Source organism: Pseudomonas sp. BNK-15, assembly GCF_047456105.1.
Classification (GTDB): domain Bacteria; phylum Pseudomonadota; class Gammaproteobacteria; order Pseudomonadales; family Pseudomonadaceae; genus Aquipseudomonas; species Aquipseudomonas putida_E.
Map to the genome: position 1 here is coordinate 1,084,300 of NZ_CP179898.1, position 115,343 is coordinate 1,199,642.

90 protein-coding genes, 5 tRNA genes and 4 pseudogenes (2 of these 99 only partly in view) are annotated in these 115,343 nt (G+C 58.8%); 40 read left to right on the forward strand and 59 right to left on the reverse strand.

The genetic code is table 11. The features are described 5' to 3' along the window. The 6 genes in view from ACMGF5_RS04910 to ycaC are tightly spaced (at most 51 nt apart) and all read right to left on the reverse strand, a layout consistent with a single transcriptional unit that may run on beyond the window. Nucleotides 1–105, reverse strand: partial view of an HlyD family secretion protein gene (locus tag ACMGF5_RS04910; RefSeq protein WP_046784570.1) — the 5' portion only. 981 nt of this gene lie to the left of the window's left edge; the window shows 105 of its 1,086 coding nt (coding positions 1–105); its start codon is at nt 103–105; its stop codon lies off the left edge, out of view. Beyond that, nucleotides 105–1,616, reverse strand: a complete 1,512-nt coding sequence (locus ACMGF5_RS04915) for an efflux transporter outer membrane subunit (protein WP_414157603.1) — start codon at nt 1,614–1,616, stop codon at nt 105–107. Before ACMGF5_RS04915 ends, ACMGF5_RS04910 begins: the two co-directional genes overlap by 1 nt. A 13-nt stretch (nt 1,617–1,629) precedes the next feature. Continuing rightward, nucleotides 1,630–2,727 carry an AI-2E family transporter gene (locus ACMGF5_RS04920; RefSeq protein ID WP_115273855.1) on the reverse strand — a complete coding sequence of 366 codons (1,098 nt, stop codon included), beginning with the start codon at nt 2,725–2,727 and terminating at the stop codon, nt 1,630–1,632. A 38-nt stretch (nt 2,728–2,765) separates the two neighbouring features. Next, on the reverse strand, nt 2,766–3,962 hold the full coding sequence (locus tag ACMGF5_RS04925; protein ID WP_414157604.1) for a monovalent cation:proton antiporter-2 (CPA2) family protein: 1,197 nt from the start codon (nt 3,960–3,962) through the stop codon (nt 2,766–2,768). A 36-nt stretch (nt 3,963–3,998) separates the two neighbouring features. Next, on the reverse strand, nt 3,999–4,817 hold the full coding sequence (ppk2, locus tag ACMGF5_RS04930) for a polyphosphate kinase 2 (protein WP_115273854.1): 819 nt from the start codon (nt 4,815–4,817) through the stop codon (nt 3,999–4,001). A 51-nt stretch (nt 4,818–4,868) separates the two neighbouring features. After that, nucleotides 4,869–5,489: an isochorismate family cysteine hydrolase YcaC gene (gene ycaC / locus ACMGF5_RS04935; protein ID WP_046784574.1), complete on the reverse strand. Its 621-nt coding sequence runs from the start codon at nt 5,487–5,489 to the stop codon at nt 4,869–4,871. Nucleotides 5,490–5,690: 201 nt separating this feature from the next. On the opposite strand from ycaC, the gene ACMGF5_RS04940 reads away from it, so the two are divergent. The 5 genes from ACMGF5_RS04940 to ACMGF5_RS04960 all read left to right on the forward strand — a co-directional run bounded on the left by ACMGF5_RS04940 (nt 5,691) and on the right by ACMGF5_RS04960 (nt 9,927). Continuing rightward, on the forward strand, nt 5,691–6,086 hold the full coding sequence (locus ACMGF5_RS04940) for a hypothetical protein (protein WP_046784575.1): 396 nt from the start codon (nt 5,691–5,693) through the stop codon (nt 6,084–6,086). Then, nucleotides 6,083–6,229, forward strand: a complete 147-nt coding sequence (locus tag ACMGF5_RS04945; protein ID WP_231386162.1) for an RES domain-containing protein — start codon at nt 6,083–6,085, stop codon at nt 6,227–6,229. The genes ACMGF5_RS04940 and ACMGF5_RS04945 overlap by 4 nt, the downstream gene beginning before the upstream one ends. A 268-nt stretch (nt 6,230–6,497) precedes the next feature. Continuing rightward, nucleotides 6,498–6,887 (forward strand): YybH family protein, encoded by a 390-nt coding sequence (locus ACMGF5_RS04950; protein ID WP_039601730.1) that lies wholly within the window; start codon nt 6,498–6,500, stop codon nt 6,885–6,887. A 93-nt stretch (nt 6,888–6,980) separates the two neighbouring features. Next, nucleotides 6,981–8,483, forward strand: coding sequence for a purine-cytosine permease family protein (locus ACMGF5_RS04955; protein ID WP_414157605.1), 1,503 nt, complete (start codon nt 6,981–6,983; stop codon nt 8,481–8,483). Nucleotides 8,484–8,496: 13 nt separating this feature from the next. Beyond that, nucleotides 8,497–9,927 carry an aldehyde dehydrogenase family protein gene (locus tag ACMGF5_RS04960; RefSeq protein ID WP_414157606.1) on the forward strand — a complete coding sequence of 477 codons (1,431 nt, stop codon included), beginning with the start codon at nt 8,497–8,499 and terminating at the stop codon, nt 9,925–9,927. A gap of 58 nt (nt 9,928–9,985) precedes the next feature. Here ACMGF5_RS04960 and ACMGF5_RS04965 read toward each other — a convergent pair whose 3' ends face one another. The 3 genes from ACMGF5_RS04965 to ACMGF5_RS04975 are packed head-to-tail and all read right to left on the reverse strand — an operon-like array spanning nt 9,986 to nt 14,151. Continuing rightward, nucleotides 9,986–12,385 (reverse strand): DUF3772 domain-containing protein, encoded by a 2,400-nt coding sequence (locus ACMGF5_RS04965; RefSeq protein ID WP_115273850.1) that lies wholly within the window; start codon nt 12,383–12,385, stop codon nt 9,986–9,988. 56 nt (nt 12,386–12,441) lie between these two features. Continuing rightward, nucleotides 12,442–13,494, reverse strand: a complete 1,053-nt coding sequence (gene ada / locus ACMGF5_RS04970; protein WP_115273849.1) for a bifunctional DNA-binding transcriptional regulator/O6-methylguanine-DNA methyltransferase Ada — start codon at nt 13,492–13,494, stop codon at nt 12,442–12,444. 30 nt (nt 13,495–13,524) lie between these two features. Further along, on the reverse strand, nt 13,525–14,151 hold the full coding sequence (locus ACMGF5_RS04975) for a DNA-3-methyladenine glycosylase family protein (RefSeq protein ID WP_046784581.1): 627 nt from the start codon (nt 14,149–14,151) through the stop codon (nt 13,525–13,527). Nucleotides 14,152–14,320: 169 nt separating this feature from the next. Between ACMGF5_RS04975 and ACMGF5_RS04980 the strand changes: the two genes are divergently transcribed. From ACMGF5_RS04980 to ACMGF5_RS04990, 3 genes are all read left to right on the forward strand, one after another. Continuing rightward, nucleotides 14,321–14,836, forward strand: coding sequence for a sigma-70 family RNA polymerase sigma factor (locus ACMGF5_RS04980; RefSeq protein ID WP_046784582.1), 516 nt, complete (start codon nt 14,321–14,323; stop codon nt 14,834–14,836). Then, entirely contained in the window at nt 14,823–15,779 is a 957-nt protein-coding gene (locus ACMGF5_RS04985; protein WP_119687785.1) for a FecR domain-containing protein, read from the forward strand. The genes ACMGF5_RS04980 and ACMGF5_RS04985 overlap by 14 nt, the downstream gene beginning before the upstream one ends. A 95-nt stretch (nt 15,780–15,874) precedes the next feature. Beyond that, nucleotides 15,875–18,349: a TonB-dependent siderophore receptor gene (locus tag ACMGF5_RS04990; RefSeq protein ID WP_414157607.1), complete on the forward strand. Its 2,475-nt coding sequence runs from the start codon at nt 15,875–15,877 to the stop codon at nt 18,347–18,349. A 95-nt stretch (nt 18,350–18,444) separates the two neighbouring features. Here the strand turns inward: ACMGF5_RS04990 and ACMGF5_RS04995 are convergent, their stop codons facing one another. Both ACMGF5_RS04995 and ACMGF5_RS05000 read right to left on the reverse strand, forming a co-directional pair. Continuing rightward, nucleotides 18,445–19,605, reverse strand: coding sequence for an MFS transporter (locus ACMGF5_RS04995; protein WP_281870031.1), 1,161 nt, complete (start codon nt 19,603–19,605; stop codon nt 18,445–18,447). Between the two features lie 371 nt (nt 19,606–19,976). Beyond that, nucleotides 19,977–21,188, reverse strand: a complete 1,212-nt coding sequence (locus ACMGF5_RS05000; protein ID WP_115273844.1) for an MFS transporter — start codon at nt 21,186–21,188, stop codon at nt 19,977–19,979. Between the two features lie 180 nt (nt 21,189–21,368). Here ACMGF5_RS05000 and ACMGF5_RS05005 point away from each other — a divergent pair, with 180 nt between their 5' ends. Together ACMGF5_RS05005 and ACMGF5_RS05010 are read left to right on the forward strand one after the other, a co-directional pair. After that, nucleotides 21,369–22,301, forward strand: a complete 933-nt coding sequence (locus tag ACMGF5_RS05005; protein WP_080952056.1) for a FecR family protein — start codon at nt 21,369–21,371, stop codon at nt 22,299–22,301. A gap of 95 nt (nt 22,302–22,396) precedes the next feature. Continuing rightward, nucleotides 22,397–22,473, forward strand: a tRNA-Met gene (locus ACMGF5_RS05010). Nucleotides 22,474–22,677: 204 nt separating this feature from the next. Here the strand turns inward: ACMGF5_RS05010 and ACMGF5_RS05015 are convergent. From ACMGF5_RS05015 to ACMGF5_RS05025, 3 genes are all read right to left on the reverse strand, one after another. Continuing rightward, nucleotides 22,678–23,262 (reverse strand): D-Ala-D-Ala carboxypeptidase family metallohydrolase, encoded by a 585-nt coding sequence (locus ACMGF5_RS05015; RefSeq protein WP_281870027.1) that lies wholly within the window; start codon nt 23,260–23,262, stop codon nt 22,678–22,680. 106 nt (nt 23,263–23,368) lie between these two features. Further along, on the reverse strand, nt 23,369–23,824 hold the full coding sequence (rimI, locus tag ACMGF5_RS05020) for a ribosomal protein S18-alanine N-acetyltransferase (RefSeq protein ID WP_012316291.1): 456 nt from the start codon (nt 23,822–23,824) through the stop codon (nt 23,369–23,371). Continuing rightward, the gene (locus ACMGF5_RS05025) at nt 23,821–24,609 is read right to left on the reverse strand and encodes a hypothetical protein (protein WP_046784589.1); all 789 of its coding nucleotides are present in this window, start codon (nt 24,607–24,609) and stop codon (nt 23,821–23,823) included. The genes rimI and ACMGF5_RS05025 overlap by 4 nt, the downstream gene beginning before the upstream one ends. Before the next feature lie 220 nt (nt 24,610–24,829). Here ACMGF5_RS05025 and mksB point away from each other — a divergent pair, with 220 nt between their 5' ends. The 4 genes and pseudogenes from mksB to ACMGF5_RS05045 form a co-directional block, all read left to right on the forward strand. Then, nucleotides 24,830–26,107 (forward strand): Mks condensin complex protein MksB, encoded by a 1,278-nt coding sequence (gene mksB, locus ACMGF5_RS05030; RefSeq protein ID WP_012316293.1) that lies wholly within the window; start codon nt 24,830–24,832, stop codon nt 26,105–26,107. Continuing rightward, nucleotides 26,097–26,804, forward strand: coding sequence for an Mks condensin complex protein MksE (gene mksE / locus ACMGF5_RS05035; protein ID WP_046784590.1), 708 nt, complete (start codon nt 26,097–26,099; stop codon nt 26,802–26,804). Before mksB ends, mksE begins: the two co-directional genes overlap by 11 nt. Continuing rightward, nucleotides 26,801–29,632 carry an Mks condensin complex protein MksF gene (mksF, locus tag ACMGF5_RS05040; protein ID WP_115273842.1) on the forward strand — a complete coding sequence of 944 codons (2,832 nt, stop codon included), beginning with the start codon at nt 26,801–26,803 and terminating at the stop codon, nt 29,630–29,632. The genes mksE and mksF overlap by 4 nt, the downstream gene beginning before the upstream one ends. 55 nt (nt 29,633–29,687) lie before the next feature. After that, nucleotides 29,688–29,876 (forward strand): annotated as a pseudogene (locus tag ACMGF5_RS05045) (hypothetical protein); the annotation flags it as partial. Nucleotides 29,877–29,994: 118 nt separating this feature from the next. On the opposite strand, the gene ACMGF5_RS05050 reads toward ACMGF5_RS05045, so the two are convergent. The 5 genes from ACMGF5_RS05050 to rplU form a co-directional block, all read right to left on the reverse strand. Further along, nucleotides 29,995–30,456, reverse strand: a complete 462-nt coding sequence (locus tag ACMGF5_RS05050; RefSeq protein ID WP_414157608.1) for a CreA family protein — start codon at nt 30,454–30,456, stop codon at nt 29,995–29,997. Further along, nucleotides 30,453–31,571 carry a glutamate 5-kinase gene (proB, locus tag ACMGF5_RS05055; protein ID WP_012316297.1) on the reverse strand — a complete coding sequence of 373 codons (1,119 nt, stop codon included), beginning with the start codon at nt 31,569–31,571 and terminating at the stop codon, nt 30,453–30,455. The genes ACMGF5_RS05050 and proB overlap by 4 nt, the downstream gene beginning before the upstream one ends. Before the next feature lie 87 nt (nt 31,572–31,658). After that, nucleotides 31,659–32,885, reverse strand: coding sequence for an Obg family GTPase CgtA (cgtA, locus tag ACMGF5_RS05060; protein WP_012316298.1), 1,227 nt, complete (start codon nt 32,883–32,885; stop codon nt 31,659–31,661). A gap of 189 nt (nt 32,886–33,074) precedes the next feature. Beyond that, nucleotides 33,075–33,332 carry a 50S ribosomal protein L27 gene (rpmA, locus tag ACMGF5_RS05065; RefSeq protein ID WP_008092023.1) on the reverse strand — a complete coding sequence of 86 codons (258 nt, stop codon included), beginning with the start codon at nt 33,330–33,332 and terminating at the stop codon, nt 33,075–33,077. Nucleotides 33,333–33,370: 38 nt separating this feature from the next. Then, on the reverse strand, nt 33,371–33,685 hold the full coding sequence (gene rplU, locus ACMGF5_RS05070; RefSeq protein WP_008092021.1) for a 50S ribosomal protein L21: 315 nt from the start codon (nt 33,683–33,685) through the stop codon (nt 33,371–33,373). 245 nt (nt 33,686–33,930) lie between these two features. On the opposite strand from rplU, the gene ACMGF5_RS05075 reads away from it, so the two are divergent. The 3 genes from ACMGF5_RS05075 (at nt 33,931) to ACMGF5_RS05085 (ending at nt 35,730) form a co-directional block, all read left to right on the forward strand. After that, entirely contained in the window at nt 33,931–34,899 is a 969-nt protein-coding gene (locus ACMGF5_RS05075) for a polyprenyl synthetase family protein (RefSeq protein WP_039603156.1), read from the forward strand. A gap of 160 nt (nt 34,900–35,059) precedes the next feature. After that, a complete protein-coding gene (locus tag ACMGF5_RS05080; RefSeq protein WP_012316300.1) occupies nt 35,060–35,401 on the forward strand; it encodes a zinc ribbon domain-containing protein YjdM in 342 nt (113 codons plus the stop codon). A gap of 83 nt (nt 35,402–35,484) precedes the next feature. Next, a complete protein-coding gene (locus ACMGF5_RS05085; protein ID WP_039603155.1) occupies nt 35,485–35,730 on the forward strand; it encodes a hypothetical protein in 246 nt (81 codons plus the stop codon). A 117-nt stretch (nt 35,731–35,847) separates the two neighbouring features. Here ACMGF5_RS05085 and ACMGF5_RS05090 read toward each other — a convergent pair whose 3' ends face one another. The 5 genes from ACMGF5_RS05090 to ACMGF5_RS05110 form a co-directional block, all read right to left on the reverse strand. After that, on the reverse strand, nt 35,848–36,465 hold the full coding sequence (locus ACMGF5_RS05090) for an FKBP-type peptidyl-prolyl cis-trans isomerase (protein WP_012316302.1): 618 nt from the start codon (nt 36,463–36,465) through the stop codon (nt 35,848–35,850). An 85-nt stretch (nt 36,466–36,550) separates the two neighbouring features. Further along, complete coding sequence (locus tag ACMGF5_RS05095; RefSeq protein ID WP_046784593.1) at nt 36,551–36,856, reverse strand: DUF6482 family protein; 306 nt, start codon at nt 36,854–36,856, stop codon at nt 36,551–36,553. A gap of 144 nt (nt 36,857–37,000) precedes the next feature. Further along, nucleotides 37,001–37,489, reverse strand: a complete 489-nt coding sequence (locus ACMGF5_RS05100; protein WP_012316304.1) for a TIGR00645 family protein — start codon at nt 37,487–37,489, stop codon at nt 37,001–37,003. A gap of 201 nt (nt 37,490–37,690) precedes the next feature. After that, nucleotides 37,691–38,029 carry a hypothetical protein gene (locus ACMGF5_RS05105; protein WP_012316305.1) on the reverse strand — a complete coding sequence of 113 codons (339 nt, stop codon included), beginning with the start codon at nt 38,027–38,029 and terminating at the stop codon, nt 37,691–37,693. A gap of 163 nt (nt 38,030–38,192) precedes the next feature. Beyond that, the gene (locus tag ACMGF5_RS05110; RefSeq protein WP_046784595.1) at nt 38,193–40,631 is read right to left on the reverse strand and encodes a Lon protease family protein; all 2,439 of its coding nucleotides are present in this window, start codon (nt 40,629–40,631) and stop codon (nt 38,193–38,195) included. Nucleotides 40,632–40,882: 251 nt separating this feature from the next. Between ACMGF5_RS05110 and ACMGF5_RS05115 the strand changes: the two genes are divergently transcribed. The 3 genes from ACMGF5_RS05115 to ACMGF5_RS05125 all read left to right on the forward strand — a co-directional run bounded on the left by ACMGF5_RS05115 (nt 40,883) and on the right by ACMGF5_RS05125 (nt 43,998). Continuing rightward, complete coding sequence (locus ACMGF5_RS05115) at nt 40,883–41,371, forward strand: DUF3015 domain-containing protein (protein WP_012316307.1); 489 nt, start codon at nt 40,883–40,885, stop codon at nt 41,369–41,371. 74 nt (nt 41,372–41,445) lie between these two features. After that, nucleotides 41,446–43,299 carry a DUF4105 domain-containing protein gene (locus tag ACMGF5_RS05120; RefSeq protein ID WP_046784596.1) on the forward strand — a complete coding sequence of 618 codons (1,854 nt, stop codon included), beginning with the start codon at nt 41,446–41,448 and terminating at the stop codon, nt 43,297–43,299. Nucleotides 43,300–43,500: 201 nt separating this feature from the next. Continuing rightward, nucleotides 43,501–43,998, forward strand: coding sequence for a GreA/GreB family elongation factor (locus ACMGF5_RS05125; RefSeq protein WP_046784597.1), 498 nt, complete (start codon nt 43,501–43,503; stop codon nt 43,996–43,998). 137 nt (nt 43,999–44,135) lie between these two features. Here the strand turns inward: ACMGF5_RS05125 and gdhA are convergent, their stop codons facing one another. From gdhA to ACMGF5_RS05140, 3 genes are all read right to left on the reverse strand, one after another. Continuing rightward, complete coding sequence (gene gdhA, locus ACMGF5_RS05130) at nt 44,136–45,476, reverse strand: NADP-specific glutamate dehydrogenase (protein ID WP_414157609.1); 1,341 nt, start codon at nt 45,474–45,476, stop codon at nt 44,136–44,138. Between the two features lie 243 nt (nt 45,477–45,719). Then, complete coding sequence (ettA, locus tag ACMGF5_RS05135) at nt 45,720–47,387, reverse strand: energy-dependent translational throttle protein EttA (protein ID WP_414157610.1); 1,668 nt, start codon at nt 47,385–47,387, stop codon at nt 45,720–45,722. 206 nt (nt 47,388–47,593) lie between these two features. Then, the gene (locus tag ACMGF5_RS05140; RefSeq protein ID WP_046784618.1) at nt 47,594–47,992 is read right to left on the reverse strand and encodes a hypothetical protein; all 399 of its coding nucleotides are present in this window, start codon (nt 47,990–47,992) and stop codon (nt 47,594–47,596) included. 258 nt (nt 47,993–48,250) lie between these two features. On the opposite strand from ACMGF5_RS05140, the gene ACMGF5_RS05145 reads away from it, so the two are divergent. From ACMGF5_RS05145 to ACMGF5_RS05155, 3 genes are all read left to right on the forward strand, one after another. Continuing rightward, entirely contained in the window at nt 48,251–52,081 is a 3,831-nt protein-coding gene (locus ACMGF5_RS05145) for a GGDEF and EAL domain-containing protein (RefSeq protein ID WP_119687791.1), read from the forward strand. 195 nt (nt 52,082–52,276) lie between these two features. Next, on the forward strand, nt 52,277–53,530 hold the full coding sequence (gene glyA, locus ACMGF5_RS05150) for a serine hydroxymethyltransferase (RefSeq protein WP_012316314.1): 1,254 nt from the start codon (nt 52,277–52,279) through the stop codon (nt 53,528–53,530). A 163-nt stretch (nt 53,531–53,693) separates the two neighbouring features. Beyond that, nucleotides 53,694–54,650, forward strand: coding sequence for an arsenic resistance protein (locus tag ACMGF5_RS05155; RefSeq protein ID WP_414157611.1), 957 nt, complete (start codon nt 53,694–53,696; stop codon nt 54,648–54,650). 135 nt (nt 54,651–54,785) lie between these two features. On the opposite strand, the gene ACMGF5_RS05160 is transcribed toward ACMGF5_RS05155, so the two are convergent. The 5 genes and pseudogenes from ACMGF5_RS05160 to ACMGF5_RS05180 form a co-directional block, all read right to left on the reverse strand. After that, nucleotides 54,786–55,028 carry a hypothetical protein gene (locus ACMGF5_RS05160; RefSeq protein ID WP_115273837.1) on the reverse strand — a complete coding sequence of 81 codons (243 nt, stop codon included), beginning with the start codon at nt 55,026–55,028 and terminating at the stop codon, nt 54,786–54,788. Then, the gene (locus ACMGF5_RS05165) at nt 55,021–55,164 is read right to left on the reverse strand and encodes a hypothetical protein (protein ID WP_174141599.1); all 144 of its coding nucleotides are present in this window, start codon (nt 55,162–55,164) and stop codon (nt 55,021–55,023) included. The genes ACMGF5_RS05160 and ACMGF5_RS05165 overlap by 8 nt, the downstream gene beginning before the upstream one ends. Nucleotides 55,165–55,516: 352 nt before the next feature. Next, nucleotides 55,517–55,735: pseudogene (locus ACMGF5_RS05170) on the reverse strand (XRE family transcriptional regulator); the annotation flags it as partial. A 36-nt stretch (nt 55,736–55,771) separates the two neighbouring features. Next, nucleotides 55,772–55,969 (reverse strand): annotated as a pseudogene (locus ACMGF5_RS05175) (helix-turn-helix domain-containing protein); the annotation flags it as partial. Nucleotides 55,970–55,994: 25 nt separating this feature from the next. Beyond that, the gene (locus tag ACMGF5_RS05180) at nt 55,995–56,501 is read right to left on the reverse strand and encodes a MarR family winged helix-turn-helix transcriptional regulator (protein ID WP_012316321.1); all 507 of its coding nucleotides are present in this window, start codon (nt 56,499–56,501) and stop codon (nt 55,995–55,997) included. Nucleotides 56,502–56,626: 125 nt separating this feature from the next. On the opposite strand from ACMGF5_RS05180, the gene ACMGF5_RS05185 reads away from it, so the two are divergent. Continuing rightward, entirely contained in the window at nt 56,627–57,439 is an 813-nt protein-coding gene (locus tag ACMGF5_RS05185) for an alpha/beta fold hydrolase (RefSeq protein WP_012316322.1), read from the forward strand. Then, nucleotides 57,432–58,604: an MFS transporter gene (locus ACMGF5_RS05190; protein WP_414157612.1), complete on the forward strand. Its 1,173-nt coding sequence runs from the start codon at nt 57,432–57,434 to the stop codon at nt 58,602–58,604. Before ACMGF5_RS05185 ends, ACMGF5_RS05190 begins: the two co-directional genes overlap by 8 nt. Before the next feature lie 154 nt (nt 58,605–58,758). On the opposite strand, the gene ACMGF5_RS05195 is transcribed toward ACMGF5_RS05190, so the two are convergent. From ACMGF5_RS05195 to ACMGF5_RS05215, 5 genes are all read right to left on the reverse strand, one after another. Next, nucleotides 58,759–58,980, reverse strand: a complete 222-nt coding sequence (locus ACMGF5_RS05195; protein WP_012316324.1) for a hypothetical protein — start codon at nt 58,978–58,980, stop codon at nt 58,759–58,761. Between the two features lie 812 nt (nt 58,981–59,792). Beyond that, nucleotides 59,793–60,263 carry a helix-turn-helix domain-containing protein gene (locus ACMGF5_RS05200; protein ID WP_237859833.1) on the reverse strand — a complete coding sequence of 157 codons (471 nt, stop codon included), beginning with the start codon at nt 60,261–60,263 and terminating at the stop codon, nt 59,793–59,795. Beyond that, on the reverse strand, nt 60,260–61,624 hold the full coding sequence (locus ACMGF5_RS05205) for a type II toxin-antitoxin system HipA family toxin (RefSeq protein WP_414157845.1): 1,365 nt from the start codon (nt 61,622–61,624) through the stop codon (nt 60,260–60,262). Before ACMGF5_RS05205 ends, ACMGF5_RS05200 begins: the two co-directional genes overlap by 4 nt. Nucleotides 61,625–61,781: 157 nt before the next feature. Further along, a complete protein-coding gene (locus ACMGF5_RS05210) occupies nt 61,782–62,360 on the reverse strand; it encodes a plasmid pRiA4b ORF-3 family protein (protein WP_125923459.1) in 579 nt (192 codons plus the stop codon). An 844-nt stretch (nt 62,361–63,204) separates the two neighbouring features. Beyond that, the gene (locus ACMGF5_RS05215) at nt 63,205–64,857 is read right to left on the reverse strand and encodes a Shedu anti-phage system protein SduA domain-containing protein (protein WP_204918921.1); all 1,653 of its coding nucleotides are present in this window, start codon (nt 64,855–64,857) and stop codon (nt 63,205–63,207) included. Between the two features lie 171 nt (nt 64,858–65,028). On the opposite strand from ACMGF5_RS05215, the gene ACMGF5_RS05220 reads away from it, so the two are divergent. Beyond that, nucleotides 65,029–65,832, forward strand: coding sequence for a restriction endonuclease (locus ACMGF5_RS05220; protein WP_204918923.1), 804 nt, complete (start codon nt 65,029–65,031; stop codon nt 65,830–65,832). Nucleotides 65,833–66,623: 791 nt separating this feature from the next. Here the strand turns inward: ACMGF5_RS05220 and ACMGF5_RS05225 are convergent. After that, entirely contained in the window at nt 66,624–67,346 is a 723-nt protein-coding gene (locus ACMGF5_RS05225) for a hypothetical protein (protein WP_204918925.1), read from the reverse strand. Nucleotides 67,347–67,971: 625 nt separating this feature from the next. Here ACMGF5_RS05225 and ACMGF5_RS05230 point away from each other — a divergent pair. The 5 genes from ACMGF5_RS05230 (at nt 67,972) to ACMGF5_RS05250 (ending at nt 75,815) form a co-directional block, all read left to right on the forward strand. Next, nucleotides 67,972–70,152: a hypothetical protein gene (locus tag ACMGF5_RS05230; protein ID WP_414157613.1), complete on the forward strand. Its 2,181-nt coding sequence runs from the start codon at nt 67,972–67,974 to the stop codon at nt 70,150–70,152. A 182-nt stretch (nt 70,153–70,334) separates the two neighbouring features. Continuing rightward, nucleotides 70,335–72,599: a hypothetical protein gene (locus ACMGF5_RS05235; RefSeq protein ID WP_414157614.1), complete on the forward strand. Its 2,265-nt coding sequence runs from the start codon at nt 70,335–70,337 to the stop codon at nt 72,597–72,599. A gap of 174 nt (nt 72,600–72,773) precedes the next feature. Beyond that, nucleotides 72,774–73,133: an IS66 family insertion sequence element accessory protein TnpB gene (tnpB, locus tag ACMGF5_RS05240; protein WP_009687920.1), complete on the forward strand. Its 360-nt coding sequence runs from the start codon at nt 72,774–72,776 to the stop codon at nt 73,131–73,133. Between the two features lie 18 nt (nt 73,134–73,151). Beyond that, the gene (tnpC, locus tag ACMGF5_RS05245; protein WP_414157615.1) at nt 73,152–74,732 is read left to right on the forward strand and encodes an IS66 family transposase; all 1,581 of its coding nucleotides are present in this window, start codon (nt 73,152–73,154) and stop codon (nt 74,730–74,732) included. 162 nt (nt 74,733–74,894) lie between these two features. Then, nucleotides 74,895–75,815, forward strand: coding sequence for a hypothetical protein (locus tag ACMGF5_RS05250; protein ID WP_204918933.1), 921 nt, complete (start codon nt 74,895–74,897; stop codon nt 75,813–75,815). A gap of 222 nt (nt 75,816–76,037) precedes the next feature. Here the strand turns inward: ACMGF5_RS05250 and ACMGF5_RS05255 are convergent, their stop codons facing one another. From ACMGF5_RS05255 to ACMGF5_RS05275, 5 genes and pseudogenes are all read right to left on the reverse strand, one after another. Continuing rightward, entirely contained in the window at nt 76,038–76,610 is a 573-nt protein-coding gene (locus ACMGF5_RS05255; protein WP_204918935.1) for a hypothetical protein, read from the reverse strand. Nucleotides 76,611–77,004: 394 nt separating this feature from the next. Then, the gene (locus ACMGF5_RS05260; protein WP_204918937.1) at nt 77,005–78,846 is read right to left on the reverse strand and encodes a phospholipase D-like domain-containing protein; all 1,842 of its coding nucleotides are present in this window, start codon (nt 78,844–78,846) and stop codon (nt 77,005–77,007) included. 9 nt (nt 78,847–78,855) lie between these two features. After that, the gene (locus ACMGF5_RS05265) at nt 78,856–82,494 is read right to left on the reverse strand and encodes an AAA domain-containing protein (RefSeq protein WP_204918940.1); all 3,639 of its coding nucleotides are present in this window, start codon (nt 82,492–82,494) and stop codon (nt 78,856–78,858) included. A 1,239-nt stretch (nt 82,495–83,733) separates the two neighbouring features. After that, a pseudogene (locus tag ACMGF5_RS05270) lies at nt 83,734–85,061 on the reverse strand (tyrosine-type recombinase/integrase). Between the two features lie 284 nt (nt 85,062–85,345). Then, the gene (locus ACMGF5_RS05275; protein ID WP_414157616.1) at nt 85,346–86,551 is read right to left on the reverse strand and encodes a hypothetical protein; all 1,206 of its coding nucleotides are present in this window, start codon (nt 86,549–86,551) and stop codon (nt 85,346–85,348) included. Nucleotides 86,552–87,313: 762 nt separating this feature from the next. Here ACMGF5_RS05275 and ACMGF5_RS05280 point away from each other — a divergent pair. Beyond that, a complete protein-coding gene (locus ACMGF5_RS05280) occupies nt 87,314–93,787 on the forward strand; it encodes an NACHT domain-containing protein (RefSeq protein WP_414157617.1) in 6,474 nt (2,157 codons plus the stop codon). A 134-nt stretch (nt 93,788–93,921) separates the two neighbouring features. Here the strand turns inward: ACMGF5_RS05280 and ACMGF5_RS05285 are convergent, their stop codons facing one another. The 9 genes from ACMGF5_RS05285 to ACMGF5_RS05325 form a co-directional block, all read right to left on the reverse strand. After that, complete coding sequence (locus ACMGF5_RS05285; RefSeq protein WP_414157618.1) at nt 93,922–94,800, reverse strand: chromosome segregation protein SMC; 879 nt, start codon at nt 94,798–94,800, stop codon at nt 93,922–93,924. A gap of 88 nt (nt 94,801–94,888) precedes the next feature. Beyond that, complete coding sequence (locus ACMGF5_RS05290; RefSeq protein WP_414157619.1) at nt 94,889–97,771, reverse strand: DUF927 domain-containing protein; 2,883 nt, start codon at nt 97,769–97,771, stop codon at nt 94,889–94,891. Beyond that, a complete protein-coding gene (locus ACMGF5_RS05295) occupies nt 97,768–98,067 on the reverse strand; it encodes a hypothetical protein (RefSeq protein WP_414157620.1) in 300 nt (99 codons plus the stop codon). Before ACMGF5_RS05295 ends, ACMGF5_RS05290 begins: the two co-directional genes overlap by 4 nt. 545 nt (nt 98,068–98,612) lie before the next feature. Continuing rightward, nucleotides 98,613–99,206, reverse strand: a complete 594-nt coding sequence (locus ACMGF5_RS05300) for a hypothetical protein (RefSeq protein WP_414157621.1) — start codon at nt 99,204–99,206, stop codon at nt 98,613–98,615. After that, complete coding sequence (locus tag ACMGF5_RS05305; RefSeq protein ID WP_371316857.1) at nt 99,203–99,472, reverse strand: helix-turn-helix transcriptional regulator; 270 nt, start codon at nt 99,470–99,472, stop codon at nt 99,203–99,205. The genes ACMGF5_RS05300 and ACMGF5_RS05305 overlap by 4 nt, the downstream gene beginning before the upstream one ends. Before the next feature lie 46 nt (nt 99,473–99,518). Further along, nucleotides 99,519–100,475: a hypothetical protein gene (locus ACMGF5_RS05310; RefSeq protein ID WP_414157622.1), complete on the reverse strand. Its 957-nt coding sequence runs from the start codon at nt 100,473–100,475 to the stop codon at nt 99,519–99,521. A gap of 289 nt (nt 100,476–100,764) precedes the next feature. Beyond that, a complete protein-coding gene (locus ACMGF5_RS05315; protein WP_414157623.1) occupies nt 100,765–102,060 on the reverse strand; it encodes a tyrosine-type recombinase/integrase in 1,296 nt (431 codons plus the stop codon). Nucleotides 102,061–102,221: 161 nt separating this feature from the next. Continuing rightward, a tRNA-Thr gene (locus tag ACMGF5_RS05320) sits at nt 102,222–102,297 on the reverse strand. Between the two features lie 70 nt (nt 102,298–102,367). Then, nucleotides 102,368–102,778, reverse strand: coding sequence for a pilin (locus ACMGF5_RS05325; RefSeq protein WP_204918942.1), 411 nt, complete (start codon nt 102,776–102,778; stop codon nt 102,368–102,370). Nucleotides 102,779–102,993: 215 nt separating this feature from the next. On the opposite strand from ACMGF5_RS05325, the gene ACMGF5_RS05330 reads away from it, so the two are divergent. The 4 genes from ACMGF5_RS05330 to yacG are packed head-to-tail and all read left to right on the forward strand — an operon-like array spanning nt 102,994 to nt 105,891. Further along, nucleotides 102,994–104,202 (forward strand): type II secretion system F family protein, encoded by a 1,209-nt coding sequence (locus tag ACMGF5_RS05330; protein WP_414157624.1) that lies wholly within the window; start codon nt 102,994–102,996, stop codon nt 104,200–104,202. 2 nt (nt 104,203–104,204) lie between these two features. Then, nucleotides 104,205–105,071 carry a prepilin peptidase gene (locus ACMGF5_RS05335; RefSeq protein ID WP_414157625.1) on the forward strand — a complete coding sequence of 289 codons (867 nt, stop codon included), beginning with the start codon at nt 104,205–104,207 and terminating at the stop codon, nt 105,069–105,071. After that, nucleotides 105,071–105,694, forward strand: coding sequence for a dephospho-CoA kinase (gene coaE, locus ACMGF5_RS05340; protein ID WP_012316340.1), 624 nt, complete (start codon nt 105,071–105,073; stop codon nt 105,692–105,694). Before ACMGF5_RS05335 ends, coaE begins: the two co-directional genes overlap by 1 nt. Further along, nucleotides 105,691–105,891, forward strand: coding sequence for a DNA gyrase inhibitor YacG (gene yacG, locus ACMGF5_RS05345; protein WP_012316341.1), 201 nt, complete (start codon nt 105,691–105,693; stop codon nt 105,889–105,891). The genes coaE and yacG overlap by 4 nt, the downstream gene beginning before the upstream one ends. Nucleotides 105,892–106,021: 130 nt before the next feature. Here the strand turns inward: yacG and ACMGF5_RS05350 are convergent, their stop codons facing one another. Next, a complete protein-coding gene (locus tag ACMGF5_RS05350) occupies nt 106,022–106,762 on the reverse strand; it encodes an energy-coupling factor ABC transporter permease (protein ID WP_052326222.1) in 741 nt (246 codons plus the stop codon). A 34-nt stretch (nt 106,763–106,796) separates the two neighbouring features. Here ACMGF5_RS05350 and ACMGF5_RS05355 point away from each other — a divergent pair, with 34 nt between their 5' ends. The 3 genes from ACMGF5_RS05355 to ACMGF5_RS05365 all read left to right on the forward strand — a co-directional run bounded on the left by ACMGF5_RS05355 (nt 106,797) and on the right by ACMGF5_RS05365 (nt 109,112). Continuing rightward, nucleotides 106,797–107,426, forward strand: a complete 630-nt coding sequence (locus ACMGF5_RS05355) for a DUF1780 domain-containing protein (RefSeq protein WP_012316343.1) — start codon at nt 106,797–106,799, stop codon at nt 107,424–107,426. Nucleotides 107,427–107,558: 132 nt separating this feature from the next. Beyond that, nucleotides 107,559–107,732, forward strand: coding sequence for a DUF3094 domain-containing protein (locus ACMGF5_RS05360; protein WP_012316344.1), 174 nt, complete (start codon nt 107,559–107,561; stop codon nt 107,730–107,732). An 84-nt stretch (nt 107,733–107,816) separates the two neighbouring features. Next, a complete protein-coding gene (locus tag ACMGF5_RS05365; RefSeq protein WP_251962438.1) occupies nt 107,817–109,112 on the forward strand; it encodes an NAD(P)/FAD-dependent oxidoreductase in 1,296 nt (431 codons plus the stop codon). A gap of 263 nt (nt 109,113–109,375) precedes the next feature. Here the strand turns inward: ACMGF5_RS05365 and ACMGF5_RS05370 are convergent. The 6 genes from ACMGF5_RS05370 to rluD form a co-directional block, all read right to left on the reverse strand. Further along, nucleotides 109,376–109,451: transfer RNA gene (locus tag ACMGF5_RS05370), tRNA-Lys, on the reverse strand. Between the two features lie 6 nt (nt 109,452–109,457). Continuing rightward, a tRNA-Pro gene (locus ACMGF5_RS05375) sits at nt 109,458–109,534 on the reverse strand. A gap of 4 nt (nt 109,535–109,538) precedes the next feature. Continuing rightward, nucleotides 109,539–109,614 (reverse strand) — tRNA-Asn (locus ACMGF5_RS05380). A gap of 422 nt (nt 109,615–110,036) precedes the next feature. Next, on the reverse strand, nt 110,037–112,601 hold the full coding sequence (gene clpB, locus ACMGF5_RS05385; RefSeq protein ID WP_046784643.1) for an ATP-dependent chaperone ClpB: 2,565 nt from the start codon (nt 112,599–112,601) through the stop codon (nt 110,037–110,039). Nucleotides 112,602–112,844: 243 nt separating this feature from the next. Beyond that, the gene (pgeF, locus tag ACMGF5_RS05390) at nt 112,845–113,585 is read right to left on the reverse strand and encodes a peptidoglycan editing factor PgeF (protein WP_414157626.1); all 741 of its coding nucleotides are present in this window, start codon (nt 113,583–113,585) and stop codon (nt 112,845–112,847) included. Further along, nucleotides 113,582–114,544 (reverse strand): 23S rRNA pseudouridine(1911/1915/1917) synthase RluD, encoded by a 963-nt coding sequence (gene rluD / locus ACMGF5_RS05395; protein WP_039602973.1) that lies wholly within the window; start codon nt 114,542–114,544, stop codon nt 113,582–113,584. Before rluD ends, pgeF begins: the two co-directional genes overlap by 4 nt. Before the next feature lie 147 nt (nt 114,545–114,691). Here rluD and ACMGF5_RS05400 point away from each other — a divergent pair, with 147 nt between their 5' ends. After that, nucleotides 114,692–115,343 carry the 5' portion of an outer membrane protein assembly factor BamD gene (locus ACMGF5_RS05400; RefSeq protein WP_012316349.1) on the forward strand. It continues 368 nt past the right edge of the window, so only the first 652 of its 1,020 coding nucleotides appear in the window; it begins with the start codon at nt 114,692–114,694; its stop codon lies beyond the right edge, outside the window.

Genomic DNA, 115,343 nt, shown 5'->3' on the forward strand with positions numbered 1-115,343 from the left:
AGGCGTGAACCGGTCGGCAAGCAGGTACCAGACCAGGCTCACGATGATCAGCACCAACACCCAGTGCATGGCGCGGTCAGGGGGCGTGTCCACGGCGTCACTCATCAGGGCTCACCTTGTTCAGGGTCGGCGGGGGCCGGCTCGTCCAGCAGGTCACCCCAATCGGTACGGTTTTCCATCTGCTGGCGGGTGGCCGGGTCAACGGGCTTGCGCTGGTTGTCCCAACCACCGCCCAGCGCTTTGTACAGCGTCACCAGGCTGCTCACTGCGTTGCCCCGGCTGACCAGGTAGCCGTCCTGCTGCTGCAACAGCAGTTGCTGGGCATCGAGCACGCGCTGGAAATCGGCAAAACCTTCCTGGTACTGGGCGCTGGCCAGGCTCAGCGAGCGCTGGGCGGCCTGCGAGGCCTCCTGGCGAATGCTGGCGCTCTGCAGCGAACGCACCAGGCCACTGGCGGCGTCATCGGCCTCACGCGCAGCTTCACGCACCCCTTGCTGGTACAGCTCGATCAACTGCTGCAGGCGCGCATCCTCGACACGCACGGCATTCTTGCGGCGGCCATAGTCGAATGGGCTCCATATCAGGCTTGGCCCGGCAGCCAGGTCGAAGGTGTTAGGCAGTTGATTGGCCGATACGAACGTCCAGCCAATGCTGCCCAGCAGGCTCAGCTGTGGATAAAGATCCGCAGTGGCCACCCCGACGAGTGCCGACTGCGCCGCCACGGCTTGCTCGGCGGCACGAATGTCGGGGCGCCGCTGCAGCAGGCTGGCGGGCACGTCCTGCAACACAGCCCGGTCCGGCAGTGGTAACTGGCCGTACCGAGCAGCCAACTGCGGCAACGGCCCGGGCGGCCTGCCGAGCAATGCGCAGAGCACATTGCGCAAGGCATTGAGCTGGTTTTCGAACTCGGGAATCGTGGCCTGAGTTGCCAGGTACTGGGTACGCGCCTGCTGCCAGTCGAGCTCGTCGTTCTCGCCGTGGCGGAACAGCCGCTCGGTAATCTCCAGGCTACGCGCCTGGCGCCTGGCGTTCTCCGTTGCGATCTGCAGCCGCGCCTCGGCGGTGCGCAGGGCAAAGTAGGTGTCGGCCACCTGCGCACGCATCAGCAGCATGGCGTCGGCGTAATTGGCCTGGGACGCGAAATAAGCGGCATCGGCGCTTTCGATGGCGCGGCTGAAACGCCCCCAGAAGTCGATCTCCCACCCGATATCGAAACCCACGCTGGACTGCCAGAACACCGAATCGCGGGCGCTGTCGGTGCCGGACTGGTCCTGTTTGAGGTACAGGCTCTGCCCACGCAGTTGCTGCAACTGTGGATAACGCCCGGTCTGGACGATGGCCAACTGCGCCCTGGCCTCGGCGACGCGCAGGCCGGCCAGGCGCAGGCTGGTGTTATTGGCGTCGGCCTCGGCGATCAGTGCGTCCAAGGCCGGGTCGGCAAACACTGCCCACCACTGGCGCAGCTCCGGCTGCTCAGCCCTGCGCTGGGCCTGCTCGAGCAATGGCGTGCTCCAGCTGTCCAGCCATGGGTGCCGGGGCGTCTCATAGTCCGGGCCGACCTGGGTGCAACCGGCCAGCACCATCAGCAGGCTCAACCCACAGCAGCGCCTGGGCATGGCAGGCCTTGGCTCAGGCTGCCGGCGGCGCGGGTTGCTCCGGCACCTGCAAGGCCACCCATTGCCAGAACAGCACGTAGGTCACAGCGAGGATCACCGGGCCGAGGAACAGCCCGATGATGCCCTTGACCACCATGCCGCCCAGCGCACCGATCAACACCACCGGCATCGGCACATCCACCCCGCGGCCCAGCAACAAAGGTTTGAGCACGTTGTCGGCAAGCCCGGCGACGAAGGTGTAGACAGCGAACACGATAGTGACCACGGTGAAGCCCTCGACGTTGAGTACGTAGATGATCACCGGCAACGTGATCAACGTCGCCGGGGCCTGGGCGATGCCCAGCATGAGGATGAGAATGGCCAGCATGCCGGCACCTGGGACGCCTTTGATCACGAAGCCCACACCGATCAGCAGCATCTGGATGAAGGCGATGCCGATCACCCCTTGCGCCACTGCACGAATGGTCGCGGTGCACAACGTGGCAAGCGGCTTGCCCCGCTCTTGGCCAGAAATCCGCATGGCGATGCGCTGTGCTGCGATTTCGCCACGATCACCAAAAGCCATGATCACGCCGGAAATGATGATCGCGCCGACGAACAGCAGGAAGGCCCCGCCGGCACTGGCCGCCGCACCCAATGCCGTACGCCCGGCGCTCTTGAGCTGGGGCATCCATTGCGCAATCACATCGGCCAGGTTCTCGGAGGCTGACAGCCACAGCGCATGGACTTTCGGCCCGATCAGTGGCCAGTTGGCCACAGAGTCGGGCGGCACCGGCACGCTCCAGCTGTCGCTTCTGATCAGCGACACCAGGTGGTCCACCGATTCACCGATGGACATCACCACCAGGTAGATCGGTACCAGCAACACCACCAGCACCAGCAGCACCACCAGTGTCGCCGCATAGCCGTCCTTGAAACCTGAACCACGCTTGATGCGTTGGTACAGCGGATACAACGTCACCGCCAGGATCACCGACCACAGCATCAACTCCAGAAATGGCTGGAAAACCTGAAAGGCAAAAAGCACCAGGGCAGCCACCAGGCCTGCCTTGATGAGCACATCGAGCAGGCCCCGTGACCGGGCGCTGTCCAGTTTGATACTCGGCTGCATGACTCATCTCCTCGTGCTCAATGCGCCAGGGGCGCGATTCAGTGGTCCGTTCTGGGTGCAGGGTGCGAGATATCGCGCTCAGGCAGCTGCCGCGCCAGGGCCATCATCACCAGCGGCACTACCGCCATCGACAGGGTGATCGCGAGCACCAGCAGGTCGTGCACCTGTTGAGTCAGTACGTGATGTTCGTGCGCCATTTTGAATACGACGAACGCAAACTCGCCGCCCGATGCCAGTACCACCCCCAGGCACAGCGCCTGCGGGTGAGTGAGCCCACCCGCCAGCCGGCCCAACCCCCAGAGCAGCGGCAACTTGATGCCCACCAACAACAACGTCAGCCCCAGCACGGCCAGAGGCATGCCGAACAGCAGGCGCAAATCGGCGCTCATTCCCACCCCGACGAAAAACAACCCCAGCAACAGGCCCTTGAGCGGCTCAATCTGGGTTTCCAGTTCGTGGCGAAACGGTGACTCGGCCATCAGCACACCAGCAAGAAAGGCGCCCAGGGCCATGGATATGCCCACGTGCTCCATCACCCAAGCCGTGCCCAGCACCACCAGCAAGGCTGTGGCTGTCGACAGCTCCGGCAGGCCCGACCCGACTGTCCATTTGAACACCGGTGTCATCAGGTAGCGGCCGCTGACGATCACCAGGCCAATGCCAAGTGACACCGCCAGTAGCGGCCAGGCGCGCTCATCGGCAGTGCTGACATCACCGCCAAGCAACGGCACCACGGCAATCAGCGGTATGGCGGCGATGTCCTGAAACAGCAGGATGGCCACGGCCAGGCGGCCGTGCGGTTTGCCCAGGTCCTTGCGTTCGGCCAGAACCTGCAGGCCGAACGCGGTGGACGACAGGGCAAGGCCCAGCCCCAGAACGATCGACGCCGGTTTCGACTGGCCGAACACTGCATACGCCAGCAAGCCAAGCACCAGGGCAGTCAGCCCGACCTGCAGCGCCCCGACACCGAACAGCGCCCGACGCATGGTCCACAAGCGCTGTGGTGATAGCTCCAGGCCAATCACGAACAGCAACATGACCACACCGATCTCTGAAATCCGTGCCACGTTGCCTGGGTTATCAAGCAGCCCCAATACCGAAGGGCCAATCAGGATGCCGGCCAGAAGATAGCCAGGCACCGCCCCCATCTTCAGACGCTGCGCCAGTGGCACCAGAAGCACCACGGCCAGCAGGAAGACCACTGTAGCCTGCAGCAGGCTGCCGTCATGTGGCATAGGTTCGTACCCTTGCGACCATGCGCAGTGAGGGAATCAGAAACGCTCTTCGACCACTTTGAAGGGATAGGCTACCGCTTTGTACTTGCCGATCTTGCCGCGTTTGGGCAGCTTCACCACCTTGTCGCCAGTGACGTCCTTGTAGGGAATGCGCGAAAGCAGATGGCTGATGATGTTCAGGCGAGCACGGCGTTTGTCGTCGGAATGGGCCAGGAACCACGGCGCCCACGATGAATCGGAAGCCGCGAACATTTCATCGCGGGCGAGGGTGTATTCGTCCCAGCGGGTGTAGGACTTGAGGTCCATGGGCGAAAGTTTCCACACCTTGCGGCCGTCATTGATGCGGTCCTGCAGGCGGCGGGTCTGCTCCTGGGCACTGACTTCGAGCCAGTACTTGATGAGGATGATCCCCGACTCGACCATCAGTTTCTCCAGCAAGGGCACCACCGCGAGGAACTTGCCGGCCTGCTCGTCGGTGCAAAAGCCCATCACCCGCTCAACGCCTGCGCGGTTGTACCAGCTGCGATCGAAGATCACCACCTCCCCCGCTGCCGGCAGGTGGTTGAGGTAACGCTGGGCATACATCTGGGACTTTTCCCGTTCAGTCGGCGCCGGTAGCGCCACCACGCGGAATACCCGTGGGCTGACCCGCTCGGTGATGGCCTTGATGGTACCGCCCTTGCCGGCACCATCACGGCCCTCGAACACGATGCACACCTTCAGGCCCTTGGCCACGACCCATTCCTGCAGCTTCACCAATTCCACATGCAGGGTTTTCAGCTGTTTGTCATAGGCCTTGCCGCCCAGCTTCTCGACAGGCGCCTGCAAGTCTTTCTTCCTGGACGGCTTGGCCATGACACGCTCCTTGGGGCGAATGAACAGTGAGTATGGTCGATCCCTGCCGTTTTACTTGGCCAACTTGCTGTAACTGGTCATCAGGTTGCGGTAATCGGGAATATGGTTGGAGAACAATGTGCCCAGGCCTTCAACATCATTGCGCCAATCACGGTGCAGCTCGCAGGCCACGCCGAACCAGGTCATCAGTTGCGCCCCGGCTGCCTCCATCCGCCGCCAAGCCGAATCACGGGTCAGCTCATTGAAGGTGCCGGAGGCATCGGTGACCACGAACACCTCGAAGCCCTCCTCCAGCGCCGACAACGCCGGGAAGGCCACACAGACTTCCGTGACCACCCCGGCGATCAGCAACTGCTTCTTGCCGGTGGCCTTCACCGCCTTGACGAAATCTTCGTTGTCCCAGGCGTTGATGTTGCCCGGCCGGGCGATGTAGGGGGCGTCGGGGAATTGCTCCTTGAGTTCGGGCACCAGCGGCCCGTTGGGGCCCGTTTCGAAACTGGTGGTGAGGATGGTGGGCAGCTTGAAGTACTCGGCCAGGTCGGCAAGCGCCAACACGTTGTTCTTGAAACGGTCGGGGTCGATATCCCGGACCAGCGACAACAGGCCGGTCTGGTGATCGACCAGCAGAACCGCGGCGTTGTTCTTGTCCAGACGCTTGTATTGGAAGGCCATGTCCGATCTCCTTGCTAACGTTGGGGTGGGAGTTTCAGCGTAGGCAAGGATGGGGGGTGAGTAAGACCGCCAGTCGGATCCAAGGCGGCGGTGCAGAACCGATGACAGCGCGGTCCCAGCCTGCGTGCAAAGATCTTGATTTATGCTCAAATTGTGCAAATATTGTGCTTGTGAGAAGCGAAACCCCTCAGGAGGTCAATCATGGCCAGCAATGCAGTATTGGAACTTCAACCCACAAGTTTCGAGGGGCTGATGGAAGCGCTTCGGGAAGTCAATCGGGTCATGTTCTCCCCTGAGCGGTTCCTGAAGGTGTTCTCGATGGACCAGCAGACATTCGCAACCCGCGCCCATGTCCATCGCAACACCGTGCGCAACGCCCCCGAGTCGGAGAAGATCCAGGCGTACATACGTGATGCCGTGCGGGTCTTGCGTGCTGTAACTGACATGGGCACGGACATGACCAAGGCCATTTTCTGGTTCAAGAACGAACCGCTGTCGACATTCGACTACAGAACGCCAGAAGAGGTTGTCAGCGACGGCCGAACTGAACAGTTGATCGCCTTCCTGCAGTCATGGGAAGCCGGTTCTCAAGGATGAAAATCATCGCGTTGAAGAACCTGCCCTGCTACCGGCTGCACACACCGAAATGGGCAATAACACCCACATCCGGCACCGGCGCGGCTACCCAAGGTGGCCGCGCCAATCGCAAAGGGCTTGAGGCGCTTTACCTGTCCCTGTAGCCGGCCACTGCCGTGGCCGAGTTCCAGCAGGGTAGCCCGTTTTTACCGCCGGGATTGCTGGTGAGTTACTCATCGTTAATGACCCCAGAGGCGACTTGCCTCGCGACCAATCTTCCTGGAGTGATTCCTGAGTCAGGCTAAGCGCCTGGTTCATCGCCCTTCACTTCACAAATTCCTGAACTAATTATTTCCCCCCAGCGATTTGTTCACCCGCCAACCCCCACCAGAATCGCTTCACCACAATCACAATAACCGTGAGGCCACTCCCGTGGACCAGACACTTCAGGTACGCCAGGCCGCCGCCGACCTTGTAGCCGCCTTCGCCAGCAACGACACCGCCCGCTACTTCGCCTGCTTCAGCGAAGACGCCACCTTTCTTTTCCACACCCTGGCGCAACCGCTGCTGTCGCGCGGCGCCTACGAAGACCTCTGGGCCCAATGGCAGGCCGAGGGTTTTGCCGTGCTCGGCTGCGTTTCGAGCAATGCGCAGGTGAGCCTGCAAGGTGATGTGGCGATCTTCATGCACGATGTTGCCACGCACATCCGCATCGCCGGCGAGCAGCACCAACTGGCCGAGCGCGAAACCATCGTGTTCCGCCGCCACGGCGAACGCTGGCTGGCCTGCCATGAGCACCTGTCGGTCGTCACCGTCGCCTGATTCACCTTTACGCGGCCCTGCCGCCCTGCCATCGCACCCACAAGAGGGCCCGCGCACCGCGCCGGCCTACAACAACCGCGCTGGAGCATCACCATGAGCCACTCGACCGGTATCGAGACCAATGGCGTCGAACAGATCCCTGACGATCAACGCGACGCCTCCCCGCTGGACCTGTTCCGCCTGATCTTCGGCGGTGCCAACACCTTTGCCACCGCCGTGCTGGGCAGCTTCCCGGTACTGTTCGGGCTGTCGTTCCAGGCTGGGGTCTGGGCGATCCTGCTCGGCGTCGGCGTGGGTGCGCTGATCCTTGCGCCCATGGGCTTGTTCGGCGCGCTCAACGGCACCAACAACGCGGTGTCGTCGGGCGCGCACTTCGGCGTGCATGGGCGCATCGTCGGCTCGTTCCTGTCGCTGCTCACCGCCGTGGCGTTCTTCTCGCTGTCGGTATGGAGTTCCGGCGATGCCCTGGTCGGCGGCGCCAAGCGCCTGGCCGGGCTGCCCGAAACCGACCTGACCCTGGGCCTGGCCTACGGCCTGTTCGCCATCCTGGTGCTGGTGGTGTGCATCTTCGGCTTCCGCTTCATGCTGTGGGTCAACAAGGTTGCCGTGTGGGCCTCGAGCCTGCTGTTCCTGCTGGGCATCTTCGCCTTTGCCGGCCCGTTCGATGCGGGCTACGCCGGGAGCGTCAACCTTGGCCAGGCCGGATTCTGGGCAGCCTTCGTCGGCGCGGCGATTCTGGCCATGAGCAACCCGGTATCGTTTGGCGCCTTCCTCGGCGACTGGTCGCGCTATATCCCGCGGCAAACGCCCAAGGCGCGCATCATGCTGGCGGTGATCGCCGCCCAGGCCGCCACGCTGATCCCGTTCCTGTTCGGCCTGTGCACCGCCACCCTGGTGGCCACCCACGCCGCGGACTACATCGCCGCCAACAATTACGTGGGTGGCCTGCTGGCGATTTCGCCTAGCTGGTTCTTCCTGCCGGTGTGCCTGATCGCGGTGATCGGTGGCATGTCCACCGGCACCACTGCGCTCTACGGCACCGGGCTGGACATGTCGAGCGTGTTCCCGCGGCTGCTCAGCCGCGCAGGCGCCACCGTGCTGATCGGGGTAATGGCTATTGCCTTCATCTTCATCGGCCGCTTCACCTTCAACCTGGTGCAGAGCGTTTCGACCTTCGCCGTGCTGATCATTACCTGCACCAGCCCGTGGATGGTGATCATGATTCTCGGCTTGATCACCCGCCGCGGCTTCTACCACGCCGACGACCTGCAAGTGTTCACCCGCGGCCAGCGCGGCGGTCACTACTGGTTCCTGCATGGCTGGAACTGGCGCGGCATGGGCGCGTGGGTCCCCAGCGCGGTGGTAGGCATGAGCTTCGTCAACCTGCCTGGGCAGTTCGTCGGCCCGCTGGGCGACCTGGCTGGCGGCATCGACGTGAGCCTGCCGGTAACCCTGGGCATGGCTGGTGTGCTGTACCTGCTGCTGCTCAACCTATTCCCTGAACCTGCTGGCGTGTATGGCCCCAACGGCCCGCGCTGGGTGCGTTGCAAAAGCACCGCGCACACGCCGGTGCTGAAACCTGCCGAAATGGCCTGACTGGATAACGACCATGACCACTTCCCACTACATCGCTGGCCGCTGGGTCGAAGGCCAGGGCAGCGACTGCATCAGCGTCAATGACCCTGCATTGGGCCAACCTTTTGCCGAACTGATGGCCGCCAGCGTTGCCCAGGTCGACCAGGCCGTGGCGGCGGCGCGCAATGCCCTGCCCACTTGGAAGCAGGTCAGCGCCAACGAGCGTGCGGCGTACCTGCGCGGTTTTGCCGAGCAGCTCGGGCAACGCCGTGAAGCACTGATCAGCCTGCAAATGCGCAACAACGGCAAGCCTCGCCATGAGGCCGAAATCGACCTGGACGATGCCATAGCCACCTTCGCTTATTACGCCGACCTGGCCGAGCAACTGCCGGAAAGGAATCGCGAAGTGGCGTTGGCCGCACCGGGTTTTACCGCCCGCACCCGGCTGGAGCCGGTGGGTGTGGTCGGCCTGATCGTGCCGTGGAACTTCCCGTTGGTGACCAGCGCCTGGAAGCTCGCCCCGGCCTTGGCGGCAGGCTGCACCGTGGTGCTCAAGCCCTCGGAAGTCACCCCGCTGATCGAGCAGACCTACGGCCAGATCGCCGATACCCTGGGCCTGCCTGCGGGCGTGCTGAACATTGTCAACGGCAAAGCCGAGACCGGCGCGGCACTGAGCAGCCATAGCGGCCTGGACAAGCTGTCGTTCACCGGCAGCAACAGCGTCGGCAGCCAGGTGATGCGCAGCGCATCGGCACAGTGCCGGCCCGTGACCCTGGAGTTGGGCGGCAAATCGGCGATCGTGGTGTTCGATGATTGCGATGTGGACCAGGCAGTGGAGTGGATCGTCGCAGGTATCACCTGGAACGCCGGGCAAATGTGCTCGGCCACCTCGCGCTTGCTGGTGCACGATGGCATTGCCGATGCGCTGCTGCCACGCCTGCAACAGGCACTGGAAACGCTGCGCGTCGGTAACCCACTGACTGAAGAAGTGGACATGGGCCCGCTGACCAGCCAGGCGCAATGGTTGAAGGTTGCCAGCTACTTTGCCACCGCCCGTGAAGAGGGCCTGCAGTGCCTGGCCGGTGGCAAGGCGCTGGACCGCGACGGCTGGTTTGTCAGCCCGACGCTGTATACCGACGTCCCCGTGGACAGCCGCCTGTGGAATGAAGAAATCTTCGGGCCGGTGCTGTGCGCGCGTCGATTCTCGACCGAAGCACAGGCAATTACCGAGGCCAACGACAGCCGTTTCGGCCTTGTCGCCACCGTTTGCTCAGCGGACCTGGAGCGCGCCGAGCGGGTGGCCGATGCGCTGGAAGTCGGGCATGTGTGGATCAACTCGGTACAAGCGGTGTTCGTCGAAACGTCCTGGGGCGGCACCAAGGGTAGCGGGATCGGGCGGGAGCTCGGGCCTTGGGGGTTGTCGGGCTACCTGTCGGTCAAGCATGTGACGCGGTGCCTGGGCTGATTGCCCCAGGGGCCGCCAGGCGGCCCAATCGCCGGCGGCCGTCTTGCGCGCCAGGGTATTACGCCGGCTCGTCAGCCGGGCGTGCGCCCTCCTGCACCAGCACCATGCTCTGCGGTGAAGACAGGGGAATGCCCTCATCACGCAAGCGCCCCAGGATGGTGAACAGCAGGTCGCTGCGCGCCCCTGACACCTGCCGCGGCCCCGCCACATAGCCGCTGACACTGATCACCATGCCGCTGGTCGTCAGGTCCTTGAAGGTTACCGAAGCAGCCGGCGCGTCCAGGATCGCCTCATGCTCGTGAAAGGCAGTCAGCAGCAGGTCGCGCACCTGGTTGGCATCGGTCTCCAGCGGTAAGGTCAGGGTGATGCCCACCACGCCCAAGGCATTGCCCATGGTCACGTTGCGCACGTTCTGCGAGATGAACTGCGAGTTGGGCACGATCACCGTGGAGCGGTCGGACATCTGGATCTCGGTGGCGCGCACGTTGATCCGGCGAATGTCACCCTCGACGCCCGCCAGGCTCACCCAGTCGCCCACCTTGACCGGGCGCTCGGTGAGCAGGATCAGACCGGAAATGAAGTTCTGCACGATCTGCTGCAAGCCGAAACCGATACCCACCGACAGCGCACTGACCACCCAGGTCAGGCTGGTGAGGTTGATGCGCAGGGTCGACATCACCAGCATGGCCAGGAACAGGAAGCCCAGGTAACCCACCAGGGTTACCAGCGAGGCACGCATGCCGGCGTCCATGTCGGTTTCCGGCAGCAGGCGCTCGCTCAGCCAGCGCTTGAGCACACGGATACCGAGCATGCCGCCTAACAGCATCGCCACGGCCAGCAGGATGTCTTGCGGCACGATGTTCAGGTTGCCAAGCAACTTGCCACCGGTGCCGTCCCAATCGCCCAGGCTCAGCAGCAGCTCGCCGGGGCTGGTGCCCGACGGCATCAACGCCAGCATCACGGCCAGGAACAGCAGGACCGTGCGGCTGACACCGGTCAGGATGGTGCTGGCCTGGGCCTGATGGCGGGGTGCCAGGCCCAGCGACGACGCCAGCGCCAGGCCGCCGGGTTGACGCGGCGACAGCAGGGTTTCGCACAGATCAGCCAGGAAGGTGGTCAAAAGGTAGGCGCAGGTGGCGACCATGCTGATCCACAGCAGCTTGGCAGTGAGGAAGTAAGCCAGGGTGAGGTAGCCGGCCAGCAGCGTCAGCAAGATGAGCCCGACCCACACCACGATCACGAACGGGATCAGCCCTGCCAGGCCGGTCGGGCGCGCCAGCTCATGTTTGCGCAAGGTCCGGCGGTAACGTATGAGCGCCATTGAGAAGATGGCGGCCACCACCAGCGCGGTCAGGCCGTTGGTGGCGACAGTCAGCGCCAGGCTGGTGCCGATCACACTGTTGATGCGCTCGAAGGTCAGCATCACCATCAGTGCCAGGGCCAGCAACTTGGGGAACCAACCCAGAGCACTGGCCACTTCGTCGGGGATCGGCGGCAAACGCCAGGAAGGCCGTTGCAGCATCAACATGGCCCGGCCAAGGCCGGTGATGAAGGCACTGAACACCACGAGCATGAGGAAGTGGTTGGTCAGGCTGGCCATGTCCGAGCCCAGCATGGCACTGCTTTGAAGGCCCCAACGCAGCAGCGACACGGCGCCGGCGATAGTGCCCAGGGTGGCCAGGCTCACGCTCAGGGCCAGTGCGCTTCGGCGCAGGCGGCCTTCGGGCAGCCAGCGAATCATGGCGGCAGCGAGCAGGCGCTCAAGGACCAGGCGGACCAGTGTCCAGACCAGGATCGCGGCCACCAGGCTAGTGATGAAGAACCCGCGGTGTTCAGCGCTCAAGGCACTGGCGACGGCATCGGCCGCCTCGCCGCGCAAGTCACGCAGGCGCATCACATCGTCCTCGGTAGGACGGATCAGCGACTGCCAGAAAGCCGGGCTCAGCGGGGTGGCCGCCCGGCTGGTCACTTGCGAGTTGAACTGGCTACGGCGCAGGTTGACGATTTGCGTGGACAGGTCGCGCGCCGACTGAGTCAGCTTGGTGGCCTGATCCTGCTCGGCGAGCACGGACTTTTTCTGCGCCTCCAGCTCCTTGCGCTGCAAGGCCAGGGTCGCGGCTTCATCCTTCTGTACCGGGCCGATGACCTTGAGCTTGTCGTCGAGCTTCTGCACGTCAGCAGCGCGCAAGGTGCTCAACGCATCGGCCTGTCGCTGGACCTGCACGGTAGCCATGCGCAGTTGCGAGAGCAGGTCGTCGTTGGCGTTGCTGGTCACGCCCTGACGAATCTGGTCGAGCCTGTCGCTCAACTGCTCGATACTTGCGTTTTCATCCAGCACCGGCAGCTCGCTGGCAACCAGGTTGGCAACCGGCACGGAAGCCGACCAGGCCGGCGACGCAAGCGCCAGCATCAGGGCCATTACACCCAGGTAAAATCGGGCAAGGCAGACACGCCTCATCGAACGTTCCTCATCACAAGGCTATTTGGCGGTGGATTCTACGCGGCTTGCGGCCTTCAGGAGAGTGCCGTTTCTCGCTCCAACAGTTGCCGCTTGCGCTCCACCCCCCAGCGGTAGCCGCTGATGTCGCCGTCTCGGCGCACCACCCGATGGCAAGGAATCGCCACGGCGATACGGTTGGCCGCACAAGCCATGGCCACGGCACGCACGGCTTTGGGCGCGCCAATGCGCTCGGCAATCTCGGTATAGCTTACCCGGCCGCCCAGCGGGACTTCGCGCAGGGCTTGCCAGACCCGCTCCTGAAACGCGGTGCCCTGCACATCCAGAGGCAAGTCCAGGCCCAGGGCGGGCGCCTCGACGAAGCCCACCACCTGCGCCACCAGTCGTTCGTACTCGGCATCGCCGCCGATCAGGCGAGCGTTAGGGAATTGATCCTGCAATTGCTCGAGCAGCGCTTCAGGTGCATCACCCAACAGGATTGCGCAGATGCCTTTTTCGCTTTGCGCCACCAGGATCGCCCCCAGTGAACACTGCCCTACGGCGAAATGAATGGCCATACCCGCGCCACCGGCGCGGTACTGGCGCGGGCGCATGCCCAAGCGCTGATCGGCGCTTTCGTAGAAACGGCTATTGGAGTTGTAACCGGCATCAAAGATGGCATCGGTCACCGATGTTTTCCCCTCGCCCAGCCGCTCGCGCAGGCGCCGGGCGCGGAAGGCTGTGGCATAGGCCTTTGGCGTGAGGCCGGTTGCAGCCTTGAACAGGCGGTGCAAGTGGTACGGGCTGACCCCCAGTTGTGCCCCGAGCTGGCCGAGGCCGGGTGGATTGTCCGGGGTTTCGAGCAGGCGGCAGGCGCGGGCTACCAGTTCGCAGCGGCGAATGCTCGACGGCTTGGCCTGGCAGCGCCGGCAGGGACGATAGCCTGCGGCCTGCGCGGCGGCGGCAGCGGTGAAGAATTCGACGTTCTCGCGTTTGGCCATGCGCGATTTGCAGCCGGGTTGGCAATAAATGCCGGTGGTGCGCACGGCGTAGACGAAATGGCCTGCTGCTGCCGCGTCGCGGGTGTAGACAGCTTGCCAGCGTTGTTCGTCAGTGGTGTAGGGGGTCATTGCGGTATGCCTCAACCAAGCTGATTCGTCTCAGGCCCGCCACAGATACCAGGCTGCCACCGTGCGGTGCGGACGCCACCCGGCGCCCAGCGACCGCATCTGCGCCGGCGTCGGCGCCTTGCCCAGCCCCTTGAGGCGACGATACCCCTCACGCACCGCAAAATCGTCCACCGGCAACACATCCGAGCGCTCCAGGCTATAGATCAGCAGCATCTCGACGGTCCAGCGGCCCACGCCGCGCAAGGCAACCAGGCGCTCGATCAAGGCCTCATCGCTCATGCCCAATGCCTCTTCCCGGCACGGCACCGCCCCGTCCAGCGCGGCCTGGGCAATCCCGTGGATTGTCGCCAGCTTGCTCGCGGAAAACCCACAGGTACGCATCGTTTCCGGCGCCACCTCAAGCAACTGCCTCGGCGCGGGAAACCCATCGTCAGGAAACAGCGCCAGCAATCGCCCCAGTATCGCTTCGGCCGCACGGGCATGCAGCTGCTGGTAGGCAATCGCCCGTACCAGCGCCTCATAGGGCTCGCGCCCCGGTGTCGCCCGGTGCAGGCACGGCCCGGTCGCAGCAATGTGCCGCGCCCAGTCAGGGTCCAGCGCGGCCAGGTAATCGGTGGCTTCGCGATAGGCTTCAGGCGAGAGGTCGGCCAGGATCATCCATAGCTCCAGTGGGTTCAAGGCAGGACCAGCTTAGCCCAGCCACTGATCGTGGAAACGCCGAATCTTGCGCAGCTAATTCCGGGCAACCATTGCCCCGTGCCATCATCCATGCATAGAATTGAGAACTATTCACAGTCACGCATGTTTCCTGGGATCAGCCGCTACGATGCAGCTCAACGACACGCTCAAACCGGCCGAAGTCGCCCTGCTCTATCAGTCCCATCACGCTTGGCTACGTGGCTGGCTGCGCAGCCGGGTCGGCTGCCAGGAACACGCTGCAGACCTTGCGCAGGACACCTTCGTGCGCCTGCTGCGTGCACGCCAGGTTTCGCCGATCAAAGAACCGCGGGCTTACCTGAGCAGCATCGCTCGCGGCCTGATGATCGACCAGTTCCGCCGTCGCGCCCTGGAGCGCGCCTACCAGGAAAGCCTGGCCCATGTACCCGAAGGCGAAGTGCCCAGCGAAGAACATCGCCTGGTGATTCTGGATGCCCTCGAGCGCCTTGACCGTGCCCTGCACCAGCTCAGGCCCCGCGCCCGCCAGGCCTTTTTGCTGGCCCAGCTCGATGGCCTGAGCATCGCGCAGATCGCCCTTCGCCTTGGCGTTTCGCGTGCCACCGTGGAACGCGACCTGGCCAAGGCCCTGGGCGTCTGCTACCGGTTGCGCTATGCCGAGCTCTGATCAAGTACCCGCGCAGGCCCAGGTCGACCAGGCCATCGAATGGCTGGTGAAGCTGCGCTTCGACACCCCAAGCCCGGCTACCGAACAGCAGTTCCAGCAATGGTTGGCCCACCACCCGCACAACGCCCAGGCCTGGCAGCGGGTGAGCACCCTCAGCGACGAACTGGCGGGGCTCCCCAGCGACCTTAGTCGGCGCACCCTCGATGGCCGCCAACGCCAGCGCATCAACCGCCGTGACCACCTCAAACTGCTGGCGGTGCTGGCGATCGGCGGCACCGCCGGTTGGGCCGCGCGCGAGCCGCTCGGCTTGGCCGCCCTGATGGCCGACAACAGCACCGGCACTGGCGAACGTCGCCGGTTGCAGGGTAGTGATGGCAGCCAGATCCAGCTCAACACGGCCAGCGCCATCGACCTGCACTACAGCGCCGAGCTGCGCGAACTGACCCTGCTGCGCGGCGAAGTCAGCCTGGCCAGCAACCCTGGCGACAACCGCCCGTTCCGCATCACCACCCGGGTCGGCGCCCTGGCTACCCAGGACGGCCAACTGCTGCTGCGCGAAAACGATCAGGGCCTGTTGCTGGCCGTGCGCCGCGGCAAAGTCACCTTGTTCCCGGCCTCCCCTTCACCACGCGTGGTGCAGGCGGGCGAGGTGTTGCAAGTATCGCCGCACGGGGCTCACGCGCTTGCCTCGTTGCATGGCGACCCGTGGGGCTGGACCGACGGTGTGCTCAGCGTGCAACAGATGCCACTGGGCGAGTTCTGCGCCGAACTGGCCCGTTACCGCCCGGGGCTGCTGCGCTGCGCTGGCGAGGTGGCCGCGCTGAAGGTATCCGGCACTTACCAGCTGAACGATACCGAGCAGATTCTGCAACTGCTCACCCGCAGCCTGCCGGTACGTGTCGACTACCGCACACGCTATTGGGTCAGCGTCGGGGCAGCCTGATCTTTTTTGAAAAAGAATGAGGTGGAATCTCATTCTCGTCCGGCCTGAAGGAACAAAGCCCGAAAAGTGGTCTACGAAACCTTCAGGAGCGGTCCATGATCCACCCGTGTTCCCCCCGCAACGACAGGCTGCGCCATGCCGTGCGCGCCGCTGTGTTCGGCCTCGGCCTGGGCAGCGCCTTGGCACTGCCCGCACAGGTCGCGGCTGCACCCGCCAACCAGCACCGGCAAATCGACTGGAGCATCCCCGCAGGCCCTCTGGCCCCGGCACTGGACCAGTTGGCCCGGCAAGGCGGCCTGAGCCTGTCGTTCGATGCGAACAGCCTGCAGGGCAAGACCACCCAGGGCGTGCAGGGCCGCCATGAGCCGGCCCAAGCACTGACCCTCGTGCTGATGGGCAGCGATGTGCAAGTGCAACAGGAAGGCGATAACAGCTTTCTGCTGATACCCGCACTGGACGCCGGTGGCGCACTGCAACTGGGTGCCACCAGCATTTCCAGCGATCGCCTGGGCGAAACCACCGAGCACAGCGGCTCTTACACGACCGGTGCGGTCACCATCGGCAAGACCGCACAGAGCATTCGCCACACCCCGCAGTCGGTGACCGTGGTCACCCGCCAGCGCATCGACGACCAGAACATCACCAACCTGACCAACCTGCTGGAGCAGACGCCTGGTGTGGTGGTGAACCTCACCGACAGCGAACGCGTGCAGTACTACTCGCGCGGCTATGCGATCGATGCCATCCAGTACGATGGCGCCACCGTGGTGCAGGGCAGCGGCGGAGGCTCATTCATCCAGAGCGATTCGGCCATCATCGACCGGGCCGAGATCTTGCGCGGGGCCACCGGCATGATCCGCGGCGCGGGTAACCCGTCAGGCACCGTGAACCTGGTGCGCAAACGCCCGACGCACGAATTCCAGGGCGAAGGCAGCGTCACCCTCGGCTCCTGGGATGCCCAGCGTTATGTCGCCGATATCTCCGGCCCGCTGACAGAAACCGGCAACGTGCGAGGCCGGGTGATCGCCGTGCACGATGACAAGGACCATTTCCAGGACTCGCGCCAGGAGCGCAAAGAGGTGTTCTACGGTGTGCTGGCCTTCGATCTGAATGAAAGCACCACCCTGACCACAGGCCTTGAGTGGACCAAGCTCGATGCCACCGGCGCCTGGGGCAACCTGCCCGCCGACTATGATGGCTCGCCCCTGCCGTTTGGCCGCAGCACTTACCTGGGTGCCGACTGGAACCGCTGGGACCGCAGCAACCTGCAGACCTTTGCCGAGCTCGAACACCGTTTCGACAACGACTGGTCCCTCAAGCTGATGGCCCAGCGCACGCACTTCGAGCTGGATGACCACGGTTTCAAGCAGACCTACTTCACCCGCGCCAGCGGCGCTGCCAACCCAAGCAACAACCCCTACCTGATGAACTATCAGGTTACCGAGGGCGACGGCGGCGAGAGCCTGCAGAACAACCTGAGCGCCACCCTCAACGGGCCGTTCGAGCTGCTCGGGCGCAGCCATGACCTGATGCTGGGTGTCGAGCGCATTCGCAATGACTCCTACGCCTCGGCCACCAACTTCGTATCCTCCGGTGTTTTCGACATCCGCGAGTGGGACCCAAAGACCAGCCTGGCCGAACCGGGCATCAACATCACCGCCCATCCGGTGCGCACGCGCACCACCCAGGAAGCGGCCTACGCCACCTGGCGCATTTCCCTGGCAGACCCGCTCACGGCAATCATCGGGGCGCGGGCCAACTGGTATGACTACGAGCAGGAAAACAACGTCAAGTCGAACGGCAAGTTCAGCGTCGACAACAAGATCGTGCCGTATGCGGCGCTGATCTACGACCTCAACGATAACTTCAGCACCTACGCCAGCTACACCGAAATCTTCAACCCGCAGACCGCCACCGACGTCAGCGGCTCGGTGCTGGAGCCCACCACAGGCGAAGCTTACGAGACCGGAATCAAAGGCGAGTTCTACGAGGGGCGGCTGAACACCTCGCTGGCGTTCTTCCGCATCTACCAGGTGGGCAACGCCCTGGATGACCTGAGCGGCCCCAACCCCTGCCCGCCCAACTACACCTCGGGCTATTGCAAGGTGGCTGCTGGCAAGAACCGCAGCCAAGGCTTCGAGCTGGAGATTTCCGGCGAAGTATTGCCAGGCTGGAACGTGACCGGTGGCTACACCTACAACACCACCAAGCAACTCAAGGACACCATCAGCAACACCGGCAACGCCATCCGCACCACCGACCCCAAGCGCATGCTGCGCCTGTTCACCAGCTATCGCCTGCCGGGCGAGCTGCAAGCGTGGACGGTTGGCGGCGGCGTGCAGGCGCAGAGCGACATCTACAACCGCAGCGGCAGCGCCGAGGCCACGCAGGCGGGGTATGCGGTGTATAACGCGATGGTCAATTACCGGTTCAACGAGCATTACTCGTTGCAGCTCAATGCCAACAATATCTTCGACAAGAAGTACTACCGCCAGGTGGCGCCGACGCCGACCGGGTATTACTGGGGTGACCCGCGCAATGTGTCAGTGACCTTGCGCGGCAGCTTCTGACCCAGGCTGCCAGGCCCCCACTACCCTCAAGGCCTCAGGTGCACCTGTAGGAGCCGGCTTGCCGGCAATAGGGCCAGCACTGGCAACAACAATCCTCAGTCCGCCACTGCCCGCAGCTTACCGGCCCGCCGGTACGACTGCCGGGCAAAGCACACGAACAGCCCCGCCATGATCGCCAGCGCCATCGGCAGCCCATGCGGCGCCACATCCATCGCCGCGCCGCTGACCAGCGGCCCGACCAGGCTGCCCACGCCCCACAAAAGGCCAACGCTGGCATTGGCGGTGACCAGGTCCTGGCCCTTGAAACGCTGCCCGATCAGCACCAGCGCCAAGGTATAGATACCCCCTGCCACAGCGCCAAGCACCACCAGCAGCGGCCATAGCAGCCAGGCCATGTCCAGCAGCCATGGCAAGGCAACACCGATCGCCATCGCCACCAGCCCGCACACCAGGTGCAGCCCGGTGCGCTCGACCCGGTCGGCCAGCCAGCCCAACGGCAACTGGAAAACCATGTCACCGGCGAACACCACCGTCACCATCAGCGCCGCCACGCCCACGGCAAAACCATGGCTGGTGGCATACACCGGCAGCAACGACAGCACGACCGCATCGAAGAAGGAGAAGAACAGCACAGCCACGCACAACGCCGGGGCGACGCGGAAGAAGCCCGCCAGGCCGAAGCTTTTCTCGCCTTCTTCACCATGCTCCACATGATCGTTGGGTACGGTCAGCACAATGCACAGCAGCGCCAGGCCATAACAGAAGGTCACCACACCGGTGATCCACGGGCTGTTGGCGCCAATCACTGCGAGCATCGCCGGGCCGAGTACCTGGAAGCCGGTGAAGCTGGTGGCGTAAAGCGCCATGATCTTGCCGCGGTTGTGATCGGGGCACAGTTCGTTGACCCATGACTCGCCCAAGATGATCGCGATGCCCATGCCGATACCCAGGCCCAGGCGCAGCAGGGCCAGCATCCAGACCGAATCGAATGCCCATTCCAGCAAGGCGATGCTCACGGTGCACAGGCTGAAGCAAAGCAGGTAGATGGTGCGCCGGGTCAGGTACCGGCAACAGGCGTCGACCATGAACGCCGAAAGCATCATCCCCGCAGCGGGGATGGCCGAGATGATGCCGATCTGCAAGGTGCCGGCACCGGCCTCATGCAGACGCAACGACACCAGCGGCAGGCTGGCCCCCAGGCTGAAGCCGACCACAGACACGGCGAACAGAAGGCCCGCCAGCAAACGCATGTTCATGTACCACTCCCAGCAAACTGAAAAGACGCGCAGATACAGGCGCCCAGGCGCACGCCGGGACGGCGGACGACGCAGGAGCGCAGGTCAGTTCAGGGCGAGGTGTGGCGAGAAGGTAAAGGCAAACAGCACACTGCGGCGACGCTTGAGCACCGTATCGCTCGGCCACGCGCGACGCATGGCCTGGAGGGCAGGCTGGCGGGCGTGTGGTAGGGACTGGGTACGGCACATTGCTTTGGCTACTACGCAGGTTGGGGAAAAGAGGCGGCACTCTAGGCCAAGCCAGGCTGAGCCGTCAATTGCCGGCGATTCAGCCGCTGCGGTCCATGGCACCGGCTTGCCGGCGATTGGGCTGCAAAGCAGCCCCTACGCTGTCAGCGCTTACCGGTATTGGGCAGAAACACGGCCAACAGGCCGAACAACGGCAGGAACGAACACACGCCATACACGTACTCGATACCGCGCAAATCCGCAACGTACCCCAGCAGCGCTGCGCCAATCCCGCCAAAGCCGAACATCAGCCCGAAGAAGACCCCGGCAATCATGCCCACACTGCCCGGTACCAGCTCCTGGGCGTACACCACGATCGCCGAGAACGCCGACGCCAGAATGAAGCCGATGACCACGCTCAGCACGGTGGTCCAGAACAGATCGGCGTACGGCAGCGCCAGGGTGAACGGCGCCACACCAAGGATCGAGAACCAGATGACCGCCTTGCGCCCGATGCGGTCACCGATCGGGCCACCAAAGAAGGTGCCGGCCGCGACCGCGCCAAGGAACAGGAACAGGTGCAGTTGCGAGCTGGCCACCGACAGGTCGAACTTCTCGATCAGATAGAAGGTGAAGTAGCTGGTGAAGCTGGCCATGTAGAAGTACTTGGAGAACACCAGCAGGCCCAGCACGACCAACGCCGCGATCACACGCTTGCGCGAGATGCCATGGGTGGCCTGCACCACCTTGCGCGCCTTGGCCTGGTTGAGATGCTCGGTGTACCAGCGGCGCAGCATCAGGGTCACGGCAAAGAACAGCAGGCCAGCCACGCCGAACCAGGCTACATGGGTCTGGCCGAACGGGATGACGATGGCTGCCGCCAGCAGCGGGCCGAAGGCCGAGCCTGCGTTGCCACCGACCTGAAAGGTCGACTGCGCCAGGCCGAAACGCCCACCTGAGGCCAGCCGCGCAATCCGCGAGGTCTCCGGGTGGAAGGTCGACGAGCCGATACCCACCAGCGCAGAAGCCAGCAAGATCATCGGGAAGCTGCCGACGAAGGCCAGCATGACGATACCTACCAACGTGCACAGGGTGCCGAGCGGCAACAGGTTCGGTGTCGGCCGGCGGTCGGTGAAGAAGCCGACCCAGGGCTGCAGCAGCGACGCCGTTATCTGGAAGGTCAGTGTGATCAGGCCGATCTGGGTGAAGCTCAGGTCGTAATTGGCCTTGAGCATGGGGTAGATCGCCGGCAGCACCGACTGGATGAGGTCATTGATCAGGTGCGCCAGCGCGCAGAAGGCGATGATGCGCATCACCAGTGGGTTGGCTTGGCTTGCCGAACCGGTGCTGGCGGTGGAGGTGCTGCTGATGGCCATGAGCTTGAGTTCCGTCCGCAGGTTTGGGATCCGATTATCAGGAAACAAATGGATACATAGCTACCTTTTTATCCCTCTATTACTGCGTACTTGCAAATGGTTCTCAATATATTTAGCATCCTCACACCTAATCCCCCGCAATTGTTGGGCGCAAACGCCCTTTAGCGAGCACATTTCAGCATGAGCCCGATGCCCGCCACGCAGATTCAGGCCGACGCCCAACAGGAAGCACTGGCGTGGTTCTCCCGCCTGCGCCAACCAGGCTGCGATGACCGGGAACGCCAGGCCTTCGCCCGCTGGTGCCAGGCCCCGCTCAATGCCCATGCCTACGCCGAGCTCGAAGCCTGCTGGCAGCAATTGCAAGCGCCACCGGCACGGCCTCGCCCGCGCCAGGTCACCGTGCGACGCAGCCACCTCGGCAAAGGGCTGGCATTGCTGTTCCTGCTGGCGCTGGCCGTGTTGGCGTACCTGTATTGGCCACTGATGCAGCGCCTGGGCAGCGAGCTGCACACTGGCGCTGGCGAGCGGCGCAGCGTACGCCTGGCCGATGGCTCAACCCTGCACCTGGACAGCGCGAGTGCACTGAATGCCGACCTGCGCGGGCGTACCCGCCTGCTGCAGGTTGTGCAGGGCCAGGTCGAGCTGCACGTGATGCTCGACGGCCGCGCCCTTGAACTGCAGGTGGACGATGCGCGTATCCAGGTATTCGGCACTCGCCTGATGGTGGGGCGCCATGCCGGGCATGACGAACTGGTGGTGCTCAATGGCAAGGCCATGATCGCCCAGGGTAGCGACCAGCGCATGGTGTCGGCGGGTGAGCGGGTGACCTTCACCGATGCCCGGATCAACCCCGTGCAGAAGGTCGATGTCAAAAACGCGAACGCCTGGCGCAGCGGCCACCTGCGCGCCATCGACATGCCGTTGGGCCAAGTCATCGAACGCCTGGCCAGCTACCAGGGCCGCCGCGTATGGATGATGGACGAACAGGTGGCTGATCGGCGGGTAAGTGGCGACTTCAACCTCGACCGCGCCGGAGAAACCCTCGACGCCCTGATTGCCGAGCAGCGCCTGCAGGTGTACAGCATTCTCGGTCAATGGCTGATCGTGCGCTGAAAACAGGCTGGGCGGCTAAGTTTTTGAAAGCGTGCAAATTTTTTTTGAAATGAGTGTTGACACAGGGGCATCACAAGGGAATAATGCGCGCCATCGGCTACATAGCTCAGTTGGTTAGAGCATAGCATTCATAATGCTGGGGTCCGGGGTTCAAGTCCCTGTGTAGCCACCAAACTTGAAAAGGGCTTACCGCGAGGTAGGCCCTTTTCTTTTGTCTGCAAAAAAGTTTGCACCCTTCTCTATCGCTTTCAGCGCACCCCCGACACCGCCACTGCCAAGCCGAGCCCTATCAGCGCTACACCAATCAGGCGGTCGACCAGCCGCTAGATGACGGCGGCAAGCGCCAACGCTTTGCCGATTGGGTAATGGGCCTCGCTCACCTGGGCTTGCTGCAGAACGACGACGCCGCACTGCCATCACCGCCCCAGGTGCGATAACCCGCGGTATCGATATGGATGCGGCCTGTCGGGTAGCGCCCCAGCCCCATGCCCCAGGCCTGGCCATGCTGCCGCCAGAAGCGGCACAACGGGTTGGGGTCGGCCCAGGCCGGCAGGAGGATATCGACTGCGAAGGCACGGGTATGGGCACTGCCCGCGGCCCCACCTGCGCACCTGTTCAAGCCGGGGTCACGGTAGGCGGAGACCACTTCGAACTGGCGCAGGATGCCTTGCTTTTCCAGCGTATTGATCAGCGCCAGCGTAGAGCGCACCGCCGGCCAGTTGCCAGGCGGCGGCACGGCAAACGGTGAAGCCTTGCACAGCCGCCAGTCCGACGCCGAGCGCAGCAATTGATGAATCGGCACCACGCCATACAGGCGGGCGTCCACCAGCATCTCCCGAAAAGGGCGGGTGTGATGATCCCCGGCCCATTGCGCGAACATCCACAGGTCACGCTCATCGGCCTGAGCCACGCCACCCAGCATCACGCTTGCGGCCATCAGCAGCCATTTCGTCCTTCTCATCCCCGCTCCTTCTGCCCCAGCATGAGCACGGCCGCCCATCGGGGCGGCCATTACAAGGAGTTAAGCATGCACAAATTACTGGCAACAGAGCAGGAAGGATTGAAAGTCAGTCTTCGAGCAACGTACAAGCCATCACCAGCGCATCCTCGCGCCCGCCAGCCACCGGGTAGTAATCACGCCGACGGCCGATCTCGTTGAAGCCGTACCGCTCATACAAGCGATAGGCCGACTGGTTGCTGGCCCGCACCTCCAGGAAACACTCGCGCCCATTGAGCTGATAGGCCCGAGCCATCAGGTGCTCGAGCAAGCGCAAACCCAGGCCACGCCCCTGGTTCTCCGGCTTGACGGTAATGTTCAGCAGGTGCGCTTCGTCGATGATCACGTTGATCACACCATGGCCGACCTGCTGCTGACCATCGAACATCAACCACACTTCGTAGGACTTGAGCGCATCCTGGAAAATCCCGCGGGTCCAGGGATGGCTGAACGCGGCATATTCGATCTTAAGCACGGCATCCAGATCCGCCTCGGTCATGGGGCGGAAACTGATCGATTCACTCATTCAACGCTCTTCCAGCGCGCCATCAGCTGGCGCATCGCTTTCCAGACGTCCGCCTTGCGCTGCGGCTCGTCCATCAACAGTTCAAGGCCCGGCAAGGCCCAGGCATCGCCCAGGCCGTCGAGCTTGAGTACTTGGTAATAGGCCTGGGCGTCGGTATTGGCGGCAAAGCGCAAGGCCGGCATGCCGATCAGCCAAAGGCAGGTACAAGGGGCTTCTTCAAGGCGCGCCTGGATGAAACCCTGGACGAAATCACGCGCGGCATCCGGCCCCTGGTCCATGTTGCCACGCACCAGCAGCGGCCAGCGCACCGGCTCGCCGATGATCTGCGGGGCATCTGGCAGGCCTGCGGCGCGCAGCATGTCCTTGAGCAGCAGGTAGGATGGGTCGCGGCTCTGGAAGGGTTGGCCGGTGGCCAACTCCACCAGCAGCAGGCAGTTGCCGGCGCGCAGCAGTTGCAGCGAAAAACGCGGTGGCGGCACGGGGGCCGGGCGTGGCGCAGGGGCTTGTTCCTCGGCCTCGACCGGTTTGGCGGCGGGCTTTGGCGTGTTGCCCGGGCGCGGAATTTCGATTTTCGGCCGTTCGCCGGAGCGCGCCTGGGGTGCGACCGGCGCTTCGTTGGCAGGGGCTGGCGAAGGCCTGACCTCGAACGCGGCGTGCTCGACCGGAACCTGCGGCAACAGCAGCTCGGGCCGCGACGGCGCAGCGAACGGCAGTTCGGCGCGCGGCAGCCAATGCACCACTTGCATGGCGGAAAGGTAGGCGCGGCGGCGGGACTCGGTCAGCAAGGCACGGGTATCCGGGGGGCTTGAACAATCGGGCATTCTAACGCTGTTGGCTGCCGAGCGCCGCAACTGGTCGGCAGAAAATTGCTGCCTGTACCGCCGAGGGGCCAGGGAAACCCCCAGCCAATCCGGGGTTATCCCTCATTACAGACCAAGGGGTGAAATCCTCCCCCCCGGATGCAGTACAATCGCCCCCTTTTTACTTGGCAACGAGTAGACGCCAATGATCGAACCCAAGCGCGTCCTGCGCGCCCTAGCCGAACACTGGGCCCTCATCGAGCCGCTGTGCGAGCGTTTCGACCAAGGCACCCTGAGCCTGGTCGAACTGCGCCAGCAGCTGGGCCGCCAGCAAGTGGAAAGCACGCCGCAGGACATCACCCAGCTGCTCGACGTGTGGATCCGCCTGGATATCCTGGTCCCGGTGGCCAAGAGCCCGAACCGTTTCGAGCTCAACGCCCAGATCCACGACTTCCTCGCCTACCTGCGCCGCGAGCACCGCCTGGGCCTGTGCCTGGAGATCGAGGCCTACCTGCGCCACCTGGAGCGCCTTGCCGGGCACATTCAGGATGCCTTCGACAACCGCGACAGCGATGACCTGGCGCGCCAGCTGCGCCTGCTCGACATGCGCGTGCGCGACGTGCTGAAAAAGCTCGACAACGACGAACAGGCGCTGGTCGCCGTGGCCGAACGGGCCAAGACCAGCAACCGCCAGATCCCGCTACGCCAGCGTTATGCCGAAGTCCTGGCGACCTGGGACGAATACGTCGAGCCGATGATCCAGCTGGTCAATGCCGACGGCGCCTTCGAACAGGGCGTGCGCAAGGTCGAGACCGTGCTGCTGAAACTGCTCGGCGAACAGGCGCGCCTGGGCCACCTGGTCGACGACGACATGCTGCTGCGCACCCATGCGCGCATCCTCGAGATGCAGACCAGCGCCCAGCTGACCCTGCGCCACGCCCGTGAACTGCTGCTGCCGCTGCGCGAAGAAGCGCGCCGGCACAATGCCGTGACCCGCGGCGCCGCCCTGGCCCTGTCGGTGATCCGGCGCAAGGGTATCGACGCCGTGCCGCAGGCCGCCATGCCATTGTTCACCCGGCCGCAGAGTACCTTCCTGGGTAGCGCCAGCCAGGTCGAGGCGTACGTCTATGCCCTCGCCCGCTTCGAGCCGAAACCGGCCAAGTTCCCCAAGGCGCACAAGACCCAGACTGGCCCGCTGCCGCGCGCGCCACGCACGGTCAAGGAAATGCTCGAACGCTGCGAGGATGCCCTGCCACTGCCTGACCTGATGGTCTGGCTGCTGGACCAGGAGCCCGAAGGCGCCACCGACGAACTGTTGTACTGGTTCTCGCGCCTGTCGCGTGAGAAGCGTTTCAAGCGCGAACGCCTCGAACGCCGCGAGTACACCACCCACGAACACCTGGTCAGCCTGCGCTCGTTCGCCCTGACATCCAGCCGCGAAGCGCAACCTGAAACCAACGCGAGCCCAGCCAATGCATCTTGATCTTTCCGAACTGTCCCAGCTCGCGCCGATCTTCCGCGAGCTGTTCAAAGGGTTCCACGTCAGCCGCCGCGACCCGGAGCTGTACGCCCAGCTGTCGAACTTCCAGGACCAGTACCGCACCCTGTTCAAGGCTTTGGGCTTCGAGCTGGTGTGCGATACCCGCGGCTTCTATTACTTCGTCCCCGAGCAGGCCGCCGCGCAGGTCAACAAGACCGCCCAACGCCTGTCGCTGTTCACCTTCATCCTGGTCGAACACCTGGCCGACCAGGGCCGCGACCCGATGGCGGTGCTCGACGGCGGCAGCATCGGGCGCGACGAGCTGCCCTCGCTCCTGGAAAAATACCGTGACCTGTTCCTGCAGGCTGAAGTGCAGACTGTCGACGAGCTGGAAGAAAAGATCATGCGCCGCATGACCCAGCTCGGCTTCGCCCACGAAGAAGGCGGGATCTACCGCTTCCTGCCGCCGATGCACCGTTTCCTCGATGTGTGCCTGTCGGTGCAGCAGGACCGCGACCTGGCCGCCAGCCTGCACAGCGACCTGCCGCTGCCAACGCCGGTGCTGGTCGAGGAAGAAAGCCCCGAAGCACTGGCCCGCACCGACGACCCGCTCGACCTCACCCCGTTCGAGGGCGAAGAAAGCGAAGAAGAGGCCCTGGCCCGGGCCATCCGCGAAGAGCAACAGGAGATTGACGCATGAGCCAGGAACGCTACGGCATCCGCCGCTTCGCATTGCTCAACACCGCCGGCTACAGCCTGGGCCTGTTCCCGCTGGAGCACCCGCTGTCGGTCTACGGCGCCAACAACCTGGGCAAGTCCGCCTCGATCAACGCCCTGCAGTTCCCGATCCTGGCGCGCATGTCCGACATGAGCTTCGGCAAGTACAGCCTGGAGCAATCGCGCCGTTTCTACTTCGCCAGCGACACCTCGTACATCCTCTGCGAACTGAACCTGCCCCACGGCCCCCACGTGATCGGCGTGGTCGGTCGCGGGCCGGGCGGCGGTTTCGGCCACCAGTTCTTTGCCTACAAGGGTGAACTGGACCTGGATCACTACCAGAAGAACGACACCTGCCTGCGCCAGAAAGAGCTGTTCACCAACCTCGAGCGCCTGGGCCTCAAAGCCTACGAGCTCAAGCCGGACGAACTGCGCCGGTTGCTGGTCGGCGGCCACACCTCGGTGCCGCTGGACCTGACCATGATCCCGCTGCGCTCGACCAGCGAGCAGAGCCTGAAAACCTTCCGCGCACTGTTCATCAACCTGCTGCACATGCGCGAAATCACCGCCGCCAAGCTCAAACAGCTGTTCCTCGACGCGTTCGAGCACAGCCTGCGCTCGGGCAGCGTCGACTACATCGCCGCCTGCGAAGAAGCCTTCCGCGACGTACGCCGCATGGAGCAGGACTACAACGCCCTGGTTGCCGCCGGCCCCCTGGTCGAAGCCCTGGCCGGCGGTGTGGCCCAGCGCGACATCCTGCGCGGCAAGCTGCACCGCCTCTCGCCACTGCTCGACAACCTGCTGGGCACCTGGCAGGAATACGCCATGGCGCGCAAGGAAGAGCTGGTAATCCAGGCCGAGCACTACCGGGGCGAGCAGGACCGCCTGCAGAACGACCAGCGTGGCGGCACCCAGGAGCTGATGCGCCTGGAGCGTGAAATCACCGGTATCCAGCGCTGGCTCGGCGAGCTGTCGGTACTCAAGCACCGCTTCGCCCTGGTTGATGACGTCAAAGTGCTGGAGCAGCAGTTGCTGGCCGCCAAGGATGCCCACGACGAACTGGCTGGCGCCCTGGCCCAGTCGCGGCAGTTCTCTGCCGAGGACCTCGACGAGCGTGTGCGCGACCTGGAAAAGCGCCTCAAGCAGGTCAAGCAGCAGCTCGACCACGCCGACAACAACAGCTACGCCCGCCTGCGCGAAGAGTTTTCGCAGGCAGACGTCGACCGCCTGATGCGCCTGTTCAACGGCGCACTGTTCAGCCTGCCGCTGGGCGAGCGCGGTATCGAACTGGACGATAGCGACCTGTGGGTGAAATCGCTGGAAGCGGTGCTCGATGGCTTCAAGGGCGAGCGCTTCGAGGCCCCAGGCATTTCCATCGACCTTTCGCACATCGACCCACCGGCCCTGCAAGCCCTGGCCGACCGCGCCGCCCTGCGCGACCAGAAGGACCGCCTGGAGCGCGAGCTCAAGCAGCTCAAGACCCAGCAATCGGTGGCCGCCGACCGTACCGCTTCCAAAGCGCAGACCGAAGCCCTGTACCAACAGGTGCTGGATGCGCAGAAGGCCCTGGAGGACTACCGTCGCAGCGAAACCCTGGCGGCTGAAGAGCCGGAGAAGATGGAGCAGCTGGCGCAACTGGAGGCGGCCCAGGACGAACTCAAGCGCTCCAGCGATGCGTTCACCGAGCGCGTCCAGCAACTGTCGGCCAAGCTGCAGCTGGTCGGCCGCCAGATCGCCGACCTGGAAGCCAAGCAGCGCACCCTGGAAGACGCCTTGCGCCGTCGCCAGCTGCTGCCTGCCGACCTGCCGTTCGGCACGCCGTTCATGGAAGCGGTCGACGACTCCATGGACAACCTGTTGCCCCTGCTCAACGATTACCAGGACAGCTGGCAGGGCCTGCAGCGCGTCGACAACCAGATCGAGGCGCTGTACGCCCAGGTACGCCTCAAGGGCGTGGCCAAGTTCGACAGCGAAGACGACATGGAGCGGCGCCTGCAACTGCTGGTCAATGCCTATGCGCACCGCACCGACGAGGCCCTGACCCTGGCCAAGGCGCGCCGCGCGGCAGTCACCGACATCGCCCGCACCCTGCGCAACATCCGCAGCGACTACGACAGCCTCGAACACCAGCTGGCCCTGTTCAACCGCGAGATCAACAAGCGCCAGGTTTCCAACCTGCAGAGCTTCCGCGTGGTACTGGCGCCGAACAAGGAAGCGCTCAAGCACATCGACCAGATCATCCACAGCGCCGGCCAGTACGAGGAAGGCGAGACCTTGTCGGTGTTCGACCTGACTCAGAATTCGGAGCAGGATCACAAGAACGAAGAAGCCAAGGAATACCTGGCACGGCTGGTGGCGGCCAACCACAACCAGCTGGGCCTCAAAGACCTGTTCGAACTGGCTTTCGAGATCACCAAGATCAACAGCCAGCCGGTGATCCACGCCGACATCGACGGCGCCGCTTCCAACGGCACCACCATGACCATCAAGGCGCTGACCAACATGTACCTGTTGCTGCACTTGATGGACCGCGACCTGGCCGGGCGCATCCGCCTGCCTTACTACCTCGACGAAGCGGCGGACATCGACGAGCGCAACCAGGCCGCACTGCTGGAGACCAGCCTGCAGCTGGGCTTCGTGCCGATTCTGGCGAGCGTGAAGCCACAGGTATCGGCGCATGTGGCGATCGACCTGGAAGGCGGTAGCGGGCCGAATGGCATCTATATCGACGAGGCGGACTGGAAGTACATCAGCCGACGTGATGTGGAGAAAGCGATCGTGCGCGAGGATCAGGCCGAAGAGCTGGCCTGAGGAACTGGGGCCGCTTTGCGGCCCTTTCGCGACACGAGGCCGCTCCTACAGGCATATGCAGCTGGGCTTCGTGCCGATTCTGGCGAGCGTGAAGCCACAGGTATCGGCGCATGTGGCGATCGACCTGGAAGGCGGCAGCGGGCCGAATGGCATCTATATCGACGAGGCGGACTGGAAGTACATCAGCCGACGTGATGTGGAGAAAGCGATCGTGCGCGAGGATCAGGCCGAAGAGCTGGCCTGAGGAACTGGGGCCGCTTTGCGGCCCTTTCGCGACACGAGGCCGCTCCTACAGGCATATACGTTCGCCTGTAGGAGCGGCCTCGTGTCGCGAAAGGAGGCCAAAGGCCTCCCCTAAAGTATCAGTGAGCCCAAGGCAGAATCGGAATCGCCGTCACCGCATTCTGCGGGCTGCCTTCGATCATGCGGTCGCTGTACACCAGGTACACCAGTGTATTGCGCTTCTTGTCCAGGAAGCGCACCACCTGCATGGTCTTGAACACCAGCGAGGTGCGCTCCTTGAACACCTCCTCACCGTCTTTCAACTCACCCTTGAAGTTGATCGGCCCGACCTGGCGGCAAGCAATCGACGCCTCCGCACGGTCCTCGGCCAGGCCCAGGCCACCCTTCACTCCGCCCGTCTTGGCGCGCGACAGGTAGCAGGTCACACCTTCGACCTTGGGGTCGTCGAACGCCTCGACCACGATGCGATCGTTGGGCCCGACGAACTTGAACACAGTAGATACCTGGCCGATTTCCTCGGCCCCTGCCAGCATCGGCAGCGCCAGGGCTGCCACGACAATCACGCGCTTGAGCATGTTCATACCAGCACCAGGTTGTCGCGGTGGACCAGCTCCGGCTCGGCACTGTAGCCAAGCAGGGACTCGATGGCATCGGACGATTGGCCAATGATTTTCTGTGCTTCCAGCGCGCTGTAGTTGGCAAGGCCACGCGCCACTTCAAGGCCGTCCGGGCCTACGCACACCACCATTTCGCCACGGCGGAAGCTGCCTTGGACGGTCTTCACGCCTACCGGCAGCAGGCTCTTGTTGGCCTGGCGCAGGGCCTGAACCGCACCGGCGTCCAGCACCAGCGTGCCGCGGGTTTGCAAGTGGCCAGCCAGCCACTGCTTGCGCGCCGCCAGCATGCCGCGCTCAGGCGACAGCAGGGTACCCAGACGCTCGCCAGCCTTGAGGCGGTCGAGTACGCGTTCGATACGGCCACCGATGATGATGGTATGGGCGCCGGAACGGGCTGCCAGGCGCGCGGCGCGCAACTTGGTCTGCATGCCGCCACGGCCCAGGGCACCGCCGGTACCGCCGGCTACGGCGTCGAGCGACGGGTCATCGGCACGGGCCTCGTAGATCAGCTGTGCCTCTGGATTGTTGCGTGGGTCGGCGTCGAACATGCCGTCACGGTCGGTGAGGATCACCAGCAGGTCGGCTTCGACCAGGTTCGCCACCAACGCGGCCAGGGTATCGTTGTCGCCGAAGCGGATCTCGTCGGTAACCACGGTGTCGTTTTCGTTGATCACCGGCACCACGCCCAGGTCGACCAACGTACGCAGCGTGCTGCGGGCGTTGAGGTAACGCTTGCGGTCGGACAGGTCGTCGTGAGTCAGAAGGATCTGCGCGGTGTGCTTGCCGTGCTCGCCAAAGCTCGACTCCCACGCCTGCACCAGGCGCATCTGGCCGATAGAAGCGGCAGCCTGCAGCTCGTTCATCGCGCTCGGTCGTGCGGTCCAGCCCAGCTGGCTCATGCCGGCAGCCACGGCCCCGGAGGACACCAGCACCAACTCAACGCCCGCCTCACGCAGGGCAACCATCTGCTCGACCCATACGGCCATGGCACCGCGGTCGAGGCCCTTGCCATCGGCCGTGAGCAGCGCACTACCGATCTTCACGACCCAGCGCTTGGCGCCAGTCACCTTGCTTCGCATCTTCTCTTCCAACCTATGTCGAATCTGTAGATACCGTGGATACAAAAACGCCGCTCCAGAGAGCGGCGTTTAGTGTACTGCAACCGGTCAGTCGCGCACGTAAATGATTTCCGGGCCGTCTTCGTCGTCCTCGAAATCATCGTCCCACGCGTCATCGTCGCCGATGTCATGCACGCTCTTGACGCCGGTACGACGCAGGGTACGGGCGTCGTCCAGGGCCTGCAGCTGGGCACGGGCTTCGTCTTCGATGCGCTGGTCGAGGTCGGCCAGCTCTTCAGCGTAGGCCGGGTCATTGGCCAGGCGATCGGCACGGTCTTCGATGTAGCGCATCAGGTCATGAGTGAGCTGCTCGGTGCCCTGCTTGGCGATGGCCGAGATCACGTAGACCGGGCCTTCCCACTGCAGACGCTCGACCACTTCCTTGACGCGCTCGTCGCGCTCGTCGTCCATCAGCATGTCCGCCTTGTTCAGCACCAGCCAGCGCTCACGGTCGGTCAGCGACGGGCTGAAGCGGGTCAGCTCGTTGATGATCACTTCGGCGGCGTCGGCCGGGCTGCTGCCGTCCAGCGGCGCCAGGTCGACCAGGTGCAGCAGCACGCGAGTACGGGCCAGGTGCTTGAGGAAGCGGATACCCAGGCCGGCACCGTCGGATGCGCCTTCGATCAGGCCAGGGATGTCGGCGATGACGAAGCTCTTCCAGCGGTCGACGCTGACCACGCCCAGGTTCGGCACCAGGGTGGTGAACGGGTAGTCGGCGACCTTCGGCTTGGCGGCCGACACCGAACGGATGAAGGTGCTCTTGCCGGCATTCGGCAGGCCCAGCAGGCCCACGTCGGCCAGGACTTTCAGCTCCATCTTCAGGTCGCGCTGGTCACCCGGCTTGCCTGGGGTGGTCTGGCGCGGCGCACGGTTGGTGCTGGATTTGAAACGGGTGTTGCCCAGGCCGTGCCAGCCGCCTTGGGCGACCATCAGCTTCTGGCCAGGGGTGACCAGGTCACCGATCACTTCCTGGGTGGAAGCGTCGATCACCGTGGTACCGACCGGCACACGCAGGAACAGGTCCTCACCCTTCTTGCCGGTGCAATCGGTGCTGCCACCGTTGGCGCCGCGCTGGGCTTCGTGGTGACGGGTGTAGCGGTAGTCAACCAGGGTGTTGAGGTTTTCGTCGGCCACCATGTACACCGAGCCGCCATCGCCACCGTCACCCCCGTTGGGGCCACCGTTCTCGATGAACTTCTCGCGGCGGAAGCTCATGCAACCGTTACCGCCATCACCGGCCTTGACCCGGATGGATACTTCGTCAACAAACTTCATTCAAAAACCGCCTCTCGCCTTCCGACGAGCTGAATACTAAAAAACCTGAGGCTCTTGCAAAAATGAGCGCGGCGGCCCCGTACGACCGAAGAAACCCACGCCGGCAGCCCATACAAACAGCTTTGCAAGAGGCTCACCACAAACGAAAAAGCCCCGTCGCATGACGGGGCTTCTGGAGCGACGTCGCGATTAAGCGGCGACGATGCTCACGTAACGGCGGTTGAACTCGCCTTTCTTCTCGAACTTGATCACGCCTTCGATCTTGGCGAACAGGGTGTGATCCTTGCCCATGCCAACGCCGTAGCCGGCGTGGAACTGGGTGCCGCGCTGACGGACGATGATGTTGCCGGCCTTGACGACCTGGCTGCCATACATCTTCACGCCAAGGCGTTTCGATTCTGAGTCGCGACCGTTACGAGTACTACCACCAGCCTTCTTGTGAGCCATGGTTCAATTCTCCAAATAAATTCAGGGGATCTGAGCGATTAAGCCTGGATACCGGTGATTTTGATCTCGGTGAACCACTGGCGGTGGCCCATACGCTTCATGTGGTGCTTACGACGACGGAACTTGATGATGCGTACTTTATCGTGACGGCCTTGCGAAACGACTTCGGCAACAACTTTAGCGCCAGCGACGACTGGAGCGCCGATGGTGACTTCTTCACCGTTGGCAACCAGCAGAACGCGATCGAAAGTCACGGATTCGCCAGTGGCGATTTCCAGCTTTTCGATTTTGAGGAATTCACCTTCAGCGACTTTGTACTGCTTGCCGCCGGTAACGATTACTGCGTAAGACATGGGTATTTCTCCGATAATCCTGCTCACCCAGCGCTTTATATGATGAGTATTGGCTGGCATGGCTGCACAGGGCTGGAACGGCCCGGCGCAATTGCGTAAGGCAGGTGCTGCCCAGGAAGTTAGGGTGCGCGATTGTACGCAACCCGGGTTTTGCTTGCAAGTACCGGCCCCGCTCACCGGGCGGCGCGCCTTGACACACCGGGACCCGCGACCTAGCATGCCGCGCAACCTCACTGGAGCAGCCGATGCAACCCCAAACCTTCTACCGCGCGGTAGCTGACGATTTCAGCGCCGTCGACGAGATCATCAAGAAGCAGCTGACCTCGCGCGTGCCGCTGGTATCGAAGATCGGCGACTATATCACGTCGGCCGGCGGCAAGCGCCTGCGCCCCCTGCTGGTGCTGCTGTGTGGCAAGGCCCTGGGCCGCGAGGGTGACGACCTGCGCCTGCTCGCCGCAACCATCGAGTTCCTGCACACCGCCACCCTGCTGCACGACGATGTGGTCGACATGTCCGGCATGCGCCGCGGCCGCTCCACCGCCAATGCCCTGTGGGGCAACGCACCGAGCGTGCTGGTGGGCGACTTCCTTTATTCGCGCTCGTTCGAAATGATGGTCGAGCTGGGCTCCATGCCGGTCATGCAGATCCTCTCCAAGGCCACCCGGGTGATCGCCGAAGGCGAAGTGCTGCAGCTGTCGCGCGTGCGCGATGCCAGCACCACCGAAGAGGTGTACATGGAGGTCATCCGCGGCAAGACCGCCATGCTGTTCGAGGCCTCGACCCACAGCGCCGCCGCGCTTGCCGGTGCCACCGACGAGCAGCGCGAGGCCCTGCGTACCTTCGGCGACCACCTGGGCGTGGCCTTCCAGCTGGTCGACGACCTGCTGGACTACAAAGGCGATTCGCAGACCCTGGGCAAGAACGTCGGCGACGACCTGGCCGAAGGCAAGCCAACCCTGCCGCTGATCTACACCATGCGTGAAGGCACGCCAGAGCAGGCTGCACTGGTGCGCAAGGCGATCCAGAAGGGTGGCCTGGAAGACCTGGAGCAGATCCGCGTGGCGGTCGAAGCTTCGGGTGCGCTGGACTACACCGCGCAGCTGGCACGTGATTACGTGAAGCGGGCCATTGAGTGCCTGGAAGTGCTGCCGGCCAGCCAATACCGGGATGCACTGGTCGAGCTGAGTGAGTTTGCGGTAGCGCGCACACACTAAGATCGCGCCACCCTCTTCGCGGGCAAGCCCGCTCCACAGGATCCGCGTGGTTCCAGAGGAGCAGGCTTGCCCGCGATGCATTTGTACGGACAAAAACACTTCCCCGTTAAAACCTTATACAATATGGGCCTTTAACCGTCTGTCTGTTTAAGGAACCGAAGTGAGCACTTTGCCGCCCTGCCCCAAATGCAATTCTGAATACACCTACGAGGATGGCACCCAGCTGATCTGCCCCGAATGCGCCCACGAGTGGTCGGCCAACGGCGAAGCCGATGCCGGCAGCGATGACGTGGTGAAAAAGGATTCGGTGGGCAACGTGCTGCAGGACGGCGACACCGTCACCGTGATCAAGGACCTCAAGGTCAAAGGCTCCTCCCTGGTGGTCAAGGTCGGCACCAAGGTCAAGAACATCCGCCTGTGCGACGGCGACCACGACATCGACTGCAAGATCGACGGCATTGGCGCCATGAAGCTGAAGTCGGAGTTCGTGCGCAAGGTCTGATTACATAAAAAACAGCCAATAGTCTCTTGCTATTTTGATAATAAGAATTATTCTCATTGGACTGCTATCCAAGGAGAATAGCCATGACTTATCTGATCGACGCCTGGCTGGACCGCCCCCACCCTTACCTGCGCATCCTGCATCGCGAAACCGGCGAAGTGTGCGCTATGCTCGAAGAAGAAGCGCTCGACGAGCTGCGTGACCAGGGCGACCTGGACATGAGCGGGCTGAATTCGAGTGAGCCGGTGGTGCTCAAGGAGCTGGTGCGCAATCTGTTCCTGTTTTGCTATGCGCGGGCATTGCGCCCGGTGGGAACAGACTGGAATTGATCGGCATAGCGAGGGCTTTGCCCTCGTTCGCGACACAAGGCCGCTCCTACAAGAGCATCATGGGCCTGTAGGAGCGGCCTTGTGTCGCGAATGGGCCGCAAAGCGGCCCCAGAGGCATTACAGAACGTCGAGCAGCTCGACGTCGAATACCAGCACGCTGTGCGGCGGGATGCTGCCAACGCCTTGGGCGCCGTAGGCCAGCTCGCTCGGCACATACAGGCGCCATTTGCTGCCAGCATTCATCAGCTGCAGGGCTTCGGTCCAGCCAGCGATCACACCACCTACCGGGAATTCAGCCGGCTGGCCACGCTCGTAGGAGCTGTCGAACACGGTGCCGTCGATCAGCGTGCCGTGGTAGTGGGTACGCACGTTGCTTTCGCGGGTCGGCTTGGCGCCTTCGCCAGCGGTCAGCACTTCGAACTGCAGGCCCGAAGCGAGGGTGGTGATGCCTTCGCGCTTGGCGTTCTCGGCCAGGAATTCCTTGCCGGTGGCAGCGGCGGCTTCAGCCTTGGCAGCAGCCTCTGCTTGCATCACGTCACGGATGACCTTGAAGCTGGCCGACAGGTCGGCTTCGCTGACGCGGCTGTCGGCACCGTTGAAGGCGTCGGTCAGGCCGGCCACGATCGCTTCCAGGTTGACGCCCGGTGGCGGGTTGTCGCGCAGCTGGCCGCCCAGCTGACGGCCGATGCCGTAGCTTACGCGAGTTTCGTCGGTGGACAGGTTGAGTTCGGACATTGTCGTGCTCCACTGCAGGGCGCAGTGCAGCCGCGCCCTTGATGAAAAGGGCGAGCAGCCTAGCACACTGGGAAGCTGCGAGCAGCTACCAGGCCGAACGCTGGGAGATGGGTACCTTGAGGTCTTCTTCGGGATGCGAACCCATGCCGCACATTTCGTCCTGCACGGACCAATGCACCAGGTTCATCGAAACCATCGGGATGGCTTGCAGCAACTTGCGGGCGTCTTCCACCGAGTGCACGCGCAGGCGTTCACCGCGGGTATCGGCAAGGGGGTGGGCGTGGCCCTTGATGCGGGCCTCGAGCAGATAATCACCACCTTCGATGGCGATCAGGTTCACTTCGTCGACATGGCCGGCCCTGGCCTCGGTATTGAGCTGATGCAGGTTCATGAGAGCACCTCGCTGCTGGAACCAGGCATGAGTGCTCATTTTTCGTACAGGACCTGGGAATACACAAGGCATTGCTGACGCCGCTCGTCAGTTGGGCCGCGCTGGCCCCAGCACCGGTACGCCGGCGATGGGGCCCGAAAGCACTCAGTGCTTGGTGACTTTGTCCAGGTAGCCCATGCAGAACGCCGACACCACGAAGGTCATGTGGATGATCACGTACCACATCAGGTAGTCGGTAGAAATGTTCTGCGCGTCCATGAACACCCGCAGCAGGTGGATGGAGGAAATGGCCACGATCGAGGCGGCGACCTTCATCTTCAGCGACGAAGAGTCCATCTTGCCCAGCCAGTTGAGCTTCTCCTTGCTGTCGTCGATGTCCAGCTGCGAGACGAAGTTCTCGTAGCCGGAGATCATCACCATGACCAGCAGGCCGCCCACCAGCGACATGTCGATCAGCGACAGGATCACCAGGATCAGGTCGGCTTCGCTCAGGGCAAAGACGTTGGGCAGGACGTGGATGACTTCCTGGAAAAACTTCAGCGCCAAGGCCAACAGGCCGAGGGACAGGCCGAAGTAGATGGGGGCGAGCAGCCAGCGCGAGGCATACATCGCGTTTTCGAGAATACGTTCCATGGAGGGTTGGGACTCGTCAGGTGACTAAAAAAGCGACGCCGAGTATAGCCAGCCACCTGTTACAGCAAAAGCCCGGCCTGAAGGGGGCTGCCGTGCAGCGCAACCGCCGACCAGCCGGCTACCTCAGGTACACCACTGCCCTGGTAAGCAGTGAGGCCCCAGTGCGAGCCGGCTTGCCGGCGATTGGGCCAGAAGAGGCGCTCAGGTTTCAGGATGGAACTGGTAATCCCCCAGGTTGCGACAACGTTCACCGTTGATCCGGCGCAACTGCGCCTGCAGGTGCAGGCACCAGATCTGCGGATCCTCGGCCACCTGGTACCCATGCAGGGTCAGGCTGTCGACAATGGCGTTGAGCACCGACTCGGCCACCAACGGCCCATGGAACGGCCCTTGGGCCTTGATGGCTGAGGGTTGTTCACCGGCCATGCCGGCAGCGAACAGCAAGGTCCACATGCCGTTATCACCGGCCAGCGGGCGAATGCTGCATTCGATACGCGTCACCAGGCCCAGGCACTGGCGAGTGAGGCAGAGGTTGCGCATGGCCGCGTCCCCCTCCAATAAGCCGTATTCAGCTCGAAACGTTCGGGCTGTTTCCATCCTGAACCCTGATACCGTCCTAAGTTCCAGCATAGAATAGCGGCGCAAAAAGATGGAAAACCGGCGCTGAACGGTAGCACATGGCCGCTAGCGCCGATTTATTGACTCAGGCCGGCTTGGCCTGGGCAATCACCTCTTCCAGGCGTTCCTTTTCCGCCTTCTCGATGTCTTCCTCGCTGATCATCTCGGCGATCTCGCGCAAGCGCTCGACCACCCGGGCGTTGACGCTGCCTTCGGTGAACTGGCCCTGCTCGTCCTGCTCCCCGGCGTCCTCACCCACCAGCAGGCTCAGCGCCTCGTCAGCCTGGCTGACCGCATACACGTGGAACACGCCGTTCTCGACCGCCTGCAGCACACGCTCATCGAGCATCAATGTCGCCACATTGGCACGCGGGATGATTACCCCCTGCTCGCCCGTCAGGCCACGGGCCTCACACAGGCGGAAGAAGCCTTCGATCTTCTCGTTGACCCCACCCACCGCCTGTACTTCACCAAACTGATTGATCGAGCCGGTGATCGCAAAGCACTGCTTGAGCGGGGTGCGCGACAGTGCCGAGATCAGCGTGCAGGCCTCACCCAGCGAGGCACTGTCACCGTCCACATAGCCGTAGGACTGCTCCAGGGCGATGCTCGCGGAAATCGCCAAGGGGAATTCCTGGGCATAGCGGCTGCCCAGGTAACCGGTGAGGATCATCACCCCCTTGGAGTGGATCGGCTGACCCAGGTTGACCTCGCGTTCGATGTCGACGATGCCGCTGCCGCCCGGGTAGACGGTGGCGGAAATGCGCGCTGGCATGCCGAACGCCGAGTCGCCGACCTCCAGCACGGTCAGGCCGTTGCACTTGCCGATAGCCGCGCCTTCGGTGTCGATCAGGATGATGCCGGCGAGCATGTCGTCGAGCACGCGCTGCGAAACGCGCCCGGTGCGGGTGGCCTTGGCCTTGAGCGCACGCTCGATATGCCCGGCGTCAGTCATCTCGTCACTGGCCAGCTGGCGGATGAAATCGGCCTCGCTGACCAGCTGGAACAGGTCACCGATACGCGCCGACAGGCGCGACTGGTTTTCCGCCAGGCGCGCACTGTAGGTGGCCAGGCGCGCCACCGCATCGCTGGTCAGCGGCGCCATGCCCTCCTCGTTGGTGCGGGTGCGCAACAGCTGGGCGAACTGCTCGAGGTTCTCGTCGACCATCGGCATGTCTTCGTCGAAATCCACCAGCACCCGGAACATCTCCTGGAAGTCCGGGTCATGGTCCTGCAACGCGTAGTACAGCTGACGCGAGCCGATGATCACCAGCTTGACGTTGAGCGGGATCATCTGCGGCGTCAGGCTGACGCTGGCGACACGGCCCAGCTCACCGATCGGCGACTCCATCTTCAACTTGCGCGACTGCAGGGCGCGCTTGAGCGCATCCCAGACGAACGGCTCGCCGAGCATCTTCTCCGCTTCAAGGATCAGGAAGCCACCGTTGGCACGGTGCAGCGCGCCTGGGCGCAGTTGGCGGTAGGAGGTGTACAGCGCCCCTTGGTCGGTGCTGTATTCGATCCGCCCGAACAGGTTGTCGTAAGTCGGGTGCGGTTCGAACACCACAGGGGCGCCACCGACGGCGTGGTGGCCGACCACCAGGCTTGGGGCGTACTGCTCTTCGAGCAGCTTGCGCGCCACGGCGTCGGTCTTGCTGTCATCGACCAGTTGCTCGACCACGGTACGCAGCAGGTTCAACTGCACCGATTGCAGGTAGGCGCACACCGCGGCGTTCTCGGCGTACTTTTCCGACAGCGGCGCCAGCAATGGCTGCAGGGCCAGGGTAATGGTTTCTTCGTTGAGCTGGCGCAGGTGGTTGTTCGACTCGCGCTTCCACTGTGGCAGGCTGGCCAGTTCTTCGTTGAGGCGCTCCTCAAGGAAGGCGATATCCTCGTGGAACTGCTCGCGGACTTCTTCCGGCAGCTGGGCGAATTCGGCTTCGTCCAGGGCCTTGCCGTCGGCCATCGGGGTGAAGGCGACATTGCTGGCGTCGCGATACAGGGCCACGTCCTTTTCCAGCGAGGCGCGCTCGATGACATCCAGGGCGCGGTCGTAACGCTGGTTGAAGGCGCGGTCGATGGCGCCCTTCTTCTGCTGGTAGGACGGGTGCTCGAACACCGCCGGGAAGGTCGCCAGCAGGTTGTCGATCAGGCCGCCCATGTCGCTGATGAATTCTGCGGCGCTGCCCGACGGCAGCTCCAGTGCCCGCGGCTCGCGGGTGTCATCGAAGTGGTTGACGTAGACCCAGTCGGCCGGGGTCTGCTGGCGCTTGCCCTCGGCCTTGAGGTAGCGCTTGACGAACGAGAAGCGCCCGGTGCCGGGCTCGCCCATCACATACACGTTGTAACCAGGGCGTGGCATGGCCACGCCGAACTGCAGGGCCTCGACAGCACGTTCCTGGCCCAGGACTCCGCGAAACGGCTCCAGATCGTCGGTATTGGCAAAGGCAAACTGCTCGGGGGAAAAACGCCTGGTCAAAGCTTCAGGCGCGAGACGCAGGCGCGCAGCGACGGGATCGGGCATTGGGTTTCCTTACTTCGGCGGGGCAGATACGCAGCATTCTGGCGCTGCCCGCGCGCGCCTTGCAAGGCTCAGCGGGACTTTATGTCGCAGTATCGATTAGCGACCCAAGCAAATTTTTCGCAATCAACGACGCAACCTTTAGATCGTGCCTAAACTCCAAGCTGCGCGGGTGGGTGAAAAGCTTTCCCGACCTGGCAACCGAGTTGCCAGCAACCCTGACCCTTGGTTAAGACAAATAGAGAACAAATGCTATGAAACGGATTCTTCTGGGTACTCTGTTCACCGTAGTCTCACTCAATGCCATGGCCGAAGCGCCAGGCGGCCCGAACTGCGGCTGGGGCAACATGCTGTTCGAAGGCCAGCGCGGCACGCCGGCTCACTTCCTGGCATCCACCACCAACGGTACGTCCGGTAACGCCACCTTCGGCATGACCTCCGGCACCAACGGCTGCTCCACCAAGGCCTCGCTGACCTATGGCGGCAAGTCCTGGTTCGCCATGAATGGCATGATGAACGAACTGTCCGAAGACATGGCCATGGGCCAGGGCGAAGCACTCACCACCTACGCGGTGGTACTGGGTGTGGCGCCGGAAGACCGCGGCTACTTCAACTCGGTCACCCACCAGCACTTCAACCAGATCTTCAGCAGCGCTGACGTGAATGCCGAAACTGTCCACAGCAACACCCTGGCCGTTCTGAAGAACGACCCACGCCTGGCCAAGTACGCTACCGAGGCCTAAGCGCAGCTGCTCCCGCCCCGCTCGGGGCGGGTTTTCGCCTTTTTATCGGCATCGTTAAGAAGTAGTTGCCCGACATGCTCAAACGCCTCGCTTACCTGGCGCTGTGTGCCTGCGCCCCTGTTCATGCCGCGCCTGCGCTGGATGAAGGCCGTCTCCAGCAACTGGCCAATACCCCCTACTGGATTGCCCTGGGCCATTACGAAACCGCCAAGCTCGGCGGCTGGCGCAGCTATGTAGACGACCGCAAATTCTTCCTCGCCGAGGACGGTGCGCACCACCCGGACCAGGAACTGCGGGCTACGGTGCAAGCGCTGTATGCCCCGGCCAGCCTGGGCGACAAGCATGCCCAATGCGTGTTCCCCGCACGCACCCGCTGGCTGACGGAGCAACTGGGCCTGCAAGGTTTGCCGCAGCCGGACTGCCAGGAGTTCAAGGCCTGGTACAAATCGGTCGACCCGCACAGCGCGGCACTGATCTTCCCGGCGGCCTACCTGAACAGCCCGTCATCGATGTTCGGCCATACCCTGCTGCGCATCGACCAGTCCAACACGCGCAGCGACGACACCACGCTGCTGAGTTACGCCATCAACTTCGGCGCCTATATCGAAGGCAGCGACAACAGCATCCTGTACGCCTGGAAGGGCCTGATGGGCGGCTATCCCGGGCTGTTTGCCCTGATGCCCTACCAGGAAAAACTCTCGGAATACCGCAGCCTGGAAAACCGCGACCTGTGGGAGTACCAGCTGGACCTCACCCCGGAAGAAACCGGGCGCATGGTCGAGCATGTGTGGGAACTCAAGCAAGTCCAGTTCGATTATTTCTTCTTCGACGAAAACTGCTCCTACCGCCTGCTGGAACTGCTGCAGGTGGCGCGGCCGAGCCTGGACCTGACCTCGCAGTTCCCGCTGACCGCGATCCCCACCGACACGGTCAAGGCCGTGAAACAGTCGGGCATGGTCGCCAGCGAGACCTACCGGCCCTCGCGTGAACGGGAATTGTTGGCCCGGGCCGAACCGCTGGACCTCGATGAGAAGCGCCAGGTGCTGGCCGTCAGTGCCGACACTGCGCAGTTGCAGAGCCCGGCATTCACCGCCCTGCCCCGCGAGCGCCAGGCCCTGGTGCAGGATGCCGCCTACCGCCTGGAACGTTACCGAGCCAACGGCCAGGAGCGCGACCCCGGCCAGGCACGGCGCAGCTTCGAGCTGTTGCGGGCGATCAACCGCAACCCGCCACCGCCCCTGCAAATTGAACGCCCCGGCCTGCCCGAGGACGGGCACGACTCACGCACCTGGCAGCTAGGCGTCGGCACCCGGGAAGACCGCGCCTATGCCGAATACGGGCTGCGCATGGCGTATCACGACCTGAACGACAATGCCTACGGCTTCCCGCTCGGCGCGCAGATCGAGATCCTGCAGCTCAAAGTGCGCCAGTACGAAGGCAACGACTGGCAAGTGCAACGCCTGGACTTGGCCACCATTCGCTCGCTGACCCCTCGCAACGAACTGCTCAAGCCTTGGTCGTGGCAGGTCGCCGGTGGCCTGGAGCGGGTGCCGGGCAAGCATGACGACGAAGTGCTGGTGAGCCATGTCAACGGCGGTGCCGGCGGCACCTGGCAGTTGGCCGATGGGCTGCTGGGCTTTGCCTTGGGCACGGTGCGGGTCGAGCACCATAACGACTTCGCCCAGTTCATCGCCCCGGCGGCGGGGTTCAATGGCGGGCTGCTGTGGCGCAACGGGCTGGGCAACATGACACTGGAAGCCAAAGGCGATTACTTCACCAATGGCGAAGTGCGGCGCAGTGTGAGCCTGAACCAGCAGTGGGAGATCAGCCAGAACCTGGGGCTGAGGCTGAGTGCCTCACGGGAGTTCAGCCACCTGGCTACTGCCCAGAATGAGGTGATGCTGGAGCTGAAGTGGTATCACTACTGACGCGCCCTGCTCTTCGTAGGAGGGGCCTTGTGTCGCGAAAGGGGCGCGCAGCGGCCCCAAGGCCTATGGCGTGGCAAGTAATGCCGGGGCCGCTGCGCAGCCCTTTCGCGACACAAGGCCGCTCCTACGACGGCCACATCAAGGCCGGCGAGTGTGAACCCACCGGCTCTTTCACGCTGTTTTGAGCAAAAGGAGGTCCCTATGAGCCGCGCATTCGTCAACGAGGACCAAGCCGCCGCCCAGGCCGATCAGCCGGTGGAGCGGCACGTCAGCGACCAGCCCAACTACGTCACCACCAATGGCCTGCGCCAGCTGCAGCAGCGCGTGGCCGAACTCAATGCCTTGCGTGCCGAGCTGCAGGCCCTGGGCGAACAGGGCGACAAGCAACGCCTGGCCGATGCCGAGCGTGACTTGCGTTATTTCAGCGCCAGGGTACAGAGCGCGCAGGTGGTGCCAGCTGCCACCTCGACCAGCAAGGTGCAGATTGGCAGCCGGGTGCGGTTTGCCGATGAGCAGGGGCAGGAACAGACCGTGCAACTGGTTGGGGAGGATGAAGCCGATGCCAGCCGGGGGCTGATCAATTGGGGGTCGCCATTGGGGCGGGCATTGCTGGGCGCAGGGCCTGGGGATGAAGTGATTTGGCGGCGGCCGGCGGGGGACCAGGTGATCGAGGTGATGGATATCGTGGGTGAGGCCTGAAACAAAGGGGCCGCTGCGCGACCCATTCGCCGGCAAGCCGGCTCCCACAGGTACCGCGTTGTTCTCAAGAACAATGCATTAGGTGTGGGAGTCGGCTTGCCGGCGAATGGGCTGCAATGCAGCCCCAATCTTTCGAATCAGACCACGCCCTGGGCCAGCATGGCGTCCGCGACTTTGACGAAGCCGGCGATATTGGCGCCTTTCACGTAGTTGACCTTGCCATCGGCCTCTTCACCGTAGTGCACGCAAGCATGGTGGATCGACTGCATGATGTGGTGCAGCTTGCTGTCCACTTCACCGGCGGTCCACAGCAGGCGCATGGCGTTCTGTGACATCTCCAGGCCCGAAACGGCCACGCCGCCGGCGTTGGATGCCTTGCCCGGTGCGTACAGGATGCCAGCCTCCAGGAAGATATCCACAGCCTCCAGCGTGGTCGGCATGTTGGCGCCTTCCGCTACGCAGATGCAGCCGTTGCGCAGCAGGGTGCGGGCGTCTTCGCTGCCCAGTTCGTTCTGCGTGGCGCACGGCAGGGCGATGTCGCACGGCAGGCTCCATGGCGTCTGCCCCTTGCGGAACTCCAGGCCGAACTGATCGGCCAGTTCGCTGATACGGCCACGCTTGACGTTCTTCAGCGCCATCACGGCGTCCCACTGGGCGTCGGTCAGGCCGGCTTCGGCGTACAGGGTGCCTTCGGAGTCGGACAGCGAGATCACCTTGCCGCCCAGGTCCATGACCTTGCGCGCAGCGTACTGGGCAACGTTGCCGGAACCGGAAATTGCCACGCGACGACCGTCGATGCGCAGGCCCTGACGCTTGAGCATTTCTTCGGCGAAGTACACACAGCCATAGCCGGTGGCTTCAGGGCGGATCAGGCTGCCGCCGTAGGTCATGCCCTTGCCGGTCAGCACCGAAGTGAACTGGTTGGCCAGGCGCTTGTATTGGCCGAACATGAAGCCGATCTCGCGGGCGCCCACACCGATGTCACCGGCAGGCACGTCCAGGTCGGCGCCGATGTGGCGGTACAGCTCGCTCATGAAGGCCTGGCAGAAGCGCATCACTTCGGCGTCGCTCTTGCCCTTGGGGTCGAAGTCGGAGCCGCCCTTGCCGCCGCCCATGGGCAACGAGGTGAGGGAGTTCTTGAATACCTGTTCGAAGGCCAGGAACTTGAGCACACCCAGGTTTACCGAGGGGTGGAAACGCAGGCCGCCCTTGTAGGGGCCGATGGCGCTGCTCATCTGGATGCGGTAGCCGCGATTGACCTGAACCTTGCCCTGGTCATCGACCCACGACACGCGGAACAGCACCGCGCGCTCGGGTTCGACCATGCGCTCGAGGATGCCGGCCTGCAGGTAGTGTGGGTTGGCTTCAAGGAACGGCCAAAGGCTGCGCAGCACTTCTTCCACCGCCTGGTGGAATTCGGGCTGGGCCGGGTCGCGCTGCTTCAGGCGCTCGAGGAAATGGTCGACAGATTCGATCATGGGTAGACATCTCACCAAGAGGGATTGGACTTATTGGTTTTTTCTGGAATGTACCAAGAAGCAATCGCACTGGAATAGGGCGAAATGTCGTTTTTATGAAATTATTTGGTGCGTTTTATATAAGTGTATACAAAACAAGGTGCCTTCCGATGGCCGATCAGCCCGCCTGGCGGGACAGGCCACTTTACGCCAAGCACAAAAATGGGGCCCCTGAGGGCCCCATTCTTGTGCATCGGAACCGGCTTACTGGGCCAGCTTCTTGTGCCGTACCCGGTGCGGCTGGGCAGCGGCGTCGCCCAGGCGCTTCTTGCGGTCGGCTTCGTACTCGGTGTAGTTACCTTCGAAGAACACCACGTTCGAGTCGTCTTCGTACGCCAGGACGTGGGTAGCCACACGGTCCAGGAACCAACGGTCGTGGGAAATCACGATCGCGGCGCCCGGGAAGTCCAGCAGGGCTTCCTCCAGCGAACGCAGGGTTTCGACGTCCAGGTCGTTGGACGGTTCGTCGAGCAGCAGCACGTTGCCGCCCTCTTTCAGGGTCAGGGCCAGGTGCAGACGGCCACGTTCACCACCGGAGAGGTCCTTGACGAACTTCTGCTGGTCGCCGCCCTTGAAGTTGAACCGGCCAACGTAGGTGCGCGACGGGATCTCGTAGTTGCCGATGCGGATCATGTCGGAGCCATCGGAGATCTGCTGGAACACGGTCTTGGCACCGTCCAGGTCTTCGCGGCTCTGGTCCACACAGGCCAGTTGCACGGTTTCGCCGATCTCGATGCTGCCCGAGTCCGGCTGTTCCTTGCCCATCAGCATGCGGAACAGGGTCGACTTACCGGCACCGTTACCACCGATCACGCCGACGATGGCACCTTTAGGCATGGCGAACGACAGGTTGTCGATCAGCACGCGGTCGCCATAGCCTTTGGAGACGTTCTTGAACTCGATGACCTTGTCGCCCAGGCGCGGGCCAGCCGGGATGTAGATCTCGTTGGTTTCGCTGCGCTTCTGGAATTCCTGCGACTGCATCTCTTCAAAGCGCTGCAGACGGGCCTTGGATTTGGACTGGCGGGCCTTGGCGCCTTTGCGCACCCACTCCAGTTCCTCTTTCATGGCCTTCTCGTGGGCGCTCTGCTGCTTGGATTCCTGCGCCAGACGGTCCGACTTGGCCTCCAGCCAGCCCGAGTAGTTGCCTTCGTACGGGATGCCGGCGCCGCGGTCCAGTTCGAGGATCCAGCCTGCGACGTTATCGAGGAAGTAACGATCGTGGGTAATCGCTACCACGGTGCCCGGGAAGTCGTGCAGGAAGCGCTCCAGCCAGGCCACCGAGTCGGCGTCCAGGTGGTTGGTGGGTTCGTCGAGCAGCAGCATGTCGGGTGCCGACAGCAGCAGACGGCACAGGGCCACACGGCGCTTCTCACCACCGGACAGGTGTTCGATGCGGGCATCCCAGGCCGGCAGGCGCAGGGCGTCAGCGGCGACGTCGAGCTGGCGCTCGAGGTTGTGGCCGTCGGCAGCCTGCAGGATGGATTCGAGCTTGGCCTGCTCGGCGGCCAGCTTGTCGAAGTCGGCGTCGGGTTCGGCGTAGGCAGCGTAGACCTCGTCCAGGCGGGCCTGGGCGTCCTTGATCACGCTGACCGCTTCTTCGACCACTTCGCGTACGGTCTTGCTCGGGTCCAGCTGCGGCTCCTGGGGCAGGTAGCCGACGTTGATGTCGGGCATCGGACGGGCTTCGCCGTCGAATTCCTTGTCGACGCCCGCCATGATCCGCAGCAGGGTCGATTTACCCGCGCCGTTCAGGCCGAGTACGCCGATCTTGGCGCCCGGGAAGAACGACAGGGAAATGTTCTTGAGAATTTCCCGCTTCGGCGGCACGACCTTGCTCAGCCGATGCATGGTGTAGACGTATTGAGCCAAAACCAAGCCCTCTAATCAGATAGGTAAAGACATCGACGATCGCCCCGGCCAGGTGGCCAGGCGGATGTGTTTACGGGGTGTCATTGAACAAAGTCGACCATTCTACGCCAACGCGCCGCGTTGCACAGGGTGGTCGGATGGTGGGGTCAACAGGGCCGCTGTGCGGCCCATTGGCGGCGGTGAGGCCGGTGCTGGCCCCACACAGATCAGACGTGACGCTGCTTTGCCTTGCCCCGCGGCAACCGGCAACGGTCGCCCTGCCCGGCCAGGCGCGCGGCCCAGGCAGATTTCACGCTGAAACCACCCTGGCGGGCAGGCTGCTCGGCAGCCTTGGCCGGCTTGGCGGCAGGTTTGTTCACGGCCTTGCTGGCCGGTTTCACTGCAGCCTCAGCCCCAGCTTCGACCGGGGCTACTGCCGCCTTGGCGGTCTTGCGCAGCTCGGCCAGCGACGGCGCCTTGGCTTTCGAGGCCGAGGCCTCAGGTTTGACCAGCGAACGCTGGCACGACTTGCAGGATACATCCTCGGTCACGGCAGTGCTGACAAGGGTCTGACTGCTGCGCCCACAGGCGGAATCGAGGCCATTGGTGGAAAAGTGAGTAACCAAAACCGAACATCTCCGATGCGTTGTCATTGAAGCGGGCGGCATTCTCGCACAGCAAGCAAGGCATTGCCGAACGGGCAGGTTTCATCGCGACCATCGGCACCCGATAGCAGGGCTGGCACTTTGCCATAATGACAGGCATGCTAGCCCGTTTCGGGTATACGGCCTTATAGTGCGCAACCGCGGTGCGGTCGCCCAGGCACCGGCATACACCGTGCATATCAATCCCTGCCGTCGCCAGCCCAATAGCAGGACCAAGGTTTGACCAATCTCAATCATCCGTCCTCGCCGCGCACTGTCACGCCGGCCCCAGCCGCTCCGGTGCGCGGCTCGGTCAAAGGTGCGCTGGCCCTGCTGGCTTTGCTGCTGCTGGGTTTGCTGCTTTGGCAACTGTTCTCGCAGTTCCGCCACACCCAGGCCGAGCAGCGCCAGCAGCACCTGGACGCAAGCGTCGAACTGGCAGACCACTTGGGCCTGAACATGGCGCTCAAGGCCCAGCAGGCGCTGAATGTGGTGCAGCCGTATGTCAAAGCGCCTTCGCCTGCCGCCTTGCCCAGCCTGCTCGACACGCTGCGCGAGCGCCTGCCAAACCTGCGCGACCTGGCCTGGCTGGACCACAGTGGGCGGCTACAGAGCGACAGCCTGGCCGGCAGCCCCGACCGCCCGCTGATTGACGAGCTGTTCGGCTTGAACCAGGGCCGGCCTTACTTCTTCGCCAACTCGGCGGACAACCGCACCGTCTACCTGCTGTTGCGCCAGGCCACCGAGCAGGGTCGCGGCTACTGGCTGCTGCGCCTGTCCAACGATTTTTACCGCACCCTGACCCAGCACCTGGACGGCCCCGGGCACCCCCTGTGGCTGCTGGAGAACAGCCGCAGCGGCGAGGTGCTGGAACGCCACGCCCCAGCGCAGACCAGCGACCAGCCGCTGCAAAGCGTGATGCTGGTCTTCATCGACAACAGTGTCTGGCAGCTGCGGGGCCTGTTCGATGCCGGCCTTGCCCAGCAGAAACTGTTGCCGGCACTGCTGGGCAAGTGCCTGCTGGCGCTGTTCTGTGCGCTGCTGCCGGTACTGGCGCTGATCAACATGCGCCGCCGCCAGCGCGCCCTGCAGGAGGACCGCCGGCGCTACCAGGAAATCTTCGAGGGCACCGGCGTAGCCCTGTGCGTGCTCGACCTCTCCAGCCTGCCCGGCCAGCTTGACCGCTACCACCTGCGCAACCTCGCCGCGCTCAAGCAGAGCCTGGCACTCGACTCCAGCCTGCGCCGCTCGCTGCTGCTGGAACTGAAGATCACCGAAATCAACCAAGTGGCGCGCCAGCTGCTCAACGTCGACTGCCACGCAGGGGCCTGGCAACGGCTGATCGACGGCAGCGGCGACGGCCGTGACAGCGTCGGCATGCAACTGATCGATGCGCTGATCGAGCAGCGCCCGCTGCTGGAACTGGAAGTGCGCCTGCCCGCCCCCCTGGGCGGTGAGCTGCACCTGTGGCTGATGGCGCGGCTGCCGGAACAGCGCCGCGACTACCAGGCGGTGATCCTGAGCATCAGCGACATCACCAGCCGCAAGCAGGTGGAGCTGTCGCTGCTGGAGCGCGAAAGCTTCTGGTCGGACGTGGTGCGTACCGTGCCCGACCAGTTGTACGTGCAGGACGTGCTCAGCCAGCGGATGATCTTCAGCAACCGCCACCTCGGCCAGACCCTGGGCTACGACCGCACCGAGCTTGCGCAGATGGGCGACCGCTTCTGGGAGCTGCTGCTGCACCCCGAGGATGCGGCGCACTACCAGGCCCTGCGCCAGCAGCAACGCGCCAACGGCCACGGCCAGTCACTGCATTGCCAGCTGCGCTTCCGCCACCGCGACGGCGGCTGGCGCTGCTACGACATCCGTGAGCAAGTGCTGACCCGCGACAGCGATGGCCAGGTTACCCGCATCATCGGTGTGGGCAAGGACGTCACCGTGCAAATCGAGGCCAGCCAGTCGCTACGCGACAGCGAGCAGCGCTACCGCATGCTCGCCGAAAGCATCAGCGACGTGATCTTCTCCACCGACAGCAAGCTGCAGCTCAACTACGTCAGCCCCTCGGTGCAGGCAGTGCTGGGCTACAACACCGACTGGATCTTTGAAAACGGCTGGCAGTCGATTGTCGCCAACCCGTCCCAGCTCACCGGCATCTACAGCCTGATGGAACGGGTCAGCAAGGCCATGGGCGACCGGGAACAGCTGGCACAACTGCGCCAGCACCTGCCCAACCAGCTGTTTTTGTTCGACTGCCTGCGCGCCGATGGCCGCAAGATCCCTATCGAGCTGCGCCTGGTGCTGGTGTGGGACGACCGCGAGCGCTTCGAGGGTGTGCTGGGCGTGGGCCGCGACATCAGCCAGCAACGCCGTGCGGAAAAAGACCTGCGCATGGCCGCCACGGTCTTCGAACACTCAACCTCGGCCATCCTCATCACCGACCCGGCCGGCTACATCGTGCAGGCCAACGAAGCGTTCAGCCGGGTCAGCGGGTATTCGGTCAGCGATGTGCTCGACCAGCTGCCAAGCATGCTGACGGTCGACGACCAGCAGGAGGGCCACCTGCGCTACGTACTCAAACAGCTGCACCTGCGCGGCAGCTGGGAAGGCGAAGTGTGGCTCAAGCGCCGCAGTGGCGAACACTACCCGGCCTGGGTCGGTATAACCGCGGTGCTCGATGACGAGGGCGACCTGGCCAGCTACGTGTGTTTCTTCACTGACATCAGCGAGCGCAAGGCCAGCGAACAGCGCATTCATCGCCTGGCCTATTACGATGCCCTGACCCACCTGCCCAACCGCACGCTGTTCCAGGACCGCCTGCACACTGCCCTGCAACAAGCTGAGCGGCAGAAGTCGTGGGTGGTACTGATGTTCCTCGACCTGGACCGTTTCAAGCCGATCAACGACTCCCTGGGCCACGCTGCGGGCGATCGCATGCTCAAGGATATGGCCCTGCGCCTGCTGGCCTGTGTCGACGATGACGACACCGTGGCGCGCATGGGCGGTGATGAGTTCACCCTGCTGCTGCAATCGCGCGCCACCCGCGAAATGGCGCTCAACCGCGCCATCCATGTGGCCGAGAACATCCTCGCCAGCCTGGTGCGGCCATTCGTGCTCGAAGGCCGCGAGTTCTTCGTCACCGCCAGTATCGGCATCGCCCTCAGCCCGCAGGACGGCGGCGAACTGAGCCAACTGATGAAGAACGCCGACACCGCCATGTACCACGCCAAGGAGCGCGGCAAGAACAACTTCCAGTTCTACCAGGCCGAGATGAACGCCAGCGCCCTGGAGCGCCTGGAGCTGGAAAGCGACCTGCGCCATGCCCTGGAGCAGAACGAATTCATCCTCTACTACCAACCGCAGTTCAGCGGCGACGGCAAGCGCCTGACCGGTGCCGAGGCGCTGCTGCGCTGGCGCCACCCCACGCGCGGCCTGGTGCCACCGGGCGACTTCATCCCGGTGATCGAGGAGCTGGGACTAGTGGTGGATGTCGGCGACTGGGTGCTGCGCGAGGCCAGCCGCCAGCTCAAGGCCTGGCACAAGGCCAAGGTGCGCGTGCCGAAGGTGTCAGTGAACATCTCGGCCCGGCAGTTCTCCGACGGCCAGCTGGGCAAGCGCATCGCCACCGTGCTCGAAGAAACCGGCCTGCCGCCTGCGTGCCTGGAGCTGGAGCTGACCGAAAGCATCCTGATGCGCGATGTGAACGAAGCGATGCAGATACTCGACAGCCTGAAGGTGCTGGGCCTGAGCATTGCGGTGGACGACTTCGGCACCGGCTACTCGTCGCTCAACTACCTCAAGCAGTTCCCCATCGACGTGCTGAAGATCGACCGCACCTTCGTCGACGGCCTGCCCGAGGGCGAGCAGGACGCGCAGATCGCCCGGGCGATCATCGCCATGGCGCACAGCCTGAACCTGGCGGTGATCGCCGAGGGCGTCGAAACCCACGAGCAGCTGGAGTTCCTGCGTGAGCATGGCTGTGACGAGGTACAAGGCTACCTGTTCGGGCGGCCGATGCCGGCCAGCCAGTTCGAGGCGCAGTTCAGCAACGAGACGCTGTTCATGTTCCAGTGATCCGGTGCCCGCTGGCGCGGCCCTGGCCTGCTGAAAGCGGACTTCAAAGTCAACTCCCGCCCCCATCCAGCCCAGGCAGGGCGCGGGATGCAACATGAAAGCCATTGGTCCGCGACTTGATGCCACTTCATATGCCAGGCGCGAATCAATCGGTTAGAATGCCCCCCCAATTCAGCCCGATCCTTGAGGACCGTTATGTTCAGCCGTGATTTGACCATTGCCAAGTACGACGCCGAGCTCTTCGAAGCCATGCAGCAAGAAGCTCTGCGCCAGGAAGAGCATATCGAGCTGATCGCTTCGGAAAACTACACCAGCCCAGCCGTCATGGAAGCCCAGGGTTCGGTCCTGACCAACAAGTACGCCGAAGGCTACCCGGGCAAGCGTTACTACGGTGGTTGCGAGTACGTCGACGTGGTCGAGCAACTGGCCATCGACCGCGCCAAGGAGCTGTTCGGTGCCGACTACGCCAACGTTCAGCCGCACGCCGGCTCCCAGGCCAACGCCGCTGTCTACCTGGCCCTGCTGTCGGCCGGTGACACCATCCTGGGCATGAGCCTGGCCCACGGTGGCCACCTGACCCACGGTGCTTCGGTAAGCTCCTCGGGCAAGCTGTACAACGCCATCCAGTACGGCATCGATGCCAACGGCCTGATCGACTACGACGAAGTCGAGCGCCTGGCCGTCGAGCACAAGCCGAAAATGATCGTTGCCGGCTTCTCGGCCTATTCGCAGGTCCTGGACTTCCCGCGCTTCCGCGCCATCGCCGACAAAGTAGGTGCCTACCTGTTCGTCGACATGGCCCACGTTGCCGGCCTGGTTGCCGCTGGCGTGTACCCGAACCCGGTGCCGTTCGCCGACGTGGTCACCACCACCACCCACAAGACCCTGCGCGGCCCGCGTGGCGGCCTGATCCTGGCCCGTGCCAACGCCGACATCGAGAAGAAGCTGAACTCCGCCGTCTTCCCGGGCGCCCAGGGCGGCCCGCTGGAGCACGTCATCGCGGCCAAGGCCATCTGCTTCAAGGAAGCCCTGCAGCCTGAGTTCAAGGCTTACCAGCAGCAGGTGGTGAAGAACGCCCAGGCCATGGCCAGCGTGTTCATCGAGCGTGGTTTCGACGTCGTTTCCGGCGGCACCCAGAACCACCTGTTCCTGCTGTCGCTGATCAAGCAGGAAATCTCCGGTAAGGATGCTGACGCCGCCCTGGGCAAAGCCTTCATCACCGTCAACAAGAACTCGGTACCTAACGACCCACGTTCGCCGTTCGTGACCTCGGGCCTGCGTTTCGGCACCCCGGCCGTCACCACCCGCGGCTTCAAAGAAGCCGAGTGTAAAGAACTGGCCGGCTGGATCTGCGACATCCTCGCCGACCTGAATAACGACGCCGTCATCGACGCCGTACGTGAAAAGGTCAAGGCCATCTGCAAGAAGCTGCCGGTGTACGGCAACTGATTGGCGATAGCCTGATGTGAAAAGCCCGGCCCTTGTGCCGGGCTTTTTCATGCCTGCGGGCAAGCCTTGCCATTGCAAGCCACAACAAGCGGGCGACCACAATTGCGGCGCAGCGTATTACCCTGTGCACCCTCACGCCCACCGCGAACGCCAGGACGCCGCCTTGACCAGAGAGCAACTCGAAACCCATCAGATTGCGTTGTATTTCGCCGCCGTGCTCGCCGCCGCGGCCTTCGGCCTGCTGGCCACCGACACCGCGCGCCACCTGGAAGCACTGGTCACCCCCGCCATCGCCGTACTGATGTACGCGATGTTCCTGCAAATCCCCTTCCTCGACCTGCGCCAAGGCCTGGGCAACCGCCGCTTCATGGCCGCGCTGCTGCTGGCCAACTTCATCTTCGTCCCGTTACTGGTGTGGGCCGCCACCCGAGGCTTGGTCGAGCACCCGGCCATCCTCATCGGCGCCCTGATGGTGCTGCTGACGCCCTGCATCGACTACGTGGTGGTGTTCACCCACATCGGCAAAGGCGACTCGCGCCTTACCCTCGCCGCCACCCCCGTGCTGTTGCTGGTGCAACTGGTGCTGTTGCCGGTGTACCTGGCGCTGATGCTGGGTGACAGCAGCGAAGTGGCGATTTCCATCACGCCATTCATGGAGGCGTTCGTGCTGCTGATTGGGCTGCCGCTGATCCTGGCGGTGCTCACCTCGGCCGGAGCACGCCGGTCACGTAGCGTTTCTGTGTGGAATGAGGCCTGGGCGTGGATGCCGGTGCCGGCGATGGCACTGGTGCTGGTGGCAGTGATCGGCTCGCAGATTGCCGTGGTAGTACACGATTTCGACCGCCTGCTGCCGGTGATCCCGGTGTACATCGGCTTCATGCTGCTGGCGCCGGTGCTCGGGTTTGCCTCGGCGCGGCTGTTCCAGTTGCCGGTGGAAGAAGTACGCTCGGCGACCTTCAGCGCCGCGACACGCAACTCCCTGGTGGTGTTGCCCCTGGCGCTGGCGCTGCCGGAGGACATACGTGGGCTGGCGGCCGCGGCGGTGATCACCCAGACGATGGTGGAGTTGGTCAGTGAGTTGATTTACGTGCGAGTGGTACCAGCACTAATTCGAGCCTGATACCCGCAACCCCTGTAGGAGCGGCCTTGTGTCGCGAAAGGGCTGCAAAGCAGCCCCAAAATCCCACAGGCAAATTACTGAACTGCTAACCGCCCTGGTTAACGGTTCAGTAACTTGCCGTTTATACAACCTACCTCACCGACTTCCCTCCCCCGCCTCGCCAGCTTCGCCCTGCAAAAGGCTCGTTTTCGCACACTGCTCACTGGCCAACTGGCTGATGATCCGTATTGCTTGGTGGATACCTGCGGTGTTCCGGAAGCTCAAGTGAGGGTTGTGTTCACACTCGAGCATCTCGTCATGCTGCACCAAGGCTTCGCCGAGCAGTTCGAGGGTCCAGGCGTAGCTCTGGATTGTGGACAAGCGTTCTTGGTCAGTCATGGGGCACCTGCTTGGGTGCGCTGTGCGGACGTGATGGGTCGTAGATGGGGTAGAAACGGTGGGGTTCGGGAGCCGGCGAAGGGCGACGGCGGCGGAGAACGAATGCGAGGATCAGTAACGGATTTCGGGTGGTCATGCATGAGTTCCTTTCGTTGTGGAACTGCCACCGCTCGCGGCCAAGCAAGTTAAGGTGGCAGCAGTACGCGGGTTGGCCGACCGGGACGAAAGGAGCCCGGCACACCCGAAGGTGTCCCGCGCACCACCGCCAAAACACGACATCGCGGGCACAAAAAAAGCGCCTGCGATGAAGACTGAGCGCTGATGCGCCTTTCGAATCCGACCGGCCAAGGTCGCATCACCGATGCTTCGGCGACTGAGGCAATTTATCCCCATGCCACCGCTTTCGCAAGTGCCTTCGGCCAGCAGTACGTCAGGCTGCCCCGCTTATAGCTACGCAAACGTGACCCGATTTGCATCCCACATCAATCTTACTTTTCCTGACTGCTTTTCCGTGCCCGTGGCGATGCTGGCCTCGACACTGCCTTCTTCGCTTTGGCTGCCGCAGGGCTTTACCCTCGCTTGGGTCCGGCCACCACGTAGGAGCTGGCCAGCGGCACGGCCACAGCGATTGGCGCACCAGCCTTCAACTGGCCGACATTGTTGCCGACGACCGTTGCGATGGGCTTGTCTTTGGCAGTCATCACCATACGCAGGTAGGGTGCGATTTTCTCGGCCTTGGTGGTGGGCAGCAGCACGCCCTGGGAAGAAGCGAACAACGTGTCATCGAAGCAGCCACGCAGGCGCTTGAGGCAATAACTGACGGTAGGCTGGCTGACGCTCATCAACTCGGCGGTGCGCTTGGCGCTGCGCAACTCGAGCAGGTTGAGAAACACCACGATGTCCTGCAGATCCAACTGCTTGAGGTAGTTGCTGTGCAGCATGAAAATTCCTCCTGAATTTTCCAGTTCATTGGCTGGGCGCCCCTTCGCCAGGCAGACACGCGAGCATCTGCTTCAACAGCTGCGCAAACCCTGCGCGCTGCTTCGCACTCAAAGGGGCCAGTACCAGCTCCTGAATCTCAGTATGTGTAAGCAGAGCCTTCTCAATCAACACCTTACCTGCCGCGGTCAGTGCAACCTGGTAGCTGCGCTTGTCGTGATCGTCGGCAATACGTTCGACCATGCCGGCGCTTTCCAGCCGGGCCAGCCGGTTGGTCATCGCCCCGGATGTGATCAGCAGCGAGCGGTAAAGCTCGGTTGGCGTCAGGCGGTACGGCGCCCCTGCCCTTCGCAGCGTCGCCAGCACATCGAACTCGCCTTCCTTGAAGCCGTACTGTGCCAGCGCTTCGGCACGCATGCGCTCCAGATGCTTCTGGATGCGCGCCATGCGCCCGAAAATCTCCATGGATGTGACGTCCACCGAGGGCATCGCCTGCGCCCACTGCGCGACGACGAAATCCACATGATCGTTCATAGCTCCCCTTCACCGGGCAATTGATCAACTGTTAACCCGCGCAAACTCCTGAACTCCGACGCCTTTAAACTATCTTAACGTTAAGTTATCTTGCTGACGATACGACTGAAGGATCAGGAGAACACATGGCATTTTTCATACACGGACCGCATCGGCACTACTACTACGACTCAGGCGCTGGCAGCCCGGTGCTGCTGCTGCATGGCCTGGGCAACAGCGGGCGTGCCTGGGCGCCCCAGGCCAGTGCACTGCTCAGCCTGGGCCACCGCGTTATCGTATCCGACCTGCTGGGCCACGGCGCGTCCAGCGAAGCGCCCGAAGGTATCACGGCCCATGCCCAGGCACTGGAAATGCTGGCACTGCTCGACCACCTGGGGCTGGAAAGCACCCACCTGATCGGCCTCTCCCTGGGCGGCATGGTGGCGCTCGAAATGGCCTGCCATGCACCTGAGGCCGTACAGCAACTGGTGGTCGCCGGCACATTCGCCAGCATGAACAGCACGTACCGCCAGGGGCTGCTGAACGACTGGGCCGCAAACCTTGCCCAGGCGGACGGCTGCCTGAAGCGGTTCAAGGCCACTTGGCCGGCGTTGGTTGGCGCTGATTATGCCGCCTCGGCCGAAGGCCAATGCCTGTACCAGGCCTGGCACGCCCAGGCCGCTCAACTGTCAGCGCAAAGCCAGATCCGCTGGTGCAATGGCATGAAGCGCTACGACCTGAGCAATCAATTGCCAGCGATTCAAGCGGCAACCCTGGTGCTCGCCGCCGAAGGCGACCTCATCAGCCCACGCTCGGAAGCCGAAGACATCACCCAACGTATCGACCATGCCCGCCAGATCACCCTGCCGGGTGACGGCCACGTATTCAACATTCCGTACGCCCAGGCCTTCAACCAGGCGATATGCACCTTCCTGCAGGAGCCACTTCAACATGCGTGATCTGCCAAGCAAAGCGTGCATCGGCCTACTGGCCATGCTGATCGGCTTGAACCTACGCCCCATCATGGCGGCCATCGGCCCCTTGCTCGGCACCCTGCAACAAGACCTGGGCCTGAGCAACGCCCAAGGCGGCCTGCTGACCACCCTGCCAGTGATGATGATGGGGTTGTTCGCGCTGTCCGGCCCCTGGCTGCTGCGCCTGGTAGGTGAAGTGCGAGGTGTGGCGATGGGTATCACGCTGATCGTCATCAGCTGCGCCGCACGGGCCTATATCACGTCCGGCACGGCGCTGATCGCAACAGCCGCGTTGGGCGGGGTCGGCATTGCGGTTATCCAGGCTTTGATGCCCGCGTTCATCAAGCGCAGCCACCCGCAAAGCGCCGGCATGCTGATGGGGCTGTTCACCACCGGCATCATGGGCGGCGCAGCGCTGGCCGCTGCCTTTGCGGCGCCGGGTGCCAGCACCTTCGGCTGGCAACTGACGTTGGGGGTTGCAGCCTTGCCGGCGCTGGTCGGCTTGATCGCCTGGTTGCTTGCCGCCGGCAGCGACCCCGGTAGCCACAGCGATGCCACCTTGCCGTACCGCAGCGGGCGAGCCTGGTTGCTGTTGTTGTTCTTCGGCATTGGCACGGGTGCCTACACGCTGGTGCTGGCCTGGTTGCCGCCGTTCTATGTTGAATTGGGCTGGACGGCCACCCAGGCGGGTTACCTGCTTGGCGCCCTCACCGTCACCGAGGTCATCGCCGGCCTACTGGTTTCAGCCCTCATTCAGCGCTACCCAGACCGCAGACAGCCGCTGACCGTGGTGATACTGCTGTTGCTTGCCGGCCTGGCCTGCCTGATGCTCGCCCCCGTGCAGCTCGCGGTGGTGGCCACCCTGTGCCTGGGGCTTGGCATCGGCGCATTGTTCCCGTTGTCGCTCATCGTCACCCTCGACCACACCCACTCGCCAACCGAAGCCGGCGCCTTGCTGGCGTTCGTACAGGGCGGTGGCTACCTGATCGCAGCGACCATGCCACTGATTGCCGGCATCGTCCGTGACCAGCTCAGTTCGTTGCACTGGGCCTGGGGGATAATGGCCATCGGTGCGGTGTTGTTGCTGGGGTTGAGCACGCTGTTGCGACCGAAGGCCGTGCAGTTGCCGGGGGCGGTGCGCGAAGCGTGAGCGGGTGAGGTTTCAATCGAAGGGCACCCTGTGTGGGCGGGCCTCCGGTACGAACCGGAGGCCGCGTTCGCGGTTCAAGGCAGGGACGGTTTACAGGCCAAAACGCATGATCAGGAGGTACCTGAACGTGCCCTGTAACCGGATATGCCCCTCCTTAGCAGGCTTCGCCCTTCAACAGGCTAACTTTCGCACACTGCTCACTGGCCAACTGGCTGATGATCCGTATCGCCTGGTGGATACCTGCGGTGTTCCGGAAGCTCAAGTGAGGGTTGTGTTCACACTCGAGCATCTCGTCATGCTGCACCAAGGCTTCGCCGAGCAGTTCGAGGGTCCAGGCGTAGCTCTGGATTGTGGACAAGCGTTCCTGGTCAGTCATGGGGCACCTGCTTGGGTGCGTTGTGCGGACGGGATGGGTCGTAGATGGGGTAGAACCGGTGGGGTTCGGGAGCCGGCGAAGGGCGACGGCGGCGGAGAACGGATGCGAGGATCCTGGATAGACTTACGGTGAGCATGCATGAGGTCCTTTTCGTTTGGAGCACCACGCTGACCGTCGCCAAACGATTAGGGTGGCAGCTGTACGCAGGTTGGCGAACCGAGGAAAAGGAACCCGGCAGACCCGAGGGTCTCCCACGCACAGCCGCCATTACACGAGACAGCGGACGCAAAAAAAGCGCCTGCAATCGTGATCGGGGCGCCGTTGCGCCTTTTCATACGGGTCGCCAAACCCGGTCGCACAATTGGTTGCGACCCGATGAATTTATCCCTCCAGGCCAGCTTCCGCAAGGTTCAGTGTGGTCCGAAAGTGCATCATGAGCCGTAGGAGTTGTCACGACAGCACGCCATAGCGCGCAGTGGCGCGACAATCATGCTGAACTGTCACGTTCGCCCGTAAGGATCAGGCTTGGGATTGTTACCCAGCAGCCTAATCGCTACTTCCGGCAGGATTGGGGGGTGGCAGCTTTGTATGGGGTAGGAATACCGGGGAACTTGGAAACCCGGCCAGGCCGAAGCCTGCCCACACACAGCCGCCATTTTCTGTGGAAAACCTCAACCCTGGATTACCCATGGTTATCGTTACAAGCATGGAGCCGTCTTGGTTTGGAACTACTGCGAGCAACCGGGCTTAATGCCGCAACCGATCAGTTAGAGGCAAATGGGATGAGACTTTATTTGCATCCCACATCAATCTCACTTTTCCTGACTGCTTTTCCGTGCCCGTGGCGATGCCGGCCTCGACGCTGCCTTCTTCGCTTTGGCTGCCACCGGGCTTTTCCCTCGTTTCGGTCCGGCCACCACGTAGGAACTGGCCAGCGGCGCGGCCACAGCGATTGGCCCACCGGCCTTCAACTGGCCGACATTGTTGCCGACGACCGTTGCGATGGGCTTGTCTTTGGCAGTCATCACCATACCCATCCGCACGCCAAAGAGACGCAGCACGGCCTCCAAAGTGCTGAGCTTCGGATTCGACTTCCCGCTTTCCAGTTCGTACAGGCTTTTCGTGGACATCCTGCACATGGCCGCGAAGGTCTCTTGGTCAAGCCCGGTGACTTCGAGCCGCAGACGGCGGATGGATGTGCCGATTGGATCGAGCCCAGCCGCGTTGCGCTTGACGATATCCTCTACGAGCTGAGCGCGCTCTTCAGGCTGTAGTTTTTTCATCGCAGTCCCCACTCCACGAGTCGCTTATCCAGGTTATTCACGGGTAGAGAGGCTGCATTGCGCATCGATTCAGGAGCATCGGTCAGCAGATCGGGCAACGCCCTGAATTCCTCAGCCGCATTCCTCAACCGTTGCAGCAGAACATCGGGATCAGTGTAACCAACGAGCTCAGCGCAGTTGTCGCTCCAATTGGAAGACCCCTTGCGCTCCGCCGCCCACTTCGTCGTCCGTGTGATGCCCTCTTCATCCAGAATCATTGGCGCAAGGTCATAGATTGGCGCCAAACGAAACCTCCCACCCACACGCATGATGGAGGTGTTGCGGCCGTGGTTATCGGTGTTCCCTAGAATGCGGTTCAGCAGATCGCGCCGCACGTACTCGAACACCAGGTCGTCCACCTCATCCTGCTGGCCGTTATCGATCCATAGACCTACCAGTCGGTGAACCACTTCGGCATGCGCCATCGGATGCGCGTAGCCGGTAATGCCGCAGATCGAGTACACCGACTCCAGCGGTATCCGCTCCACCCCGCCATCCACTACTCGGCGATCAAACCGTGGCATCCAGAGGCTTGGCTTCACTGCCTCTTCAAGCGCCAAACCATCAGTGGGAACCGTATCAAGGCCGAGGGCAGCAACCGCCTTGTAGTAATGAAACTCTGTTCGCAGGATGTCTTTGTCGCGCTCGCCGCCTCGATTACGCGCAAACTTGATCAGCCAGTGACGGCACGCCTGGTCATCGGGGAGCATCGCATCAGCATACAGAGCACCGTCGTGGGCTTGGGTCATGACCAGCTTGGGGGCTTGCCCGTTGGCACCGGTAGCACCGCCCAACGCCGCGCCGCTTTCATAGGCGTACTCAAGAAATTCGTTCGTCCTGTCCACGACCTCAGCATGCGCGAAAGCCTCGTTCAGATCCGGCTGAAGGCCTTCCACCGACTCCTTGATGCGCAGATGCCCAATAGGGGCCGGCGTGAAGCGCTCCAAAAGGTACAGCCCCATTTCCACGCCTTCGGGCTTAAGACGCCCGTAGCGGGATTCAAGAGAGTCCTTGGCAGCACCAGAGGGAATGATGTCGTAGAGGAATGCTGGATACCCTGTGACGTCATGATGGTCCCAGTTCAACGGAAGGTTAACGCTTAGGGCCAGTTCGCAACGATCTTCCATGCGATCTAAGTTCGCGATGATGTAGTCGCTGTCGTATGCGACAAGGCACCGTCCATCAGCAACACGCTCGGGGTTCTCGACCGTGAGTGTCGCTGCATCGCCCCATGCACCATCGGAGAAAGCCTGGATCGTGAGTTTGAGCGGCATCGCCACACCATTAATCAGCATTTGAGTGCTGATTATCATAGTGGGCATAGCGGAAACCGGCAATACGATGCTGATTAAAAGCTTAAGCACGGGTAAAACCGGCAGCGAACTACCGATTATGCATTCACAGCGCACGGGTGGTGCTAGAGGTAGTTGCCACGCCTGGTAAGCAGCAAAGCGCGAAAATCCGCTCCGCCCGGGACTGTCAGACCCTGAATTCCTTCAGCCAACCATTTGTAAGCTCACAGTCGAAAGCCGCCGGGTCGAAGATATCCCCATGCCATTCCATCATGGCCTCATGCTCTGGGTGATTGGGGTCTGCCATGGCTTGAAGAAACTCGGCATAACCCGGCTCACCGCCCACATCTTCCGGCGGGCACGCATTGGCACCATCGACGCAATACGGCACCTGCGGACAGGCGATGGCGGGCAGCACTTTAACGACTTTGATCCGGTGATCCCAGCCGTCACCAAAGTCATACACATAGCGGAAACTCTTCTTCCCGCACAAAGCTTTGACCAAGGTTTTGCGCGCTTCCGGCTTTACCGGCGGCCCCCAGCCATCAGGGTCGGGTATGCCGTAATTCTCACCGGCAATTTCAAATTCATGCAGGTGCCCACCCTCCCATCCCATCACGACCTGGATCACTGAATGCAATCTGCCCAGGGTGATGTTTTCCGGTACCGCCACGCGGCGCCAGATGGCCGGCTCGATGTGTTTCAATTCAATGTGCAGCAACAACAGGTCTGCCGCGGGTTTGGGCAAGCGAACAGTTTTGACCATGGGTAAGGGCACCTCGCAGAGTTCAGTAGGTGAAAGAAACGTACCACGAGAGGCAGTTTATCGACCCGATTGATCGGGTGTTCGGCGATGCGCTCCAAGACGTGGATAAAAAGTATTCTTCACGGGTTGCCGTTGAGGTGGCGAATTTGGGAGTGCATGCCGCTGCCTTTTGCGGCGCCCCGTAGATCAAGCGCCGCGCCGGCGATGCTCGACATCAAAACGCCAGCACGCTCAAGCCATGCACCTGGCCGCATCGCCTAAGGCCTGATAACAACCTAACAAAAAACAGGTACAAAAAAACCCGCACAAGGCGGGCTTCTTTGTGGTGCCAGCGAACGAGAAATCGCCTTTGGCCAATCTTATGGTGCGGAGACAGACGGACGGTTGTTGGCCGTAAGGTCCCGATTTTCGCGGGACTGGAATTTAGTGGATTTTTGACGTACCTCTTAGGGTATCTATAATACGATTCAGCTAGTTATGGATTTCATTGGAATCGAATCTGAAATCTGCCTGTGAAAGCTTAGCAAATCCTGATGAGCTGGAATTTTGTAGAGCTGTCCGCACCGTGATTTTCCACCCCCGATTGTCCATTCAAAAACGGCAGCAACGGCTCCAGGCTGTGTGAAAACGCTTGGCGCGATCCGACTGGTTAGAAAATGACCAGAATTTCGCGCTCCTGCGCGAAATCTGGGTTAGCTGAATAACCAAGCCATTTCAGATTTCACGTACGCTCGCGATCTTCAGAGACCCGTTTGGGTTTTCACACAGCCTGGCTCCGTAGCTGCCGCTGTAAATGGTCACTTTTAGTTTTTAAATCGGCGCCTCAGTGGGGATGTTAGGAAACTTACTCACAAGTTTTATCCCTCTGTTTGTCGAGCACCTCGATCAAGCGCTGAAAACGCTCCAAAAGGTCATCGTAGGTGAGAATCTTGATGTCGGACTTGGCGTTGTGGATCATCAAGGTGTCTTTCTGTTCCTGTGTCAGGTCCTTGGACCGCCCGATCACCACCATCCCTTCTGCGGTGTAGTTGCCTTCCAGCCACTTGGGTAGGTTGCTTGCGTTGTTATGGATTTCCCTAATCCAGTCCTGCACCTGCTGCACGGCGTGGATCACCTTATGCCTTAGGCTATTGCGCTTGGTGAAGATCTGAGCGCTGTGGGGCTCGAGCTCAACCAGCACCACACGCTTGTCCGACTGGTGGTATTTCAGCACGAGGTCCGCGCGGTATTTGCCGATTCGAACTTCGCTGAGGACCGCTGCCACATGGGAATCAAGCACTTGGGTGTGCCGCTTAAGGAAGTTGTGCAGATCTCTTTCACGCGTGCCGACCCGTCCCAGTAGATGGCACAGCTCAATGAAATTGCGCTCAAACCTGGCCGACTGAGAGAGTTTCGGGCGCAGCGCCGATACCTTACGTTGCAGCAGGTGCTGCTTGTCAACACTGCCCCGGCGCGAACGATATTGCTGGCGCGTGACTCCCACGGGCGGGATAAGCTCACGCCCTCCTACCTCTAGTACTTCAACAAGGGGCTGATCAAAGGCGCCGACTATCACAGCGTTCACCCGCGTGAGGCCGAGCGTCCTGCACGCCATGTAGACCAGATAGTCGTCATCCATGACGAGCACGCCGTCCTCTTCGTACAAGAGGATGTCGGTGGTTCTGGCATGGGTGATGAACCGACTGATCTCCTCATCCGGGGTACGCAGTGCGTAATCGATGTCCCTAGGATGCATCAAGGCCAGGTCTACCCGTACTCTCGTGCAGGCGACCTGGCCACAGTACGCCTTGGTGATGAGCTTCACGAGAAACGGGTTGTCACGGGGGCTGTCACTACGGGCATCGATGATCGACTTCACCGGCAGTACTGGGTATAGGTATTTCCTGTACTGGTACAGACATTGAAGCAAGAACATGATACGCGCCTCCTGCAGGGCGCGCTCTCGCTCAAAATAGATCCATCCCTCTGCCGTACACACGGAAATGAAGGGTTCTGGTCGAGTACTAGATAGCTGCAGGTTCAAATGCCACACCTCACCAGCTAGCCCTTCTCGCCCAAAAACCGTGATTTCAAACAGAACACCGCCCTCCTCCATCTCCGAGCCCCTAAAGAGTACGCCACAGGGTTGACCCTCGAAGGTGGAGGAAACAAAGAAATCGCGGTCCAACTTCAATTTCGTCAGGCGTTGAAGATCGAGCCGTACTTCGTCGGGGATAGGCAACTCGGTGTAGGCCACCACTAGGTCTTCGTTGATCACGAACATCGCACGGGCAATATCGCCGACAAGGGGGTTCTCGCGATAACAGTTGCGCACCCAGCTGACGACCTCATCGCTACTTGGTGTACGCTGTTCGCCCTGCACGATCTCACGCAGGGTACCCTGGCGGACGTGCTGTAGCATGGGCTCGGTACCAGGTGGGAGTTCGTTCTCGCTCAGCGATAGCCGGGCTTCCGTTGCCAGCGAACAGTCCATGTAATGTGCTTCCAGCTCTTGCATCCGGGCTTTCCTTAGGTGTCAAACGCGGGGTACTAAGGGACTTAACGTATCAACCAGTACAAAAAGGATCAAGTACAACGTATGCCAGCCAGAACTAATCACTACCAAAAGCTAGTTAAAATAATTAATAGAGAGTTGGCCTCAGCAGATGCGAACTTGACGGAGTCTGCAATGCTTTATGATTATGAAGGCAAGTGCGAGCGTGAAGTAGACATTCTAATAGAAAGCGAAATTTCCGGCTGCGCAATCAAGATAGCAGTGGAATGCACTGAGCTTTCCAAACCAGTTGGAATTAGAACACTCGAAAGCTTTAAAGAAAAGCACAGAAAACTTGGGATCAACAAAACTGTCGTGGTGAGCCACTCAGGCTTTTCCAAGCCCGCGAAAGAGTATGCTATTGCAAATGATATTAAAATTCTAACATTTAATTCGGCCCGATCAGAAAACTGGTCAAAATACTTCGCACCACTCAAAAACCTGGCAATGTATGGACGCACTTATAAACTAACCAAACTTGCCATGGACTGCAGCGCTGAGTATGCCAACTCCGGATTTCAGTTCGGCGTAGACACGAAAGTGATTATAAACGGAGTACTGATGGACGTGGGGAGTTTCGCTACAAAAGTCTGGAGCGAAAGCAACGTTGCCCAATCTCACTTTAAGGAACTAAGAGAAAATGAATTGGGCGGCGCCCAAAACCCCTGGGCCGAGATCACAGTAGAACTAGGCAACAACCATACTTTTGAGGATCGTAATGGCGTGCGCATTCAACCAGAAAAACTCCATATCCGCATGAGCTATTCATCAAACTATAGAGAGCTCAACCCAAAACCAGTTGAATACGATGGCAAGCGATACCTCGCAGGCGGATTTTTCGATAAGAAAAAATCTGAATATGCACATCTTGCACTAACTGAAAGCTCTGGAAAATTAAAGGGCAGCATGGAATTTAGCCCTAACTTAATACCTGATTGACAATACCATTTATGTAATCTCCAGACGATTTCTTATGGCTGGGGAAGCTACAGGCGTACGGTGCTTCGAGACCACCAGCCTTCGGGCCGCTGGATGTGACGTACAGGTACATGCTCCGCGCCGTACAACAGTTTGTAGGCGCGATTACGCGGTTCGGCCGTGCGGCATCTGAGGTCGCTGAGCGGAGTGGCCCAGCATAGGGGTACGTACTTCATTCAGGAAACACACTGCACTCCAAATACCCCCGGTTATTGCGGATTTTGTTGGTTCCCGACGGAGGGTCGTGGAAACGACAAACCGGCCAGAAGGCCGGTTTATAGAGCTTCCAAAGCATTCAGCGGAATACAGTGGAGCTGGATGTGGTGCGGAGACAGACGAACAGTAATGGTCCGCGAGGCCACGTGTTATGCGGGTCTGGAAAGCTATGGAAAATTTGGCGCACCTCAACTAGTAACTATAATCAACGCTCCCAAGCGAGTTGTTAGAGGGACTTGAGCTTCTAGTTCGGGACGGCGATGAGCATGGTTCACTGCTCAGCGGTGGATCCTCGACTCCGCGCGCCGTGGTACTAATTAGGACGTAAATCTCTGCGCACAGCGAAAAACGGGGACAGAGTTATTTAATGGCACATCAACGAGCGCCGAAAAATAAATCTGTCACTTGTTTCTTGTCTTGCAAGACCTACCGATGTATGCAGCCAGATGCGCGCTGCTGGAATGCCTCTGGCGTTGATGTTGGGCCAGTTCTCACAGGTGGTTCGCACACGGGTTCACAACCCCTATGACGCGAGCCTAGCAGGATTTAATTACCCTTTGCTGATCGTAATCTCTCGGGGACGGAGCCATTACTGGGTAGGAAATACGAACATAGACGGAGTTCTCCCAGCGTCGAATCTTCAATCGGTTCGCTAGATTGATTGTTTCAGTTAGTGCGTATGATTGGAGGTCGCCTACTTTATGCGCTAGCTCGTGCTCTATCAGAAGCGTGGTATGGTCTTTGATTTTGGTTCCGGTGTCAGTGAATTCAATCACCGAACCTCCAAGATCTACATGTAGTTCTCCATCCACGTATTCGAATGAAAAGCTAGTGTGGCCAAGCTCATGTAGTGCTATCAGAACAGCCTCTATTTGTTCTGTAGATTCAGTCCAATCTTCAATGGCTTCTGACTCCGCGATCTCTAATACCCCAAGGAAGTCGCTAAGGAATAAATTAAGCTTGATAGGCAGGTAGATTCGTTGACCACTCCAGAGGTCGCACACGAAGAAAATTTCTCGGAAGGATGATTCGCGCAACGCACTTCTATCAAGGTGGTGGACAAAGAATTGATGGAATTTTTCGCCATCCTGCACGTGGAATAGACCGGAAGAGTCATTTATTATGAGTTCGACGGTATGGTATGAGCTAAGATATGTTGAGCTTTTTTTGCTTTTTTCTTTTATGGCGTGTTCGATTAGCTTTAGAGCGTCATCGAAGCTGATGACTTCGCGTATTACTGCTATATCTTCCGAGTACAACTCACCATCTTCATGGTAGATCTTTATCGTATCAACGGTTATTGTGTCTTTGTCCTATCTGAATACTTTTCCAGTTCCGCTCAGAAGGTTTTCAAGGTATCCGTCAGCGTGCCGTAGCCTTGCTTCAGTAGCGTCACAGTAAACTTCAGTGATTTCGACTCCGTGTATTTGGTCGCTTTTGATGATGAAGTCAGGTGACTCAGAATGTTCTAAACAACTATCAAAAGAATGTCCGAATACCTGTCTGAAAATTTTAAGTTCTTCATCCTTATTCATGTACAGCCTCCAAGTCAGCTTGTGTCAGCGGCTATCGTTTTCAGAATTGGCCCTGATATTTGGTTGTCGTAGTCTATCGCTTACATGTTGGGGGTAAAGAAAAACATTGGTCAAGTGAAGTCCCTGATTTTGCAATGTGGTGTGAGGCAGGCATGAGACGGAACCTGCATGGCCTGGGCGTTCGAGGGCAGGTGCTAGGCGTTGCCGATAAAAGCGCGCCCTCTTGGTGTACTCGACATATTCGTTACCTATCCAGATCCGCCCCGATGGGAGGCGGCATTGCCATCTGGACAAGGTGATGGCAAAACGATACTTTCCACAACGAGGCCTTTAGATCGGAGCAATAGACATGGATTTCTTAGATATTAAATTAGAAAATTGTTATGGAATTCAAAGGCTTGATACAAAGTTAATTTTTAAGGGGATGCAAAAAACACCAGATGGCTCAGCCTTCTCGATCTATGCTCCAAACGGTTTCATGAAGACATCACTTGCTCGGACTTTCTTAGACTTCCAAGAAGGACGCGACAGCCAAGATCTAATTTTCCCTACACGTACTACCAACCGCACAATCACAGCCGAGCCCGCGGCTTCGATCACCCCGGACTCCGTGTTCGTCGTCAAGCCATATGTGGAGCGTTACTCCGGCTCTGGAACTTCGACACTACTAGTCAATCCCAAGCTTAGAGAGGCATATGAGGAGGCGGTAAAAAATATCGAGTCTACTCAGGAAGCCTTGCTGAAAGCGCTGAAGGAAGCTTCTGGGTGGCCAGGAAAGGCTTCTCCTGCATCTGAAATAAAAGAGGTCTTCAAATTTTCTAATCCGTATGACTTCTTTGCAGAGGTAGCAGGTGAACTCGATGGTGATACCAGGTTCGCCGATTTATCTTATATAGAGATATTCAACGACAAAACTATAGCTGCGTTTAAGGCAGGTACGCTACATCAACAGCTTCAAGAGTACATGTCTAAATATCAAGAGCTAGTGGAAGGCTCCCCTCTCCTCAGTAAGAAGTTTAACCATGCTGGGGCAAGTGATGTCTCTAAAAATCTTCAAACTAACGGTTTCTTTGAGGCGAATCACACCCTGAATATTTCTAATGGAGGGGAAAGGACTGAAGTTTCATCTGCCAAAGAATTGGAGGGATTAGTTCAGGCAGAGAAACAACGCATATTAGGCGACAAAGAGCTATCTGCAAGATTCGAAGCGGTTGATAAGCAGCTTCAAAAAAATGCTGAATTAAAAAAGTTTAGAGAGTATTTGACACTCCATCCGGAAATCCTATCCGAGCTTAGTGACTTTGAAGGCTTCAGAAAAAAACTATGGTTCAGCTATTTCAACATAGCTCAATCAGCTATGAGTGTTTTTGCCATGGCGTATACGTCAGCAAAGGATGTAATTGCGCAGACAGCAAAGCAGGCTCAGGAAGAAAAAACCAAGTGGGCTGCCGTTGTTGCTCAGTTCAACGAGCGGTTTTACGTTCCATTTAAGCTAGTTGTTCAGAATCAACAAGACGTCATCCTAAAAGGCGAAAGTCCGAAAGTAATTTTTGAATTTCATGATGGCCAAGAAACCTGTGGTGTCGAGGAAGATAAATTGCTCCAGGTCCTCAGCCAAGGGGAAAAGCGAGCACTTTATATATTGAATGTCCTTTTCGAGGTGCACGCGCGCCGAGAATCTAATCAGGCCACCCTATTTGTGGTCGATGACATTGCCGACTCTTTTGATTATAAAAATAAGTACGCAATTATTGAGTATTTTAACGAAATCTCCAAGGTCTCATTTTTCAGGCTAATATTCCTAACTCATAATTTTGATTTTCATCGAACAATCAGCAGCCGCCTTCAGATTGCCAGGGAGCGAAGATTTTTCGCAAGAAAAGATCAGCATGCCCTGAGCTTTGTACAGGAAAAATATCAAAAAAATCCGTTTCTGATTTGGAAAAAAGGACTAGCCCAAAACTCTGCTTTTCTAGTGGCAAGCATTCCTTTTGTGCGAAACTTGGCAGAGTACTGTCATGGGACTAATAGCCAGCACTATCTGAGGCTTACCTCTCTTTTACATATTAAATCAGATAGTCAGGCATTAACAATTACCGATCTTGAGTCCATCGTTAAAGCCACACTATCAGATCAAGCAGCTCTGTCCCTTCCAAACCCCACATTTAGCGCTCTTCAGCTGATCTACGATGAGGCAGAAAAACTTGCCGCCAATGCTGCTGACGATGTCGAACTAGAATCAAAGGTTATTTTGTCTATCGCCATAAGACTTAAAGCTGAAGAATATATGATCGCAAAAATCAACGACGCTGCTTTCGTAGATTCTATCAGCAGCAATCAAACATTTGAATTGTTTAGCAAATACTCATCAAAGTTTTCATCTGAAAATGATGGGATTATGGTGCTCTCGCAAGTGAATTTGATGACTCCTGAAAACATTCATCTTAACTCTTTCATGTATGAGCCCATACTGGATATGTCGGCACTTCATCTTTATGATTTGTACGGAAAAGTCAAGGCGCTGCCATGAAGGTTAATTATGGTCACAGGATTTGCTTTTTTGCTTGGCTTTCGCTGAGTATGTGCAATAGGTTAACCGAAAGTTTTCCTTCGATTTGATAAGTTGTTTGTGTATGACATGGCCGTTCAATTGCGCCGAATTTGATTGGTAGACATGTCAAATGAGTTTGAGATTTTAGGCTTGAGGTTTTAATGTTTAATCTTCATACATTGGGTTGGCGAAGCTTTCAGCAATTATGCTTATCCGTGTCGAGAGAAGTTCTCGGGCAAACTGTCGTGTCATTTTTAGATACCAACGACGGCGGTCGAGACGGCGCATTTTCAGGTGTCTGGAGTTCCCAGAATAATGAACTGTTATCGGGACAGTTTGTCATTCAGTGCAAGTTTACAAGTCGCGCTGGATATGCTCTTGCACTATCAGATATCAAAGATGAAATTAGTAAGATCGAACGATTGGTCGACAAGGGAGAGTGCGACGTTTATGTTTTGATGACAAATGCCGGAATTTCCGGGGAAACCGAATTAAAAATAAAGGATGCGTTGAAAGGTATTGGCGTCAAGAGCATTCTGGTGTGTGGTGTTACTTGGCTTGAGGATCAAATTCGAGAAAGTAAGCATCTCAGAATGATGGTTCCACGTGTTTATGGGCTCGGAGACTTAAGCCAAATATTGGATGAACGGGCATATGCTCAGGCCACATCTGTACTCGAGTCCATGCGCGAAGAACTTGCCAAAATTGTTCTGACGGAGTCCTATCAGAGGGCAGCAAGAGCACTCGATACACATGGTTTTGTACTTCTGGTCGGCGAGCCAGCGTCAGGGAAGACAACTATAGCTTCATTACTTGCTATGTCATCGGCTGACCAGTGGGGCGCATCCGTGGTTAAGCTGGCGACACCAAGGTCCGTAGTGGAGCATTGGAATCCACATGAGAAATCCCAGCTTTTTTGGATCGATGACGCGTTTGGAGTGACCCAGTACGAACGAGATCTTGTCTCTAACTGGAACCACATACTGAATGAGGTCAAAACGATAATTCGCCAGGGAAATCGTGTAGTAATGACTTCACGCGACTATATTTACAATCGAGCGCGGCAGGACTTGAAGGAGGGGGCCTTTCCCTTATTTCAAGAAAGCCAGGTTGTGATTGATGTCCATGATCTCACAGAAGATGAACGGCGGCAGATTCTTTACAATCATATGAAATTGGGAGGACAGTCTCGTGAGTTTCGTTCTGCTGTGAAGCCACATCTGGAATCAGTAGCTCAACACAAAAGATTCATTCCGGAAATTGCCAGGCGACTTGCAGATCCATTCTTTACTAAGAGTATTTATTTGTCTGAGTGGAGTTTATCGACGTTTGTCGAAAAGCGCGAACAATTGCTCATAGACATCTGTAAGGAGCTAGATAAAGATAGTAAAGCGGCATTGGCCTTGATTTATATGTCCAATGGGCACTTGTCAAGTCCGATCTCATTGACAGTTGCTGAAGAAGAAGCCCTGAAGAGATTGAATAGCGATCTGGGTGCTTGCACAGCAGCACTCGAAGCATTGCGCGGTAGTTTAGCAGTGCATGTCATCTCCGACGGAGAGTCATACTGGACCTACAAACACCCCACCATCGGAGATGCATACTCCGCGATGCTTCGGGCAAGCCCAGAGCTACTAGGTATATATGTGCGTGGCAGCGATACTGAAAAGCTGATGCGGCAGATAACCTGTGGGGACACTGGTGTTGAGGGTGCCGTAATAGTTCCAAGTTCATTATTTGATCTGATCATTGAGCGCCTTTTGGCGCATAAAAGCACTACTGCCTACAAGACTGACTGGATGTCAAGCTGGGGGGCTCGAAGGGAGTTGATAGAATTCTTAGCCGGGCGGTGTAGCAAGAAGTTTTTAGAAGCGTATCTCTCGGCGGATATCGAATTGATTGAGTCCATCGCGAAGCCTAAATTGTACTTAGAATTTTCTGCAGAAGTCGATCTCGCTATTCGTCTTTTTAAATTCGGCTTACTACCTGAATACGCTCGCAAGTCATTTATCGAAACTGTTAGCCAATACGCTCTCAATGGCGACGATGCTCGTATACTATTCGATTCTGATCTGCGCTCACTGTTGAAGGACAAGGAGCGAATTAGATTGCGGGAAAGTATGCGTATTAAAGTGCTGCCGCGCATCGAGGAGGTTCGTCTTGAACATCAAGCAAACCGAGACCCAGAGGACGACCCTGAATGGCATATGCGGCGCTTCACTCAGTTGCTTTCTTCGATAGAGAATGAATACCCACAAAGCTGGCGTATTAGAGGGATCGTTAAAAGAGAACGCCTGCAGGTTCAAGAGTGGATTGAGGAAAATCCAATAGAGGTAGATAGTTCTGCTTCACGAAATATTGAAGTTGATAGGGTTGGTGCAAATTTTTATATCAGTCGTAGCATTTTTGATGATGTGGATGAGTGATTTGAACCCTGGGTTACTTTCAGGCGGTTTAGTGAAGAAGTTGCATAGGTTTGTTATGGTTTTTTTCTGACAACTACCGGTCGTTAATGGTATCCGCTCCATGAAGCCCACATTCCAAGCGACTACCTGAAGCCCGATGCTGCGCTCCCGATTTCTTTCTGGAGCCAGTCCGCCATGATGCGTCCTGACAGCAAAGTCGAAAAGGTGTACCTCTATCCCAAGCCCGTAGACTTCCGAAAGTCCATCGACGGCCTCACCGCGCTGGTCGAGTTGGATATCAAGGTCGCCGTGTTCGACCCCGTACTTTTCGTCTTCCTCAATAAAGCCCGTAACCGCATCAAGGTGTTGTACTGGGAGCGCAACGGCTTCTGCCTTTGGCTCAAGCGCCTCGAAGCCGAACGTTTCAAAACTTCCCCCGACGCTACCGACGAAGCCATCGTCCTGACCGTCCAGGAACTTAACTGGTTACTCGACGGCTTCGACCTCTGGCGCAACCGTCCGCATCAGGTTCTGACGCCCCGTTTCGTCGCCTGACCCGGTATAATCCGGGCCATGATTTCAGTGCCCGACAACCTCCCGGATGACCCTGTTCTGCTTAAGCAAATGCTGCTTGAGAGTTACGCTGCTCGTGCGTGTGAGCAATCGGCTGCCCGTGTGCGCGAGCAGGAGTTCAACGAGGCTTATGCGACACACATCGACGACCTGAAAGAGCAGATCAAGTTATGGCGTGACCGTTTCTTTGGCCGTAAGTCCGAGCAAACTGTCGATCCCAACACGCCGCAACTGGCGATGTTCAACGAACCCGAAAGCGACCCGCTACTGGCGGTGGTTGACGATGCCGACGAAGAAGTCGTTGCGCCTGCCAAACGTCGCGGCAAACGCAAACCACTGTCGGCCGATCTGCCTCGGGTCGAAGTCATCCACGACCTGCCCGAGCACGAACTGACCTGCGCCTGTGGTTGCCGCAAGCATGTCATTGGCGAGGAAACCAGCGAGCAGCTCGACATCGTGCCGATGCAGATCCGCGTACTCAAACACGTGCGCAAGGTTTACGGGTGCCGGGGCTGCGAAACCGCGCCGGTTACCGCTGACAAGCCAGCCCAATTGATCGAAAAGAGCATGGCCAGCCCCAGCGTGCTGGCCATGCTGCTGACGACCAAGTACGTCGATGGCTTGCCGCTGCACCGTTTTGAAAGCGTACTGTCCCGACACGGCATCCACATTCCACGACAAGCTCTGGCGCGTTGGGTGATCCAGTGCAGCGAACACTTCCAGCCACTGTTAAACCTGATGCGTGACCGGCTGCTGGAAAGTCCGGTAATTCACTGCGACGAAACGCGCGTACAGGTCTTGAAAGAGCCAGACCGCGACCCGACCAGCCAATCTTGGATGTGGGTGCAGGCCAGCGGCCCGCCTGATCGACAAGTTGTGCTGTTTGACTACACCACCAGCCGGGCGCAGGAAGTACCGTTACGCCTGCTGGAAGGGTATCGCGGCTATGTGATGACCGATGATTACGCCGGTTACAACGTGTTGGCGTTGCAGCCCGGTATCGAGCGGCTGGCGTGCATGGTTCATGCTCGACGCAAGTTCGTCGATGCGCAGAAAGTGCAGCCCAAGGGTAAGACGGGCCGCGCCGATGTGGCGCTGGCGATGATCAACAAGCTGTACGGCATCGAGCGCGACCTCAAGGAAGTCAGCGACGAACAGCGGTTCATCGGTCGCCAAGAAAGAAGCCTACCGATCCTCGGCCAATTGAAAAGCTGGCTGGACAAGACGTACTCCCAGGTCACACCGCAAAGTGTGCTGGGCAAGGCCGTGCACTATCTGGCGAACAACTGGAGTCGGTTGGAACGCTATGTCGAGGCCGGCCATTTGCCGATCGACAACAACCTTGCGGAGCGTGCGATCAAGCCATTTGTCATCGGGCGCAAGGCTTGGCTGTTCAGCGATACCGTGAACGGCGCCAGTGCCAGCGCAAAGATCTACAGCTTGGTTGAGACCGCCAAGGTCAACGGCCAGGAGCCCTATACGTGGCTGCGCCACGTACTTGAGCGCCTGCCGTATGCATCGTCGGTGGCCGACTACGAAGCTCTTCTGCCGTGGAACTGCTCGCCAGAGATGCCACGGTAACCTGCTGCCCCATCATGTGATAGGTGGGGTTCATGGATCGCACTCGTTTGTCTAGGTGAGACAGCTAGGCTTCAGGGAACGAAACCTATCGGCTAGGATGTGTTGAATTTCGCCCGAAGGTATGGCTATTTGGCATCAACCTCCAATCAAGGATGAAATACGATGCCCGCTAAGAGAAAAATCCCATACGCCCATCACCTGCCTGGCTGGGGTTTCGATGGCGGCAACCGCGAAGCACTGAAAGCGAGCCGCCGAGTCGCGCCAGATGAGTACGAAGAAGAGATGATGGGAAGCCTATTCTGCCCAGGCTGCTATACAAACGTCGAGCGAACGCCTAAGGAAAAGGACATCTTCGCTAACCAGCGCGAACCTTTCTACCGCCACCTTAAGCGCTGGCAACACATCGCGTGCGTGCTTCGGGCGAAAAAGCCAGTAGGCAAACGGTATGACACATGGGAAGAGGCGAAGCGGGCAATTGAGCATGAACACTTGGCGATAGTGAAGGAGTTTCTGCAGGAGAAACCAGAGGTCAGATTGATCCAGGGTGGTGAATACGACGAAACGCCCGTCGAGGACATCGGAGGGCCTCTGTCGCAGACGCCCATTGGAAGGCACCAAGGGGAGTCCTTCGAGCTACCCAGCACCATTACTACCATTGCAGGGATCTGCCGGAACTTTGAAAAAAACAAGGATAAATACTTCTTCCTTCCGATGGCCACCCACGCAGTGAAGCTGGCAGAGCTCCTTACAGACGTGGCTGATGTTGAATACGACGTTCTGGAAGGGGATCGTACCCCGCGCTTGTACTACGGGAAGATAATCAGCAGCCGTAACGCGGGTAGTTACGACTATTCCACCCGTATGACAAAGCTTGCTTGCAATCCCGCCGTGAAAGACTTTTACGTAAAACTCCCCAACGGTTTCTGCCGAGACAAAGGGATTACTGACGACTCAAAAGGTCGCATCGTGATGTTTTTCGGGACTATCGTAGAAAGCGGCATAGGCTTAGCTGCCACAGATTTGGCTTGGGGGGAGATTGCACTGGTACCTGCCAAGTACAATGAGTTGTTGATACCTGAATGAATTAACTCCTGCCTTGACGTCCGATCCTCGGACCACTGGCCGAAACAGGCCAGATCGTCCGATTAGGGCCTCCAGGCCGGTCTAATATCCCCTGCCCTGACAGCAGGACGGGGCACGTAAAGCTGATCGTGGCTTACATTTGAGCCATGGGGATGACCAAAATTGCAGCGAGCACACCGCATGCAGATTTTTCTTATATGAAAAAATCGCATAAAGATTGATCTACAATAAAGCACTGCGCAGGATCGCATAGTTCTTATTTACCTCAGAGAGAGCTCTGGGCAAGCGCTTATCAATTATCATATTCAAGTGCTCAATGGTATCCATCCTTGGATCATTACCGAAATAATTTTTATCAAAAAAGTTTGAATCCTCCATAATCCGCGAAACCTGCATGAAGTTAATAAAGTCAGAATACCAACTTGCGCGCGCAATAGCATTGCTCGCGACAAAATAGTTTGACACCGCCATTGCAAACTCTTCTAACGCAACAAAAACAAATGGCACGGAAAACTTCCTATCCATACTCAATAACGCGTCTGCTAATGACTTCACCAGATCTCTTTCACCCACCAACTCGATTCTTCTCTGTTCTAAGAAGCTCAAAATATCAGTAACGGGCACCTCTTTATTTTCTAAAGAAGATTTTGCCGAGACGAAAGACTTCATATAGTCACGATGAATTTCATGCACACGGTCCTTCAAAGGCTCAACATGATAATTGAAAAGATCCGCCCTCCCCGCCTTATATCTATCTGCAAAATTTAAAACCAAATCAATAATATCTTTAATCACGAGACTAGCACCACAGAGTCAAAATTCAAGAAAACAGCCATCACAGTAAGTAATTCTAAGCACAGCCACACCAACAAGGCAAGTGGCATGCAAGAACAAATGCAACCCTAAGGCAAACTACAAGTTCGCGAAGACATTAGGACTACTGTTAGCTGTGAGTCTCCGGTTTTTACAGATTATAATTTAGTGGTATTTTTTTGACATGCCTCATAGAGCGTCCACATTCCGACAGAAATACCAATGTTATAAATAAAAAAGGCCCATTTGATAATGAGGCCTTTCCTATGGTGAATATATCAACGTCCGTATGCGTGATAGATTAGCGGTTTAGCGGGTAAAGTGCTATAGAGTGCGTGACCATATAGTATACGCAGCCACCTGAGCAACAAGTAACTTACCCATAGAAATCATTAAAAGATTTCTTGATTTTCTTTGAAAAATCTCCACCCACAACGTGCACACCTAACTCCCCCATGTAATCACCTTTGGAAGACGCTGAAAGCCAGTTTAAACTGGTGATGATTAAATTCTCATCATCCCAGGTTAGAAACTTTGCGTGTATTTGAGGGTCGTCCGCTTTGATTACGTTAAATCCATGGCCCTCTAGCTCTTCTTTAAGTAGTCTGGCCTCCGGATTTTTCATTTCTCCGCTTGATCTGCCGAATGCAATTTTTATTTTAATTAAAGGAACAGCTTTGATCGAGGACTTCAAGGGTGTGAATATCGGTCTGTCGCCAGCGTAGCTAACTCGATGGCTACAAATGAATATTTCTCTTTCAGCTTCATCGCAAGCACATTTAGCCAATGTGTGATGCTCTGGAGCCGTAATTATCCGCACCGACACCGAGTCCTCTATTGAGGTCTTTCTCTCAACCTCCAAACAGGATGCTAATCTTGCGGCATGAACGGCCAAGTCCTTGCTTAAATTGTTTGCGAGACCACGGCGCCCCATAGCAAGAGCAGATGCAATATTAAAGGCAATAGAGGCGAAACTTTTATCTATAACTCGAACAGATGCTTCAACTCTATTAAAATTAGAGGATAGCCAGTTGCAAGACCCGAACGTAGTGTGCCACTCGCCACTTTCTCGATCGCTAATCAAGAATTTTGAATGCGAGTTGGTAGGCTCACGATGAAATTTAAGCTGCGTGGAGAGACCTTGCGAGTCAATATGATTTTGGAAAGACTCTATTGATTCGAGAACTCGCTTGTAGTCCGAGAGCTTATCCTCTACATCCGGCGGGCACTGTCCCCATAGTATGTCTATCTGCACAGAACGCCTCGCCGCACTTATCAACTCCTCAAGAATTATATCAATGCAGCTTGGATTGAGGAAGGTTGAATGAATGACCAATCTGGAGTGCGCATTTTTTATTTCTGAAGAAAAATGCTCTCGATGCTCTTCTGGGGTGGCCAGAACGTCTACACAGCTAGAATCAACTATAGTAGGTTGAAATGATTTCTCATGAGGAGAAATTTCGTAAGATGGAAGTTGTGAACCTTTTGTTGGAGTGGAACCTAGCAGGCGAATCTGTTCACGCCTCTTTATAGCAGCGCTTATTATTTCCAAACGAAGTTCTTCAGAAATATCCGGAACGCCTTGCACTTTATTCTCAGAGTCAACCCGCGCAACAATATAGCGTAATGATTCGTTATAATGTGGTTTTACGGCATTACTTTCAAATCCACTTATCTCTTCATCGTCGTGCGCAACGCAAGAGTAAATCTCAGAAATATCTGGATCATAGGCAGGCTCTTTAACTCGCATCTCGGTCGCATATATGCCGTATTGTGCAATTACTCTATGCACCTTCGTCGCTGGATAAATCAGGAATGATTGCTTCTTTTTTTTGTCGATACGGTAACACTGTTGAGTCAATGGGTCGACCAAGAAGCTTCTGATCCTAAGTATTGGTTCTTTGTTCACGGGCAGATCAGCCTCTGTTGATACAGCCAAGCCGCGATGAGTGATTTTAAATAGATATCTCCCATTCATATGAGATATCTCTATCCATCCTGCTTGCATCAGAGGGATCAAGATTTCTATTACCAACTGCTTAGGAAGGCTGGTTTGCCTAGAGAGTTCATCAGGTGTAGTTGGGCCTGAGGCAATGGTTTGTAGTATCAAATGATCGACAGCTCCCCAGTTTATGCGTTTCATAATTTTGAATTTATGAACCCCATAACCAAATGGAACCTTAACAAATATAGTTGAGTTGATCTGTTTGTCTTCCATTGAACGCTCCTACGAAATTTTGCTCAGGCTCAAAATTTGCTCGTACTGTATGGTTGCAATTTTTCCAGCATTCTTGAGGCTTTCAATTTCATCCACTAGCTTAACAAGGAACTCATTGTTAGTATTGCCCTTGCGAATTTCTTCATTTCTTATTTTTTGCGCCCAGCAAGACATGAACTCATAAGACCCTACTATTACCATTTGATATTTAGCTCTGCTAAGAAGCACATTCATTCTTCGGCTGTCTAGCAGGAACCCCAATGCGCCAAAAGAGTATGACTCGCTATTGTTTCGAACTAGGGATATGGCGACAATATCGGCTTCCGCCCCCTGAAAACTGTCAACAGTTTTGCAAAAAGTAGCTGAGTCGTCAGGCTTGGAGAATTTCTGTAAGTTTTTGAGATCAAGCTCTGCTCGTTCTAGATCCCTTTCCAGGTATCTGACCTGGACCGCATACGGGGATAATATCGCTAACTTTGGCTGCTTATCACTCGGTACAGCTCGAAGCCGAGCTAGTGCCTTAATCAGAACTTTTCGCTCAAGCGTATTATTCCACGTAGGCTTCTCTTCTTTCGACTTCACTCCTCGATTGGCTTGAGTGTCCGGGGTCTCAATCCAAACTATCGCAGCACTGTTTAGTCTAGCGGTTACTTTGCAACCGCCTTCAAAGTAAAATGGTCTAGGATTCGATAAGTACTCAACCTTTTTTCTATCGTAGGTCGTGAGTTTTTTATCATAAAACGTGGACGAGATTAAATCTGCAATATCTGGGTGCATTCTGTGCTGAATAGACAGCATGCTTGCAATTGGTCGGTGAAATTCATTTGAACCATAATATTCAAGTGATTTTTTTGCGACGGATACTTCTTCATCAATGAGTGATTCGAAAAGTAAGTGCAGACGGAGCGCTTCAGAGCTTATTTCACTTAGGAGTTCAGATGAAATCTCTCTTATCTTTTCAGATGTGAACATCTCCTTAATGAATTCACCTTTGATTTGGCTATTATAAATTTCAGTAGACATTTCTAGTGCGCCTCTGAGTCGTTCCGGGTCTCTCAAGGTCTGGCGCATTTGTTCAGTCGCATAAGGGGGGAGTTGCTTATGATCTCCAATCATCAATCTTCGATACGACAGAAGTAGAGGACTTAACAGTTCAATGCCCGTGACCTTTCCGGTCTCTTCCATAATACTCCAATCAAACTGGGACCGAGTTTTAATGAGATCCTCTATCTGCCTAGAGTTGGTAGTTGTGAAAACTAAATTCGCCGATCTCAATAACTGCCCCATGAAAGAAAATCTCAAGGCCCTATTGCCATCTCTACAGAGATCTAGAATTTTGTCTTTCGTAATGTTTGCCGGGGCATCTCTGAAGGAATCACTGTTTTTTAGGCCTATCAGATAATCTCGCGCTAAATCATCTAGCTGCGTTAGTGCGTCCTTCTCATCATCGCCTGATGCGTCTTTTATACAGCTAACTATCAGAGGAGATGTTTTTCCTTGAGACGCCAGGGAGTTTTTAACCTCTTGATAGAGGTGTTGAACTGTAGAATGACTCTGAGCTGTAAGTAGTAACCTAGAGCTAGGCTCCGTTTCAAATACCTGCCTAACTAATGCAGTGACTAAGTGAGTTTTCCCAACTCCGGGAGGACCTTGAACCAGATATAGAGGCAAAGTGCTTTGAATTTTTCTAAAGACATCCTGCTTTGACGTATCTAATTGCTCAAATGCAGAATTGGCAACAGCAGTCTCGTGCGAATCCATGCATTCTAGGTGCGGATATTCAAGCATCTTTGCTAGCTCTGCATGCTCACTAAGCGCATCGATTGCAAATGCTCTTCTACTTAACTGCTTAGTAGTACCTTGTGCAGATGCCGGGACTAAGTAGCAGTACTGATATAGCGGGTCTGGATTACTTGCCTGAAACTCAAATATGCTCTCTCCTGATATTTCTTGGTGCTGCAGGAATGTGAGCACAACTTCTTGATCGTCTTCGGAGAAATTAATATTGCTTACTAGATTCCAACTTGGCTCTGATACTTTTTCCCCGAGCAAAAGTTCTTTAAATCTTTTTGCCGGGCTATTCACCTTCAGCATTCCAGAAATGTCATCAGCGACAGTGTCAGACCTACTTTTAAGTCGCACAATGTTTTGTCCAGGATCCTCTACGTCTGGAGAGTAGGTAATTATTTCTACGGGATAAATTTCTGACTTGGCATATGCTATTTCTGCCAAGTGATATGCAGCAAATCCGAGAAGAAGTTTAGTTGACTTCTCATCAACTGTTCTATTTTTGCGCAATTCATCAATGACACTATGCCATGATTTGGAATTCTGGGAGGCTAGGCCAGTCCGGTCATTGTGTGTGAAACACGAAATTTTTGAATTAATTATTGTTGTCGGGTTTGTGCCATCGACTTTACGCGGCGGGGTAAGATAAGCTTGAGTACAGAATGCATAATCCCACGATCCGTCTGCGTCAACAGTATTCCTTTTATTTTTCGTCAACACGTATGTTAGGGTTGATCCTAAAAGTATAATTTCCTCTGCATCTTTATCTGTCTTGTATATAGAAAGAATGGAGATATCGCGCAAATCATTTTCTATAAAATTTATGAATTCTGAAACATTGTGCGCTGGGATAGGTATCCCGTGGGCTTCGAAAAATGCTTTTTGTATCGCCGAATATACAGGAACTCGCTTTGCGCCTGCCCCTGGATTATTTGCAGGAGGTGTAAGGAGGAATGCAATGCTAAAACTTTCTACTTGCGGCGAGCTAAACTGATCTAGTTTTTTTATTATTGATTCTAGCTTTGGCTGAACTACCTCATAACTCAATCCTTCAAACGTAATGCTTGAGTCAATTCTTATCACCCCAGTCAAGCCACGAATAAGATTTATCTCGTCAAGTATTAAATCTGTTTCTTCGATTATCTCTTTTACTGGCCTACTTAAGTCATATATTGAAGACATACTTATATCTAAGATCTCAATAATTAGCCTGCCTAAGTCATGCCAGTCAGTGAGAAATGAGAATATATTCTCTTTGGAGTAATCCGGGGAATTATTTATAACTCTTTCGTCAGACATGTGCTGTAGTCGGATCGACCATTCGAATCCTGTTAACTGAAAGTCATTTTCCTCACTGCTTATGTCGGTAAGAATAGAGTTGGAATCGAGATTTCGGTGCAAAATTCCTTGAGAGTGTAATATTTGCAGAGCCTGCGAAATTCTATCAACGTTCCGCCATAGCTTAACCCTGTTGGATTTTTTCTTTAAGTTACCCACCCATGGCCTAACTCTAAGTGTCCCTTTTACACTTTTAGATACATGGAGTGAGAGTGGACGACGGTCCCCGGTACCTAAAACCAAGTAGAATCCGTCCTGATCACTATTGGAAGCGACAATTGGGGCGATAAAATCACCGACTCCCGGGCACCCCTTGAGCCGGTGAAGTTGGCGTACTTCATAAAGCCATATATCTTGTAGTGTTCTCTCAGTATCAGGGCTTTCTTGGACCCAGTGCTTGATCAGCACTGGCAACCCCTCTAACTCTGCTTCAATCAGTGCCGGTGATTGGTCTGTTGAGTCAAATTCCTTGATAATATTTAAATTTTCAAACCTTTCTAAATAACGGCTCCCTGATATCATTTCTTTCTCCCTGATGACGGTTATTTTTGGTGTTACATTTAGATTCAACGCCTTTGATGATAAACATTGTCAATCTAAGGCATAGCTAGCCCGACGCTAATGGCTCAATGCTATCTAATCCGCGTTCCCGGTGCTGAAATTCTTTCGTAGATCGGAAAAAGTCTCTAGCGGGGCCTAGGCTAAGGTCCTCTGTCATGCCCTGACAGGCGCAGGTATGCGAACGTATGTCGCGTTTTTTTGAACGCGGCGTTAACGTCTCCCGCTGATTGGACGCTCTTATCCTAGTGGTCAGCCGTAGCTAGGTTGTCGGTCGTACTCTCAGTCCCGGCCGGCCCGCTTCCCAAGCAATGTCACGGGCCAGGCTCAGTCTTCCCCACGTCATCCCGCCAAGAATGCTGAGTGTTATCAGGGATCAAGGCCCCTGCGACCTGTGGGGATGTCCTCTAACGCGGGACTGGCGGCTCCTTACGACCAAGAGCAAGGGCATCTCATGATCTGGCCTCCTGAGCACCGTTACGGTGGGCGGGTGGAGGCTACACTGGCTGACGAGACCAGTGCCACGAGATCCTGAGCCGGGAGAACGCAGCGGTGCGATGACCGGGGCATGCCTGACTGTCAGTCAGGTGCAGTCCATTCCTTGGTCTGCGGCACCATCATCTACATCGCTGTTGCTGGTGACATCGGCGTTTGTCACGCCGATTGTCACGAGTGGGGTAGCCGCAAAGCCAAGTGCGATGAGGGCTGCAGCAGTGTTAGACGCGCCCGTCTCTTTCCAGTGAAAGAGACGGGCGCAGGTTGGCGCACGCGAAATGGCCATGCGGGTAGGTTGCTGCAGGGCAGCGAAGTACGAGGTGTTGTCAGGCGCACAAAGGGCCATGATCTGAAGTAGGCATCCATCACCGGGGAGGTGACCGGGCGAGCTGCCGGACGCGAATCGCCATTTGGGGGAGAACCACCGCGGGAGCGGCGTGACCTTGAAGGTTCGGGTCACCTGGGGTGCTGTCATAGACAGCGCTTGCACGGCCAGTTCTACGCCTGTGGATAAAACCGGTCAAGGGTCGAAACGCAGCGCTACTTGGGACGTGAAAAGCGGTTATCCACCGATGGAATTGAGTGGTAAATCCCGGACAACGTCTTGGCTTTTAGCTATTCAAAGTAAGGTCCATCCAAACAGGGCGGCTTTGCAGCCCTGTTTGGATGGACCCGCGTGAAAGAGCAGCCAGCGCCGATCTTACAGGCTCACCCGCGATTGAATGCGCCATGACCATTTGGCAAGGCGGTGACGTAATCGCCTACCGGGTGGGCAAACTCATGCGGAGTGACATGGCCCGATCTGTTGGCATCGATGTAATTACTCCACCACGCCATGATCAACCGACGCTGCTCCAGAAATTGGGCCTTGTGGATATACGCGGCGCGCACGCGGTTACGCTCCTGATGGCTCATCTGCCGCTCAATCGCCGCGTCCGTCCACAGCCCTGATTCGAGCAAGGCGCTACAAGCCATGGTCCTGAAACCATGCCCGCACACGTCCTTGGTGGTGTCGTACCCCATATTGCGCAGCACCTGGTTAACCGTGTTCTCCGACAAAGGCTTCCAGTACCTGTGATCACCGGGCAACACCAATTCAGAGAAGCGATTCAAGCTACGCAACTGTTCAAGGATCTCGATGACTTGCGGAGACAGCGGCACTATCTGAATGTCCCCGCTCATCTTGGTCCCGCGCGTGGAATAGCGGACGCCTTCAATCGGCTTGCGGGTATCGGGGATCTCCCACATCGCACGTTGCAGGTCGAATTCATCCCACCGCGCAAAGCGCAGTTCGCTGGAGCGCACGAACACATGCAGCGTCAGCAGCACTGCGAGCCGGGTCAGCTCGCGACCAGTGTAGTTGTCGATTCGATCCAATAATTCAGGAAGGCGGTTTAGCGAGAGTGCAGGACGGTGCACGGTGCGCGGCGCTTGAATCGAGCCGGCGAGATCGAGCGCCGGATTCTGAGTGATCTGCCGCGCCCGCTTCGCACCCCGCATGATCGTGGATAGATAGTTCTGCACACGCAGCGCAACATCCATGGTGCCGCGATCCTTGATTCGCTGGGTGACCTCAAGGAGATCGTGGGTGTCGAGCTCAGCAATCGGCCGCTGGCCAATCAGTGGAAACACATGGGTGCGTAACCTGCTCAGCACCGTCTTGGCGTGGCCCTCGGTCCAGCGCCGAGACATTTCGACGTGCCACTCCAGGGCAACGGTTTCAAAGAGTAGGCTCGCACGCTGAGCAGCGATTTTGGCCTTCTGCTTTTCTTCCATCGGATCAAGGTTATCGAGCAACAAGGCCTTGGCCTCATCACGCTTGGTCCTCGCGACGGCCAACGAAACGATGGGGTACTGCCGATGATCAGCGTGCCTTCCTTGCCGTTGGGTTTGAAATACCGCAGCCGCCAAGTCTTCGAGCCACAGGGCGTGACGTACAGGTACATGCCCCCGCCGTCGAACAATTTATAGGCGCGATCACGCGGTTTGGCCGTGCGGCACTTGAGGTCGCTGAGCGGAATGGCTAGACGTGGCATAGGGATACGTTCTCCATTCAGGAAAGACGCTGTACCCCAAAAATACCCCCGGTTATTGGGGATTTTGTTGGTTCCCGACGGAGGGTCGTGGAAACGAAAAACCGGCCATAAGGCCGGTTTAGAGCGCTTCCAAAGCATTCAGTGGAATGCAGTGGAGCTGGATGTGGTGCCGGAGACAGGAACCAAATTGCACCTGATATAGCCAGCAAATTCAGAAAAATCCCCAAGCCAACCAGAGAGCGTATCCCTAAACGTATCCCTAAATCTTGATCTACCCCCCTCAGCTATGCAGCGCGCTCACGAGCTCGTCGAAGGTCGTCCGCCACATACCTTCCATTGTGCTCGAGCACTAGCTCATCAAGTTCAGGTACCGGCAAGATGCCCAAGCTATCAACCTGGCTCAGGAAATGGCCATACATCGTAGAGCCTGGCAGGTCTGCACGGGTATCACGAGGCATTCTGATAATCCGCTCTACATCAGCACGAGTGAGAGTCTCAAACAGCGGAATGACTAATTTCTCAATGACCTCGTTTGACGTGTGCCAGCTGCGTGATTCCGACAGGAGCTGGAGCGCCTGGGCTTTAACCAAATCCCCTAACCCATGGTCCCGTATTGCGCTAGAGAGTCGGTCGACACTCAAAGACTGAATCCGCCGGTTTGCTGCCACTTCCATATTGGGATGCCGCCCCACTGCCAAGGCGGGTATTACTTCAGCTTCGGGTCCGCCTAGAAGGAATTCATTCAGCCGCACAGTTGCAGCCTCGTCAATTAATCCAGCCATGCCGGGAATGGTCGCTACTAATCTGGCAACGGTTGGCAAACCCTGGTCGCCAATTTGTCGAATCACTGTGCTCAACTGCTGGCAGATTCGGGGCTCAGCGGTTGCTCTATGGGAGTCAAGAAGAACGGACAGCACAGCACCGACTTGGATTTTTCCAAATACAGGGCTATCAGGCTGAGAAAATCCGAAAATAAGCGAATCGACCAAGCCACGAACGAGAGCCTCAGAAGGATTCGCTAATGGGGTTTGACGTAAAGCGATGGTCGCTTGTTGGTGATCCTTCGGAAAATAATCAGAAGCGATAGTGGTAAGTAACTCGGCAATCGCAGCGCGCCCCTGAATTGGAGGCTGAGACAAGACGTGCTCTACCGCATTGCGAAGGTGCAGCCGAGCAAGCTCGGCGTTTGGCCGGTGTGGAATTCCAGCAGACTGAAATGACGGATGCGCACACTGATGCCGATCTTCACGCAGCCGCTGAAGGTCCCGAACTTGCTGATGATCAAAAAAACCAAGCTCCATGCCACACGTATGAATAATCGTCCGCTCAAACTCCAATGCGTTCTTCACACCTTGGTCATTACCGGCATTGATCTGGTTGATGTAGGTCTCATATTTATTGTTGATACGCTGAGCGTTCGCGTCGCCCGCAAGCGCAAGATCTCGGATTTTATCCACAAGATCGAATACAACTGCGATCCATACGTTCACAATCGCCGACCTGTAGGCACCAGCCTTGTAACACTGAATTGACTCAGAAACATAGTCTCTTGAACGTTCTGCTCGGCACCTGAGAACCAGAGTGTCCAGGTCAGCTAAAGAGTCATTCATACATGAACCTTCCATGTTTTGGCACAAGCCCCTTGCCGTGCCGTTGGAGGTCGAGCATATCTGAAGCCAGGCCCCTGCGCAGCGGAACCTTCAATCCTAAGAACCGCACACATAGGAGGTGTTCAAGAACCTGAACAGTTCACCATGGTTCACCTAGTTCACCTGTTCACTAAGCTGGCAGACCAGCCGCTAACAAAGCTTCGCGGGTTTCCTGCCCCGTGTCTCATAGGTTTGCTCAGGGTCCCCGGCACCATCGAAGCACAGCCAAAGCCCAACTCTCGCTGAAGGTGGCCCTACATGCTGGGCGTGGGTATTGACGCAAAGCTATTGAGATGGGTTTCAAGTGTTTCAAGTGTTTCGCCATCGACAACACCATGATTTATAAGAGTTTTTTCCTGAAAAAATCTTGAAACAACATGTGTAACAAGAAACTTTTAGGTGTATCGGTGTTGCATGTCCACTGTGTGCGCAAGCAACCGATACCACTTACACCGTTTCTGGATGACGATCCGATGAATACCTTTCTGAATGCAAGGCTAGCGCTGGTGGCCCCTTAGCCCTGCGGATAGGCCCCGTTCGTAGAAAATGTCATTATTGGTAATCAAAGCTTATAAATCGCCAGCAGGGAGCTCATCGATCAGAATGGCTAGCACGCGTGAAAAAATGGACAGTGTTCGAGCATCCAGGGATGGACACGAATTCCACGAGGCGTGGGTCGCTCGTAAATGCCTGGGACTTCTGCTGCCCAGAGACCAGTTCGTTGGTGTTGCGATAGAGGGTTTCTCTCCCATTGATCAAACGGGTGCAGAGGACGCAGGCAACGAAATTGCCGACGCCGTTCTCTATTACGGGAAAGCTGCCTCGTTTGAGCACGCCCAAAAGATCGTCGTGGTGCAGGTTAAGTACTCAAAAGCCTCGGAAGACAAAGCGTTCCGTGCAGCCGATGCGAAAAAAACCATCGAGAAGTTCGCCAAGACCTATAGGTCGCACAAGACCAAGTATGGAACTGCTCAAGCACGTGAAAAACTTCGCTTCGAGTTAGTGACCAACCGTCCAATTCTCGACGAACTGGACGACGCGATCGCTGGGATTATTGCTGGAATTTCAGCGACAGGCACCGTCAAAGAACAGACAGACCAAATTAAATCGGCTTGCAATCTCAAGGGCAAGGATTTGGTAGAGTTCGTTAGTCGACTGAGCTTTACAGGACTTCGAGGAGATCTACGGGAAAGCAAGCACCGGTTGGCACTGATTCTCGCAGACTGGGGTGTAGCACGTGATCCTCAGGCTAGGGTTCGACTCAACGCTATAAGAGAACTAGCGCGTGATAAAGCGAACCTTGCAAATCAGAGGCGAAATGTGATTTCACGCGCTGATATTCTGACAGCCCTGGAGTTACAAGATGAACATGAACTGCTGCCTTGCCCAGCAAGCTTTCCAGATGTGGGTACGGTTGTAGAACGCAGCCAGTTATCCGACGTCGTCGAGAAGATTCCGCAACTGACCATTCCACTGGTCATTCATGCAGATGGCGGTATCGGCAAGACAGTCTTCATGAACTCTATTGCGGCTCGACTGACTGAAATACATCAAGTTGTTCTCTTCGACTGTTATGGAATGGGTCAATACCGCGCTCCTGGTGATGCGCGACATCTCCCGAGAAAAGGTCTGGTTCATATAGTCAACGAATTGGCATGTCGAGGCTACTGCGACCCGCTTCTACCGATCACAGATAATAGCGATGACTTAATACGGGTGTTTCGCCTTCGGATGAAGCAGGCCGCAGAAACGGTTCGCCGCTTCGAACCTGACCGACAACTTGTTCTCCTACTCGACGCAATCGATAATGCTGGCGAACATGCAAGAGATCGCGGTGAAATCTCTTTCCCTGCACTTCTGCTCGCCAGCCTAACTCACGGCGGTTCGATTTCTGGTGTGCAGTTAGTAGTGAGTACACGTACTCATCGACGTGCCATTGCAACAGGCGAAGCGACATGTGAACAGTTTGAGTTGAAGACCTTCACGATTGATGAAACACGTGAGTTCCTGAAAACCAGGATAGAGGATCATAGTGAGGACAACACCCAAGTAGCTCAGTCTCGATCACGAGGAAACGCTCGCGTGTTGGAACATCTGGTCGCAGATGCTCCCGCGTTATTGGCTTCCTCAGAAAAGCATAACGTAATCCAGTTGGATGAGCTACTTCGCAAAAGAATCAACTCTGCGCTAATGCAAGCCCGCAAGCAGGGCTATAGTGATATGGATATCACCACATTTTTGACCGGTCTGGCGTTACTTCCGCCACCAGTACCGGTTCGGGAATTTGCCGAAGCCAGCGGGCTTGCAGAGGGAGCAATCGCCAGTTTCGCTGCAGACCTTTCGCCACTTTTGGAGCACACGAAACACGGGCTGATGTTCCGAGATGAACCGACAGAGACCCTCATTCGAGACGAGTATTGTGGAAACAGCGACACTTTAAGCAGTCTCTCGAAAAGACTGCTTGGTATGCAGGCGACTTCAATTTATGCCGCTACCACTTTGCCCGACTTGTTGAAACAACTGGAAGACGGAGAACTACTATTCAATCTCGCGTTTGACGAGAGAATCCCGACCACTATCAGAAGTCCTGTCAGTCGCCAAGCCATTCGACATGCACGCTTACGAGCTGCTGTGGCCTACGCTGCTGAGAAGGATGAAACAAACCACTTGGTCCCACTTCTTGTAGAGTTGTCGACCTTGGCAGCGGTGGATCAGCGTGGCACTGATTACATCCTCGACAACCCTCACCTCACGGTCTACTCCGGCGATGCGGACTCAATACGTCGCCTTTTCGAACTGCGTACCCATTGGCCTGGTACTCGTCACGCGCGGCTGACTATTGCTTATGGTCTCGGCGGAGACTTGGCAGATGCCTATTACCACGCCCATCGGGTTAAAGAATGGAGAACTCATTGGCTTGAGCAAGACTTCAGCGAACGCCAACTGCAGCGCGACAGAGCCGATCCGACTGCCTTAGATATGGCTGCCGTACCTTTCTGCTATCTGATCAAAGGGGAAAGTGAACGCGCGGCAGCAGATCTTAAGATGTGGATGGACTGGTACGCTTTTGAGGTGACGGAGACGTTAGTGCCTTTGTTACGCTTGGGCGCTGATATGGGAAGCCTGAAAAGCAGCTCGGTCGATGCTTTTGTGAAATCTGATCTGTTGGGCCCAGGACCGCTAACAGCGTTGATTCCCTTTTTTGACGGGAATTTATCTCTACAGAGAGCCCTGATCAGCAAACTTTCAGGCGCGTGCGAGAAAGCCCAACAGGTGAAATTAGGAGAAAAAAACTCCAGCTATAAACAACCGCGAATCATTCTCGGTTTGTTACGAGCGGCTTCAGTAGCCCTTCTTAACGGCATGAAACTCGAGGCCAAGCAGATCTTGGCCGCCACACCAATACCTGTCCCATCACTATACTTATACACAAGCGAATACTGGTCAGAAGAGATCTATCCATTTCTGGCGAAGGTGGCACTGCTTAGCGTTTCCGATGGTCTAGAACTTCGGGAGCGCGAAATTCTTCCCGAAGAACTTACGGACCTTATTGTAGAGATTCCCCCAAATATCCAGAGAGAAGAGCTCAAAGCCGCGCTAAAGCTTGAACTTGAAAAAAGATCTAGCGAGACGCACCGCAACGATAGTAGTCAGAAGACCTTCTCCGCTGACACGAAGAGTGCCGCACTACGATTCTTAACGCACCAGTTGGAGCATTGGTTGACAATCTCCCGTGCATTTGCTGCCGGTTTCAGTGATCAGCTTGAAATTGGCCGACGCTTGACCCCTCTACTCGATATTTGGCCGGACCTGCTTCGCTGCAATGACTACCAGTCCGGTGGAAGTGATGCGCAGCGTCATCGCCTCCTGGTGGCTGACCGACTCCTAACGCTAACGTTTGAAGCGGCGTCCACTCTAGAAGTGTCTGAGGTTGTCCACTATCTGGAAGCAGTAAAAGCACGCGGAGCATCCGAAATTTCGAATCTAATTAGAATCGTAAGCGTGCTGGCCGTCAGACCCGAACTACACATACTAGCAGGATCAACAGCAAATAATGTGAGGCTGGCCATCGAGCAAGAGGATGAGGTTAAACAGCGTGCGGAGCTCTTTGCTGATCTAGCACAAGCTGTATCGCCAGCTAGCAAGCAAGAGGCGGCCGTCTATTTTCACCGCGGCTTGGAGCAGTTAGATGCTGTTGGGTCTGGCGACTATCAGTTCGTAAATGAGCTGATGCAATTTGCAGCCTCTCTGCATGGGGAGGAGCTTTCTGAGGAAGACTGCCACACGCTATCCAACATCTGCGAACTTAATCTTGGTGATGAGGAAAATAAGTTCAACTGGGGCATGTACGGCATGGCAATGGCAAAAGCCTCAGGACTGAAGGGGCTGGCAAAGCTTTCCCGATGGGAAGACAGAGGTAGGGTCACACTCGACTACACACTTCTCCCATATATTCGGGGCTTGATCCACGCTAGGAAGATACACCCGAATGCTGCACTTGCAATGCTCAGAACTGCAAGTCCTGCAGAGCTGTGGGTATGCGGCACGGAGCAACTAATTGAGTCCTTGGAGCATCTGCAGCTTAGTCAACAGGATGACCTAATACGAGAATTAATCACCCAGTATCATCAAAATAACCCACATGGCTTCAGCCCAGCAGTACCGCGTGCTTTAGCAGGCCTGGCCAAATCCGCCTTAGGTACAGACTCTAATGATTATAAATATCTATCCTCACTGGCTGAAAGCATTGAGGTCTCTACGCGAGAGTACAACGACCTGAATAATTGGCGAGGCGCCCCTGCTTCTGAGGTTATCGATCGACGTCAAAGAGAACAAGCTGACGCAGAAAAGTTACTTGAGTCACTGGTGCTGGCAATCAACCCTACAGACGATCTCTCCTTGTCTGAAGCACTAGAGAAACTTCAGGAGCTGAATAGTTGGGGCAGGCGAATTCAAGAGAATTTCTTCGAGCAGTTGCAGACCAAAGTCCCTTACGGACACTGGCCAAAGTATGTCAGCACAATTGCACACCAGGAGCAATTAACACTCCATGAGAAGATTCGCATTCTTAGCGCATGCAAAGAATCTTGGTCACAAGCTTCCAACGCTCTTTCCGACGCTCTTTATGATTGTGGCTCTATCATTATCCGTCACTGCGCAGATGAGTTCATATCATTTGGTTACCTAAGTACCTCGGACATCGATGAGCTTTCCACGCTGACAGGCAAAGACCGCCAAAAACTTATACTTGAGCTAATTACAGAGTTCTCTCGCCCCAATTTTGATGTACCGGCATCTGTGTGGTTGAATCTAGGGACCACACTGAATGGTGCAGCCGCAGAGGGAGTTGGACAAACAGCTATTCATCGACTTTTGAATACCGGGGCTGCAAAATTGGCGTCTTCTGTTTTGGACGGCCCCTGGCAGCCCTCTCTTTACCCACCTCAAGATCAATCAGAGGTGGCCGCAGGACTCATTTGGTTCGCACTTGGCGCACCAGAGGCCGAAAGACGATGGATGGCCGCTCACAGCCTAAGGGTTGCGATGCGCCTTGGCCAAACTGATATTTTGGACAAGGTTGTGTCGAAGTTTGATGCCACGAATGCAGCTCCTTTTCAGGCTCCCGAACTGCCCTTCTTCCATCTCCATGCAAAGCTCTGGCTTCTGATAGCGTTGGCACGTATAGCTTTAGATCAGCCCGCAGAGGTGAGCAAACACCAAGCTCTGCTGGAACGGATCGCGCTGGATGTGGAAGAGCCTCATGTACTTTTCAAGCACTTCTCCGCACGGGCACTACTCACGTGTAATGATCAGGGCCAACTTAGGCTTGAGCCAGCAAGATTGGAAGAGCTTGAACGCGTCAATCACTCTCCTTACCCAATTGAAAAGTCGAGCAAACATATCGGGGGAACTTTTTACAAAGGGCGTCCAGATGGCGTACCAAAACCACTTAAGCCACTCTATCTCGATCACGACTTTGGCAAGCTTGATGTCGCTGGATTAGGTGAAGTATTTGGCCAGCCGCATTGGTATACAGAAGATGCTGTAAACCTATGGGTGCGACGTCACGATGCTCAAATCACTCATATGTCAGATCAAGGAGGACGGTCCATATATCGGCGCGGGGGGGCTCGTGGACTTTCTCACGATCAACACAGCTATGGTGAGCAACTATGTTGGCATGCCCTACATGCGGTGGCCGGTGAGTTTCTCGCTAAGCTCCCTGTGACTCAGGGGCCTTATAGGGATGGGGACCCGTGGGAAGAATGGTTGAGTGAGCGAGTGCTTACCCGCAAAGACGGGTTCTGGTTAGCCGATGCCACTGATCGACGACCTCTGCCCACCCGTATCAACCTACGGGAAGCGTCCGAGGGTAAAGTGGTCCTAACCGGAGCAGCGAGTACGCTGCAATCACTAATAGGCATCAATGGCAATCTGGATGAATGGGTGGTGGTAGACGGCGAGTGGAAATCTATCGATGGCATCGACGTCCATATCCGATCAGCTTTTGTTTCGACTGAGGAAAGCGCGCGGGTCGCAGCAGCCCTAGCTAATGAGGAGCCGTTCCATGCCTATATACCTCGATTGGACGAGTATGAGGATACAGAGTCTGACGCCAGCTCGCATTTGCCTCTTATACCTTGGATTGTTGACGTCAGCCATGCTGAAGGGCTCGATGAATACGACACTTTGGGTGCAGCCTCAGCAGCATCGCGTTTAAAACTTGCTAGGCGGGTAAATGATTTCGCACAAATCACCGAAGAAGCCCCATATGGACGCCGGTGGATTGATCCCTCAGGCGGTGTCCTGGTGCAATCTCAAATTTGGAATCAGCGAGCAGACCGTAACGATGATCACCTCTCCAGCGGCACTCAGCTAAGTTGTCGTACGGACCTTATCCAGAGATATCTATCTGCGAATAATGTGAACTTGCTCATCCTAATAGTCCTGCGACAGTACGAGCCTGGATACGGCAATAGCTCCTCCCGATCGTCGCACACCATAGCTGTGGTGGAGATAAGCGAATCGCTTAAAAGTACCTACTACCCAGGGCGAACTAACGAGTTAGACGATTAGAAACAGCACACTTTTACTCAACACAGCTAGATAAAAATCTTGACGATGGATGGCGGCCAGTTAACATTTACGATACTTGGCCGCCATTACTGCTCTATGCCGAGTGCTTAACGGGCATTTACGCCGACGCCTAATTAAGCTGCTGCGCTAATTTGATCAGAATCGTGGAGCTGGACATCAATAATCAGTGAAGGGGTATACTTCCAACTCATTTCACCCAAATCTCGCTCGCTCCAGTGAGTAAAGCTCTCAATTTGACTACTCACGTGGAAGCGATGAAATGCCATTCCTTCTCGTCCCATGTAGCGTTTCGCCGCATACAGCTTCGCCCCGAGATCAAGAAGCTGTTTTACTGACACATCCCATTGTTCTTCCAGGCGCTCCAGTGCCACCAAGACTGCGCAGCGCTCGGCCCTGATAATTTCTTGATCAGCTTCCTCGATATGCGCGTCGATGGTTTCAATTTCCAGTTCCATTGCAGCAATCATCAAGCCTTGGCGACGCTGATGCTCCAGAGCAAAGCCTAAGGCTTTTGCTGCCTTTTGTGCCTCATCGGCAGCCTTCTTCTCGCCCTCGACGTCGCTCCAGGCAATCGCTTGGGCGTAGGCCCGTGCTGCATTCTCCTCAGCCTGGCGAGCATCGGCGATTTGCTTATCGGATTGGCTCCTCGCTTCCGCCAACCGACTGCTCAGCATCTTCCGCTTCCCTTCTAGATCAGCCTTATCAATTGCCCAGTTGCCCATTGTTTCTTTATATCCTGCCATCAGCTCGGAGCTGTTGGCTTTTCGGTCGTACCATGCAATATCCTGATCGATGAGAGTAATTTTGAATTCAATGCTGTCGACTTTGGAGTTTGCCTCTCGCAGGCGAATTTGTAGTTCATCGCCGGCTGAAGTTGCCGCGAAATCCGGGTCATTCAGATGCCCTTCCCACTGAGCGATTTGCTCTTTGAGTTCGTGGAGTTCTGCTTGGTGGTGGCAGCGTTCTGTATTCAGTTGTTCAAGACTTTTCATTCATTTGTCATCCATAAAATTTAGGTATCAATTGAACGGCTGGCGAGGCCGGACACGCCGGCGTAAGCCTCATATACGAGGGCTACTTTTAAGCAGCCACAGCCTCAGCCAGCGGAGCCTCGGTACTCGGCTCACTGAGCACCACATAACAGCGCTGCATTCCCATGCCTGGCAGTCTCACAGTGCAGGAAGCCTTTCCGTCCTTACCGCTCTGCAGAACGCCTCGCTCTATCAGCTCGCGGTTGACGGCCGTGATGTTCATTCCACGGAACACCTCAGAACGCCACGCCTCTGGAAGCACGTAGTAGGTGATGGTTGTATGCATGGTGTCGCCCATGCCGTGCTCCATGGTTTTACGGAAGCCCAACCGGTCGATTGTGCGAGGGCCGTGCTCATCGATCTTCGCGGCGATGGACTCCCATCGTGTGAACCGGCTCTCGCCGAAGCGCTCAATGATTTGGCGCAGGCGAGCCATGATGGCTTCCCCCTCCATGTTCCCAGCACCGCCGCGCTCTGCCAGCCAGGCGTGCAGGCAAACGCGAGCTGCGGTGAGCGCAGCGCCATCAGGCCAGCCGGTCACGCCCAAGGCAGTGGCGAGCTCGCCCGCTGCGCCGGCCAGGCCGAAGCGCAGAGCAGCACGCTGGACCTGCCCACTTGCTGACGCCGGGAGATTCTGTGCAATAAACTGCTCCACAGTCCGACGCATGATGCTCACTAGACCGGGAAGCTTGCCGGGAGCGCACAAGGCCTCTAGGAATGCCGTGAGCGGCGTACCGTAAAACTTACTCACCCGCAACTTGAGCGCATCTGATAGCGCTGCGGCATCCTCGAATCCGCACAGGGTGTCGAACATCCCCAGCCCTTTGCTGGCGTTCGCCGGTACCGCCAGCATGCGAACCTCCATGCCAGCCTTGAGCTCTTTGTTGGCTTCAGCCATGTGCTGCGCAAGCGTCTTCTCACCGGTCGAAAGAAACAGCAGGCGCCATTCCTGTACGGTACGGCCTGCCTGTCCCCGATCATTCGCCCGAGCTTTGCCGGTGCCGTTACCGAGCATGTAGACGGTCTCGCCGATAATGCGAGCGTCGCACATGCCGATTTCATCCAGGATCAGAAGTCCATCAGAGTGCGCAGCAGCGATTGACTCCAGGGCGTTATCGGTCGACCTCCAAGACCGTACCAATCGTGGTCCGCCATATACTGAAGCGGCCACCTGCAAGTGCGTGGTCTTCCCGCCGGAACTGTCACCGTAAAGGTGAAAACCGCCGGACTCGTGCCCCAGCAGATGAAGCAAGGGGCCGGCAAAAGCCGTGCTGACCACAAACGCCAAGCGGTGATTACCGACACAAAGGGCGCCGATCTGGCTCTGCCACTGCTCTAGGGTGCCCGCCTCGTTGATTGGCGGGAGCTGAGCTCCAGCGTCATAGAAATGCAAGTGCTCGCCATGCTGGCCAATCTGACGATCAGGCAGCAGGAATGCATTGTTGTGCCAGCCCAAACGGGTAACCAGTCGTGCGCGCTGCGAGCTATCAAAACCCTGCAGGTAGCTCTGCAGGTCGTTACGCGCATGCCTCCCTGACCTAGAGCCGGCCAGGCGCAGCCCCATGTCGACCAGTGGCCCCAAGACGTCTTTACCGAAATCGCCGGTCATAGTGCGCGCCGGGATGTTCCAGCGTTTCTTTTCACCGTCAGGGTCGTCGAACTCGACAAGCAGACCCCAGTTGTGGCCCTTCTCGTCGCGGGTGCGCGCGAGAATTTCAAGAGGCGAACATACGGGGCGGGCCTCACCATCTTCGGTGGCGTAAAAAACGCCTTCTTCTGTCAGGCGGAACCCAATCGGGAGTAGATCCCGACTGGCGCGAGCCTTGCCTTTCTCTGCTTTGCTTGGCTTCGCATTGACCACCTCGACAACCGATGGAGTGCTCTGATTCGAAGCGCCGAACAGCTCCCCGGTTCCAGCAAGCAATGCGAAATGCGCAGCAGTCCACCCTTTCTCCAGTGCATCGGCGGCGTCATCACCATCGCCCCAGCGTCCGCCTTTCGCAAAGCTCGGCGTTTCGCCCTTGAGCATAGGCTTGCGCTTGAACACTGATAGATCGATGGTTTGCACTTCACAACCAATTTCCGCCAGCTTGGCGGCTACCGCCTGCATGCACTTCGCACCGCTGTCATCGTTATCAGGCCATAAAAGCACCCCACGGCCCTGCAATGTGGTGAAGTCCGCCTTATGCCAAGAGTTGGAGCCGTTGGGCCAACAGGTGGCCACGTAAGTGGGCAAAAGCACCTGGGCTGCATCAGCTGCCTTCTCGCCCTCGCACAGAATCACCGGAGCATCTGGCTTCTTATCCAGCTCGTCCAGGCGTAACAGTGGGCGTGGCTCAGCCAGCCCCTGCCAGCGCCATTGAGCCCGCCCCTGCGCACCGCGTATGCACCACGTGAGTGGTGCAAAAACCTTCTTGGCGGGCTCTTCTGGATTACCGGCGACATCGAAGCGATAGAGAACCATCAAGGGCTCGCCTTGGCTGTTGCGGTAACACCAAACTTTCGATGGAACCCCATGCTGTCGGTGCTTGTTTGGACATTTGGTCATCGCCTCAGCGGGGATCGGTAACACCGCCTGCCATTCAGCAGTGGCGGGCTTGTTCGCCGACTGAGCCGAGATAACCGTACCGGCATCAATACGTAGAAACTCGATGAGCTTCTGGCATGCATCAACATCGGAGCAGCTTTCGAGATAGCGCACCAGGTCGATCAGATCGCCGCCTTTGTCACCCGTGGCAAAGTCAGCCCACGTCCCCTTGGTCAGACTGATTTTCAGAGAACCGGCGTGCTTGTCATTCCGGGTGGGGTTCGGTGCGGTGTACTCCTTACCGCCGTCTACTCGTTTACCGCCTGGCAACCAGTTAGAAAGGACTTGCTCGATTGACTTGAGGGAGGCGTGTTTGACTTCGGAAAAGCTGGGGCGCTTGCTCATTTGCCCGCTCCATGCACCAGCTGGTAGGTGGACTTGTCGCCGTGCAAAGCCAGCGACCGAATCAGTCCCACTGTGCCTTGGACGTCCCAAATAACATTCGCTATTACTGAGTCAGACAACCTTTCAACATCCGGACCGGAATTGAACTGTGCCATGAGCAAGTGCAAAACGGCGTCGACGCGGGAACAAGCCGCAGTGATGGCATCAATCGGCACACCGGCAGCATTGGTGGCGGATACGGATAGAAGGTCTTCGGGGAGACGCCCCTCAAGTCCCTTGGATGCAGATAATTTCATTGCGCACCCCCGACGGTTTCCAGGGAGCGAGCAATGCTCATATGTCGGTTGTAGCGTGCGAGTCGGATAGCAAGGCTGGAGTTTGCGTGCAGAGCGGCGAGAGCCATTGCCCGGTGGGCGGCGGCGCGAATTTTGGACGGATTGAGGGCGTGCATGTGAAGCTCCTATTGTTGAGGAGCTGCCACGGATCGTCGCCAAACGATTAAGGGTGGCAGCTGTACGCAGGTTGGCGAACCGGGACAATAGGAACCCGGCAGACCCGAAGGTCTCCCACGCACAGCCGCCATAACGCAGACATGCGGGCACAAAAAAAGCGCCAGCAATCGATATGGGGGCGCCTGTGCGCCTATTGTTTCTCGGGTCGCCAAACCCGGCCGCTGAATTTGCAGCGACGGACGCAGCATAGCGGCTCGATTTGATAAGAGCAATAAGCGAGGCTTGCGCGATCACGCTCGACGTCATAGATTGGGGGGGCATACGAATTACCTCTAACGCCTCCGGTTGCAGCCGGGGGCGTTTTCGTTTGAGCAGTGAGGCCGGTGCTTTCAGTTGCCGGGTGTCAGTGGGTGCGCTTCGCCTTTCAGCCAGGCAAAGATCCTTGCGTCTTCCTTGCACCGGCGGCGGTACTCTTCAGTGAGCCACTCTCCACGTTTTGCAACGCACTCAGCCACGAATGTATCCAGATCTGTCAGGTCTCGTCCGAACGCATGGCTTTGTTCGCTGGTGGCTTGCTCTTCCCTCAGATCGTTCGCTACCCAGTCCTCCCACACCTCTGCTTCATTCGAGTAGAGGTAAGTCTCATCGGTGAACCAATAGGTTACCCACTCAGCCAGTTGGCTTGCGGTGAGGCCCAAGCGCCGCTGTTTGTCCATTGCGAACGGCCCTTCTCCCACGATGGTAGAGAACTCGCGACGGACTCCATGCTTCCGCACGAACGCGGGCATTTCCCAAGGATTAGCGCGGAGCGGAATGGCTAGGCCATCTGGGTTGAAAAAGAACGCCTCTTGGGACTGGCCGTTCCAACTCACGCCAGCAATGATGCGGTGGCGCCAATTGATATCCCCAGGCTTGTAGAGGCAGAAGGCTGCACCATAGGGATCATGGAATGGGCCAGTGAAGTGATAGCGGCGCACACTCATGCTGCCACCCGATCACGAGCCTGAATGCGGCTACGCGTCCATGCTTGAACCTCGGAGAGAACCCAGGCTACCGGGGCACCCCGGGCGGTGCTGTTGCTCAGCTTCACCGGCAGCGGAAAGCCACTCTCAGCCTGCTGCATCAGCTTGTAGATCGTGGGACGGGCCAACCCTACGATGGCCATCACTTCAGTGATGCGTATCAGAGTGGTCTGTGGGTCGCGCCCAGAATGGAGGGAGGTTGCTGCGGAGAAAGTGGTCATAGTCATGCCTATATCTTCAGAGACAGGCACAGACTAAAAACTCAAAAACGAATCAACACGGTCCGCTCTTTTTTCTTTTTTTCCTAGGGCCGTACTCTCCCAGCTCTCTGAGATTTTCCCTAATCGTGTCCCGTGTTCCGATTCCCTCTACACCGACCAGCCTAGACAGCAGTGCCTTAGGTTCAATTTCAGGATAGGACTTCTTGATACGCTCAACGGCGACCCGGGTGAGCTCCCGCTTCTTCGCCTTTCCATCTTGAGTAGCGGTACCTGGCCGACTGTTCCCCTTGCCAGCCAAGCGAGCCCGCTCGGAGCTTTTCACGGTGTAGATTTTGTCGATCATCGCCGGAAAAAAACTACCTGGCTGAAGCGTCCCAGAGCTCAACGCGACTTCAGACTGGCGATGAAGGTCAGCAAGCATCAAAACCTTTTCCGATTCAGCCACCCACTGGGCAAAGGTCTCTCTCACCTCTGCTTCCCTGCCCGGTTGAGTACGACGTTGGCGCTCAACCATGGTTTGAAAAAAATCGGGATCATTCAGCCTTAGGGATTCGGTTAAGTCAGGGTTGATGTCGTACACGTTGAGCTCAACATTCCCCAGCCAATCAGCCAGCATCTGAACAGCGTCCAGCGCTTGCGCGAAAGCGTAGCTCGCCGCCATTCGAGAGCTAGGAATAGCTTCAACTTGACCTAGCACCTCACGCACTACATCCGGCAGCGAAAATGACTGGGCAAAGCACAATCGCTCGTAAATGAGATCTCGCTGTCTGAACGTCTCATTGATTACCCGCCTTGCTTGACTGGAATACCCCAAGCCTTCCTCGAGCCAATATGAAGCTGCCTCGTTTATCACATCGAATGCATGGCGAAAGTGCTCACGAAACTCAGGGAAAAGTGCAGCTTCCGCTACAGCATCCTCCATCACCTGGATCTCATCGAGCAGGCTACTGATGTCAGTATTCGCAATCTCGAACGTGAATTGCTCCACCTCATTTTGGGACCAGTTCACACCCCACGCCCCCTTGATCGAAAAATGAGCCTGCGCCACAGATGATCGCTAAGATGCCGACAGGGACCACAGGCAACAGTAGTGCGAAACACCATATTGCGTTGATACACCTGCTTGTCTGCGTGGGCCAGCGATATGTTACCCGTCCGAAGGCTAGGGTTTTCAACGTTTCCACCAGCCTCGAAACACGGGTTACACATGAAACACCCAAATTGGTGGCTACGATCCACGAGCATTGTCGACCGTAACGCATCGCGGGCTCTCGATGCCTCATGCGTTTCTTGAGGTCTCAAATGTCGCTCGCTACAGCATCTCGGTGGGCAAAGTCGTACGGGGTGATCGCTTCCACTCGATTGGCGTCCAAATAATCTGCCCACCACTGCACCATGAGCCTTCGCTCCTGAATGTGTTCTGCTTTGTGGATATACGCTGCGCGCACTGTGTTTCGCTCCTGATGGCTCATCTGTCGCTCGACGGCGTCTTTACTCCACAGTCCCGACTCAACCAGTGCTGAACAAGCCATTGTCCTAAAACCGTGGCCGCATACTTCTGACTTCGTGTCATAGCCCATGCGTCGAAGGGCCTTGTTGACGGTGTTTTCGCTCATGGGTTTCCAGTGATGGTGATCACCTGCAAATACCAAATCGAATCGGCCGGTGAGATCACGGATTCGCTCTAAGACACTAACTGATTGACGACTGAGCGGAACCAAGTGTGGCGTGCTCATCTTCGAACCGCGATGGGAATTCTTTACTCCCTCGATAGGAGCTCGCTCACCAGGGATTTCCCACATCAACTTCCCCATGTCGATCTCTCCCCAGCGAGCGAACCGAAGCTCACTGGAGCGGATGAACACCAGCAAGGTCAGTTGCACCGCGAGCTTGGTCAGGCCGCGCCCGCTGTCGGCATCTATCCGCTGCAGAAGCTCAGGTAACCGAACAAATGGCAGAGCAGGCCGATGTGCTGTTTTGCGAGTAGCAGTGGCGCCTTGCAGATCGATCGCAGGATTGAAGTCCAGGTGCCCATGCTGAACTGCCATGCGGAGGATGCCCGTCATGTACTGACGTAGGCGTGCAGCCGTATCTAAGGTATCCCGCTTTTCTGCCGCTTTCAGCGGGACGAGCAGATCCCGTGTTTTCAGCTCCGCGACCGGACGATCACCGAGGGTGGGCAACAGGTGTGATTCGATCCGTCGCCAAACGGTGGCAGCATGACCAGGTGTCCACTTACGAGCGCAGGCCGCGTGCCATTCCTGAGCAAGCAAACGGAATGTATTCGCCCGGGCGTTAGCCGCTTCCTGTTTGTCCAAGCGCGCCTGCTCGATGGGGTCTTTCCCTGCAGCAAGGAGTTCAAGCGCCTGAGCGCGTCGCTCCCTAGCCGCTTTCAAGCCGAGCGCCGGATAGTTGCCAAACGTTGCTAAACCATCTCGGCCATCAGGTTTGGTGTACTTCATACGCCAGGTCTTGACCCCTGACGGCTTCACCAGCAGGTAGAGGCCTTTGCCATCGAACAGCTTGTAATCCTTCTCCCGAGGCTTGGCCGCATCACATTTGGGATCGGTGAGAGGCACCACTGTGCGCGCCATAGGGATACATTTCCTTGTCGAACCGAGATATCCCTAACCATATCCCTAAATCGCGTAGATGCCCAGAGACAAAACGAGACAGGAAGAAACAACAAAGCCCGCACTAGGCGGGCTTTGCGGGGTGTTTCGTAGACAGTCATAGACTTCTGGAAACTGGTCTCTGGTGCCGGAGACAGGAATCGAACCTGCGACCTTCGCGTTACGAGTGCGCTGCTCTACCGACTGAGCTACACCGGCGTGTAGCGCAACGTACCACTGCCGCAGCCGTTACGCAAACGCCTGTTTCCGCTGACTTATTCCCCTGCCTTTAGGCCCCTTTGCAGCCACTGGGCGCCAGGTCTTCCTCGATGTTGGTGGTGCAGCGCCAGCCGGTAGCCGAGCGCGTCAGGGTGAGGGCCTTGCCCACCACATTGGCCGGCGCGTCCACCAGGGTGCAGACGATGCTCCCGCTGCCGTCGGCAGCCTTGCCGGCAGCGGTGATCGCGCAATGCGCGGTCGCGGGCTGGCCGCCCAGTGCAGCTACATCGCCCACATCCTTCCCTTCATTCAAGCGCAGGTCCATCGCTGTCTTCAGCGCGCTGATCTCCAGCAAACCGGCAGCCGCCTTGGTGCGTGACTGGTGGTTGGTGTACATCGGGATGGCGATGGTCGCCAGGATGCCGATGATCGCGACGACGATCATCAGTTCGATCAGGGTGATACCGCGTTGCCCTTTCATGAACGGTTTCCTTTTTGATACGCGTGTTCGTTGAGGTCAGGCTCGACCCCGGCTGGCAGCGGCGCAGTAGGCCTGAACAGACACCTTTTGTCACCCCTGCCGGCCGGGGCGTCACCTTCGCTGAACTACTCTAGTGAGCATCGCCAATGCGCGCCCCTTCATGGACACGACAAGCTGTTTCCAGGCTTGTCACACGGGCAGAAAAGGACCTTTGCATGAACCATTCAACACAGCTCTATGCCTGGCAGGGCATCGATGCCAATGGCGCAGAAGTGCGCGGGCAGATGGCTGGGCGCAGCCCGGCCTATGTGCGGGCCGGGCTGCAGCGCCAGGGCATTCGCGTGGCTAGTTTGCGGCCCGCTAGCGGGCTGGTATGGCGCTGGCCTGCACGTCGGGCAAAGAGCGACCCTGCGGGTTTCAGCCGGCAGTTGGCAACGTTGCTGAGGGCGGGTGTACCGCTGCTGCAGGCCTTCCAGGTGATGGGCCGCAGTGGGTGCAGCGCGGCGCAGGCGGCGTTGCTGGAACGTTTGAAACAGGATGTGGCGGCGGGGTTGGGGCTGGCGGATGCGTTGCAGCGCCACCCGCAGTGGTTCGACGGGCTTTACTGCAACCTGGTACGCGTGGGCGAGCAATCCGGGACCCTCGACCGGCAGCTTGAGCAACTGGCGGGCATGCTGGAGCAGCGCCAGGCACTGCTCAAACGGGTGCGCAAGGCGATGCTGTATCCCCTGCTGCTGTTGCTCACCGGCCTGGGCGTGTCGGCGGTGCTGTTGCTGGAAGTGATTCCGCGCTTTGAAAGTCTGTTTGCCGGCTTTGATGCTGCGTTGCCGGCGTTCACGCAATGGGTCATCGGCTTGTCCACAGGGCTGGGCCGCCATGGGCCGCTGCTGTTGATAACCCTGCTTGTGGTGGCTTTGGGTATGCGCCAGCTGTATCGGCAGCATGCGCCAGCACGCCTGTGGATATCTTGCCAGGTACTGCGCCTACCGGTGTTCGGTCGGCTGCTGGGGCAAGCGGCGCTGGCCCGTTTCGCACGCAGCCTGGCTACGGCGTATGCCGCTGGGGTACCGCTGCTGGATGGGCTGGGCACCGTGGCCAGGGCCTGTGGGGGCGAGCTGCACGAGCGGGCCATTTTGCGGCTGCGCCAGGGCATGGCCAATGGGCAAGGGCTGCATCAGGCGATGGCGGCTGAGCCGTTGTTCCCGCCGCTGCTGGTGCAGCTGACGGCCATCGGTGAATCAAGCGGCACCCTGGACCAGATGCTGGAAAAAGCCGCCAGCCTTTACGAGGAACAGGTCAGCCAGGCGCTGGACCAGTTGACCAGCCTGCTGGAGCCAGCCATCGTGCTGGTCCTGGGCCTGCTGGTCGGTGGCCTGGTGGTGGCGATGTACCTGCCGATCTTCCAGTTGGGTAGTTTGATCTGAACATGACTTTATGGACTTTACTGGCCGAACAGCCGGCGTACTTCTTCACCCTGGCGACCGTGCTTGGCCTGTTGGTCGGCAGCTTCATCAATGTGGTGGCGTATCGGCTGCCGATCATGCTGGAGCGCCAATGGCAGCGTGAAGCGCAGGAGGCGCTGGGGCTGCCGACCGATGAGCATGAGCGCTTCGACCTGTGCCTGCCCGCTTCACGTTGCCCGCACTGTGGGCATGCGATCCGTGCCTGGGAAAATATTCCGGTGCTCAGTTACCTGGCCTTGCGCGGGCGCTGCTCTGCGTGCAAACAGCCTATCGGCTCACGGTACCCGCTGGTGGAGCTGGCCTGCGCCTTGCTGTCGCTGACGGTGGCCTGGCATTCCGGTGCCGGGATGGAGGCACTGGCCTTGCTGGCCTTTACCTGGAGCCTGCTGGCGCTGAGCCTTATCGACCACGACAAGCAGATCCTGCCGGATGTGCTGGTGCTGCCAACGCTGTGGCTGGGGCTGATCGTCAATGTTTTCGATACCGTGGTGCCATTGTCCGATGCCGTCTGGGGCGCGGTGGCCGGTTATCTCAGCCTGTGGATAGTGTATTGGTTGTTCAAACTGATCACCGGCAAGGAAGGCATGGGTTACGGCGACTTCAAGCTGCTGGCGCTGATCGGGGCCTGGGGCGGCTGGCAGGTAGTGCCGCTGACCTTGATGCTGTCGTCGCTGGTCGGGGCGGTGGTGGGGCTATGCATGTTGCGCCTGCGCAGCCATTCGATGGGTACGGCGATACCTTTTGGTCCTTATCTGGCCATTGCGGGGTGGATTGCCGTGCTCTGGGGTGATGAAATATACGCCTCATACCTGCAACTGCTTGGATTCTGATGACCACTGCGCCGTTCACCCCCTGGATTCTCGGCCTCACCGGCGGCATTGGCAGCGGCAAGAGCGCCGCCGCCGAGCGCTTCGTCGAGCTTGGTGTGCACCTGGTCGATGCCGACCAGGCAGCGCGTTGGGTCGTGGAGCCCGGCCGCCCGGCCCTGGCCAGCATTGTCGAGCGCTTTGGCCCGGGCGTGCTGCTAGAGGACGGCCAGCTCGATCGCACAGCGTTGCGCCAGTTGATCTTCGCCGACCCGGCCCAGCGCAAATGGCTTGAACAGCTGCTGCACCCACTGATCGGGCAGGAGATATTCAGCTACCTGGCCAAGGCTGAGTCGCCGTATGCGGTGTATGTGTCGCCGCTGCTGATCGAGTCTGGCCAGTACCAGAAAACCCAGCGAGTGCTGGTGATCGATGCACCGCAAGCGCTGCAGGTAGCGCGCACCTTGCAGCGGGACAACACCAGCCCCGAGCAGGTGCAAGCCATCCTCAAGGCTCAGTTGGCCCGCGAAGAGCGCTTGCGCCATGCCGATGATGTGGTGGTCAACGACAGCGACCTTGCCGCGCTGCATGCGCAGATCGACCATCTGCACCACTTTTACCTGACTTTACGAGGAGGCCAGCCATGAGCCAGCCATTGACCGTCGATTGCCCTACCTGTGGCGCACCTGTGGAATGGGACGCGAAGAACGCGTTCCGGCCGTTCTGCTCTGACCGTTGCAAGTTGATCGACCTGGGCGCCTGGGCGGCTGAGGAGCACAAGATTGCGGGGTCGCAAGAGTCCGAGGATGAGTTGTATTCGGGGGACCTGGAGCCACGGCACTAAGGCGCTGCGCCGGGACCTGTAGGCGCGGCCTTGTGTCGCGAAAGGGCTGCGCAGCGGCCCTCGATATTTCGGTATTGATGCAACAATTGCTTGGGCCGCTCTGCGGCCCTTTAGCGACACAAGGCCGCTGCTACTCGTCCTTCCACGGTGCCTGCAGGTACCGCGTGCGGTTGAATGTCTCCAGCCACTCCGGGCAGAACACCACCAGCGCACTGACCACCATGCCGTTGATGAACGCCTCCGGAAACATCATCAGCCACAGGTAGCCGACAAAGTCGCTGAGCCACTCCGGCATGGCGAAACGCCCGTCCAGCCACAGCAGCCCCAACCCGGCCAGCAGGCACACCAGCACGGTCAGTGCTGCGGGAAAGAACCCCGAGCAGAAGATATAAACGAAGAGGTTACGCGGCTGTGCCCGCTCGACCAGGATGGCGCACACCTCAGTGATCAGCACCGGCAGGCCGATCAGCAGCAGGCCGTTGATACCAAGCGCTGCCAGGTCCTGGCGCCCCAGCGCCAACAAGCCGAGCTGGGCCAGAAACCCGCCAAGCACCGCCAGCGGCCAGTCCAGCAACAACGTCACGGCGGTCATGCCGATGAAGTGGTACGACACACCGGTGTCGAAGTCGCGCCGGACCAGCCAGAGTGCAAACAGGCAGAACACCGTACCGAACAGCAGGTGCTGCCGGCGGCTGTCGGCGAACAGTTCCAGCCAGCGGGTGCGGCTGGCCGCCCACAGCAGCAAAGGGACGAACCCTACCCAACCGAGCGTGAGGCTGGTGCTGGACAACACTTGCGCGCTGATCACTTGACGAATGCCCCTGTCGAGACTGTGGACATACCTGAGTCTACACCCATTCAAAAACAGCATCTTATCGTCATGGTTTAGCGTCTAAGCTGTGAGCATGGATGACTCAGACTACCTGCGCCTGCTCACCATCCAGGCCGAACAAGCCAATGCATTCCTCTCCAATGCTCGCAAATGGGAGCGGGAGCGTTGGGTATGCCAGCGCCTGCTGCAGGGGCTGAACATCCCCTATCGCAGTGAAGATTTCACCCCGGCCGGCCAGGAGCCGCCCGACGTGCTGTTCCGCGATGCGTCGTTCGAGGTGTTTTTTGTGCTCGACGAAGGCCGCCGGCTCAATGATGAGTGGCGCGAAGAGCTGCAGCGAAGGCGCAGCGCCTTTTCACTGGCCCAGCTGGTACGGCGCGAGGCGCGGCCCAGGCGTATCGCCGCCACCGAGCTGCTGGCGCGGCTGGCGCCCACCTTGCGCAAAAAGGCGCACAACTATCGCGAACGCGGGCTGGACCTGAGCGAGCTGGACATCATCGCCTTCGCCAGCCTCAAGCGTGAAGTGCTCGACCTCAACACCCACTTTCCGCCGCCCACCGAGTACCTGCGCCAGGGTTGGCGCTCGCTGTCGCTGGTGGGGCCGACCTTTGCCCGGGTGCTGTTCGCCCACCCTGATGCCCCGGACTTTCTGCGCGGCAACCTGGGGCGCAGCATCGTGTTCGACGTGGGCATCAGTCTTTGATCCAGTGCCGAGAGTCTTTGCGATGGCGTACACTCGGCGCCAGGGATAGAAAGCTTTATCATTTGTCTCAAGTACTTGCCGGAACGCTGTAGCGTTCAGGCAGTCACATACGTCTACCTGACGAGGCCCACCATGACCAGCCGACTGAATCCGGAAGATCAGCGTCGTGTCGATGAGTATCTGCGAGCCCCTCAGCACCAAGTCGAGCGCAAGCCATTCCGGCCGTGGCTGCTCCTTGTGCTGGTGGTGGCCGTGACCATCGGGCTGGGCCTCATCAGCCGCCTGTTGAGTGGACTGGTGCTATGAGCTGCCTCGCGCTCGCCCTCCCCTCATGCAGTTTGCGGCCGGCCCCTGGGGCCACGAATTCCGTAAACCTTATGAGATATCCCCATGACTCATCGCATCGTGATTGTCGGCGGCGGCGCCGGCGGCCTGGAACTGGCGACCCGCCTGGGTAAAACCCTCGGCAAGCGCAAGCAGGCCGAGATCACCCTGGTCGACGCCAACCTCACGCACATCTGGAAGCCGCTGCTGCACGAAGTGGCCGCCGGCTCGCTCAACTCCTCGGAAGACGAACTGAACTACGTGGCCCAGGCCAAGTGGAACCACTTCAACTTCCAGCTGGGGCGCATGAGCGGCCTGGACCGTGAAGGCAAGCAGATCCAGCTGGCCGCCACCCTCGATGAAGAGGGCCGCGAGCTGGTGCCTGCGCGCACCTTGCGCTATGACACCCTGGTCATTGCCGTGGGCAGCAACACCAACGACTTCGGTACCCTGGGCGCGGCGCAGCACTGCCTGTTCCTGGACACCCGCAAGCAGGCCGAGCGTTTCCACCAGCAACTGCTCAACCACTACCTGCGTGCCCATGCGGGTGACCAGGCCAGCGAGAAGATCAGCGTGGCGATCGTCGGCGCCGGTGCCACCGGTGTGGAGCTGGCGGCCGAACTGCACCACGCAGCGCACGAACTGGCGGCTTATGGCCTGGACCGTATCCAGCCAAAAGACATGCACATCACCGTGATCGAGGCGGGCCCGCGCGTGCTGCCGGCGCTGCCAGAACGCATCAGCGTGCCGGTGCACAAGACCCTGGAAAAGCTCGGCGTGACGGTGATGACCAACGCTGCCGTCAGCGAAGTGACCGCCGATGGCCTGAAGACCGCCAACGGCGAAGTGATCCAGGCCAGCCTCAAGGTGTGGGCGGCCGGTATTCGTGCGCCAGGCTTCCTCAAGGATATCGACGGCCTGGAAACCAACCGTATCAACCAGCTGGTGGTGCGCCCTACCCTGCAAACCACCCGCGACGATGACATCTTCGCCTTCGGTGACTGTGCAGCCTGCCCGCAACCGGGCAGCGACCGCAACGTGCCGCCACGCGCCCAGGCAGCGCACCAGCAGGCCGAGATGCTGGCCAAGAGCCTGAAAGCGCGCCTGGAGCACAAGCCGCTGCCGACCTATGCCTACAAGGATTACGGTTCGCTGGTGTCGCTGTCGCGCTTCTCGGCGGTGGGTAACCTGATGGGCAACCTGATGGGTAGCGTGAAGCTGGAGGGCTGGCTGGCGCGGATGTTTTATGTGTCGCTGTATCGCATGCACCAGATGGCGCTGTACGGGTTCTTCCGCACGGCGATGATGATGCTGGGAAGCAAAATTGGGCGGGGCACTGAGCCGCGACTGAAGCTGCACTGACCTGCGCGCTAGAGGCTTGGGGTTCAGGTTGTCTGCACTGACCTCATCGCCGGCAAGCCGGCTCCCACAGGGGATGCACAGCTCTCAAGGCTTGTGAAACACCTGTGGCTTGCCGGCGATTGGGCCAGATGCCCACATACCAGGCATGGCCTGTGCGATGACGAATGAATAAAGAAGATTTGCACCGCTCGGTGCATTTTTTTGCGCGAGATAAAATCGAGACAAAAGAAAAAGGGCATCTCAGTTGAGATGCCCTTTTTACATGGTGGGTCGTGTAGGATTCGAACCTACGACCAATTGGTTAAAAGCCAACTGCTCTACCAACTGAGCTAACGACCCTGAAAATGGTCGGGGTGAGGGGATTCGAACTCCTGACATCCTGCTCCCAAAGCAGGCGCGCTACCGGACTGCGCTACACCCCGAGATTGGCTCCGCGACCTGGACTCGAACCAGGGACCCAATGATTAACAGTCATTTGCTCTACCGACTGAGCTATCGCGGAACTGAACTTCGGTACATCTTTACAGCTTCGAAGTCTGTGTTAGCTTCGATCTCTTTGGCTATCCGCTTTCGCGTTGTCGCTGCTGAGGCCGGCTATTCTACATTCTTCGTTTTGCTTGTCAACCACTTTTTTTCATTCAACTTACTGATTTCTAAGTTGTTTTGCGGTCACCGATGTTGCTGGTGATTCGCTTAGTGCCTGACAACGCGGCGTATATTAGGGGCACTCTAATTTCTGTGCAAGCGTTTTTTTCAAAAATTTCAGCAAGTTATGGAAAAAACTGGCGAGGCCCCGATTTTGCTGGGTTTGGCCGGGGCTGTTCGCCGGCAAGCCGCCCCCCACAGGGTTCCCCGTGGGCTGCCGAAACGCTGCGGCCTTAAAAAAGCCCCGCAGGTGCGGGGCTAGTTTTTGCAGCGAAGGGATCAGGCGAACACGATTTCTTCGCCTTCCACCTTGGCAGTGATCGCCGAACCCGGCATGAATTTGCCGGCCAGGATCATTTGCGCCAGCGGGTTCTCGATCCAGCGCTGGATCGCCCGCTTCAGCGGCCGGGCGCCATACACCGGGTCGTAACCCACCGCGATCAGCTTGTCCAACGCCTCCGGGCTCAGGCTCAAGGCCAGCTCGCGCTCGCTCAGGCGGCTGCGCAGGCGGCCAAGCTGGATCTCGGTGATGCCGGCGATCTGCTCGCGGCCCAAGGGCTCGAACACCACCACTTCGTCGATCCGGTTGACGAACTCCGGACGGAAGTGCGCACCCACCGCATCCATCACTGCCGCACGCTGCGCTTCGCGATCACCGGCCAGCTCCTGGATCTGCGCCGAGCCCAGGTTGGAAGTCATCACGATCACCGTGTTGCGGAAGTCCACCGTACGGCCATGGCTGTCGGTCAGGCGGCCATCCTCGAGCACCTGCAGCAGCACGTTGAACACATCCGGGTGAGCCTTCTCCACTTCATCCAGCAGCACTACCGAGTAAGGCTTGCGCCGTACCGCTTCGGTCAGGTAACCGCCCTCTTCATAACCTACATAGCCTGGTGGGGCGCCGATCAGGCGAGCCACGGAATGTTTCTCCATGAACTCGGACATGTCGATCCGCACCATGGCCTCTTCGGTATCGAACAGGAATTCGGCCAGGGCCTTGCACAGCTCGGTCTTGCCCACACCGGTCGGGCCGAGGAACATGAACGAACCACTTGGCCGGTTCGGGTCGGAGAGGCCCGCACGCGAACGGCGTACGGCGTTGGCTACGGCGGTCACCGCCTCGTGCTGGCCGATCACGCGCTGGTGCAGCAGGTCTTCCATTTTCAGCAGTTTTTCGCGCTCGCCTTCCAGCATCTTGGCCACCGGGATGCCGGTCCACTTGGACACTACTTCGGCAATCTCTTCCTCGGTCACCTTGTTGCGCAGCAGCTGGTTTTCGGTCTTGCCATGCTGGTCGACCATCTGCAGGCTGCGCTCCAGGTCCGGGATCACCCCGTACTGCAGTTCGGCCATGCGGTTCAGGTCGCCTTTGCGACGGGCCGCTTCCAGCTCCTGGCGGGCTTGCTCGATCTTTTGCTGGATCTGCGCCGAGCCCTGCACTTCTGCCTTCTCGGACGCCCAGATTTCTTCCAGGTCGGAATACTCACGCTCCAGGCGCTCGATTTCCTCGGTCAGCTTCTCCAGGCGCTTCTTGGCTGCTTCGTCTTCCTCTTTCTTCAGCGCCTGGGATTCCACCTTCAGCTGGATCAGGCGACGATCGAGGCGGTCGAGCACTTCCGGCTTGGAGTCGATCTCCATGCGGATACGGCTGGCCGCTTCGTCGATCAGGTCGATGGCCTTGTCCGGCAGCTGGCGGTCGGTGATGTAGCGGTGGCTGAGCTTGGCCGCAGCAATGATCGCGCCGTCGGTGATGGCCACCTTGTGGTGCACTTCATAGCGCTCTTTGAGGCCACGCAGGATGGCGATGGTGTCTTCCTCGCTCGGCTCCTCCACCAGTACCTTCTGGAAGCGCCGCTCCAGGGCGGCGTCCTTCTCGATGAACTGGCGGTATTCGTTGAGCGTGGTGGCACCGACGCAATGCAGTTCACCACGGGCCAGCGCCGGCTTGAGCATGTTGCCAGCGTCCATGGCGCCTTCGCCTTTACCGGCACCGACCATGGTGTGCAGCTCGTCGATGAACAGGATGATCTGGCCTTCCTGCTTGGACAGCTCGTTGAGCAACGACTTGAGGCGCTCTTCGAACTCACCGCGGTACTTGGCACCGGCGATCAGCGCGCCCATGTCCAGCGCCAGCAGGCGCTTGCCCTTAAGGCCGTCCGGCACTTCACCGTTGATGATGCGCTGGGCCAGGCCTTCGGCGATAGCAGTCTTGCCCACGCCGGGTTCGCCGATCAGCACAGGGTTGTTCTTGGTACGGCGCTGCAGCACCTGCACGGTGCGGCGGATTTCGTCGTCACGGCCGATGACCGGGTCCAGCTTGCCCTCTTCAGCACGCTTGGTCAGGTCGACGGTGTACTTGTCCAGCGCCTGGCGCGACTCTTCGGCATTGGCGTCGTTCACCGCCGCGCCGCCGCGCAGGTTGTTGATGGCGTTTTCCAGGGCCTTCTTGCTCACGCCTTGGCTAAGCAGCAGCTTGCCGAGCTTGCTGTTCTCATCCATGGCGGCGAGCAGCACCAGCTCGCTGGAAATGAACTGGTCGCCCTTCTGCTGGGCCAGGCGGTCGGCCTGGTTGAGCAGGCGCGCCAAGTCCTGCGACATGTTCACATCGCCGGTGGGGTTCTGGATTTTCGGCAGCTGGTCGAGTTCTTTTACCAGTGCCTGGCGCAGGTTGTTGATGTCGAAGCCAACCTGCATGAGCAGTGGCTTGATCGAACCACCTTGCTGCTCGATCAACGCCTGCAACAGGTGCAGGGGTTCGATGGCAGGGTGGTCCATGCCAACGGCCAGGGACTGGGCATCGGATATCGCTAATTGAAGCTTGCTGGTCAAACGGTCTATTCGCATGGGGATACCTTCCTGTAAGGGCAGGTCGGAGCGATGGACAGCGCCTTTGATGAAGAAACCTGCCTGAGATGACCTTATAGATAAGGGTGATTCTGGAAGTTTCAAGCGTAGCGGGGTTGACTAAAGTCAGCCTAATGGATTAGCCGTGCCCCAATCGCCGGCAAGCCGGCCACAGGAATGCGCAAACTTCAAGAAAGGTGGGTACTTGTGGGAGCCGGCTTGCCGGCGATGAGGCCGGGCCTGTCAGCGAGGATCTAGCCAGACCAAAGAAGCAAACCGCCCACCCTGCGGGGTGCGGCGATAGGAGAAAAACCGCTCATCGCTGACGGTGCAAAAACCACCGCCATAAACAGCTGTCACACCGCGCGCCGCCAGGCGAATGCGCGCCAGCGCATAGATGTCTGCCATCAGCTTGCCCGGCCGCTCACCCTCGACAAAGGCCTTGGCAGCCTCGGGGTGCACAGCGGTGAAGGCATCCCGCACTTCCAGGCCCACTTCGAATGCCTGCGGGCCGATGGCAGGCCCCAACCACACCAGCACCTCTTCAGGCGACAATGCCAGGCGCTCCAGCGTGGCTTCCAGCACGCCACCAGCCAGCCCGCGCCAGCCCGCATGCGCGGCAGCCACACGGGTGCCCTCGCGGTCGCAGAACAGCACGGGCAGGCAGTCGGCAGTCATTACGGTGCAGGCAATGCCTGGCTGGTCGGTCCAGCTGGCGTCGGCTTCGGCGACCACCGATGGGTCGGCATCTGCCACGATCAGGCCATGCACCTGCTTGAGCCAGGCGGGCTGAATGGCGAATTCGTCGCTCAGGCGGCGGCGGTTCTCGGCGACCGCAAGCGGGTCGTCGCCCACGTGGTCACCGAGGTTGAAGGATGCATAGGGCGGCAGGCTAATGCCACCCTCACGGGTGGAGACACAGGCGCGAACCGAGGCCGGAGCCGGCCAGTCGGGGAACAGCAGCGCCTGCGTCAGGCCACTCATCCGATAAACGCCTCGCGGTCCTGATTCAGCAGCGACAGCAACCAGACGAAGTCATCCGGCAGTTCCGACGCCCACTCCATGCGCTCACCGGTAGTGGGGTGGTCCAGCGCCAGGAAGCGTGCGTGCAGGGCCTGGCGCGGGAAGGTCTTGACCGCCTCGACCATGGTCGGGCTGGCTGCCGGCGGGATACGGAAGCGGCCGCCGTAGGTCTGGTCGCCGACCAGCGGGAAACCGACATGGGCCATGTGCACACGGATCTGGTGAGTACGGCCGGTTTCGAGCTTGACCCGCACGTGGGTGTGCGAACGGAAGCGCTTGAGCACACGGTAGTGGCTGACCGCCGGCTTGCCGCCTTCGGTCACCGCCATACGCTGGCGTGCGCCACCGTGACGGCCGATCGGGGCGTTGATCTTGCCGCCGGCAGTCACCACGCCGATCACGATGCACTCGTAGATCCGGCTGACCGTACGGCTCTGCAGCTGCTCGACCAGCTTGGTCTGCGCCTGCAGGGTCTTGGCCACGACCATCAGGCCGGTGGTGTCTTTGTCCAGGCGATGGACAATGCCAGCGCGCGGTACGTTGACGATATCCGGCACATGGTGCAGCAAGGCGTTGAGCAATGTGCCACTGGCGTGCCCGGCAGCCGGGTGCACGACCAGCCCGGCCGGCTTGTTGATCACCATGATCTGGTCGTCTTCGTAGACGATGTCCAGCTCGATGTCTTCGGCGATCCACTCGCCCTGGGCCTCTTGCTCGGCCTCAAGTGCAAGCATGGAGCCACCATGGACGGTGTCTCGAGGGCGCACGACGGCACCATCGACCGTCAGGCGGCCCTCTTTGATCCACGAAGTAAGCCGCGAACGCGAGTACTCGGCGAACAATTGGGCGGCGACCTGGTCGAGGCGTTGACCGCCCAGTTCGGACGGTACCTCTGCGCTAAGTTGAATGATCTCGGACATGCTCGATTCGGCGGGCGCACAGCCTTTGGTTTCGGCTGCGAGCTTGTGGTTAAATACGGCTTCTTTTGTCCCGGGGTTGGCCGGGGCGCTCATCATAACAGGACGGCACCGCCCAAGACAGCGGCCGTCAAAGGGACGCAAGCCGCTATGCAAGTGAAACACCTGCTGCTGATCGCCATCCTCGGGCTTACCGCGGCCTGTTCCTCTAATAAAGAGGTCATTGACGAGAACCTCAGCGAGGCCGAGCTGTATCAGCAGGCCCAGGCTGATCTGGACAACTCCAGCTACAACAGCGCCGTGAACAAGCTCAAGGCCCTGGAGTCGCGCTACCCGTTCGGCCGTTACGCCGACCAGGCGCAGCTCGAGCTGATCTACGCCAACTACAAGAATTCCGAGCCCGAGGCTGCCAAGTCGGCTGCCGAGCGCTTCATCCGCCTGCACCCGCAGCACCCGAACGTCGACTACGCCTACTACCTCAAGGGCCTGACCTCGTTCGACCAGGACCGCGGCCTGGTGGCGCGCTTCCTGCCGCTGGACATGACCAAGCGTGACCCGGGTGCCGCCCGCGACTCGTACAACGAATTCGCCCAGCTGACCAGCCGCTTCCCCAACAGCCGCTACGCCCCGGACGCCAAGCAGCGCATGATCTACCTGCGCAACCTGCTGGCGTCTTATGAAATCCACGTGGCCGACTACTACCTGAGCCGCCAGGCTTACGTTGCCGCCGCCAACCGTGGCCGCTACGTGGTGGAAAACTTCCAGGAAACCCCATCGGTCGGCGACGGCCTGGCCGTGATGG

What these genes read in the sequence shown, in the direction of transcription:
- ACMGF5_RS04915 (WP_414157603.1), bottom strand. Translation starts at nt 1,616, where the DNA reads ATGCCCAGGCGCTGCTGTGGGTTGAGCCTGCTGATGGTGCTGGCCGGT.
- ACMGF5_RS04920 (WP_115273855.1), bottom strand. Translation starts at nt 2,727, where the DNA reads ATGCAGCCGAGTATCAAACTGGACAGCGCCCGGTCACGGGGCCTGCTC.
- ACMGF5_RS04925 (WP_414157604.1), bottom strand. Translation starts at nt 3,962, where the DNA reads ATGCCACATGACGGCAGCCTGCTGCAGGCTACAGTGGTCTTCCTGCTG.
- ppk2 (WP_115273854.1), bottom strand. Translation starts at nt 4,817, where the DNA reads ATGGCCAAGCCGTCCAGGAAGAAAGACTTGCAGGCGCCTGTCGAGAAG.
- ycaC (WP_046784574.1), bottom strand. Translation starts at nt 5,489, where the DNA reads ATGGCCTTCCAATACAAGCGTCTGGACAAGAACAACGCCGCGGTTCTG.
- ACMGF5_RS04940 (WP_046784575.1), top strand. Translation starts at nt 5,691, where the DNA reads ATGGCCAGCAATGCAGTATTGGAACTTCAACCCACAAGTTTCGAGGGG.
- ACMGF5_RS04945 (WP_231386162.1), top strand. Translation starts at nt 6,083, where the DNA reads ATGAAAATCATCGCGTTGAAGAACCTGCCCTGCTACCGGCTGCACACA.
- ACMGF5_RS04955 (WP_414157605.1), top strand. Translation starts at nt 6,981, where the DNA reads ATGAGCCACTCGACCGGTATCGAGACCAATGGCGTCGAACAGATCCCT.
- ACMGF5_RS04960 (WP_414157606.1), top strand. Translation starts at nt 8,497, where the DNA reads ATGACCACTTCCCACTACATCGCTGGCCGCTGGGTCGAAGGCCAGGGC.
- ACMGF5_RS04965 (WP_115273850.1), bottom strand. Translation starts at nt 12,385, where the DNA reads ATGAGGCGTGTCTGCCTTGCCCGATTTTACCTGGGTGTAATGGCCCTG.
- ada (WP_115273849.1), bottom strand. Translation starts at nt 13,494, where the DNA reads ATGACCCCCTACACCACTGACGAACAACGCTGGCAAGCTGTCTACACC.
- ACMGF5_RS04975 (WP_046784581.1), bottom strand. Translation starts at nt 14,151, where the DNA reads ATGATCCTGGCCGACCTCTCGCCTGAAGCCTATCGCGAAGCCACCGAT.
- ACMGF5_RS04980 (WP_046784582.1), top strand. Translation starts at nt 14,321, where the DNA reads ATGCAGCTCAACGACACGCTCAAACCGGCCGAAGTCGCCCTGCTCTAT.
- ACMGF5_RS04985 (WP_119687785.1), top strand. Translation starts at nt 14,823, where the DNA reads ATGCCGAGCTCTGATCAAGTACCCGCGCAGGCCCAGGTCGACCAGGCC.
- ACMGF5_RS04990 (WP_414157607.1), top strand. Translation starts at nt 15,875, where the DNA reads ATGATCCACCCGTGTTCCCCCCGCAACGACAGGCTGCGCCATGCCGTG.
- ACMGF5_RS04995 (WP_281870031.1), bottom strand. Translation starts at nt 19,605, where the DNA reads ATGAACATGCGTTTGCTGGCGGGCCTTCTGTTCGCCGTGTCTGTGGTC.
- ACMGF5_RS05000 (WP_115273844.1), bottom strand. Translation starts at nt 21,188, where the DNA reads ATGGCCATCAGCAGCACCTCCACCGCCAGCACCGGTTCGGCAAGCCAA.
- ACMGF5_RS05005 (WP_080952056.1), top strand. Translation starts at nt 21,369, where the DNA reads ATGAGCCCGATGCCCGCCACGCAGATTCAGGCCGACGCCCAACAGGAA.
- ACMGF5_RS05015 (WP_281870027.1), bottom strand. Translation starts at nt 23,262, where the DNA reads ATGAGAAGGACGAAATGGCTGCTGATGGCCGCAAGCGTGATGCTGGGT.
- rimI (WP_012316291.1), bottom strand. Translation starts at nt 23,824, where the DNA reads ATGAGTGAATCGATCAGTTTCCGCCCCATGACCGAGGCGGATCTGGAT.
- mksB (WP_012316293.1), top strand. Translation starts at nt 24,830, where the DNA reads ATGATCGAACCCAAGCGCGTCCTGCGCGCCCTAGCCGAACACTGGGCC.
- mksE (WP_046784590.1), top strand. Translation starts at nt 26,097, where the DNA reads ATGCATCTTGATCTTTCCGAACTGTCCCAGCTCGCGCCGATCTTCCGC.
- mksF (WP_115273842.1), top strand. Translation starts at nt 26,801, where the DNA reads ATGAGCCAGGAACGCTACGGCATCCGCCGCTTCGCATTGCTCAACACC.
- ACMGF5_RS05050 (WP_414157608.1), bottom strand. Translation starts at nt 30,456, where the DNA reads ATGAACATGCTCAAGCGCGTGATTGTCGTGGCAGCCCTGGCGCTGCCG.
- proB (WP_012316297.1), bottom strand. Translation starts at nt 31,571, where the DNA reads ATGCGAAGCAAGGTGACTGGCGCCAAGCGCTGGGTCGTGAAGATCGGT.
- cgtA (WP_012316298.1), bottom strand. Translation starts at nt 32,885, where the DNA reads ATGAAGTTTGTTGACGAAGTATCCATCCGGGTCAAGGCCGGTGATGGC.
- rpmA (WP_008092023.1), bottom strand. Translation starts at nt 33,332, where the DNA reads ATGGCTCACAAGAAGGCTGGTGGTAGTACTCGTAACGGTCGCGACTCA.
- rplU (WP_008092021.1), bottom strand. Translation starts at nt 33,685, where the DNA reads ATGTCTTACGCAGTAATCGTTACCGGCGGCAAGCAGTACAAAGTCGCT.
- ACMGF5_RS05075 (WP_039603156.1), top strand. Translation starts at nt 33,931, where the DNA reads ATGCAACCCCAAACCTTCTACCGCGCGGTAGCTGACGATTTCAGCGCC.
- ACMGF5_RS05085 (WP_039603155.1), top strand. Translation starts at nt 35,485, where the DNA reads ATGACTTATCTGATCGACGCCTGGCTGGACCGCCCCCACCCTTACCTG.
- ACMGF5_RS05090 (WP_012316302.1), bottom strand. Translation starts at nt 36,465, where the DNA reads ATGTCCGAACTCAACCTGTCCACCGACGAAACTCGCGTAAGCTACGGC.
- ACMGF5_RS05095 (WP_046784593.1), bottom strand. Translation starts at nt 36,856, where the DNA reads ATGAACCTGCATCAGCTCAATACCGAGGCCAGGGCCGGCCATGTCGAC.
- ACMGF5_RS05100 (WP_012316304.1), bottom strand. Translation starts at nt 37,489, where the DNA reads ATGGAACGTATTCTCGAAAACGCGATGTATGCCTCGCGCTGGCTGCTC.
- ACMGF5_RS05105 (WP_012316305.1), bottom strand. Translation starts at nt 38,029, where the DNA reads ATGCGCAACCTCTGCCTCACTCGCCAGTGCCTGGGCCTGGTGACGCGT.
- ACMGF5_RS05110 (WP_046784595.1), bottom strand. Translation starts at nt 40,631, where the DNA reads ATGCCCGATCCCGTCGCTGCGCGCCTGCGTCTCGCGCCTGAAGCTTTG.
- ACMGF5_RS05115 (WP_012316307.1), top strand. Translation starts at nt 40,883, where the DNA reads ATGAAACGGATTCTTCTGGGTACTCTGTTCACCGTAGTCTCACTCAAT.
- ACMGF5_RS05120 (WP_046784596.1), top strand. Translation starts at nt 41,446, where the DNA reads ATGCTCAAACGCCTCGCTTACCTGGCGCTGTGTGCCTGCGCCCCTGTT.
- ACMGF5_RS05125 (WP_046784597.1), top strand. Translation starts at nt 43,501, where the DNA reads ATGAGCCGCGCATTCGTCAACGAGGACCAAGCCGCCGCCCAGGCCGAT.
- gdhA (WP_414157609.1), bottom strand. Translation starts at nt 45,476, where the DNA reads ATGATCGAATCTGTCGACCATTTCCTCGAGCGCCTGAAGCAGCGCGAC.
- glyA (WP_012316314.1), top strand. Translation starts at nt 52,277, where the DNA reads ATGTTCAGCCGTGATTTGACCATTGCCAAGTACGACGCCGAGCTCTTC.
- ACMGF5_RS05160 (WP_115273837.1), bottom strand. Translation starts at nt 55,028, where the DNA reads ATGACTGACCAAGAACGCTTGTCCACAATCCAGAGCTACGCCTGGACC.
- ACMGF5_RS05165 (WP_174141599.1), bottom strand. Translation starts at nt 55,164, where the DNA reads ATGACCACCCGAAATCCGTTACTGATCCTCGCATTCGTTCTCCGCCGC.
- ACMGF5_RS05180 (WP_012316321.1), bottom strand. Translation starts at nt 56,501, where the DNA reads ATGAACGATCATGTGGATTTCGTCGTCGCGCAGTGGGCGCAGGCGATG.
- ACMGF5_RS05185 (WP_012316322.1), top strand. Translation starts at nt 56,627, where the DNA reads ATGGCATTTTTCATACACGGACCGCATCGGCACTACTACTACGACTCA.
- ACMGF5_RS05190 (WP_414157612.1), top strand. Translation starts at nt 57,432, where the DNA reads ATGCGTGATCTGCCAAGCAAAGCGTGCATCGGCCTACTGGCCATGCTG.
- ACMGF5_RS05195 (WP_012316324.1), bottom strand. Translation starts at nt 58,980, where the DNA reads ATGACTGACCAGGAACGCTTGTCCACAATCCAGAGCTACGCCTGGACC.
- ACMGF5_RS05200 (WP_237859833.1), bottom strand. Translation starts at nt 60,263, where the DNA reads ATGAAAAAACTACAGCCTGAAGAGCGCGCTCAGCTCGTAGAGGATATC.
- ACMGF5_RS05205 (WP_414157845.1), bottom strand. Translation starts at nt 61,624, where the DNA reads ATGCCCACTATGATAATCAGCACTCAAATGCTGATTAATGGTGTGGCG.
- ACMGF5_RS05210 (WP_125923459.1), bottom strand. Translation starts at nt 62,360, where the DNA reads ATGGTCAAAACTGTTCGCTTGCCCAAACCCGCGGCAGACCTGTTGTTG.
- ACMGF5_RS05215 (WP_204918921.1), bottom strand. Translation starts at nt 64,857, where the DNA reads ATGCAAGAGCTGGAAGCACATTACATGGACTGTTCGCTGGCAACGGAA.
- ACMGF5_RS05220 (WP_204918923.1), top strand. Translation starts at nt 65,029, where the DNA reads ATGCTTTATGATTATGAAGGCAAGTGCGAGCGTGAAGTAGACATTCTA.
- ACMGF5_RS05230 (WP_414157613.1), top strand. Translation starts at nt 67,972, where the DNA reads ATGGATTTCTTAGATATTAAATTAGAAAATTGTTATGGAATTCAAAGG.
- ACMGF5_RS05235 (WP_414157614.1), top strand. Translation starts at nt 70,335, where the DNA reads ATGTTTAATCTTCATACATTGGGTTGGCGAAGCTTTCAGCAATTATGC.
- tnpB (WP_009687920.1), top strand. Translation starts at nt 72,774, where the DNA reads ATGATGCGTCCTGACAGCAAAGTCGAAAAGGTGTACCTCTATCCCAAG.
- tnpC (WP_414157615.1), top strand. Translation starts at nt 73,152, where the DNA reads ATGATTTCAGTGCCCGACAACCTCCCGGATGACCCTGTTCTGCTTAAG.
- ACMGF5_RS05250 (WP_204918933.1), top strand. Translation starts at nt 74,895, where the DNA reads ATGCCCGCTAAGAGAAAAATCCCATACGCCCATCACCTGCCTGGCTGG.
- ACMGF5_RS05260 (WP_204918937.1), bottom strand. Translation starts at nt 78,846, where the DNA reads ATGGAAGACAAACAGATCAACTCAACTATATTTGTTAAGGTTCCATTT.
- ACMGF5_RS05265 (WP_204918940.1), bottom strand. Translation starts at nt 82,494, where the DNA reads ATGATATCAGGGAGCCGTTATTTAGAAAGGTTTGAAAATTTAAATATT.
- ACMGF5_RS05280 (WP_414157617.1), top strand. Translation starts at nt 87,314, where the DNA reads ATGGCTAGCACGCGTGAAAAAATGGACAGTGTTCGAGCATCCAGGGAT.
- ACMGF5_RS05285 (WP_414157618.1), bottom strand. Translation starts at nt 94,800, where the DNA reads ATGAAAAGTCTTGAACAACTGAATACAGAACGCTGCCACCACCAAGCA.
- ACMGF5_RS05290 (WP_414157619.1), bottom strand. Translation starts at nt 97,771, where the DNA reads ATGAGCAAGCGCCCCAGCTTTTCCGAAGTCAAACACGCCTCCCTCAAG.
- ACMGF5_RS05295 (WP_414157620.1), bottom strand. Translation starts at nt 98,067, where the DNA reads ATGAAATTATCTGCATCCAAGGGACTTGAGGGGCGTCTCCCCGAAGAC.
- ACMGF5_RS05300 (WP_414157621.1), bottom strand. Translation starts at nt 99,206, where the DNA reads ATGAGTGTGCGCCGCTATCACTTCACTGGCCCATTCCATGATCCCTAT.
- ACMGF5_RS05305 (WP_371316857.1), bottom strand. Translation starts at nt 99,472, where the DNA reads ATGACTATGACCACTTTCTCCGCAGCAACCTCCCTCCATTCTGGGCGC.
- ACMGF5_RS05315 (WP_414157623.1), bottom strand. Translation starts at nt 102,060, where the DNA reads ATGGCGCGCACAGTGGTGCCTCTCACCGATCCCAAATGTGATGCGGCC.
- ACMGF5_RS05325 (WP_204918942.1), bottom strand. Translation starts at nt 102,778, where the DNA reads ATGAAAGGGCAACGCGGTATCACCCTGATCGAACTGATGATCGTCGTC.
- ACMGF5_RS05330 (WP_414157624.1), top strand. Translation starts at nt 102,994, where the DNA reads ATGAACCATTCAACACAGCTCTATGCCTGGCAGGGCATCGATGCCAAT.
- ACMGF5_RS05335 (WP_414157625.1), top strand. Translation starts at nt 104,205, where the DNA reads ATGACTTTATGGACTTTACTGGCCGAACAGCCGGCGTACTTCTTCACC.
- coaE (WP_012316340.1), top strand. Translation starts at nt 105,071, where the DNA reads ATGACCACTGCGCCGTTCACCCCCTGGATTCTCGGCCTCACCGGCGGC.
- yacG (WP_012316341.1), top strand. Translation starts at nt 105,691, where the DNA reads ATGAGCCAGCCATTGACCGTCGATTGCCCTACCTGTGGCGCACCTGTG.
- ACMGF5_RS05350 (WP_052326222.1), bottom strand. Translation starts at nt 106,762, where the DNA reads ATGCTGTTTTTGAATGGGTGTAGACTCAGGTATGTCCACAGTCTCGAC.
- ACMGF5_RS05355 (WP_012316343.1), top strand. Translation starts at nt 106,797, where the DNA reads ATGGATGACTCAGACTACCTGCGCCTGCTCACCATCCAGGCCGAACAA.
- ACMGF5_RS05360 (WP_012316344.1), top strand. Translation starts at nt 107,559, where the DNA reads ATGACCAGCCGACTGAATCCGGAAGATCAGCGTCGTGTCGATGAGTAT.
- ACMGF5_RS05365 (WP_251962438.1), top strand. Translation starts at nt 107,817, where the DNA reads ATGACTCATCGCATCGTGATTGTCGGCGGCGGCGCCGGCGGCCTGGAA.
- clpB (WP_046784643.1), bottom strand. Translation starts at nt 112,601, where the DNA reads ATGCGAATAGACCGTTTGACCAGCAAGCTTCAATTAGCGATATCCGAT.
- pgeF (WP_414157626.1), bottom strand. Translation starts at nt 113,585, where the DNA reads ATGAGTGGCCTGACGCAGGCGCTGCTGTTCCCCGACTGGCCGGCTCCG.
- rluD (WP_039602973.1), bottom strand. Translation starts at nt 114,544, where the DNA reads ATGTCCGAGATCATTCAACTTAGCGCAGAGGTACCGTCCGAACTGGGC.